Origin of the sequence: Aromatoleum diolicum (genome assembly GCF_012910955.1) — a bacterium.
Taxonomy (GTDB): Bacteria; Pseudomonadota; Gammaproteobacteria; order Burkholderiales; family Rhodocyclaceae; genus Aromatoleum; species Aromatoleum diolicum.
Genome location: NZ_WTVQ01000011.1, coordinates 1 through 115,343 on the forward strand (window position 1 = coordinate 1; position 115,343 = coordinate 115,343).

106 protein-coding genes and 9 tRNA genes (1 of these 115 running past the window's edge) are annotated in these 115,343 nt (G+C 59.7%); 25 read left to right on the plus strand and 90 right to left on the minus strand.

Features of this window, described 5'->3' with window-relative positions; all coding sequences use genetic code 11:
• Nucleotides 1-622 (minus strand): NADH-quinone oxidoreductase subunit NuoE family protein (locus GPA25_RS08285; RefSeq protein WP_169259911.1); only part of this gene is annotated, 622 nt, incomplete at its 3' end.
• Nucleotides 623-955: 333 nt separating this feature from the next.
• Here GPA25_RS08285 and GPA25_RS08290 point away from each other — a divergent pair.
• Nucleotides 956-3,841, plus strand: coding sequence for an adenosylcobalamin-dependent ribonucleoside-diphosphate reductase (locus GPA25_RS08290; RefSeq protein ID WP_169259912.1), 2,886 nt, complete (start codon nt 956-958; stop codon nt 3,839-3,841).
• 196 nt (nt 3,842-4,037) lie between these two features.
• On the opposite strand, the gene GPA25_RS08295 is transcribed toward GPA25_RS08290, so the two are convergent.
• From GPA25_RS08295 to GPA25_RS08420, 26 genes are all read right to left on the minus strand, one after another.
• Entirely contained in the window at nt 4,038-4,625 is a 588-nt protein-coding gene (locus GPA25_RS08295; RefSeq protein ID WP_169259913.1) for an NUDIX domain-containing protein, read from the minus strand.
• Nucleotides 4,603-6,171, minus strand: coding sequence for an NADH-quinone oxidoreductase subunit NuoN (gene nuoN, locus GPA25_RS08300; protein WP_169259914.1), 1,569 nt, complete (start codon nt 6,169-6,171; stop codon nt 4,603-4,605). The genes GPA25_RS08295 and nuoN overlap by 23 nt, the downstream gene beginning before the upstream one ends.
• Before the next feature lie 37 nt (nt 6,172-6,208).
• Complete coding sequence (locus tag GPA25_RS08305) at nt 6,209-7,690, minus strand: NADH-quinone oxidoreductase subunit M (protein ID WP_169259915.1); 1,482 nt, start codon at nt 7,688-7,690, stop codon at nt 6,209-6,211.
• A 69-nt stretch (nt 7,691-7,759) separates the two neighbouring features.
• A complete protein-coding gene (nuoL, locus tag GPA25_RS08310) occupies nt 7,760-9,784 on the minus strand; it encodes an NADH-quinone oxidoreductase subunit L (RefSeq protein WP_169259916.1) in 2,025 nt (674 codons plus the stop codon).
• A 12-nt stretch (nt 9,785-9,796) separates the two neighbouring features.
• Nucleotides 9,797-10,102 carry an NADH-quinone oxidoreductase subunit NuoK gene (nuoK, locus tag GPA25_RS08315; RefSeq protein ID WP_018992227.1) on the minus strand — a complete coding sequence of 102 codons (306 nt, stop codon included), beginning with the start codon at nt 10,100-10,102 and terminating at the stop codon, nt 9,797-9,799.
• A gap of 46 nt (nt 10,103-10,148) precedes the next feature.
• The gene (locus GPA25_RS08320) at nt 10,149-10,751 is read right to left on the minus strand and encodes an NADH-quinone oxidoreductase subunit J (RefSeq protein WP_169259917.1); all 603 of its coding nucleotides are present in this window, start codon (nt 10,749-10,751) and stop codon (nt 10,149-10,151) included.
• 33 nt (nt 10,752-10,784) lie between these two features.
• Nucleotides 10,785-11,270, minus strand: coding sequence for an NADH-quinone oxidoreductase subunit NuoI (nuoI, locus tag GPA25_RS08325; protein ID WP_169259918.1), 486 nt, complete (start codon nt 11,268-11,270; stop codon nt 10,785-10,787).
• 10 nt (nt 11,271-11,280) lie between these two features.
• Nucleotides 11,281-12,330, minus strand: coding sequence for an NADH-quinone oxidoreductase subunit NuoH (gene nuoH / locus GPA25_RS08330; RefSeq protein ID WP_169259919.1), 1,050 nt, complete (start codon nt 12,328-12,330; stop codon nt 11,281-11,283).
• Nucleotides 12,330-14,669: an NADH-quinone oxidoreductase subunit NuoG gene (nuoG, locus tag GPA25_RS08335; RefSeq protein WP_169259920.1), complete on the minus strand. Its 2,340-nt coding sequence runs from the start codon at nt 14,667-14,669 to the stop codon at nt 12,330-12,332. Before nuoG ends, nuoH begins: the two co-directional genes overlap by 1 nt.
• The gene (gene nuoF / locus GPA25_RS08340) at nt 14,669-15,982 is read right to left on the minus strand and encodes an NADH-quinone oxidoreductase subunit NuoF (protein ID WP_211163020.1); all 1,314 of its coding nucleotides are present in this window, start codon (nt 15,980-15,982) and stop codon (nt 14,669-14,671) included. The genes nuoG and nuoF overlap by 1 nt, the downstream gene beginning before the upstream one ends.
• A complete protein-coding gene (gene nuoE / locus GPA25_RS08345) occupies nt 15,979-16,458 on the minus strand; it encodes an NADH-quinone oxidoreductase subunit NuoE (protein ID WP_169259921.1) in 480 nt (159 codons plus the stop codon). The genes nuoF and nuoE overlap by 4 nt, the downstream gene beginning before the upstream one ends.
• A 50-nt stretch (nt 16,459-16,508) precedes the next feature.
• Entirely contained in the window at nt 16,509-17,762 is a 1,254-nt protein-coding gene (locus GPA25_RS08350; RefSeq protein WP_169259922.1) for an NADH-quinone oxidoreductase subunit D, read from the minus strand.
• Nucleotides 17,755-18,360 carry an NADH-quinone oxidoreductase subunit C gene (locus GPA25_RS08355; RefSeq protein WP_169259923.1) on the minus strand — a complete coding sequence of 202 codons (606 nt, stop codon included), beginning with the start codon at nt 18,358-18,360 and terminating at the stop codon, nt 17,755-17,757. The genes GPA25_RS08350 and GPA25_RS08355 overlap by 8 nt, the downstream gene beginning before the upstream one ends.
• A 14-nt stretch (nt 18,361-18,374) precedes the next feature.
• Nucleotides 18,375-18,851, minus strand: coding sequence for a NuoB/complex I 20 kDa subunit family protein (locus GPA25_RS08360; protein ID WP_011765130.1), 477 nt, complete (start codon nt 18,849-18,851; stop codon nt 18,375-18,377).
• A 3-nt stretch (nt 18,852-18,854) separates the two neighbouring features.
• Nucleotides 18,855-19,229: an NADH-quinone oxidoreductase subunit A gene (ndhC, locus tag GPA25_RS08365; RefSeq protein WP_169259924.1), complete on the minus strand. Its 375-nt coding sequence runs from the start codon at nt 19,227-19,229 to the stop codon at nt 18,855-18,857.
• Between the two features lie 93 nt (nt 19,230-19,322).
• A tRNA-Leu gene (locus GPA25_RS08370) sits at nt 19,323-19,407 on the minus strand.
• A 61-nt stretch (nt 19,408-19,468) separates the two neighbouring features.
• Nucleotides 19,469-19,831 (minus strand): preprotein translocase subunit SecG, encoded by a 363-nt coding sequence (secG, locus tag GPA25_RS08375; RefSeq protein WP_169259925.1) that lies wholly within the window; start codon nt 19,829-19,831, stop codon nt 19,469-19,471.
• 28 nt (nt 19,832-19,859) lie between these two features.
• Nucleotides 19,860-20,612, minus strand: a complete 753-nt coding sequence (tpiA, locus tag GPA25_RS08380; RefSeq protein ID WP_169259926.1) for a triose-phosphate isomerase — start codon at nt 20,610-20,612, stop codon at nt 19,860-19,862.
• 194 nt (nt 20,613-20,806) lie between these two features.
• Complete coding sequence (gene pstB, locus GPA25_RS08385) at nt 20,807-21,670, minus strand: phosphate ABC transporter ATP-binding protein PstB (protein WP_246265503.1); 864 nt, start codon at nt 21,668-21,670, stop codon at nt 20,807-20,809.
• A 17-nt stretch (nt 21,671-21,687) separates the two neighbouring features.
• On the minus strand, nt 21,688-22,611 hold the full coding sequence (gene pstA / locus GPA25_RS08390; protein WP_169259927.1) for a phosphate ABC transporter permease PstA: 924 nt from the start codon (nt 22,609-22,611) through the stop codon (nt 21,688-21,690).
• Between the two features lie 11 nt (nt 22,612-22,622).
• Nucleotides 22,623-23,573, minus strand: a complete 951-nt coding sequence (pstC, locus tag GPA25_RS08395; protein WP_169259928.1) for a phosphate ABC transporter permease subunit PstC — start codon at nt 23,571-23,573, stop codon at nt 22,623-22,625.
• Between the two features lie 66 nt (nt 23,574-23,639).
• Nucleotides 23,640-24,632 (minus strand): PstS family phosphate ABC transporter substrate-binding protein, encoded by a 993-nt coding sequence (locus tag GPA25_RS08400; RefSeq protein WP_169259929.1) that lies wholly within the window; start codon nt 24,630-24,632, stop codon nt 23,640-23,642.
• A gap of 177 nt (nt 24,633-24,809) precedes the next feature.
• Complete coding sequence (glmM, locus tag GPA25_RS08405; protein ID WP_169259930.1) at nt 24,810-26,171, minus strand: phosphoglucosamine mutase; 1,362 nt, start codon at nt 26,169-26,171, stop codon at nt 24,810-24,812.
• A 68-nt stretch (nt 26,172-26,239) separates the two neighbouring features.
• Nucleotides 26,240-27,073: a dihydropteroate synthase gene (gene folP, locus GPA25_RS08410; protein WP_169259931.1), complete on the minus strand. Its 834-nt coding sequence runs from the start codon at nt 27,071-27,073 to the stop codon at nt 26,240-26,242.
• A 69-nt stretch (nt 27,074-27,142) separates the two neighbouring features.
• Complete coding sequence (gene ftsH / locus GPA25_RS08415) at nt 27,143-29,038, minus strand: ATP-dependent zinc metalloprotease FtsH (RefSeq protein WP_169259932.1); 1,896 nt, start codon at nt 29,036-29,038, stop codon at nt 27,143-27,145.
• Between the two features lie 142 nt (nt 29,039-29,180).
• Entirely contained in the window at nt 29,181-29,804 is a 624-nt protein-coding gene (locus GPA25_RS08420; protein WP_169259933.1) for an RlmE family RNA methyltransferase, read from the minus strand.
• A 39-nt stretch (nt 29,805-29,843) separates the two neighbouring features.
• Between GPA25_RS08420 and GPA25_RS08425 the strand changes: the two genes are divergently transcribed.
• Nucleotides 29,844-30,314, plus strand: coding sequence for a YhbY family RNA-binding protein (locus GPA25_RS08425; protein WP_169259934.1), 471 nt, complete (start codon nt 29,844-29,846; stop codon nt 30,312-30,314).
• An 84-nt stretch (nt 30,315-30,398) separates the two neighbouring features.
• Here GPA25_RS08425 and greA read toward each other — a convergent pair whose 3' ends face one another.
• The 5 genes from greA to GPA25_RS08450 all read right to left on the minus strand — a co-directional run bounded on the left by greA (nt 30,399) and on the right by GPA25_RS08450 (nt 36,713).
• Nucleotides 30,399-30,875: a transcription elongation factor GreA gene (gene greA / locus GPA25_RS08430; RefSeq protein WP_169259935.1), complete on the minus strand. Its 477-nt coding sequence runs from the start codon at nt 30,873-30,875 to the stop codon at nt 30,399-30,401.
• Complete coding sequence (gene carB / locus GPA25_RS08435; RefSeq protein ID WP_169259936.1) at nt 30,872-34,099, minus strand: carbamoyl-phosphate synthase large subunit; 3,228 nt, start codon at nt 34,097-34,099, stop codon at nt 30,872-30,874. The genes greA and carB overlap by 4 nt, the downstream gene beginning before the upstream one ends.
• A gap of 54 nt (nt 34,100-34,153) precedes the next feature.
• Nucleotides 34,154-35,296 (minus strand): glutamine-hydrolyzing carbamoyl-phosphate synthase small subunit, encoded by a 1,143-nt coding sequence (gene carA, locus GPA25_RS08440; protein WP_169259937.1) that lies wholly within the window; start codon nt 35,294-35,296, stop codon nt 34,154-34,156.
• A gap of 165 nt (nt 35,297-35,461) precedes the next feature.
• Entirely contained in the window at nt 35,462-36,268 is an 807-nt protein-coding gene (gene dapB, locus GPA25_RS08445) for a 4-hydroxy-tetrahydrodipicolinate reductase (protein ID WP_169259938.1), read from the minus strand.
• Nucleotides 36,269-36,293: 25 nt separating this feature from the next.
• The gene (locus GPA25_RS08450) at nt 36,294-36,713 is read right to left on the minus strand and encodes an outer membrane protein assembly factor BamE (protein WP_169259939.1); all 420 of its coding nucleotides are present in this window, start codon (nt 36,711-36,713) and stop codon (nt 36,294-36,296) included.
• A 121-nt stretch (nt 36,714-36,834) separates the two neighbouring features.
• Between GPA25_RS08450 and fur the strand changes: the two genes are divergently transcribed.
• A complete protein-coding gene (gene fur / locus GPA25_RS08455) occupies nt 36,835-37,272 on the plus strand; it encodes a ferric iron uptake transcriptional regulator (RefSeq protein ID WP_169260012.1) in 438 nt (145 codons plus the stop codon).
• Nucleotides 37,273-37,293: 21 nt separating this feature from the next.
• Here the strand turns inward: fur and recN are convergent, their stop codons facing one another.
• Both recN and GPA25_RS08465 read right to left on the minus strand, forming a co-directional pair.
• A complete protein-coding gene (recN, locus tag GPA25_RS08460) occupies nt 37,294-38,964 on the minus strand; it encodes a DNA repair protein RecN (protein ID WP_169259940.1) in 1,671 nt (556 codons plus the stop codon).
• Nucleotides 38,965-38,998: 34 nt separating this feature from the next.
• Nucleotides 38,999-39,883, minus strand: a complete 885-nt coding sequence (locus GPA25_RS08465) for an NAD kinase (protein ID WP_169260013.1) — start codon at nt 39,881-39,883, stop codon at nt 38,999-39,001.
• Nucleotides 39,884-39,968: 85 nt separating this feature from the next.
• Here GPA25_RS08465 and hrcA point away from each other — a divergent pair, with 85 nt between their 5' ends.
• From hrcA to GPA25_RS08485, 4 genes are all read left to right on the plus strand, one after another.
• Nucleotides 39,969-40,997 carry a heat-inducible transcriptional repressor HrcA gene (gene hrcA, locus GPA25_RS08470; RefSeq protein WP_169259941.1) on the plus strand — a complete coding sequence of 343 codons (1,029 nt, stop codon included), beginning with the start codon at nt 39,969-39,971 and terminating at the stop codon, nt 40,995-40,997.
• Nucleotides 40,998-41,029: 32 nt separating this feature from the next.
• Nucleotides 41,030-42,127 (plus strand): ferrochelatase, encoded by a 1,098-nt coding sequence (gene hemH, locus GPA25_RS08475; protein ID WP_169259942.1) that lies wholly within the window; start codon nt 41,030-41,032, stop codon nt 42,125-42,127.
• 2 nt (nt 42,128-42,129) lie between these two features.
• On the plus strand, nt 42,130-42,486 hold the full coding sequence (locus GPA25_RS08480) for a phage holin family protein (protein ID WP_169259943.1): 357 nt from the start codon (nt 42,130-42,132) through the stop codon (nt 42,484-42,486).
• A 300-nt stretch (nt 42,487-42,786) separates the two neighbouring features.
• Entirely contained in the window at nt 42,787-43,713 is a 927-nt protein-coding gene (locus GPA25_RS08485; protein ID WP_343034879.1) for a hypothetical protein, read from the plus strand.
• Between the two features lie 27 nt (nt 43,714-43,740).
• On the opposite strand, the gene GPA25_RS08490 is transcribed toward GPA25_RS08485, so the two are convergent.
• Nucleotides 43,741-45,102, minus strand: a complete 1,362-nt coding sequence (locus tag GPA25_RS08490; RefSeq protein WP_169259945.1) for a serine/threonine protein kinase — start codon at nt 45,100-45,102, stop codon at nt 43,741-43,743.
• Nucleotides 45,103-45,274: 172 nt separating this feature from the next.
• On the opposite strand from GPA25_RS08490, the gene grpE reads away from it, so the two are divergent.
• The 3 genes from grpE to dnaJ all read left to right on the plus strand — a co-directional run bounded on the left by grpE (nt 45,275) and on the right by dnaJ (nt 49,181).
• Nucleotides 45,275-45,856, plus strand: coding sequence for a nucleotide exchange factor GrpE (gene grpE, locus GPA25_RS08495; RefSeq protein WP_169259946.1), 582 nt, complete (start codon nt 45,275-45,277; stop codon nt 45,854-45,856).
• Between the two features lie 141 nt (nt 45,857-45,997).
• Nucleotides 45,998-47,935, plus strand: coding sequence for a molecular chaperone DnaK (gene dnaK, locus GPA25_RS08500; RefSeq protein ID WP_169259947.1), 1,938 nt, complete (start codon nt 45,998-46,000; stop codon nt 47,933-47,935).
• Nucleotides 47,936-48,050: 115 nt separating this feature from the next.
• The gene (dnaJ, locus tag GPA25_RS08505) at nt 48,051-49,181 is read left to right on the plus strand and encodes a molecular chaperone DnaJ (RefSeq protein WP_169259948.1); all 1,131 of its coding nucleotides are present in this window, start codon (nt 48,051-48,053) and stop codon (nt 49,179-49,181) included.
• Between the two features lie 57 nt (nt 49,182-49,238).
• On the opposite strand, the gene cysS is transcribed toward dnaJ, so the two are convergent.
• Nucleotides 49,239-50,624 carry a cysteine--tRNA ligase gene (cysS, locus tag GPA25_RS08510; protein WP_169259949.1) on the minus strand — a complete coding sequence of 462 codons (1,386 nt, stop codon included), beginning with the start codon at nt 50,622-50,624 and terminating at the stop codon, nt 49,239-49,241.
• Between the two features lie 205 nt (nt 50,625-50,829).
• Between cysS and GPA25_RS08515 the strand changes: the two genes are divergently transcribed.
• Genes GPA25_RS08515 through GPA25_RS08535 form a run of 5 tightly spaced genes read left to right on the plus strand, consistent with a single transcriptional unit; the run spans nt 50,830 to nt 55,083 of the window.
• The gene (locus tag GPA25_RS08515; RefSeq protein WP_169259950.1) at nt 50,830-51,960 is read left to right on the plus strand and encodes a nuclear transport factor 2 family protein; all 1,131 of its coding nucleotides are present in this window, start codon (nt 50,830-50,832) and stop codon (nt 51,958-51,960) included.
• Nucleotides 51,957-53,168 (plus strand): L,D-transpeptidase family protein, encoded by a 1,212-nt coding sequence (locus tag GPA25_RS08520; RefSeq protein WP_169259951.1) that lies wholly within the window; start codon nt 51,957-51,959, stop codon nt 53,166-53,168. Before GPA25_RS08515 ends, GPA25_RS08520 begins: the two co-directional genes overlap by 4 nt.
• 41 nt (nt 53,169-53,209) lie before the next feature.
• Entirely contained in the window at nt 53,210-53,791 is a 582-nt protein-coding gene (locus GPA25_RS08525) for a peptidylprolyl isomerase (RefSeq protein WP_169259952.1), read from the plus strand.
• 17 nt (nt 53,792-53,808) lie between these two features.
• Nucleotides 53,809-54,303 (plus strand): peptidylprolyl isomerase, encoded by a 495-nt coding sequence (locus tag GPA25_RS08530; RefSeq protein WP_169259953.1) that lies wholly within the window; start codon nt 53,809-53,811, stop codon nt 54,301-54,303.
• Nucleotides 54,304-54,339: 36 nt separating this feature from the next.
• The gene (locus GPA25_RS08535) at nt 54,340-55,083 is read left to right on the plus strand and encodes a UDP-2,3-diacylglucosamine diphosphatase (protein ID WP_169259954.1); all 744 of its coding nucleotides are present in this window, start codon (nt 54,340-54,342) and stop codon (nt 55,081-55,083) included.
• A gap of 29 nt (nt 55,084-55,112) precedes the next feature.
• On the opposite strand, the gene GPA25_RS08540 is transcribed toward GPA25_RS08535, so the two are convergent.
• The 24 genes from GPA25_RS08540 to fdxA form a co-directional block, all read right to left on the minus strand.
• Nucleotides 55,113-56,282, minus strand: a complete 1,170-nt coding sequence (locus GPA25_RS08540; protein ID WP_169259955.1) for an O-succinylhomoserine sulfhydrylase — start codon at nt 56,280-56,282, stop codon at nt 55,113-55,115.
• Between the two features lie 10 nt (nt 56,283-56,292).
• Nucleotides 56,293-57,819, minus strand: coding sequence for an amidophosphoribosyltransferase (gene purF / locus GPA25_RS08545; RefSeq protein WP_169260014.1), 1,527 nt, complete (start codon nt 57,817-57,819; stop codon nt 56,293-56,295).
• 11 nt (nt 57,820-57,830) lie between these two features.
• Nucleotides 57,831-58,322: a CvpA family protein gene (locus GPA25_RS08550; protein WP_169259956.1), complete on the minus strand. Its 492-nt coding sequence runs from the start codon at nt 58,320-58,322 to the stop codon at nt 57,831-57,833.
• A gap of 19 nt (nt 58,323-58,341) precedes the next feature.
• A complete protein-coding gene (locus tag GPA25_RS24200; RefSeq protein ID WP_169259957.1) occupies nt 58,342-59,058 on the minus strand; it encodes an SPOR domain-containing protein in 717 nt (238 codons plus the stop codon).
• A gap of 8 nt (nt 59,059-59,066) precedes the next feature.
• Nucleotides 59,067-60,344, minus strand: a complete 1,278-nt coding sequence (gene folC / locus GPA25_RS08560) for a bifunctional tetrahydrofolate synthase/dihydrofolate synthase (protein ID WP_169259958.1) — start codon at nt 60,342-60,344, stop codon at nt 59,067-59,069.
• Between the two features lie 15 nt (nt 60,345-60,359).
• Nucleotides 60,360-61,229: an acetyl-CoA carboxylase, carboxyltransferase subunit beta gene (gene accD / locus GPA25_RS08565; protein WP_169259959.1), complete on the minus strand. Its 870-nt coding sequence runs from the start codon at nt 61,227-61,229 to the stop codon at nt 60,360-60,362.
• Nucleotides 61,226-62,041: a tryptophan synthase subunit alpha gene (gene trpA / locus GPA25_RS08570; protein WP_169259960.1), complete on the minus strand. Its 816-nt coding sequence runs from the start codon at nt 62,039-62,041 to the stop codon at nt 61,226-61,228. Before trpA ends, accD begins: the two co-directional genes overlap by 4 nt.
• A 43-nt stretch (nt 62,042-62,084) precedes the next feature.
• The gene (trpB, locus tag GPA25_RS08575; protein ID WP_169259961.1) at nt 62,085-63,296 is read right to left on the minus strand and encodes a tryptophan synthase subunit beta; all 1,212 of its coding nucleotides are present in this window, start codon (nt 63,294-63,296) and stop codon (nt 62,085-62,087) included.
• Entirely contained in the window at nt 63,283-63,906 is a 624-nt protein-coding gene (locus tag GPA25_RS08580) for a phosphoribosylanthranilate isomerase (protein WP_169259962.1), read from the minus strand. Before GPA25_RS08580 ends, trpB begins: the two co-directional genes overlap by 14 nt.
• Entirely contained in the window at nt 63,907-64,701 is a 795-nt protein-coding gene (gene truA, locus GPA25_RS08585) for a tRNA pseudouridine(38-40) synthase TruA (protein WP_169259963.1), read from the minus strand.
• Nucleotides 64,698-65,294, minus strand: a complete 597-nt coding sequence (locus GPA25_RS08590; RefSeq protein ID WP_246265506.1) for a CbiQ family ECF transporter T component — start codon at nt 65,292-65,294, stop codon at nt 64,698-64,700. The genes truA and GPA25_RS08590 overlap by 4 nt, the downstream gene beginning before the upstream one ends.
• Before the next feature lie 80 nt (nt 65,295-65,374).
• Entirely contained in the window at nt 65,375-68,281 is a 2,907-nt protein-coding gene (locus GPA25_RS08595; RefSeq protein ID WP_169259965.1) for a motility hub landmark protein FimV, read from the minus strand.
• A gap of 248 nt (nt 68,282-68,529) precedes the next feature.
• Nucleotides 68,530-69,663 (minus strand): aspartate-semialdehyde dehydrogenase, encoded by a 1,134-nt coding sequence (asd, locus tag GPA25_RS08600; protein ID WP_169259966.1) that lies wholly within the window; start codon nt 69,661-69,663, stop codon nt 68,530-68,532.
• A 27-nt stretch (nt 69,664-69,690) separates the two neighbouring features.
• Entirely contained in the window at nt 69,691-70,743 is a 1,053-nt protein-coding gene (leuB, locus tag GPA25_RS08605; protein WP_169259967.1) for a 3-isopropylmalate dehydrogenase, read from the minus strand.
• Between the two features lie 35 nt (nt 70,744-70,778).
• Nucleotides 70,779-71,417 carry a 3-isopropylmalate dehydratase small subunit gene (gene leuD, locus GPA25_RS08610; RefSeq protein WP_169259968.1) on the minus strand — a complete coding sequence of 213 codons (639 nt, stop codon included), beginning with the start codon at nt 71,415-71,417 and terminating at the stop codon, nt 70,779-70,781.
• A gap of 84 nt (nt 71,418-71,501) precedes the next feature.
• Nucleotides 71,502-72,911, minus strand: a complete 1,410-nt coding sequence (leuC, locus tag GPA25_RS08615; protein WP_169259969.1) for a 3-isopropylmalate dehydratase large subunit — start codon at nt 72,909-72,911, stop codon at nt 71,502-71,504.
• A gap of 91 nt (nt 72,912-73,002) precedes the next feature.
• Nucleotides 73,003-73,818 (minus strand): M48 family metallopeptidase, encoded by an 816-nt coding sequence (locus GPA25_RS08620; protein WP_169259970.1) that lies wholly within the window; start codon nt 73,816-73,818, stop codon nt 73,003-73,005.
• On the minus strand, nt 73,815-74,978 hold the full coding sequence (locus GPA25_RS08625) for an MFS transporter (protein WP_169260015.1): 1,164 nt from the start codon (nt 74,976-74,978) through the stop codon (nt 73,815-73,817). Before GPA25_RS08625 ends, GPA25_RS08620 begins: the two co-directional genes overlap by 4 nt.
• A gap of 88 nt (nt 74,979-75,066) precedes the next feature.
• Nucleotides 75,067-76,200, minus strand: coding sequence for a chorismate synthase (gene aroC, locus GPA25_RS08630; RefSeq protein ID WP_169260016.1), 1,134 nt, complete (start codon nt 76,198-76,200; stop codon nt 75,067-75,069).
• Nucleotides 76,201-76,289: 89 nt separating this feature from the next.
• Entirely contained in the window at nt 76,290-76,604 is a 315-nt protein-coding gene (gene ilvN, locus GPA25_RS08635; protein WP_169259971.1) for an acetolactate synthase small subunit, read from the minus strand.
• Between the two features lie 2 nt (nt 76,605-76,606).
• Nucleotides 76,607-78,274, minus strand: a complete 1,668-nt coding sequence (gene ilvB / locus GPA25_RS08640) for an acetolactate synthase large subunit (RefSeq protein WP_169259972.1) — start codon at nt 78,272-78,274, stop codon at nt 76,607-76,609.
• A gap of 270 nt (nt 78,275-78,544) precedes the next feature.
• Entirely contained in the window at nt 78,545-80,212 is a 1,668-nt protein-coding gene (locus GPA25_RS08645) for a long-chain-fatty-acid--CoA ligase (RefSeq protein WP_169259973.1), read from the minus strand.
• A 206-nt stretch (nt 80,213-80,418) separates the two neighbouring features.
• Nucleotides 80,419-80,868, minus strand: coding sequence for a CBS domain-containing protein (locus tag GPA25_RS08650; protein WP_169259974.1), 450 nt, complete (start codon nt 80,866-80,868; stop codon nt 80,419-80,421).
• A 145-nt stretch (nt 80,869-81,013) separates the two neighbouring features.
• Nucleotides 81,014-81,337: a ferredoxin FdxA gene (gene fdxA / locus GPA25_RS08655; protein WP_169259975.1), complete on the minus strand. Its 324-nt coding sequence runs from the start codon at nt 81,335-81,337 to the stop codon at nt 81,014-81,016.
• Nucleotides 81,338-81,613: 276 nt separating this feature from the next.
• Here fdxA and trxA point away from each other — a divergent pair, with 276 nt between their 5' ends.
• Nucleotides 81,614-81,940 carry a thioredoxin TrxA gene (trxA, locus tag GPA25_RS08660; RefSeq protein ID WP_169259976.1) on the plus strand — a complete coding sequence of 109 codons (327 nt, stop codon included), beginning with the start codon at nt 81,614-81,616 and terminating at the stop codon, nt 81,938-81,940.
• 145 nt (nt 81,941-82,085) lie between these two features.
• Complete coding sequence (gene rho, locus GPA25_RS08665; RefSeq protein ID WP_169259977.1) at nt 82,086-83,345, plus strand: transcription termination factor Rho; 1,260 nt, start codon at nt 82,086-82,088, stop codon at nt 83,343-83,345.
• A gap of 88 nt (nt 83,346-83,433) precedes the next feature.
• On the opposite strand, the gene GPA25_RS08670 is transcribed toward rho, so the two are convergent.
• The 14 genes from GPA25_RS08670 to phaC form a co-directional block, all read right to left on the minus strand.
• Entirely contained in the window at nt 83,434-84,285 is an 852-nt protein-coding gene (locus GPA25_RS08670) for a 3-hydroxybutyryl-CoA dehydrogenase (protein WP_169259978.1), read from the minus strand.
• A 246-nt stretch (nt 84,286-84,531) separates the two neighbouring features.
• Nucleotides 84,532-84,608, minus strand: a tRNA-Asp gene (locus GPA25_RS08675).
• Between the two features lie 66 nt (nt 84,609-84,674).
• A tRNA-Glu gene (locus GPA25_RS08680) sits at nt 84,675-84,750 on the minus strand.
• Nucleotides 84,751-84,769: 19 nt separating this feature from the next.
• Nucleotides 84,770-84,845: transfer RNA gene (locus GPA25_RS08685), tRNA-Ala, on the minus strand.
• A 99-nt stretch (nt 84,846-84,944) separates the two neighbouring features.
• A tRNA-Asp gene (locus tag GPA25_RS08690) sits at nt 84,945-85,021 on the minus strand.
• Between the two features lie 66 nt (nt 85,022-85,087).
• A tRNA-Glu gene (locus tag GPA25_RS08695) sits at nt 85,088-85,163 on the minus strand.
• A 15-nt stretch (nt 85,164-85,178) separates the two neighbouring features.
• Nucleotides 85,179-85,254 (minus strand) — tRNA-Ala (locus GPA25_RS08700).
• A 72-nt stretch (nt 85,255-85,326) separates the two neighbouring features.
• Nucleotides 85,327-86,733, minus strand: a complete 1,407-nt coding sequence (locus GPA25_RS08705) for an FAD-binding oxidoreductase (protein ID WP_169259979.1) — start codon at nt 86,731-86,733, stop codon at nt 85,327-85,329.
• Between the two features lie 15 nt (nt 86,734-86,748).
• Nucleotides 86,749-87,696, minus strand: a complete 948-nt coding sequence (gene rssA / locus GPA25_RS08710) for a patatin-like phospholipase RssA (protein WP_169259980.1) — start codon at nt 87,694-87,696, stop codon at nt 86,749-86,751.
• Nucleotides 87,697-87,715: 19 nt separating this feature from the next.
• Entirely contained in the window at nt 87,716-89,047 is a 1,332-nt protein-coding gene (rimO, locus tag GPA25_RS08715; RefSeq protein WP_169259981.1) for a 30S ribosomal protein S12 methylthiotransferase RimO, read from the minus strand.
• Nucleotides 89,048-89,098: 51 nt separating this feature from the next.
• Entirely contained in the window at nt 89,099-89,758 is a 660-nt protein-coding gene (gene phaR, locus GPA25_RS08720) for a polyhydroxyalkanoate synthesis repressor PhaR (RefSeq protein ID WP_169259982.1), read from the minus strand.
• A 124-nt stretch (nt 89,759-89,882) separates the two neighbouring features.
• On the minus strand, nt 89,883-90,623 hold the full coding sequence (gene phbB / locus GPA25_RS08725) for a beta-ketoacyl-ACP reductase (RefSeq protein WP_169259983.1): 741 nt from the start codon (nt 90,621-90,623) through the stop codon (nt 89,883-89,885).
• Nucleotides 90,624-90,846: 223 nt separating this feature from the next.
• Entirely contained in the window at nt 90,847-91,587 is a 741-nt protein-coding gene (gene phbB / locus GPA25_RS08730; RefSeq protein WP_169259984.1) for an acetoacetyl-CoA reductase, read from the minus strand.
• 116 nt (nt 91,588-91,703) lie between these two features.
• On the minus strand, nt 91,704-93,446 hold the full coding sequence (gene phaC / locus GPA25_RS08735) for a class I poly(R)-hydroxyalkanoic acid synthase (RefSeq protein WP_169259985.1): 1,743 nt from the start codon (nt 93,444-93,446) through the stop codon (nt 91,704-91,706).
• A gap of 128 nt (nt 93,447-93,574) precedes the next feature.
• Here phaC and GPA25_RS08740 point away from each other — a divergent pair, with 128 nt between their 5' ends.
• Nucleotides 93,575-93,796 carry a hypothetical protein gene (locus GPA25_RS08740; protein WP_169259986.1) on the plus strand — a complete coding sequence of 74 codons (222 nt, stop codon included), beginning with the start codon at nt 93,575-93,577 and terminating at the stop codon, nt 93,794-93,796.
• Between the two features lie 17 nt (nt 93,797-93,813).
• On the opposite strand, the gene pgeF is transcribed toward GPA25_RS08740, so the two are convergent.
• Both pgeF and rluD read right to left on the minus strand, forming a co-directional pair.
• Nucleotides 93,814-94,557 carry a peptidoglycan editing factor PgeF gene (gene pgeF / locus GPA25_RS08745; RefSeq protein WP_169259987.1) on the minus strand — a complete coding sequence of 248 codons (744 nt, stop codon included), beginning with the start codon at nt 94,555-94,557 and terminating at the stop codon, nt 93,814-93,816.
• Nucleotides 94,554-95,516, minus strand: coding sequence for a 23S rRNA pseudouridine(1911/1915/1917) synthase RluD (gene rluD / locus GPA25_RS08750; protein ID WP_169259988.1), 963 nt, complete (start codon nt 95,514-95,516; stop codon nt 94,554-94,556). The genes pgeF and rluD overlap by 4 nt, the downstream gene beginning before the upstream one ends.
• A gap of 14 nt (nt 95,517-95,530) precedes the next feature.
• Here rluD and GPA25_RS08755 point away from each other — a divergent pair, with 14 nt between their 5' ends.
• Nucleotides 95,531-96,328, plus strand: coding sequence for an outer membrane protein assembly factor BamD (locus GPA25_RS08755; RefSeq protein ID WP_169259989.1), 798 nt, complete (start codon nt 95,531-95,533; stop codon nt 96,326-96,328).
• 57 nt (nt 96,329-96,385) lie between these two features.
• Here the strand turns inward: GPA25_RS08755 and GPA25_RS08760 are convergent, their stop codons facing one another.
• The 4 genes from GPA25_RS08760 to GPA25_RS08775 form a co-directional block, all read right to left on the minus strand.
• Nucleotides 96,386-97,831, minus strand: coding sequence for a mannose-1-phosphate guanylyltransferase/mannose-6-phosphate isomerase (locus GPA25_RS08760; RefSeq protein WP_169259990.1), 1,446 nt, complete (start codon nt 97,829-97,831; stop codon nt 96,386-96,388).
• A 346-nt stretch (nt 97,832-98,177) separates the two neighbouring features.
• Nucleotides 98,178-98,254 (minus strand) — tRNA-Arg (locus tag GPA25_RS08765).
• 62 nt (nt 98,255-98,316) lie between these two features.
• Nucleotides 98,317-98,406 (minus strand) — tRNA-Ser (locus tag GPA25_RS08770).
• A gap of 105 nt (nt 98,407-98,511) precedes the next feature.
• Nucleotides 98,512-98,841, minus strand: a complete 330-nt coding sequence (locus tag GPA25_RS08775; protein ID WP_343034880.1) for a carboxymuconolactone decarboxylase family protein — start codon at nt 98,839-98,841, stop codon at nt 98,512-98,514.
• A gap of 195 nt (nt 98,842-99,036) precedes the next feature.
• Between GPA25_RS08775 and mltF the strand changes: the two genes are divergently transcribed.
• Entirely contained in the window at nt 99,037-100,443 is a 1,407-nt protein-coding gene (gene mltF, locus GPA25_RS08780; protein ID WP_169259991.1) for a membrane-bound lytic murein transglycosylase MltF, read from the plus strand.
• Here the strand turns inward: mltF and serS are convergent.
• Nucleotides 100,440-101,723, minus strand: coding sequence for a serine--tRNA ligase (serS, locus tag GPA25_RS08785; protein ID WP_169259992.1), 1,284 nt, complete (start codon nt 101,721-101,723; stop codon nt 100,440-100,442). The two genes, mltF and serS, sit on opposite strands and share 4 nt — an antisense overlap.
• Nucleotides 101,724-101,988: 265 nt before the next feature.
• Here serS and GPA25_RS08790 point away from each other — a divergent pair, with 265 nt between their 5' ends.
• Nucleotides 101,989-102,252, plus strand: a complete 264-nt coding sequence (locus GPA25_RS08790) for a hypothetical protein (protein ID WP_169259993.1) — start codon at nt 101,989-101,991, stop codon at nt 102,250-102,252.
• Nucleotides 102,253-102,265: 13 nt separating this feature from the next.
• Here the strand turns inward: GPA25_RS08790 and GPA25_RS08795 are convergent, their stop codons facing one another.
• The 4 genes from GPA25_RS08795 to GPA25_RS08810 all read right to left on the minus strand — a co-directional run bounded on the left by GPA25_RS08795 (nt 102,266) and on the right by GPA25_RS08810 (nt 107,334).
• Entirely contained in the window at nt 102,266-103,591 is a 1,326-nt protein-coding gene (locus GPA25_RS08795; protein WP_169259994.1) for a replication-associated recombination protein A, read from the minus strand.
• A 16-nt stretch (nt 103,592-103,607) separates the two neighbouring features.
• Nucleotides 103,608-104,252 (minus strand): outer membrane lipoprotein periplasmic chaperone LolA, encoded by a 645-nt coding sequence (gene lolA, locus GPA25_RS08800; protein WP_169259995.1) that lies wholly within the window; start codon nt 104,250-104,252, stop codon nt 103,608-103,610.
• Nucleotides 104,249-106,552, minus strand: coding sequence for a DNA translocase FtsK (locus GPA25_RS08805; protein WP_169259996.1), 2,304 nt, complete (start codon nt 106,550-106,552; stop codon nt 104,249-104,251). Before GPA25_RS08805 ends, lolA begins: the two co-directional genes overlap by 4 nt.
• Nucleotides 106,553-106,662: 110 nt before the next feature.
• The gene (locus GPA25_RS08810) at nt 106,663-107,334 is read right to left on the minus strand and encodes a Crp/Fnr family transcriptional regulator (RefSeq protein ID WP_169259997.1); all 672 of its coding nucleotides are present in this window, start codon (nt 107,332-107,334) and stop codon (nt 106,663-106,665) included.
• 227 nt (nt 107,335-107,561) lie between these two features.
• On the opposite strand from GPA25_RS08810, the gene trxB reads away from it, so the two are divergent.
• Both trxB and GPA25_RS24380 read left to right on the plus strand, forming a co-directional pair.
• Complete coding sequence (gene trxB / locus GPA25_RS08815) at nt 107,562-108,515, plus strand: thioredoxin-disulfide reductase (protein ID WP_169260018.1); 954 nt, start codon at nt 107,562-107,564, stop codon at nt 108,513-108,515.
• 92 nt (nt 108,516-108,607) lie between these two features.
• Nucleotides 108,608-109,606 carry a Smr/MutS family protein gene (locus GPA25_RS24380; protein ID WP_425486372.1) on the plus strand — a complete coding sequence of 333 codons (999 nt, stop codon included), beginning with the start codon at nt 108,608-108,610 and terminating at the stop codon, nt 109,604-109,606.
• Between the two features lie 74 nt (nt 109,607-109,680).
• Here the strand turns inward: GPA25_RS24380 and GPA25_RS08825 are convergent, their stop codons facing one another.
• Together GPA25_RS08825 and GPA25_RS08830 are read right to left on the minus strand one after the other, a co-directional pair.
• On the minus strand, nt 109,681-110,019 hold the full coding sequence (locus GPA25_RS08825; RefSeq protein WP_169259999.1) for a P-II family nitrogen regulator: 339 nt from the start codon (nt 110,017-110,019) through the stop codon (nt 109,681-109,683).
• 32 nt (nt 110,020-110,051) lie between these two features.
• Nucleotides 110,052-111,677 (minus strand): NAD+ synthase, encoded by a 1,626-nt coding sequence (locus GPA25_RS08830; RefSeq protein WP_169260000.1) that lies wholly within the window; start codon nt 111,675-111,677, stop codon nt 110,052-110,054.
• 180 nt (nt 111,678-111,857) lie between these two features.
• Between GPA25_RS08830 and GPA25_RS08835 the strand changes: the two genes are divergently transcribed.
• On the plus strand, nt 111,858-112,247 hold the full coding sequence (locus GPA25_RS08835) for an MliC family protein (RefSeq protein ID WP_211163023.1): 390 nt from the start codon (nt 111,858-111,860) through the stop codon (nt 112,245-112,247).
• An 88-nt stretch (nt 112,248-112,335) separates the two neighbouring features.
• On the opposite strand, the gene ppa is transcribed toward GPA25_RS08835, so the two are convergent.
• The gene (ppa, locus tag GPA25_RS08840; RefSeq protein WP_169260001.1) at nt 112,336-112,863 is read right to left on the minus strand and encodes an inorganic diphosphatase; all 528 of its coding nucleotides are present in this window, start codon (nt 112,861-112,863) and stop codon (nt 112,336-112,338) included.
• A 669-nt stretch (nt 112,864-113,532) separates the two neighbouring features.
• Between ppa and GPA25_RS08845 the strand changes: the two genes are divergently transcribed.
• Nucleotides 113,533-113,919 (plus strand): energy transducer TonB, encoded by a 387-nt coding sequence (locus GPA25_RS08845; RefSeq protein ID WP_169260002.1) that lies wholly within the window; start codon nt 113,533-113,535, stop codon nt 113,917-113,919.
• Nucleotides 113,920-113,943: 24 nt separating this feature from the next.
• On the opposite strand, the gene GPA25_RS08850 is transcribed toward GPA25_RS08845, so the two are convergent.
• Together GPA25_RS08850 and GPA25_RS08855 are read right to left on the minus strand one after the other, a co-directional pair.
• Nucleotides 113,944-114,153 (minus strand): heavy-metal-associated domain-containing protein, encoded by a 210-nt coding sequence (locus tag GPA25_RS08850; protein ID WP_169260003.1) that lies wholly within the window; start codon nt 114,151-114,153, stop codon nt 113,944-113,946.
• Nucleotides 114,154-114,174: 21 nt separating this feature from the next.
• On the minus strand, nt 114,175-115,343 hold the final stretch of the coding sequence (locus GPA25_RS08855; RefSeq protein WP_169260004.1) for a heavy metal translocating P-type ATPase. It continues 1,243 nt past the right edge of the window; only the last 1,169 of its 2,412 coding nucleotides appear in the window; the start codon falls outside the window, past its right edge — the gene reads right to left on this strand; the stop codon is at nt 114,175-114,177.

Below are 115,343 nucleotides of genomic sequence, written 5' to 3' on the forward strand. Positions count from 1 at the left end.
GATTCGAAAGCCGCATCTGCTCCAGCCAGCCATCGCGCCCAAGCCGCATGGCCGCCTCAAGCGCCGCCCCGGGAGAGGAATCGCCGCCCAGCAGCGCGTCACGCCGGCGGACGTTGTCCTCAACCTGGAAAAACGTGTCCGGCCACTCCGCCAGCAGCTTGCCGTCCCGCACCAGTTCAGCGATCCGCTCGATGCGTGCCCCGTCGAGTCGCGTCACGGCGACGCCATTAAGCAACATCGCCGGTCCCTGATCGCCCATTCCGGAGCAGGAAGTGGTATCAACGCTGACCACGCCGTCGGACGAGACCCGCCCAGGCTCGAGCCCCAGCCGGCTGCATAAGTCGTCCATCAGGCGACGGCTTCCGAGCATGCGGTCCGTAATATTGTCGGAAAAGAGAATGCGGTAGCGCCCGACGGGCTCGGTATGGAGGAAGCTGTAGAAACCAGCCACCCCTTCAACCCGCGCCCGTGGCAGACCCAGCAGACCCGCAATACGCGTCAGTGACACCGCCGGCAGATAGCCAATGGCGTCCTGCGTTTCGATGAGAATCTGCAGCAGCTGCGAAGGCTCACGCCGGTGGCGCTCAACCGTCTGTGCTGCGATCCGTTCAGCATCGTGCATAAGCGAACTCCGGCGCAACCTCTATGCCATGATTCTAGCAGCAACGCACGACGGGCCCCCTGCTGACCAAGTGACAATTTTTTTGCTTATCGCTGGGGGTCGCTCTCACCGATCTTTCCCATTGTGCGTCCCGAAGCCCTTGCGCCACGGGCCTTTGCGGCCGATCGCCTACGACATCAGCGCTACTAAATATAGTGATTAAATGAGCATTGACATACCGAGAAAAACATTAACTTATTGTTATTTATCACTTTTATTTTTTTGCAAAAACAAGTACCACGAGCTATTCTTCGATCCGAACAATCCACCACCGAACGGACCCACAACAAGACCATGAGCACGACGATCCATCATCAGGCAAAGGGTAAGGCCGACGCTTCGACACTCGCGCCGCAAGAGATCTCCGGCGAAGTTCTCCTCGAGAAATACGCCAAGGGCGACGAACAGACGGTTGGTGCGGTGCGCGCGCGCGTGGCCCGCGCGCTCGCCGCGGTCGAAGCGGAAGACAAGCGCGCCCACTGGGAAGCCAAGTTCCTCGAAGCCCAGGAAAAGGGCTTCGTTCCCGCCGGCCGCATCAACAGCGCCGCCGGAACCAAACTTCAGGCGACGCTCATCAACTGCTTCGTCCAGCCGGTCGGTGACTCCGTTTCCGAGGCCGTCGACGGCCGTCCGGGCATCTATACTGCGCTCGCTCAAGCCGCCGAAACCATGCGCCGTGGTGGTGGCGTCGGTTACGACTTTTCCAGCATCCGTCCGAAGGGCGCGCTGGTGAAGGGCACGCTGTCGAATGCCTCCGGGCCGGTGTCCTACATGCGCGTGTTCGATCGTTCGTGCGAAACCGTCGAATCGGCCGGCGCCCGCCGCGGCGCGCAGATGGGCGTACTGCGCTGCGACCACCCCGACATCGAGGAATTCATCCACGCCAAGGATCATGGTGACCTGACCAATTTCAACATTTCGGTCGGCGTCACCGATGCCTTCATGAAGGCCGTCGACGTCAATACCGACGTCGAACTGGCACACAAGGCCGAACCGATTGACGAACTCAAAGCCGCCGGCGCCTACCAGCGCGACGACGGCCTGTGGGTCTACCGCAAACTGCCCGCCCGCGAACTGTGGGACCAGATCATGCGCTCGACCTACGACCACGCCGAACCCGGCATCCTGTTCCTCGATCGCATGAACCAGGACAACAACCTCTACTACTGCGAGACGATCGAGGCCACCAACCCCTGCGCCGAGCAGCCCCTGCCCCCCTATGGCTGCTGCGACCTGGGCTCGATCAACCTGACGCCCTTCATCAAGCACCCCTTCACCGACAAGGCGGAATTCGATTACGCAGGCTTCGGCAAGGTCGTCGACGTTGCGATCCGAATGCTCGACAACGTGCTCGACGTCACCCACTGGCCGCTCGAACAGCAGGAAAACGAAGCCCAGTCGAAGCGTCGCGTCGGCCTCGGCTTCACCGGTTTGGGTGACGCGCTCATCATGCTGTGCAAGCGTTACGACACTGCAGAAGCGCGTACCGTCGCCACCAAGATCTCCGAATACATGCGCGACCGCGCCTACCTTGCGTCGATCGAACTCGCCAAGGAGCGCGGCGCCTTCCCGCTGTTCAACTCCGACCTCTACCTATCCGGAGGCAACTTCGCCTCGCGTCTGCCGGCCGAGGTCAAGGACAAGATCCGCAAGCACGGCCTGCGCAACTCGCACCTGCTATCGATCGCCCCCACCGGCACGATTTCGCTAGCCTTTGCCGACAACGCCTCGAACGGCATCGAACCGCCCTTCTCCTATACCTACACACGCCGCAAACGCATGGCCGACGGCACCTACAAGGAATACGCCGTCGAAGACTACGCATGGCGTCTCTTTAAGCATATCGGCGGCAACGTCGACGCCCTGCCGCTCTACTTCGTCACCGCGCTGGAGATCTCCGCGCAGGCACACAAGGACATGGTCGCCGCAGTGGCGCCCTTCGTCGACACGTCCATATCCAAAACCGTGAACGTCCCCGAAGACTACCCCTACACGGAATTCGAAGACCTTTACCTGTCCGCGTGGAAAGCCGGCCTCAAGGGCCTGGCCACCTATCGTCCCAACTCGGTGCTCGGCTCGGTACTGTCGGTGACTCCATCGACCGAACAGAAGAAACCGCAGGATGTAGAACTTTCCGGCCCGAACAAGCGCCTGTCGATCAAGAGCCTGCCTGCGCCGGTACTGTCCAGCCTGCGCTGGCCCGGCCGCCCGGAACTCCCCGACGGCAATCCCGCGTGGACCTACATGCTCGGCACCCCCCAAGGAGAGTTCGCACTGTTCGTCGGCCACATCGAGAACAACGGCCCCTGCGGCTTCCCCTTCGAAGTCTGGGTCAACGGCGCCGACCAGCCCCGCGGCCTCGGCGCGGTCGCCAAGACACTGTCAATGGACATGCGCGCCAACGACCACGGCTGGCTCAAACTGAAACTCGAAACCCTGGCCAGGACCATCGGCGAAAAGTCCTTCGAAATGCCCTTTCCCCCACATGGCGAGAAGAAGCTCTTCCCCGGCGTCGTCTCCGCGTTTGCCCAGGTTGTCCGCTACCGCTGCGAAAAACTCGGCGCGTTCGATGTCGAAGCCCCCACCCCGGTGCTCGACACGCTCTTCAGCCTGCAGGAACCCAAGACCGGCACCGATGGCACCCTATCCTGGACCGTCGACATCCAGAACCCGGCCACCGGTGAAGACTTCGTGCTCGGACTGAAGGAAATCACCCTGCCGGCGCAGGACGATTTTTCGGTCGGCCTCACCCGTCCCTACTCGGTATGGCTGTCCGGCAACTACCCGCGCGCGTTGGACGGCCTCACCCGCATCCTGTCGCTCGATATGCGCGTCATGGACCCGGCGTGGGTCGGCATGAAACTGCGCAAGTTGCTGAATTATCCGGAACCGCTGGGTGACTTCATGGCTTTCGTACCGGGAACCAAGCGCCAGCAGAACTACCCCAGCACCGTCGCGTACATCGCCCAGCTCATCATCCATCGCTATGCAATGCTCGGCGTGCTCGATGAAAAAGGTTATCCCGTACGTGAAATGGGCATCCTCGAAGCCCCGCGCGAAACCAGCGACCCGAAGGTAATGCAGGGTGGCTTGTGCACCGAATGCGGCAACTATTCGGTGATCCGCAAGGATGGCTGCGACTTCTGCACCGCCTGCGGTGCCGTCGGCACCTGCGGTTAAGCGTCCCAGCACTGCGGCGTCCGCCAGGATGCCGCAGCTAGAATAAAAAACGCGAACCTGAAAACGGTTCGCGTTTTTTTGTCTGTTGAGCCGGGGGCCCCGTTACGATATCAATTGCATCAAACGATAACGGAACACCAATTCGCGCGCGAAAGACCCATTTCAGCCATCCTTACCCCATTCCCGGGATACGCGCTTATTTTTCCTCACTCTGCTTGATCGACAAACCGAGTGCCGGCAGGCCACGAAACAGCGCAACGATAGTTTTGGCGTCGGTGATCTCGCCTTTGTGGACAGCGCTCATGACCTCGTCCACCGAGAAGCTCACAATCTCAAGAAACTCCCCTTCATCCAGCGCATCCCCCACATGCGTCAGCTCACGCGCAAGGAATATCTCGATTCGCTCGTCCGAGTACCCGATACACGGGTGCATTACACCAAGGTACTGCCACTCGACAGCTTCATAGCCAGTCTCTTCGCGCAACTCACGCTGAGCACAGGCCAACAGATCCTCGCCTGCGTCGATCTTGCCAGCAGGGAGTTCCAGAAATGCGCGGCGAAGCGGGTAACGGAACTGGCGTTCGAATAATAGTCGTCCGTCCGGCAGAACCGCGAGGACGACCACCGCACCCGGATGGCAGATGTACTCACGGACGGATTCATTACCGTCGGGAAGCGTAACCCGGTCCCGACGGACCTTTAGCAGGACACCATCGTAGACCGGGGCAGAATCGAGCTGGATCTCTTCGAGCGGATCCCGCTCAGAGCGAGGCGAGGAGCGCATAGGCGCAAAGCGACATCAAACCTTGGGGAAGCAGGCCAAGCACCGCAATTGCAAGTCCGTTGGCCGACAGAAGCACCCGGAGTTCCCCCGGAGCGGAAATCGGTGCCGTATCGACAGGCTCATCGAAGTACATGACTTTCACGATGCGCAAGTAGTAGAACGCGCCAATCACCGACATGAGCACCGCCAGCACCGCCAGCCAGACGTAGCCGGCAGCGACCACAGCCTGCAACACTGAGAGCTTCGCGAAGAAACCAATGAAAAAGGGGATGCCCGCCATCGAGAACATCACGATCATCATCAGCGCCGCAAACCACGAGTTGCGCTTGTTCAGCCCTTTGAAATCATCGATGTTCTCGGCTTCGAATCCGGCACGCGACAGCAGAATCACCATACCGAACGAGGCAAGGCTCATGATTACGTAGGACACGGCGTAGAACATTGCCGAGCTATATGCATTAAGCGCGAAATTCCGATCCCCGTCGACCACACCGGAAAGCAAACCGAGCAATACGAAACCCATGTGGGAAATACCGGAATACGCCAGCATGCGCTTGATGTTGGTCTGGGCAATCGCTGCAAGGTTGCCAAGCACGATCGAAAGCACCGACAGGAACATCAGCATCGACTGCCACTGGTCCGCAAGTTCGAACAGGCCGTACACCAACACACGCATCGTCATCGCAAATGCAGCGAGTTTGGGCGCCGAAGAAATCATCAGCGTAACCGCCGTCGGTGCGCCGTGATACACGTCAGGAACCCACATGTGGAACGGCACAACGCCCAACTTGAACGCGAGCCCGGCCAGCATGAATACAAGGCCGAAAACCAGCACGGTCTTGTTCGCTGCTTGATGATAGATCGACTGCGCGATCCCCGAGAGCTCAAGGCTGCCAGTCGCACCATAAATCATCGACATTCCGTACAACAGAAGACCCGACGCGAGCGCACCGAGAACGAAGTACTTCATCGCCGCTTCAGTCGAACGCGCCGACTCGCGATCGAACGCCACCATGCCGTACAGAGACAGGGACATCATCTCAAGGCCCATATACAGCGACAGCATGTGATTAGCACTGATCATCACCATCATGCCGAGGGTCATCAGCAGCGACAGCAAGTAGTACTCCGGACGATTGATCTTCCGGTCAGCAAGATAGCCGCGGCCATAGAGCAGCGCGACACCGACCGCAAGTAGCGAAAACACCTTCAGCAGTCCGCCCAGCATGTCACCGATGAACATGCCGTTAAAGGTCGCAACCACTTCGTTGGCCGCATACCCTTCGGACAAGCCCATCAGCACTTCAGCCAGCCGAACCCCGAACAGGGGTACTTCCGAAATGACAGCCGCCACCGCCGCCAGGAGGTTCGGGCTCACGAGGACGGTGACGCATGCCGCAAGTACCAGCGTGAGCTGAGTAAGTCCGTACGCAAGATCGCTGGCAATTCTGCGTGCGAACGTCGACGCCAGCATGATCACCAGTGCCATCACTGCGACGAGGATCTCGGCCGCTGCGGGGTAGAAGTCGGGGACAACGAAATTCATCTTCTGACCAGTCCGAAAAAGTGTCTCGCCCGCTCGCTCAGAGCTTGCTTACGGCAACATGCCGCAGTAGTTCATTGACCGAAGCATGCATCACCTCGGTGAAGGGGAAGGGATACAGACCCATTGCCATCACGCAGAGCGCAAGGATGCCAAGGAATGCAAACTCGCGGGCGCCGATGTCGTCAAGCTGCGCCACATGATCGTTACCGATCACCCCAAACACCACCCGCTTGTACATCCACAACGTATAAGCGGCCCCCAGGATCAACGTCGACGCTGCCGCAAATGCAACCCAGAAGTTGAACTGCACCGCTCCCAGGACGACCATGAATTCACCCACAAACCCGCTCGTGCCCGGAAGGCCGGCGTTCGCCATTGCGAACAGCATGAAGAAGGCGGCGAACTTCGGCATCGTCTTCACCACACCACCGTAATCAGCGATGTTGCGGGTGTGCATGCGATCGTAGAGCACGCCAATGCAGAGGAACATCGCCCCCGACACAAAGCCGTGCGAAATCATCTGCACCAGCGCGCCCTCCATACCAACAACATTGAACATGAAGAAGCCGAGGGTCACGAAACCCATGTGCGAAATCGACGAATATGCGACCAACTTCTTCATGTCGGTCTGCGCAAGGGCCACAAAACCGATATAGACGACCGCAATCAGCGACAGGGCGATCATCATCGGCGCCATCGCCTGGGCCGCGTCGGGAACGATGGGTAGCGAAAACCGCAGAAAGCCATAGGCACCGAGCTTCAGCGCAATTGCTGCCAGGACAACCGAACCGCCTGTAGGCGCTTCAACGTGTGCATCGGGCAACCAGGTATGCACCGGCCACATCGGCACCTTTACCGCAAAGGCTACGAGGAATGCCCAGAAGATTAATGTCTGCGCGGGCATCGCAAGCGGCAGCTTGTGCCAATCGAGAATATTGAAGCTACCGCCGGCCTCCATGAAGAGGTACAGCAGAGCCACCAGCATCATCAACGAACCAACCAGCGTGTAAAGGAAGAACTTGATCGCTGCGTAGACCCGATTCGCGCCACCCCAAATGCCGATGACCAGGTACAAGGGAATCAAGGAGGCCTCGAAGAACACGTAAAACAGAATCCCGTCCAGCGCCGAGAAGATACCGTTCATCAATCCCGACATGATCAGAAACGCTGCCATGTACTGGGCAACCTTCTCCTGAATTACCTGCCATCCCGCGATAACCACAATAATGGTAATGAACGCATTAAGCAGCACGAACAGTACCGAGATTCCGTCAACGCCCAAGTGGTAGTTGATGTTGAACCGCGGAATCCACGGCAGGAATTCCGAAAACTGCATGGCGCTGGTGCTCGCATCGAACAGCAGGAACAGCGGCACCGTCACCGCAAAACCGGCGAGCGCAATGAACATCGCAAGCGAGCGCGCCAACGGCGCATTGCGATCCGAACCGGTTGCTAGTACGAGCAACCCACCCAGGATCGGTATCCAGATCGCGAGGCTGAGGAATGGCATACCCGTCATCGTTACTTTCCGTTCAGTGCGCCAGCAATCGACGCGCGTTTATCGTTATTCACTGTTCGATCCACCTGTTCAACCGAGGTTGAACCAGAAGGTCAGAAGGATGAAGACACCAATGATCATCGCGAAGGCATATTGGTACAGATGTCCCGTCTGGAAAAGACGACTGATCTGAGCAACCCACCCGACCAGCTTCGCCGTCCCGTTCACTGCCATGCCGTCGATAATGGTTTGATCGCCAACCTTCCACAGCCCCTTGCCCAGCATCCGCGAACCACCGGCGAAGACGATCTCGTTAAAGCGATCGAAGAAATACTTGTTCTCGAGAAGAGCATGCACAGGGCTAAAGGTGCGCTGGATCGCAGCCGGAATGTCGGGACGGACCATGTAGAAGAACCACGCCACGGCGACCCCACTCATCGCCAACCAGAACGGAGCCGTCTGGAGACCGTGCAATGCCATGCCGACTGGCCCGTGGAAAGTTGCAGCGAGTTCGGCCAAGCCGACATGGTTTGCCCCAACGTGGATCGCATCCTTGAACCATCCGCCAAACAACATCGGTTCAATCGTGAAGAACCCGATCACGACTGAGGGAATCGCGAGCAGGATCAGCGGCAACGTGACAACCCAAGGCGACTCGTGCGGTTTCTGACCCGGAGCAAGACCGTGATGATGATCCGACGAGACTTCCTCATCATCGTGATCGCCCTCATGGTCATGATGCCCGCCGTTGTCCTGTCCGAAACGCTCCTTCCCGTGGAAGACCAGGAAGTACATCCTGAACGAGTAGAACGCGGTGACGAACACCCCCGCCATCACGCAGAACAAGGCATAGCCTGCACCCGGGATGCTTGAGGCATGGACGGCCTCGATAATCGAGTCCTTGGAATAGAACCCGGCAAAGAACGGAAAACCAATTAGCGCCAGCGATCCGAGCAGAGACGTCATCCAAGTGATCGGCATGTACTTCCACAGACCGCCCATGTTGCGCATATCTTGATCATGGTGCATACCAATGATCACAGAACCGGCACCGAGGAAAAGCAAGGCCTTGAAGAAAGCATGCGTCATCAGGTGAAACACCGCTGCCGAATATGCAGAAACACCCAGGGCGACAGTCATGTAACCGAGCTGCGACAGGGTCGAATACGCAACGACGCGCTTGATATCGTTCTGAACAATGCCCAGGAAACCCATGAACAGCGCCGTAGTGGCCCCGATCACCAGAACAAACGACAGGGCAGTATCCGAGAGCTCGAATAGCGGTGACATGCGCGCGACCATGAAGATGCCCGCCGTCACCATTGTCGCGGCGTGAATCAGCGCGGAAATCGGCGTCGGACCTTCCATCGAGTCCGGCAACCAGACATGAAGCGGAACTTGCGCCGACTTGCCCATTGCACCGATAAACAGGCAAATGCAGATCGCCGTGATCAACGGCCAGCCCGTCACAGCCATCTCCTGCGCCGCAAGTGCGCCGCCTTGCGCGAACACCTCGGAATAGTTGAGGCTTCCGGTATAGGCCGCGATCAAACCGATACCAAGCAAGAAACCGAAGTCACCAACCCGGTTGACCAGGAAAGCCTTCAGGTTTGCATAAATCGCGGTCGGACGTTCATACCAGAAACCGATCAGGAGATATGAAACGAGACCAACCGCCTCCCAGCCGAAAAACAGCTGCAGGAAGTTGTTGGACATCACCAGCATCAGCATCGAGAAGGTAAACAGCGAGATATAGCTGAAAAACCGCTGATAACCGGGATCCTCGTGCATATAACCGATCGTGTAAATGTGCACCATCAGGGACACAAACGTCACGACCAGCATCATCATCACCGTCAAAGGATCGATCAGGAAGCCGACCTCGAAGGTTAGGTTGCCGCTCGTCATCCATGTATATAAGGTACCGTTGAAACTATTTCCGGCCTGCACATCCTGATAGATCACCACGGACGCTGCGAACGCGATTGCCACGCCAAGAATGGTGACGATGTGCGCGCCGGCACGACCAATCGTCCTGCCGAACAGTCCAGCAAGAATGGCCCCCGCCAGCGGCGCCAGCGGTACCAGGAGATAGAGTTTTTGCATATCCGTCATCGAGACGCTTCCTTAACCCTTGAGGCTGTCCAGATCATCAACGTGAATCGTCCGCAGATTGCGGAAGAGCACCACCAAAATCGCGAGACCAATCGCCGATTCTGCTGCTGCCACGGTGAGGATGAAGAAAACAAAAATCTGTCCGGCCAGATCGCCCAGATAGTGCGAAAACGCCACGAAATTGAGATTGACGGCGAGCAGCATCAACTCAATCGCCATCAGCAGCACGATAAGGTTTTTCCGATTCAGGAAAATCCCGACCACGCTGATCGCGAACAGGATCGCGCCCAGAATGAGGTAGTGGGAAAGCGAAAGCATCTATGACTCCCTGAGTGCACCGATCCGCAAGGGACCGGCACAGTTCTTATTCTTTCTCGGCGGGCATCGAAACGAGTTCGACACGATCGCCACGCTTGACCGAAACCTGCTCGGACGGGTTCAGATAACGAACACCCTTGCGCTTACGTAGTGTCAACGTCACCGCAACGACCATCGCAACCAGCAGCAGAAGTGAGGCAAGTTCAAACGGATATACGTAATCCGTGTAAAGCAACCGCCCCAATTCTCGAGTATTGCTGTAACCCGCCTGAACCGCCGGAGGTTCGGGCATTGCCTCCAGCCCGAAGTACCGCCCACCCAAGACAAGAGTCATTTCGACAACAAGCAGGACACCAATCAGTGCGCCGACGGGGAGGTAACTCCAGAATCCTTCGCGCAGCCGATCAATGTTGATATCCAGCATCATGACCACGAAAAGGAACAGCACCATGACTGCCCCCACGTAGACCATGACCAAAACAATCGCCAGGAACTCCGCGGCAAGCAATAGCCAGATCCCGCCCGCAGTGAAGAAGGACAGCACCAAGAACAATGCTGCATGCACCGGATTGCGTGCAGTAATAACTCTCAACGCGGCGAACACCATGATCGCGGAGAGAATGTAGAAAACGAAGGTCTTGAAATCCATGCTCTTATCTGTGGCGCCCGAAGGCGTCCTCCCTTAGCGATACTTGGAGTCGGCTTCCCGGTCGGCGGAAATCTGCGCTTCGTAACGGTCCCCCACCGCCAGCAGCATCTGCTTGGTGTAATGGAGATCGCCACGTTGTTCGCCGTGATATTCGAGAACGCGCGTTTCGACAATCGCATCCACCGGACATGCCTCCTCGCAAAAGCCGCAGAAGATGCACTTCGTCAGATCAATATCGTAGCGAGTCGTACGGCGTGATCCATCATCGCGCTGATCCGACTCGATGGTAATCGCCATTGCAGGGCAGATAGCTTCACACAACTTGCATGCAATACATCGCTCTTCCCCATTCGGGTAACGACGCAACGCGTGCAGGCCACGGAATCGCGGGCTCTGAGGAGTCTTCTCCTCGGGAAACTGCACCGTGATCTTGCGTGCAAAAAAGTGACGCCCGGTCAGCGCCATGCCCTTTATCAGTTCCTTGAGGAACAGGCTACCGATGTAATCCTTGGCACCCATCTTCAGCCTCTCACTTCCAGATCGACAGCGGCGACATCATCCACACCGCCACCACAATCACCCATACGAGGGTGATGGGAATAAACACCTTCCAGCCCAACCGCATGATGTGGTCGTACCGGAAACGCGGGAAAGTTGCACGCGCCCAAAGGAACAGGAACAGAATGAACGCGGTCTTCAGCGCCAGCCAGTGGAACCCATCCGGAATCCCCCCAACCGGCGATAGCCAACCGCCGAGGAACAGCACGGATGTCATTGTGGAAACAAGGAACATGTTCGCGTATTCAGCGAGGAAGAACAGCGCGAACGTCATCCCGGAATACTCGACCATGTGACCGGCGACCACTTCCGACTCGCCTTCCACAACGTCGAACGGCGCACGATTGGTCTCGGCAATGCCCGAAATCAGGAACACCACAAACATCGGAAAGAGTGGCACCCAGTTCCACGAGAAAACCGACAGTCCCATCTCATGGAATCGGCCTTCACCCTGCGAATTGACGATGTCCGTCAGATTCAAGCTCGCCGAAATCATGAGCACGCAGATCAGAGCGAAGCCCATCGCCACTTCGTATGAAACCATTTGTGCGGCTGCACGCATCGATCCCAGGAACGGATACTTCGAGTTCGACGCCCAACCGGCAATGATCACCCCATATACTTCCATCGACGTGATCGCCAACAGGAACAGCAGTCCTGCATTGACGTTGGCGAGAACCATTCCGTCGTCGAACGGCACCACCGCCCATGCGGCCAGCGAAGGCGCTATCGCGAGAATTGGACCAAGGATGAACAATCCCTTGCTCGCCCCCGACGGAACGATGATTTCCTTAAACAGGAGCTTCATGCCGTCGGCAATCGGCTGCAAAAGTCCCATCGGGCCTACACGGTTGGGGCCAATACGGACCTGCATGTAACCAATGACTTTGCGCTCTGCCAAGGTCAAATAGGCCACACCGATCATCAAGGGCGCGATGATTGCGACGATCTTAGCCAGCGTCCAAACCGCCGGCCAGACTGGGCCGAAAAACTGTGCCACGGGTTCCAGCATAGCTTCCATCAGACACGCTCCACGCTGATTTGGCCGCACATTGCACCGAGCACGGCTGTTGCAGGATGTGCTGCGGCAACGCGAACGCAATTTGCCGCAACCGTGTCGTCCGCGACGATTTCGAGCTCTGCCGCCGCTGCACCCTGCTTCAGGCGCACGCGCGCTCCCGACGGGACGCCCAACGCTGCCAGTGTCACACTACTGGCCCGAACAGCAGGAGCCCTTGCATCACGAGTCTTCTGCAGGGACGCCGCGCGCCTAACCAGCGGATCTCCTGCATAGATCGGCACGTCGCTCACGCGCTCAAGAGCGTCGGTGTGCTGAACACTATAGGCGAACGCCATCCCGGCGATACATGCGGAAAGGCGCGGAGCAATCTCTGCGCCAAGAACCTCTGCCGCCACCGCTTCCGAATCGTTTTGATCAAATCCATCGAAGTCGAGAAGGTTACCCAGCACTCGCAGCACCTTCCAACCAGGACGCGTTTCACCCAGAGGACGAGCCACGGCGTTGAAATTTTGCGCTCGTCCCTCACAATTCACGAACGTGCCGGAGGTCTCTGTGAATGGAGCGATCGGTAGCAGCACATCCGCCGACGCAAGCAAGGCCGGTGATTTGAATGCCGACAACGCGACAACCAACGGCGCACTGCTCAGCACAGCCTGCGCTGCGATAGGATCAGCAAAATCCAGATCCGGTTCAGCATTCAGCAGCAGATAGGCCTTCCGCGGCTGCTCCAGCATTTGGCGTGCGTTAAGACCGCCGACGATCGGCAGCGCCTTGGCGAGATAGCCGCCAACGCTGTTCGCCGACTCGCCGATGACACCGAAGGTACCATCGGTCAACCGTGCGATTTCCTGCGCCAATAGTTGGATCTCGGTGGCCGCCTCATACTGGACGGCGAAGTTGCCCAACCACACGGCAACCTTCTTGCCGCTTGCCAGGCTCTGCGCAATCGCGCGGGCCTCGTCCGAAACTGTCGATGGCACAGCCATCGCTAGATGCTCCGAGACCTGGACACCCTTCTCGGCAGCCAAGGCCGATACCACCTGCAACAGCATCGGAACGATCGCAGAGGGCGCGACCAACGCCCGGTTCTTCACAGGCAAAAGCCATTCTTCGGCAACCGCGTTAATCGCGCTGACATGGAGCCCACGTTTTGCCGCCTGACGAACGCGTTGCGCGAGAAGCGGTGCATCCTTGCGCAGGAAACTGCCGATCACAAGCAGTCGATTCAATGCCGACACTTCTGCAATGGGCATACCCAGCCACGGCGCTCCTTGCCGGAAACTATCGGCACGAAAATCGCTTTGCCTCAGCCGGAAGTCGACGTTATCCGAACCAATGGCTCGCGTCAGCTTCTGAAGCAGGTGCAGTTCTTCAACGGTTGAGTGTCCTGACGCGAAGGCACCAATTGCAGCGGGACCGTTTTCCTTGGCCGCCTTGCGCAGCCCATTCGCAGCAAATTCAAGTGCCGACTGCCAATCAACCTGTTTCCACGCGCCATCCTGCTTGAGCATCGGCACGGTGAGTCGATCGTCGCTATTGAGGCCTTCATACGAGAAGCGATCCTTGTCGGACAGCCAGCACTCGTTGATTTCGTCATTCTCCATCGGAAGGACACGCTTCACCACATCGTGCTTAACCTGGACGATCAGGTTCGCGCCCAGCGAGTCATGCGGACTGATCGACTTGCGCCGTGACATCTCCCAGGTGCGCGCTGAAAACCGGAATGGCTTCGAGGTCAAGGCACCAACCGGGCACAGGTCGATGATGTTACCGGACAGCTCCGAATCAACCGTTTTTTCAACGAAAGGCATGATCTGCGCATGCTCGCCGCGGAAAGCCTGTCCAAGCTCCATTTCCCCAGCGATCTCAGTCGTAAAACGCACACAACGGGTACAGTTGATGCACCGCGTCATATCAGTAGACACCAGCGGACCGAGATTCTTGTTGAGAACGACCCGCTTTTCTTCTTCATAGCGGGACTGGCTACCGCCATACCCAACCGCAAGGTCCTGCAACTGGCATTCTCCGCCCTGATCACAGATCGGGCAGTCGAGCGGGTGATTGACCAGCAGAAACTCCATCACGCCTTTCTGGGCTTTGATGGCCTGCTCGGAACGAGTCCACACCTTCATGCCGTTTGTCACCGGCGTGGCGCAAGCCGGAAGCGGCTTCGGCGCTTTCTCGACCTGCACCAGGCACATGCGGCAACTGGCAGCAATCGAGAGTTTTTTGTGATAACAGAAGTGCGGGATGAAAGCACCGATCTTGGTGGCAGCATCCATGATGGTGCTGCCATCCTCGACCGTTACCTGCTTGCCGTCGATTTCGATCTCTAGCATCACGGTCTCACGTAAATTTGACTGCCTTGGTACTGAACCTCAGGCGGCACCAGACATTTCTTGTTTTCGATGTGGTACTGAAACTCGGAACCGAAGTGCTTAATGAAACTTTGCACCGGCATCGACGCGGCATCACCCAGCGCGCAAATGGTGCGCCCCATGATGTTGCCGGTCACCGAGTTGAGCAGATCAAGATCATCAGGCCGTCCGAGACCGTGCTCGATGCGATGAACGACCCGATACAGCCAGCCGGTTCCTTCACGACACGGTGTGCATTGTCCGCATGATTCCTCAAAATAGAAATACGACAGCCTCTCAAGTGCCTTCACCATGCAAGTCGTTTCATCCATGACGATCACCGCACCTGAGCCAAGCATAGAACCTGCTTTGGAGATGGAGTCATAGTCCATCGTGCAGTCCATCATCACACCCCCCGGCAGCACCGGCGCCGACGAACCACCCGGAATCACCGCCTTGAGTTTGCGCCCGCCGCGCATGCCACCCGCCATTTCCAACAATTCGGCAAATGGCATACCCATCGGAACCTCGAAATTCCCAGGGCGATTCACGTGACCCGACACGGAGAACAGCTTGGTACCGCCGTTATTGGGCTTCCCAAGATTCAGGAATCCTTCACCCCCCATGTTGATGATGAACGGGACCGACGCAAACGTTTCGGTGTTGTTGATCGTTGTCGGCTTGCCATAAAGACCGTAGCTCGCAGGGAAAGGCGGCTTAAAGCGCGGCTGACCCTTCTTCCCCTCGATCGACTCGAGCAGCGCGGTCTCTTCACCACAGATATAGGCACCGTAACCGTGATGTGCGAACAGATCGAACGAAAAATCGGACCCCAGAATGTTCTGGCCGAGAAGGCCGCCAGCACGGGCCTCTTCGAGCGCATCTTCAAATCGCTGGTATACGTCGAAAATTTCGCCGTGAATGTAGTTGTAACCCCGCTCACAGCCCATCGCATAGGCGGCAATTGTCATACCCTCGATAACGGCATGAGGGTTGTAACGCAGAATATCGCGATCCTTGAATGTACCCGGCTCGCCCTCATCAGAGTTGCATGCCAGATACTTGGCACCAGGAAACGACCGCGGCATGAAGCTCCATTTCAGCCCAGTAGGAAACCCCGCGCCTCCGCGACCGCGGAGCGACGACGCCTTCAATTCCGCAATGATCGTTTCTGGCGGAATTTTTTCCGCGATGATCTTTTTGAGCGCGGAATACCCACCTCGCGCGACGTAGTCGTGCAACCCCCAAGTACGGTCGCCGTCAAGTCCGGCGAGAATCAGTCCGCTTGCGCTCATTTGCTTTCAAGCTCCGCCAGCATCTGGTCGATTTTTTCCTTGGTCATCCAGCTGCACATCCGATGATTGTTCACCAGCATCACCGGCGCATCACCGCAAGCCCCCATGCATTCGCCTTCCTTGAGGGTGAACATTCCGTCCGGCGTAGTCTCGTTAAAACCGATACCAAGCTTTTCCTTGAGGTATTCACCGGCATGAACACCGCCCGAAAGCGCACAAGGCAAATTCGTACAGACGGTAATCTTGTGTCGCCCAATCGGCTCGAGGTCGTACATGTTGTAGAAGCTCGCGACCTCGTATGCCGCAATTGCAGGCATTCCAAGATAACCAGCAACGAACTCGATAACTTCCTTCGGCAACCACCCCTTCTCGACCTGCGCGATACGCAGCGCCGACATAACCGCCGACTGCTTCTGATCGTGGGGATACTTGGCGATCTCGCGATCAATCTGTTGTAGCGATTCGTGACTCAGCATTTCGTACTCGTCTTCCCGGTTTGCCTGCCGCCGTATGTTATCCGGATAGTTCAGCGGTCAATTTCGCCAAACACGATATCCATCGTACCGATGATCGCAACCACGTCCGCGATCATGTGCCCGCGCGCGATTTCGTCCATGGCCGCAAGATGCGCAAAACCGGGCGCCCTGAGCTTGAGACGATACGGCTTGTTGGCGCCGTCAGACACGGCGTACACGCCGAACTCGCCTTTGGGATGCTCGACCGCAGCGTAAACTTCGCCGCTCGGCACGTGCATCCCTTCGGTAAAGAGTTTGAAATGATGAATCAACTCTTCCATATTCGCTTTCATCCGCTCACGAGGTGGCGGTGCCACCTTGTGATTATCGGCGATGACCGGGCCTGGATTCTTGCGTAGCCAATCAATACACTGCTTGACGATGCGATTGGACTGGCGCATTTCCTCCATTCGGCACAAATAACGATCGTAACAATCGCCGTTCTTGCCGATAGGAATATCGAAATCGACTCGGTCATAAACTTCGTATGGCTGTTTCTTGCGCAAATCCCATGCAATCCCAGACCCGCGCAACATGGGCCCGGTGAATCCCCATGCTTTTGCCTGCTCCGGTGTGACCACGCCAATGCCGACGGTACGCTGCTTCCAGATTCTATTATCGGTCAGCAGCGTTTCGTAATCATCGCAGTAGCCCATAAAGCGGTTCGTGAAGTCTTCGAGAAAATCCAGCAAGGAACCCTGCCGGTTTTCATTCAACTGACGTACCGTATTGGCATTCTTGAACTTGTTAACCTCGTACTGCGGCATCCGGTCGGGAAGATCACGATAAACACCGCCCGGACGGTAGTACGCAGCATGCATCCGCGCGCCCGACACTGCCTCATAGGCATCCATCAGATCTTCACGCTCGCGGAAGGTGTATAACACCATCGTCATCGCGCCGATATCGAGCGCGTGAGTACCGATCCCGAGCAAATGGTTCAGTATCCGCGTAATTTCATCGAACATTACGCGGATGTACTGGGCACGCAGAGGAACCTCGAGACCTAGAAGGCGCTCGATCGCCATGCAATAGGCATGCTCGTTACACATCATCGAAACGTAGTCGAGTCGATCCATGTACGGCACGGATTGTACCCACGTGCGCGTTTCGGCGAGCTTCTCGGTGCCTCGATGGAGCAGACCAATATGCGGGTCCGCACGCTCGACCACTTCGCCATCAAGCTCCAGCACGAGACGAAGCACGCCATGCGCGGACGGATGCTGCGGCCCAAAGTTAATAGTGTAGTTACGAATCTCAGCCATGGCCGACATCCCCGTAATTCTCTTCGCGCACGATGCGCGGTGTATTTTCCCGCGGCTCAATGGTCACCGGCTGATACACAACCCTGCCCTGCTCGGCGTCGTAGCGCATTTCAACATAACCGGAGATCGGGAAATCCTTGCGGAACGGGTGCCCGACAAATCCATAATCGGTCAAAATACGCCGCAAATCCGGATGTCCGGCAAACATGATTCCGTATAGATCAAACGCTTCACGCTCATACCAGTTGGCACTAGGCCAAACACCAACGAGCGACTCAAGGACAGGAAAGCCGTCATCTTCCGCAAATGCGCGCAAGCGCAGCCGCCAGTTCTTGGATACGGAAAGAAGATGAACGGCGACCGCAAATCGCGCACCGACCCATACTCGATTCCCATATGCAGAGTAATCAAGCCCAGAAAGGTCGATCAACTCCTCGAAACACAAATCCCCATGATCGCGCAATTCCTGGGCAACCCCAAGATAATCCTCTGCCGCAACTTCGATGGTCACTTCGCCGCGATCGAGCACAATTGATCGCAACCTATCCCCCAAAACCGTTTGAAGGGATTGACTCAAAAGTTCGAGTTTCGCACTCATAAATGAACCACCCATTACCGCGCTATGGTGTTCGTGCGCTTGATCTTGTTTTGCAGCTGAATAATGCCGTACAGCAATGCTTCGGCCGTCGGAGGACAACCAGGCACATAGACATCAACCGGGACAATTCGGTCACAACCCCTGACAACAGAATAGGAGTAGTGATAGTAACCACCACCGTTAGCACACGACCCCATTGAGATAACCCAGCGCGGCTCTGCCATCTGATCATAAACTTTGCGCAAAGCCGGAGCCATCTTATTGCAGAGCGTACCCGCCACAATCATCAAATCAGACTGCCGGGGGCTTGGCCGGAACACAACACCAAACCGGTCCAAGTCGTAGCGTGAACAGCCAGCATGGATCATTTCAACAGCACAACAAGCCAAACCGAAAGTCATCGGCCACAACGACCCTGTGCGCGTCCAGTTAATTACCGCATCAAGCGATGTAGTAACAAACCCTTCACGAAAGACGCCCTCAATACTCATGCATCACTCCCAGTCGAGCGCACCGTTCTTCCACTCGACGACATAGCCGATAACCAGAACGGCAATAAAAACCATTACCGAACCGAATACGAACCACGCAGCATCACCAGCCGCGATGAATTCCTGGAACACTGTCGCCCACGGAAACAAAAAGGCGATTTCAAGATCAAAGAGAATGAAAAGGATCGCGATGAGGTAGTAGCGCACATCAAACTTCATGCGCGCGTCTTCAAACGGCTCAAAACCACACTCATAAGGAGACTGCTTCTCAGTCCCCGGGCGATAAGGCGCGAGAACACGCCCTAGAATGACAGGCACAAGGCCAAAACCGAGACCTACCAGGATGAACATCAGGACAGGAAAGTAGTTTTCCAGCATTGCGTAACACCCCGTTTCAATAGCAGATTGTTTTATTGTTTTTAGAATCGCACAGCATGAAAACGCCCGCATTCGCGGGCGATTCAAAATTACTGGTGCCGACGGTGAGACTCGAACTCACACGGCTTTCGCCACCACCCCCTCAAGATGGCGTGTCTACCAATTTCACCACGTCGGCACGCTTGTTACAGCCAAAAAATTATACGACTTTTTCTGCAGCGCGCAAAGTCCAAATTGAACTATTTTGGAATCGACTGAGCCTTCGAATCCTGAGCATCAACTGAAGACCCGTCACCAGACACAGGCGCAGACGCAGGCGTGGTAACGGCATTTTCCATGACACTAGCAGGTCGTTCCGACACACCGCTCGCGAGATAGCTGAGTCCAAGACTGGTCGAGAAAAACACAGCCGCAAGCACCCCAGTTGTACGACTAAGGAAGTTCGCAGAACCCGACGCACCAAACACGCTGCCGGACGCCCCACTTCCAAAGGCGGCACCTGCATCGGCACCCTTGCCGTGTTGCATCAACACCAAGCCGATAACACCGAGACCGACCAGAACATGAATCGTCAGAACGACGGAGAAAATATAGTTGCTCATCTTGAACCCTTGATTAATTCTCAGCCATCTACGAAGCAGCAACCGCCGCCTCGCAAATTTCCAGAAACTGGGGAGCTTCCAGTGACGCCCCCCCGATCAGACCACCATCGGCATCAGGCAAACCGAATAGCGCCTGTGCGCTATCGGCCTTCACGCTACCACCATACAGAATCCTGACGTCACCCGCATCACGGACTCGACCGGCCAACCAGGCCCGAACGAAGGACAATACCGCTTGAACCTGTTCGACTGATGCCGCCCTGCCAGTACCAATAGCCCATACCGGCTCATAAGCCACTGCGATCCGCCCGATCGAATCGGCATCAAGAACCTCAGCAAGCGCATCGAGCTGTCGCTGCAAGACGTTCTCGGTCTCACCGGCCTCGCGTTCGGCCAAGGTTTCGCCGATACAGACGAGAGGGATCAACCCCGCCCGCAGTGCCGCCAAAGCCTTGCGCGCGACCAGCGAATCGGACTCCCCCTGCAGCGCGCGGCGCTCCGAGTGCCCCACAATGACGTAACGTACGGAAAAATCAGCAAGCATTGCGCCGCTGACTTCGCCGGTATGCGCCCCATGATCAAACTCGCTAAGGGTTTGCGCCCCCAAGCCTAGAGACGTTCCGCCGAGGAGCGATTCGGCCTGCGCCAGGTAAGGGAATGGAACACAAATAGCACACTCAACGCCCACAGGCAGACCCTGCAGAACCTCGCGCAGCAGGATCTGATTGCGCTCCCGGTCGCCGTTCATTTTCCAGTTACCGACGACAAGCTTGCGTTTCATGCACAGGGCCTCTGCGAAAGTTTTCGATTTTATAGCGTGCAAGGCTCGTACGCAAAGAAATGAGGCAGGCGCCGTCCTCGGGGGAGCTCACACCCAGCGACGCGCATAGCTTAATACATCAATTCCACATTTCGAAAACTGTAAAACTATAGCCGCAAAAAGAAGGGGCAGAAAATCTGCCCCACGCGCTTGGGCTAGCCGAAACGCCCGGTGATGTAGTCTTCCGTTTCCTTTCGTGTCGGGTTAACGAAGATCTGACTAGTCTCGCCAAACTCCATAAGCTCACCAAGATACATGTAAGCCGTATAGTCCGAAACCCTCGCCGCCTGCTGCATGTTGTGGGTCACGATGAGAATCGTCACTTTGTCGCGCAATTCATGAATCAAGTCTTCGATACTCGCCGTCGCAATCGGATCGAGCGCCGATGTCGGTTCATCGAAAAGCAGGACCTCGGGATTGGTGGCAAGGCATCGTGCAATACACAGACGTTGCTGCTGACCACCGGACAAAGCCGTCGCCGGATCGTGCAGACGATGCTCCACCTCTGACCACAGTGCCGCCCCCTGGAGAGCCTCCTTGACACGATCGTCAAGAACGGAGCGATTCCCTTCACCACGTATCCGCAAACCATAGGCGACGTTTTCATAGATCGACTTCGGGAACGGGTTAGGCTTCTGGAACACCATCCCGATGCGCATTCGCACCTCGATAGGATCGACACCCGGGCTCAGCAGGTTGGTGTTGTCCGGGTGTAGACGAATTGCGCCCTCGTAGCGATTGCCGGGATAGAGGTCGTGCATGCGGTTGAACGCCCGCAATAGGGTCGACTTGCCACAACCGGACGGTCCAATCAGCGCCGTCACCCGCTTTTCGTGCACGGGCAGGGAGATTGATTTCAATGCCTTGAAATCACCATAGTAGAAGCTGAAGTCCTCTACCGCCGCCTTGACGGGAGCCGTTTCGACGCGCGCCACGACACCGTGTGAGCGCAGACTCCTGAATCCAGCCGTGTTACTCAAGGCCTGCGGCGTCGCTTGATCCTCGCGTTGATCGCTCATTCGCATTGTGGTGCTGCTTACCATTTGATGTCCTTGCGCACGTGATAACGAATCCAGATGGCAGTCGCGTTCATGGCCAATGTCATCAGAACCAAGATAAAGCCAGCCGCCGCGGCATTCTGCTGAAAAGCCTCCTCGGGTCTGGAAGTCCAGTTGAACATCTGGATCGGCATTACAGTGAAGCCCGATTTGAGCCACTCGAAACTCAGCCACGGAAACTCCGGACCGACAGGCGACGCGGGTAAGAAAGCAATGAAGGTCAATGCGCCAATCGTAATAATCGGGGCGGTTTCCCCGATAGCTCTCGACATGCCGATGATGACGCCGGTCAGGATGCCCGGGAGCGAATACGGCACGATGTGATCGCGCGTCACCTGCCAGCGCGTCGCTCCAAGACCGTAGGCCGCCTCACGTATGTGAAGTGGAATGGAGCGAATTGCCTCACGCGTCGCGACGATGACCACCGGCAGGATCAGCAGTCCTAGGGTAAGCCCCGCGGAGAGGATGCTCTGTCCGAAACCAAAGCCATAAACAAAGACACCCAGCGCGAGGAGGCCGTAAACGATGGAGGGCACTCCCGCCAGATTTGTTACGTTAATCTCAATAATGTCCGTGACCAGATTCTTGGACGCATATTCCTCGAGATAGATACCCGCAGCGACGCCCAGCGGCACGGCGGAAAGCGCCGTCACAAGCATGACCAGTAGCGAACCTACCCAAGCGGAAAGGATACCTGCCTGCGCCGCACGTCGCGACGGGAAATTAGTGAAAAACTCGGGAGTCAAGCGCTCCCAACCCGTGTAGGCCATCTGCACAAATAGTGCGAGAAAGGTCAACACGCCAAGCAGCAACGCGAGGAAACCCGCGATTGCGAAGATGAGATCCCACCGTTTGTTGCGCTGAATGATCTTCCGGATGACCGGGATATCGGCGGAGTTCATTGGCCGTCCTCTCAATAAGCTTCGCGGTAGCGACGCCGCAAGACGTGCCCGACAAGGTTAAGCGACAACGTCATAAGCATGAGACTCAGGCCCGCGGCAAAAATCGACTGATAGCCAATGGAGCCGTGCGGCAAGTCTCCGAGAGCAACCTGGACGATGTAGGCCGAAATCGTCTGAGCCGACTCAAGCGGATTCAGCGTGAAGTTGGGCTGCATGCCTGCAGCGACAGCAACGATCATCGTCTCGCCGACGGCACGCGATATCCCAAGAATATAGGCTGACAAAATACCCGATAGCGCGGCGGGCATCACCACACGCAATGCAGTCTGAAGCTTGGTGCCTCCCATCGCATACGAACCTTCGCGCATGTTCATGGGTACGGCCCGCATGGCATCCTCAGCCAGCGAACTGACATAAGGAATGATTGCGATGCCCATGACGATGCCGGCGCCCAGCATGTTGAACCCTGACAGACCCGGAATCAGAAGTTGCAGCATCGGGATGACCACAGTGAGCGCAAAGTAGCCGTAAACAATAGTGGGTATGCCGCCGAGCAGCTCAAGGAAGGGTTTGACGATTTCGCGCACGGCCGGCCTGGCAAATTCCGACAGATAGATGGCAATCGTCGTCCCCAGTGGGATAGCCACGATAAGGGCCACCAAGGACGTCGTAAGGGTTCCTGCCAGTAACGGGAGAATGCCGTAGTGCGGATCGGCGAACAGCGGCGTCCACATCGTGTCCGTCAGGAACGACCAAAGGGGCACAGTCTCAAAGAAATGATAGGACTCGCTAACGAGCACCCAGATGATGCCAACCGTGGTCAGCACAGAGACACTCGCCGCACCGAAGAGCAGCATCTCGATGAAGCGCTCCTTGAAGTGACGCAGTGCTTTCTTCGCTAGCCTGTCACTAACAACGAGCGGTGGCAACGATGCCGCTGACGCAGAGCTCGGGGTATTCATTTCTCGCATTCGTCGCCCAGGGAACTAAAAAACCGGCGCACGGGCTGTGACCCGTGCACCGCGGAGTTATAGCTTTGCTTCGCGCGCCAAGAGCGACTCGATGGTGACGCCAATCTCGGCCTCGCCACCAAACACCGTTCCGAGCTTCTTCTTGCTGACATGTTCAAGCGCGGTCTCGTAGGCCTTTGCCGGCAGGGGTACGTACTTGACTTCAGTGGCGAGCTTGCTGGCATTCTTCATGTAGTAGGTGACGAAATCACGTACTTCCTGCTTCTCCAGCGATTTCTCGCTGACGTAGATGAAGATCGGGCGCGACAGCGGATTGTAGGAACCATCGAGCACCGCCGCCGGGGCCGGCTGAACGGCCGTTCCTTGCTTATTCACGATCGACACGGCTTTCAGCTTGCCCTGGTTCTCGGCATAGTATGCGTAGCCAAAATAACCGATCGCATTCACATCACGCGAAACGCCCTGAACCAGCACGTTGTCGTCTTCGGACGCAGTGTAATCGCCACGCGACGACTTCGCCTTGCCGACAACCGCCTCCGTAAAGTAATCGAAAGTTCCCGAATCGGAGCCGGCCCCGAAGAGCTTCAGCGGCGCATCGGGGAACGACGCGTCGACCTGCTTCCAGCTAGTGATCTTGCCTTGCGCATCAGGCTCCCACATCTTCTTTAGCTGCTCGACGGTAAGTTGCTTGATGAAGGCATTTTTCGGATTGATGACGACAGTCAGTGCGTCGAAGGCGACCGGCAACTCGACGTATTTGATGCCGGCCTGCGCGCAGGCCTCCATTTCCTTCTTCAGGATCGGGCGCGATGCATCGGCAACATCAATCTCGCCACGACAGAATTTCTTGAATCCGCCGCCAGTACCGGAGATGCCGACGGTTACCTGGACGGCACCCTTCATCGATTTCTGGAAATCTTCGGCAACGGCCTCGGTAACCGGAAACACGGTACTCGAACCATCCACTTTGACCACAGACGCGGCTTGTGCGGCGTGCGCACCCAAGGCGAGAAGAGCAGCCGCAACGACTGTCTGCGTGAAACTGGACATATTGAATCTCCTAGCGAATGAACGTTACCGATTCCGAAATGAGGCGACCTTGTTCTTACAGCCAAGACCCGATGCTGATGCGAGAAGGATCACACCGACATCGGATCCCGGACGCTTTCGAACTCAAGAACTTTAGATCACACACATTTCAGGAATGTGACAATTCACAAAGCTAGATTACCGAACGGCTCCGACGGCACCTTCAATCCTCTCTGCAATACCGCGCGCGAGACGCTCCACCTCGACACCGTCCTGCCCCTCCACCATCACGCGCAACAATGGCTCCGTGCCCGAGGGGCGCAGCAATACACGCCCCCGGCTACCGAGACACACCTCAGCTTCCTTGCGGGCGGATTCTATCCCCTCATGCGAGCGCCAGTCGAAATCCGCAGGCAGTCGCACATTGATGAGTCTCTGCGGATAAAAGTCGAGATCGGAACAGGCCTGCGCAAGGGTCCCAGCCCCCTGCTTCAGCGCGGCAAGCACCTGCAGTGCTGAAACGATGCCATCACCCGTCGTATGCTTATCCAAACAGATGATATGTCCGGAATTCTCGCCGCCGAGCTTCCAGCCACGCTCGTATAGCATTTCAAGCACATAACGGTCTCCAACCTGAGCCCGTGCAAACGGCACGCCGAGGCGGCCAATTGCGTGCTCGAAGCCCAAGTTGCTCATCAACGTGCCGACCACGCCGTCGAGGCAGCCCTTTGCCTTGCGCGCCGCAGCGATGACGTAAAGCAACTTGTCGCCATCGTAGATCGCGCCGGCGCCGTCGACCATCATGACGCGGTCGCCGTCGCCGTCCAGCGCAATCCCCATATCCGCTTCATTGGCAAGCACGGCATCCCGCAGGGATTCCGGAGACGTTGCGCCGCAGCGGTCATTGATATTCAGCCCATTCGGCTCAACCCCGACGGCAACGACTTCCGCCCCCAGTTCGTGAAAGACGTTGGGGGCAATGTGGTAAGCAGCTCCATTCGCACAATCGAGTGCGATCTTCAGTCCGCGCAGATCGAGCTCATTGGGAAAAGTGCTCTTGCAGAATTCAACATAACGACCTGCGGCGTCCCCTATGCGGCGCGCCTTGCCCAGATTTGCCGATTCCGCGCACCCCATCGGCTGATCGACACGGGCCTCGATTTCCTCTTCGACCGCATCCGGCAGCTTCGTGCCATGAGCCGAGAAAAATTTTATTCCGTTATCATAGTAAGGATTGTGCGACGCCGAAATAACGACGCCCGCCTGGAGTCGCAAGGCTCTCGTCAGATAGGCGACGGCAGGCGTAGGAACCGGGCCCGCCAGCATGACATCGACACCGGCCGCCGCAAATCCCGCCTCAAGTGCCGCCTCAAGCATGTAACCGGAAATCCGCGTGTCCTTTCCGATCAGGATTGCTGGGCGCTCGCCGCGCGGCAATTGTTCGCGTGCAACCAGCGTAACGCCGGCCGCGAACCCCAGACGCATGACGAAATCGGGGGTAATAGTGGAGTCCCCAACCCTGCCCCGCACACCGTCGGTGCCAAAATACTTGCGAGCCATTTCGCTTCCCGTTAATTCGAAAAGACTTAATTATCGCATCAACGCGGTGCCATGCTGCACGGATCGAATCAGTTTGCGCGAAACTCCACCGCCTCCCAGACAGCAAGTGCGTCGCGCGTTTGTGCCACATCATGCACGCGCACAATCCTGGCGCCGCGCTGAACCGCGATCAGCGCGGCTGCTACACTAGCCGCCTGACGCTCACTCGCCGACCGGCCTGTAATCGCCCCGAGCATTGACTTCCGCGACACGCCGATGAGCACCGGCAGGCCCGTTGCAGCAAAGCGATCCATCGCACGCATCAGGTCCAGGTTATGCTCGAGCGTTTTGCCAAAGCCAAATCCAGGATCGAGCACGATACGCTCGGCATCGACACCGCATCCCGTGATTCGGCGCACCTGATCGCTGAGAAAACGGAGCACATCGGACACCACGTCAAGGTATTGCGGATCAGACTGCATACTGCGAGGTTCTCCCTGCATGTGCATTACACACAGCGCAGCATCGGATCCAAGCACCGCATCGACCGCGCCGGGCGCGCGAAAGGCGTTGATGTCATTGATCAGGCTTGCTCCGGCAGCCAATGCAGCGCGCATCACGCTTGGTTTCACCGTATCAACGGACACGGGCACCGGCCAACTGGCAAGACGTTCAATCAGCGGAATCACCCGATCAAGTTCTTCTTGTTCCGACACCGACTCCGACCCTGGACGGGTCGATTCGCCTCCGACATCGAGCAGGTGAGCCCCGTCGGCGACGGCCTGTTCTGCCCGGCGAAGGGCTGCATCAACGTCGTGCCCCAAGCCGTCGCCCGAAAAGGAATCGGGTGTCACATTAATGATCGCCATGATGCGGGGTCGATCAAGCTCTACACGGAACCGACCGCATTTCAAAACCTGCATAGGGAGCTCCCAAAAATGAATCGGGCCGACTTTAGTCGGCCCGATTAGAAACGTCATTCTGTTGATTGGTCAGGCCACCGGCGCGGCCGCAGTCGGTGCCGCACCGGGGGCATCGTCATCGCGCGAACGCCGCGGCGGTTGCGATGTCGGCTTGGGCGCTCGGGGCGGACGGCCAGCCATGATGTCATTGAGCTGATCGGCATCAAGGGTTTCCCACTCCAGCAGAGCGTGCGTCATCGCTTCGATCTTGTCACTGTTTTCCTCGATCAACCGGCGCGCCAGCGCATATTGTTGGTCAATGATGCGGCGAATCTCGGCATCGACCTTCTGCATCGTCGCTTCGGATACATTCCGATGCGTGGTGACTTGGCGGCCGAGGAAAATCTCCCCTTCCTCCTCCCCATATACCATAGGACCAAGATTATCGGACATGCCCCACTGGGTCACCATACGGCGCGCCAGATCGGTTGCCCGCTGGAAGTCGTTCGAAGCACCGGTAGTCATCTGCTTCATGAAGATCTCTTCACAGATACGCCCACCGAACAACACCGCGATGGTTTGCAGCAGGCGATCACGATCCTGGCTATAACGGTCGGTCTCCGGTAGCTGCATCGTCACACCCAAGGCACGGCCGCGCGGAATGATCGTGACCTTGTGCACCGGGTCGGTCTTGTCCAGTAGCTTCGCAACCACCGCATGGCCCGACTCATGGTAAGCGGTATTACGGCGCTCTTCTTCGGGCATGACCATGGAACGGCGCTCGGAGCCCATCATGATTTTGTCCTTGGCACGCTCAAAGTCCTCCATGTCGACCAGGCGCTTGCTGCCGCGAGCGGCAAACAACGCAGCCTCATTGACGAGGTTGGCGAGATCGGCACCCGAGAAGCCCGGAGTACCTCGTGCGAGGACAACCGGCTCCACATCGGGGGCGATCGGCACCTTGCGCATATGGACCTTGAGGATCTGCTCACGGCCGCGGATATCCGGCAAAGGCACAACGACCTGGCGGTCGAAGCGGCCGGGACGCAACAGGGCAGGATCGAGCACGTCCGGACGGTTCGTCGCGGCAATCACGATCACGCCGGTCGTGCCCTCGAAGCCGTCCATTTCGACCAGCAGCTGATTGAGTGTCTGCTCACGCTCGTCGTTACCGCCGCCCATGCCGGCGCCGCGCTGACGGCCGACGGCATCGATTTCATCAATGAAGATGATGCAAGGGGCATGCTTCTTCGCCTGCTCGAACATGTCGCGGACGCGCGCTGCACCGACACCGACAAACATCTCGACGAAATCCGAACCGGAAATGGAAAAGAACGGCACCTTGGCTTCGCCCGCGATGGCCTTCGCAAGCAGCGTCTTACCCGTTCCCGGCGATCCAACCATCAGCACGCCCTTAGGGATATGACCACCGAGCTTTTGAAACTTGGACGGATCACGCAAGAAGTCCACCAGTTCGGAAACTTCCTCCTTGGCTTCGTCGCAGCCCGCAACATCGGCGAAGGACAACGAGTTCGCCGACTCGTCAAGCATCCGCGCCTTCGATTTGCCGAACGAGAATGCGCCACCACGGCCGCCGCCCTGCATCTGGCGCATGAAGAAGACCCACACACCAATCAGCAACAGCATCGGGAACCAGGATACGAAGATGCTCATCAGGAAAGACTGCTCTTCTTCCGGCTTGGCCGCGTTGACGGCAACACCCGCGCGCATCAGATCGGACACCATCCAGATGTCTTGCACGCCCGGGGTGTAAACCGTGATCTGTCGCCCCTCCTGGGTGGTCGCGCGCACCAGCCGTCCATCGACCGTCGCCTTGGCAATACGCCCCGCCTTTGCCTCTTCGAGGAACTGCGAGTACTCCATCGTATTGGTCGAGACCTGCCGCGAATTGAACTGGTTGAACACCGTCATCAGCACTACGCCGATAACCATCCAGATCGCGAGATTCTTGAAGAGATTATTCAACTTCGTTCCTTATAAGCCCGACTGGGCGGCAAAACATTGACCCATTCTAGTTGTGAACGTTCCGTTGCGTAAACCAATCGCGACCATCGGCGAAAGCAATCACGTCTGCGGCAGGTGTCAAAGCCCTGCGCGCGCTCCGCCGTCAGTCGGCCTTGCGGCCGAGCCCCAGCAAGTAAACTTCGGCGCTGCGGTCGCGTGAGGCCTTCGGCTTGCGCACTTGCAAGGACGCGAAGTGGCGCAGAATCTCGCTGCGGAACTCCATGAAGCCCGCCCCCTGAAACATTTTGATAAGAAAGCTACCCCCGGGCTTGAGGTGTCGCATGGCGAAATCGAGCGCCAGCTCGCCGAGATATATCGACCGCGCTTGGTCGGTGGTCTCGATCCCCGACATGTTAGGAGCCATGTCGGAAAGCACGATATCCACCGCGAGCCCCCCCAGACGAGTCTCAAGGTCGCCAAGCACCGAGTCATCCTGGAAATCGCCCTGAATAAATTGGACGCCCGGCAACGGCTCAACGGGGAGCAAATCCAATGCAAACACGCGACCACCGCTTCCCGCCCGTCGAACCGCAACCTGGGTCCACGACCCGGGGGCCGCGCCGAGATCGACGACGACCATGCCCGAGCGTATCAGATGGTCGCGATCATCAATCGCCATGAGCTTGTACGCTGCACGCGAACGATAGCCTTCGCTCTTGGCGCGCTGGACGTAAGGGTCGTTTACGTGCTCCTGCATCCATGCCTTGCTAGTCTTGGTCCGCTTCATGGGAGTAGAATCCATGCCCCTGAAAGATTTGAGAAAAAAATGATCGAGCTGACCCCCACACACCGGCGTGAGCTGCGCGCCACGGCACACCATCTGAATCCGGTTGTGAGCATTGCCGGAAACGGCCTGACGCCGGCGGTGCTGGGCGAGATCGAACGTTCGCTGCAAGCCCACGAGCTCATCAAGATCAAGATCCACGGCGCAGAACGTGAAGTTCGCGACGAGTTGATGAAAGCCGTCTGCGACGCACTTGACGCATCGCCAGTGCAGCATATTGGCACCATTCTGGTCGTGTGGCGTCAGCGCCGCGAAGAGGAAACGAAAGCTGCTTCGGCGAAGAATACCGCACCGGCGAATGTCCCCAAGGCCGCGAACGCCAAGTCGGCTCGCGCGTTTGCAGCAGCAGCCCGTCGCACTGCACTCATCAAGGCGTCGTCGGACAAAAGGCGACTTGCCGCAAAACGCGCAAAGACCTATACACGCAAGTCAGGTCCCGCTGGCGGCAAATAATCCAGCCGCGCGCAACAGACGCACGCGCAATGATCGCGTGCAGCGGCGGGCCGCAGGACACCAGGTCCTCGGCCCGCACCAGATTCACACGTAGCGCACCTCAATGATTTCGTACTCGCGGACACCACCCGGAGCCTGAACTTCGGCGATATCCCCGGCGTATTTGCCGATCAAGGCCCGTGCGATCGGCGAGCTGATGGAAATCTTGTGTTCCTTGATGTCCGCCTCGTCATCGCCGACGATTTGATACGTCACGGACTGCCCGGAATCCATATCCTCCAGCTGCACGGTCGCGCCAAACACGCAGCGACCGTCTGCATCCAGCAGCCGCGGATCGATGATCTGCGCATTCGATATCTTGCCTTCGAGCTCCTTGATACGCCCCTCGACGAAGCCTTGACGTTCCTTGGCGGCATCGTACTCGGCATTCTCCGATAGGTCGCCATGGGAACGCGCTTCGGCGATGGCCGCAATCACGCTGGGTCGTTCAACCGTTTTAAGCTTGTGCAATTCCATGCGGAGTTGCTCCGCTCCGGTCACGGTAAGTGGGGTCTTATTCATGATTGCTTGTTCAGTTCCGCGTGCAGGGACTGCAGGCCGTAAACTTCGAGCCCTTCGAGATGACGCATTCCCATACAGGCAGCGCGGGCGCCCTCGATCGTCGTAAACACAGTGAGCTTGGCAGCGAGCGCGCTGGTGCGAATGGAACGCGAGTCGACAATCGCCTGACGCTTCTCTTCGACGGTATTGATGACGATGCTGAGTTCGTTGTTCTTGATCATGTCCACAATGTGCGGACGGCCTTCATTGACCTTGTTCACAACACCGACGGGAATACCGGCTGCCTCGATGGCGGACGCCGTACCACGCGTCGCCACAAGGCCGAAACCCAGTGAGTGCAGTTCGCGTGCGACTTCGACTGCGACCGCCCGATCCGAAGGCTTTACGCTTATAAAGGCTGTCCCCGACTGGGGCAGGCGCACACCCGCAGCGAGCTGGGACTTGACGAAGGCCTCGGCAAAACTCCGGCCCACCCCCATTACTTCGCCGGTGGACTTCATTTCCGGCCCGAGAATGGTGTCAACGCCGGGGAATTTGACGAACGGGAAAACCGCCTCTTTGACTGAATAATACGGCGGCACGATTTCGCCGGTGACGCCCTGGCTCGCGAGACTCTGTCCAGCCATGCAGCGTGCCGCGACTTTCGCCAGTTGCAAGCCGCAGGCTTTGGAGACGAAGGGCACGGTACGCGAGGCTCGCGGGTTCACTTCGAGGACATATACGGTCGCCTCGTCACCCTCACCCTGGATCGCAAACTGCACATTCATCAGCCCACATACATTCAGAGCGCGCGCCATCGCCTCGGTCTGGCGACGCAGTTCGTCCTGTAACTTCGCCGACAGCGTGTACGGTGGCAGGGAGCACGCCGAGTCACCCGAATGCACGCCTGCCTGTTCGATGTGCTCCATGATGCCGCCAATGATGACCTGCTGGCCGTCCGACAGCGCATCAACGTCGACTTCGGTCGCATCATTCAGGAAACGGTCAAGCAATACCGGCGATTCGTTTGAGACCTTGACCGCCTCGCGCATGTAGCGCTCGAGGTCCTTCTGTTCATGCACGATTTCCATGGCGCGGCCGCCAAGCACGTAGCTCGGGCGCACGACCAGCGGGTAACCGATCTCGGCGGCGAGGCGCACCGCGGCTTCGGGTGTACGCGCCGTACGGTTGGGCGGTTGCTTGAGACCGAGATCCATCAGCAGTTTCTGGAAGCGCTCGCGGTCTTCGGCCGCGTCGATCATGTCAGGGCTCGTGCCAATGATCGGCACGCCGTTCTCTTCGAGTGCCTGCGCACGCTTCAGCGGGGTCTGGCCACCGAACTGGACAATCACGCCTACCGGTTTCTCGATATGCACGATTTCGAGGATGTCTTCGAGCGTAATCGGTTCGAAATAGAGACGATCGGAGGTGTCGTAATCGGTCGAGACGGTTTCCGGATTGCAGTTGACCATGATGGTCTCGTAACCGTCCTCTCGCAGAGCAAGAGCGGCATGTACGCAGCAATAGTCGAACTCAATGCCCTGCCCGATCCGGTTCGGTCCGCCGCCGAGGACCATGATTTTCTTCTTGTCCGTCGGACGCGCTTCACACTCGTCCTCGTAGGAGGAATACATATAGGCGGTCGACGTCGAGAACTCGGCCGCGCAGGTATCAACGCGCTTGAATACCGGACGCACACCCTGGGCGTGGCGATGCAGGCGCACCGCGGTCTCATCCACGCCAAGCAGTTTGGCAAGACGGCGATCGGAAAACCCCTTGCGCTTGAGTTCGCGCATTTCAGCCGCCTGCATTGCCTTCAGCGAACGGCCGGTAAGCGCCTTCTCGGTCAGCACGATGTCCTCGATCTGAGCGAGGAACCAGGGATCGATCTTGGTCAGGTTGAACACCTGATCCTGCGTATAGCCCTCGCGGAAAGCTTGCCCGACGTACCAGATGCGTTGCGGACCAGGGCTCGCGAGTTCGTGCTCCAGATCCTCGCGATCAGCCTCGACCTCGTCCAGACCGTAGACCCCGACCTCAAGCCCGCGCAAGGCTTTCTGGAAGGATTCCTGGAATGTGCGGCCCATTGCCATCACCTCGCCGACGGACTTCATCTGCGTGGTGAGGCGGTCATTGGCCTGGGGGAATTTTTCAAACGCAAAGCGCGGAATCTTGGTGACGACGTAGTCGATTGAGGGCTCGAAAGACGCCGGCGTGGCTCCACCTGTGATGTCGTTCTTGAGTTCGTCAAGCGTGTAGCCGACAGCGAGCTTCGCTGCAACCTTGGCGATCGGGAACCCGGTGGCTTTGGACGCAAGTGCCGACGAACGTGATACGCGCGGATTCATTTCGATCACGATCATGCGCCCGTCCTCGGGGTTGATCGCGAACTGCACGTTCGAACCGCCGGTGTCGACGCCGATCTCGCGCAGCACCGCAATCGAGGCATTGCGCAGGATCTGGTATTCCTTGTCGGTGAGCGTCTGCGACGGCGCGACCGTGATCGAGTCACCGGTGTGCACGCCCATGGGATCGAGGTTCTCGATCGAGCAGACGATGATGCAGTTGTCCGCACGATCGCGCACAACTTCCATCTCGTATTCCTTCCAGCCGATCAGCGATTCTTCAATCAGCAGCTCGTTGGTCGGGCTTGCTTCGAGACCGCGCTTGCAGATCTCGTCGAACTCTTCCATGTTGTAGGCGATGCCCCCGCCGGTACCGCCCAGCGTGAAGGATGGGCGGATGATGACCGGGAAGCCGATGCCGCCCTGAACCTGCAAAGCCTCTTCCATGCTGTGGGCGATACCGGAACGGGCCGAACCCAGCCCGATCTTGGTCATCGCGTCCTTGAACTTGAGCCGGTCTTCAGCCTTGTCGATCGCGTCACGCGAAGCGCCGATCAGTTCGACACCGTACTTTTCGAGCACACCGTAACGTGCAAGATCGAGCGCACAATTAAGTGCGGTCTGTCCGCCCATTGTCGGCAGCAGTGCGTCCGGGCGTTCCTTTTCAATGATCCGCTCAACCACCTGCCAGGTGATCGGCTCGATGTAGGTGACGTCCGCCGTACCCGGATCGGTCATGATCGTGGCCGGATTGGAGTTCACGAGAACGACCTTGTAGCCTTCCTCGCGCAGTGCCTTGCAGGCCTGCGCGCCGGAATAGTCGAACTCGCACGCCTGGCCGATGATGATCGGGCCGGCGCCGATAATGAGAATGCTTTGAATGTCTGTGCGCTTAGGCATTGCCTAACCTCGGTCTTGCGTTGAAGAGCGGCAGCACGGGCTGCCGCTTGCGAATCATTTGCGCGCTTCGAGCAGTTTGATGAAGCGATCGAACAGGTAGGCCACGTCATGCGGGCCCGGGCTGGCTTCAGGATGCCCTTGAAAGCAAAACGCGGGCACGTCGGTGCGTTCCATCCCCTGAAGACTGCCGTCGAATAACGACACATGGGTCGGTCGAAGGTTTGCGGGAAGGGTATCGGCGTCCACCGCAAAACCATGATTCTGGCTGGTGATCAGCACCTGACCGGAATCGAGATCCTTGACCGGATGGTTTGCCCCGTGATGACCGAATTTCATCTTTACGGTCTTCGCGCCGGACGCGAGCGCCATCAACTGGTGGCCGAGACAGATGCCGAAGGTCGGAATGCCACGCGCAAGGAATTCGCGAATTGCGGCAATCGCGTAATCACACGGTTCGGGATCGCCCGGACCGTTGGACAGGAAGATTCCGTCAGGTTTGAACGCAAGCGCCTCCGCGGCGGATGTCTGCGCCGGCACGACGGTGAGGCGGCAACCGCGACTGGCGAGCATGCGCAGGATATTGCGCTTGACGCCAAAATCATAGGCGACGACGTGGAAACGCGCGTCCTGCGGGGTTTGATAACCGGCACCGAGGCTCCATTCACCTTCTGCCCACTCGACCGGGCTGTCGGCACTGACGACCTTTGCCAGATCCATGCCGGCAAGACCGGGAAATGCCCGCGCTTGTGCGATGGCGGCTTCGGCATTGAGCGTGGCACCTTCGCGCGCGGCAACGATGCAGCCGGCCTGTGCACCTTTCTCGCGCAGCAAGCGGGTGAGCTTCCGGGTATCTAAGCCGGCGATAGCGACCACGTTCTCCGCCTTCAGATAGGCATCGAGTGTCTGGTCCATGCGAAAGTTGGACGGCAGGATCGGCAGATCACGGATCACCAGTCCGGCAGCATGCACGCGGTCGGATTCGACGTCTTCGCGATTGACACCGGTGTTGCCGATATGAGGATAGGTCAGCGTTACGATCTGGCGGCAGTAGCTCGGGTCGGTAAGGATTTCCTGGTAACCGGACATCGAGGTGTTAAATACGACCTCACCAACCGTGCTGCCGGCCGCACCGATTCCCTTGCCGAAAAATACCGTCCCGTCGGCAAGTGCTAGTAGGGCGGGCGGGGAAGCAGTCACGACAAACTCCTGAGTTCAGCCGATAAGACAGGGAAGGCCAGTCGGCCGCCCTGTGCGTGAAAAAAACGGGATGAGCCGGTCGGCCAATCCCGCTATCAAAACCCGCTGATTGTATCGTTTGATGCCGTCCGAGGCAACGCTAGCCACAGACGCAGGACCAGTGGATCAACGCAGACCGAGCACGTCCTGCATGTCGAAAAGGCCATTGGCGTGGCCCGCGAGGAAGCGCCCGGCACGCACCGCACCGAGCGCGTAGGGCATGCGACTGCCCGACTTGTGAGTAATTTCAATGCGTTCGCCAATACCGGCGAAAAGCACAGTGTGATCCCCGACTACATCACCACCACGAATGGTCGAAAAACCGATCGTCTCAGCGTTGCGTTCGCCAGTGACGCCCTCGCGCCCATAGATCGCGCAGGTTTCGAGATTCCGCCCAAGCTCGCGTGCAACGACCTCCCCCATACGCAGGGCGGTCCCCGAGGGCGCGTCTACCTTGAAGCGATGATGGGCCTCGATGACTTCAACGTCGTAGCCCTCGTTGAGGATGCGCGCGGCCATTTCGAGCAGTTTGAACACGGCATTCACGCCAACCGCCATATTCGGCGCAAATACGACCGGAATCGTTCTGGCTGCTGTGAAGATCGCTTCCTTCTCGCCGGCGGTAAAGCCGGTCGTCCCGATCACCATCGACTTGCCGAGCTCGCGGGCGATGTCAAGGTGCACCAAGGTGCCTTCGGGCCGCGTGAAGTCGATTACACAATCGGCCGCGGCAATGGCCGCACGCGGATCGTCGGTGATCGCAACACCACAGGGAACACCGATCAATTCTCCCGCGTCGCGCCCGATGAAGGGCGTGCCCGGTCGGTCGAACGCAGCCGCAAGCGTCACTCCTTCATCCTGGAGGCTGGCTTCGATCAGCATCCGGCCCATTCGCCCGGATGCTCCGGCAATTGCAATACGCAGTGAGGTCATGCACAAATTCCTGTAACTGAACGCGTCAATCCTTGGCAGCGGGGGGTGTGATCTCGATCACGCGACTGCGCTCGGTCTGAGCCTCCGCGGCCTTGCCCTGAGCGTCGCCGGACTGGATATCCCCTTCGACGCGATCAAGCCGATCACCGTCGAAAAACACGCTTAGAACGCGTTGCTGCGCGTCACCGCGTCCGGGACGAAAAGTATAGACGTAGTCCCAGCGATCGGAGCGAAACACGTCAACCACCAGCGGGGTGCCGAGGGCAAAACGGACCTGCTCGCGCGTCATGCCTTTCTTCAGGCGGGCGACCATCTCTTGGTCAACGTAATTGCCCTGCCGCACATCGATACGGTGAGGATTTAGGCGATCAGTAAGAGTATTGAAGGAACAACCGGCCAGCAGGCCGATGACGGCGACGACCGCCGGAAGTGTCATTAAGCGCATGGATGGATTTCTTGGTCGTTGGCGCCGGACGGCGTATCGTTCTCAGGCGAAGCCAAAAAAATATATCATACGTAGCCAGCAGCCACGCGGTATCAGTGCGCAGCGACCCATCGGGGCGACAATGTCAGAGAACTCCCAGAACCTCAAAAATATAGGCCTCAAGGCCACCTACCCGCGTCTGAAGATCCTGGATCTTTTTCAGACTTCCGATCTTCGCCACCTTACAGCGGAAGACGTATACCGCCTGTTGATGGCCGAAGGCATGGACATCGGCTTGGCAACGGTCTATCGCGTCCTGACCCAGTTCGAGCAGGCGGGCCTGCTCGAACGGCATTACTTTGAGTCAGGCAAGGCGGTGTTCGAACTCAAGGAAAGCGGCCACCACGACCATCTGGTGTGCGTGCAGTGCGGCAAGGTGGAAGAATTTTTCGACGCGGAAATCGAACGGCGGCAAAACAAGATCGCCGAAGAGCGCGGCTTTGCGGTACGCGAGCATGCTTTGTATCTATACGCCGACTGCCTCAGGAAGGATTGCCCCAACCGTAAACTTGGCGAATAACGCGCGCAGCGCCCGCTGCGCTCAGGTCTGTGCCACGCGATCCGCGCCCAGCATTTCCGCAGCATGACGGCGCGTCGTTTCGGTAATATTCACGCCGCCCAGCATCCGGGCGATTTCCTCGACGCGCCCATCGCCATCAAGTGGGGTCACCGCACTGACGACCTCGCCGCCGCGCTGCGATTTCGCGATGTTCCATTGCCAGTCGGCACATGCCGCGACTTGCGGCAGGTGGGTGACGCACAGAACCTGTCGCTCCAGCCCCAGTCGATGCAGCAGCTTACCGACGATTTCCGCGACACCACCACCGATTCCGACATCAACCTCGTCGAAAATCAGCGTCGGTGTTGCCGAATCGCGGCTCGTCATGACCTGGATTGCCAAGCCGATGCGCGATAACTCGCCACCGGAAGCAACTTTCGCCAGCGGCCGCAGTGGCTGACTGGGGTTGGCAGCGACGCGGAATTCGATGCTTTCCAGTCCATGAACAGCGGGCGCGCAGGATTCGAGCGCAGCCGCGAATTGTCCTCCGGCCATCGCCAGCGTCTGCATGGCTTCGGTGATCTCACGTGACAGCGCGTCGGCAGCGGGACGGCGAACCGCTGACAAACGTTGTGCGGCAGCCTCGTAATCAGCACGGGCACCACTCTCCTGCTCGGCCAGACGCGCGGGGTCGGCGCGTGCCACGAGTTCATCGAGCTTGCTCGTCCATTCCTCAAGAAGGTCGGGCAAGGCCTCCGGCGCCAACCGGTGCTTGCGGGACATATCTGTGACCCGCTCGATGCGACGCTCGATTTCGCCAAGCCGCTGCGGGTCGAGATCCAGACGGTCGCGGTAACGACGCAAGGCGTGCAGTGCCTCGTCGGCCTGAATCGCTGCGCCGGAAAGCAGTTCGAGCACGTCAGTCAGCCCCGGATCGAGGTCAGCCATCGCACCAACCCGGACGTTGATGTGGCGCAACTGTGAGGTCACTGCGGCATCGCCCTCGCCAAGCACCACGAGGGCTTCGTCAGCCCCGTCCATCAGGCCCGCAGCGTGGGCAAGACGCGAATGTTCGGCATTGATTGCTGCCCATTCATCCGCATCAAACGAGAGGTCCTGAAGTTCACCGATCTGCCACACGAGCAGTTCGCGCTCGCGCTCCGAGGCTGCTGAGTCGTGCTCGGCAGCACGGCGTAATTCGGCGAGTTGCTGCCAGACACGGAACCGCGCAGCGACATCGGCAGCAAGGACGGTTGCCCCCGCATGGCAATCGAGCAGGGCACGCTGGGAATCCCCCCTGAGCAGGGCATGGTGGGCGTGCTGGCCATGAATGTCGGCCAGCCAGTCACCGGCATCGCGCAACTGCGCCTGCGTTACGGGCACCCCGTTGATCCAGGCGCGAGAACGCCCGCCCGCCTCGACGACTCGACGCAGAATCACCATGCCTTCGTCTGCCGGCAAGTCTTGCGTGGTCAGCCAGTCTGCCAATCCGCCCGAAGTCGGCAGTTCGAATTCCGCGGCAATATCAGCCTTGTCGCGCCCCGTGCGCACCGCGCCGGCATCGGCACGACCACCGAGTGCAAGCCCCAAGGCATCGAGCAAAATGGACTTGCCCGCACCGGTCTCGCCGGTCAGGGCACCGAAACCGGACTCAAATTCGAGTTCCAGGCGGTCAACAATGACGAAATCCCGAATGGTCAGGCGGCGTAGCATAAGCGTCGCGGAATACCGGAAAAAGAAGTGAAAATCAGGGCAAGCGCGGGGTTGCGCTCCAGTGGAGTTTTTCGCGAAGCATCGCAAAATAGCTATAGCCTTCCGGATGCAGTAGCCGTAGATCCTTGGGCGAACGCGTCACCCGCACGAGATCGCCTGCGCGTGCATCAAAGCGCGTCTGGCCATCGAAATGGACCCGCGCATCGTGCGGCGGTAGCAGCACGATCTCGATGCGGCAGGTATCCGGCAACGTCACAGGACGCGCCGTCAGCGCATGCGGACACAAGGGCACCAATGCGATTCCGCCGACGTTCGGGTGCAGGATCGGACCATTGGCCGATAAGGCGTAGGCAGTCGAGCCAGTCGGCGTCGTCAGGATCATGCCATCGGAGCGCTGGGTATAGACGTATTCGCCGTCGATCAAAAGGTCGAATTCGATCATGCGCCCGAGATCGCCTTTGTTCACGACAACATCGTTGAGCGCCAGGGTATGAAAGACCCGGTGACCGGCGCGCAGCACCTCGGCATCGATCATCGCACGCGATTCTTCGGTGTAACGCCCGTCGAGAATCTCGGACAGCTTGGCGAGTGCCTCGTTGCGTGAGATGTCGGTGAGAAAGCCGAGCCGTCCTTGATTGATCCCCACCAGCGGCACGGCATGTTCCGACAGGCGGCGCGCAGTGTTGAGCATCGTACCGTCGCCACCGAGCACCACCGCCAGATCAGCCTGGACGCCGATGTCGTCATACGTGGCGGTGGCAAACTCGCCAACCAGGCCGATGGAACTTGCCGTACCCTGTTCGATCCATACAGCAAGTCCACGTTCGCGGAGAAAACCCGCAATGGACAGCACCGCACCTGCAACATCCGGGCTCTGGTATTTGCCGATCAGGGCAACGGTATTAAAGCTCTGGGTCATGCCGCGGATTAAACCACAATCACCCAAGACCTTGGCAGACATGCCGGCACTTCCATAGAATCCCCGGAAAGAGCCCATAACCATCATGAAGCCGCTAGACCCTCGCGCCCAAATCCTGCTCAAGACCCTGATCGAACGTTACATCGTCGAAGGGCAGCCCGTTGGCTCGCGCGCGCTGTCGCGCTATTCGGGCCTGGAGTTGTCTCCGGCGACCGTGCGTAACGTGATGAGCGATCTCGAGGAAATGGGCTTCATCACCAGCCCGCATACCTCGGCCGGCCGGATCCCGACCGCGCTCGGCTACCGGTTCTTTGTCGACTCCTTGCTGACGGTGCAGCCGATGGAGCAGGCGCGGGTGCGCGAGCTCAAGGGTCACCTGCAACCCGACCAGCCACAGCGACTCATCAGTTCGGCCTCGCACCTGCTGTCGGAACTGACGCAGTTCGCGGGCGTCGTGGTGTCACCACGTCGCGAGACGTTGAAAATCCGCCAGATCGAGTTCATCAGCCTGTCGGAAAACCGCATCCTGCTGATCATCGTTACTACCGCCGGTGACGTGCAGAACCGCATCATCATCACCCGGCGCGCCTATTCGCCAAGTGAGCTGACCGAGGCGGCGAGCTACCTGACCGAGCACTTCGGCGGACTCGGTTTCGATGATATCCGCACCCACATCCAAGCCGAACTCAGGCAGTTGCGCAGTGACATGAGCGAGTTGATGACCGCTACAGTCGAAGCGGGTAACGCCGCCGCGCAGGAAGACGACACCAGCTACGTTCTGTCCGGCGAAACCAATCTGCTCGATGTCGAGGACCTGTCGTCGAACATGGCACGGCTGCGCGAGCTGTTCAAGCTGTTTGAGCAGAAAACCGGCCTGATTCAGCTGCTGGATCTTTCGAACCGAGCACAGGGCGTGCAGATTTTCATCGGCGACGAATCCGGGATCGCACAACTCGACGGCTGCAGCGTCGTGACGGCCGGCTACGAGGTCAACGGCAGGATTGTCGGGTCGGTGGGGGTCATCGGCCCTACTCGCATGGCTTATGATCGCGTAATTCCGATTGTCGACATCACCGCCCGTCTTTTGTCGCACGCTCTGTCGAACACGCACTGAGCGTTTCGACGTTCCCCAGAAAAAGGATCAGCATGGCCCGCTACTGGCCCGAACCCCCCTACACGCATGGCACAGCACCCCGCACCGGCGTACTGCTGGTCAACCTCGGCACCCCGGAGGCACCGACCGCCGCGGCGGTTCGCCCATACCTCAAGCAGTTTCTGTCGGACCCGCGGGTCGTAGAGATTCCCCGTCTTGCTTGGTGGCCGATCCTTAACGGCATCATCCTCAACACGCGGCCAAAGAAGTCTGCCGAGAAATACGCCAGCATCTGGATGGATGGCGGCTCGCCGCTGAAGGTACATACCGAGAAGCAGGCCAAGCTGCTTGCCGGTTATCTAGGCCATGGAGGCATTACCAACGTCCACGTCGAATGGGCGATGCGTTATGGCGCTCCAGCGGTTCCGGACGTCCTGAACCGCATGAAGGCAGCAGGCTGCTCGCAAATCCTGATCGTACCGCTGTATCCGCAGTACGCAGCGAGCACGACCGCGAGCGTGATGGACGAAGTCGCACACTGTCTGACGCGCTGGCGCAACCTGCCGGAAATCCGCTATGTGCGCAACTTTCACGACCATCCGGGCTACATCGCCGCACTGGCCCAGAGCGTACGTGATCACTGGATGAAGCACGGCGAGGGCGACAAGCTGGTGATGAGCTTTCACGGGGTGCCGCGGCGCTCGCTCGATCTTGGAGATCCGTACCACTGCGAATGCCAAACCACGGCTCGCCTGCTCGCCGCCGAACTGGACCTCCCCGCGGAGCGCTGGCAACTAACCTTCCAGTCCCGGTTCGGCAAAGCTGAATGGCTCAAGCCCTACACCCAGCCAACCCTGGAGGCGCTCGCACGTCAGGGCACTCAGCGAGTGGACGTACTTTGCCCGGGCTTCCCTTCCGACTGTCTCGAAACACTCGAGGAAATAGGGCTTGAATGCAAGCATGCATTCATCGAATCCGGAGGCAAGACCTTCCACTACATTCCTTGCCTCAATGAACGGGACGACTGGATAGCGGCGCTGACCGACATCGTGCGCGACCACTTGGGCAACTGGCTCACCTTGCCCGCACGTGATGCAGGCGAGCTTGCCATCGCAGCATTGCGCGCCCGCGCCGCAGGAGCCGAGCGCTGAGCATGGATCCACGACTCAATCTGGCGCTACGCTGGCTGCTCAATGCACTCGCCCTGATGCTCTTGCCCGAACTCATCAGCGACCTGCGCGTCGAGAGCTACACCGCCGCCTTGCTGACCGCACTGTTGCTTGGACTCATCAACGCGCTGATCCGCCCATTCCTGATCCTCATTACGCTGCCGATCACCTTGCTGACGCTGGGGCTGTTTACCCTCATCATCAACGCCCTGCTGTTCTGGGGCGTTGCCGGCCTGGTCAGTGGGGTGCATGTTCCCGATTTCTGGACAGCCTTCTGGAGCGCCCTCCTCTACAGCCTGCTGACGTGGCTGGTGAATATCGTCCTCGCGGACGGAAAGTAGACCTATCCGCACGACGATCAATTGTCGCAGGTAGCGAGTTCGGCCGGACGAACGTACGCTCCGGCGTGACCGTCACCCCCACCGCCAAATTTCGCCGCACCCTAAATTTTTGCGACGCCCGACCGTTAATACCTCTGGGCAGGTCGGCCACAAGGAACGGGCATGAGAGTCGCGGCGGCAAACATACAGTTACAGTCATCCCACCTCGCCTTCAGTCGCCATTCGGTGTCCGAACGGCTTAAGATGTGGAGCGGCGAGCGCAATCCGCCTGCGGAACGCTCCAATGGGATCGGCACGCAGGTGCGCGAACTCGCGCGCGCAGAAGTCGAACTGTCCAGGGAAGGTCTTGCGGCGCAGGAAGCAGAGGCCGCCGACAATGAAGCGGACGCCCTCGACTCCGATCCCCGGATGAAGCTTCTCAAGCACATCATCGAAGCCTTCACCGGCCGGCCGATTCGCACGCTGCATCTGGCGGACCTGAAGTCCGGATTTATTGCAGCGGAGCCGCCTGCACAGGCGCCACTGCATACCGGACGCGAAACGGCACCGCGGCGAGCCGGCTTCGGCGTCGAGTACGACTTCCACGCCAGCTATCAAGAATACGAACGCACGACTTTCCAGGCCGAAGGCGTGGTGAAGACCGCCGACGGCAAGGAGATCCGTTTTAGCCTGGATCTCAGCATGGAGCGCAGTTTCAGCGAATCCATGAGCATGCAGCTGCGGCTTGGCGATGCACGCATGACGGACCCGCTGGTGCTGGACTTCGCCGGACCAGCCGCGGCACTTTCCGACACACGCTTCAAGTTTGATCTCGATGCGGACGGACAAGCGGAGGAGATCCCCATGCTCGGCGGTGGACGCGGATATCTTGCCTTGGACCGCAACGACAACGGTCGCATCGACGACGGCAGCGAGCTCTTCGGCCCGACCAGCGGCGACGGCTTCGCCGAACTTGCAGCACTGGATGCCGACGGAAGCGGCTGGATCGACGAATCCGATCCGGCGTTCAAGCAACTGCGGGTCTGGGCTCCTGCTACCGAAGGCGATGGCAGCCTGCAGACGGCTACCGAAGCCGGCGTCGGGGCGCTTTATCTGGGGAATGTCGCCACGCCGTTCGACCTTCGCGGCGCGGCCAACGACGCGCTGGGTGTGACGCGTTCAAGCAGCATCTATCTGCGCGAGGACGGCAGCGCCGGAACAGTTAGCCAGATCGACTTAAGCGTATAGCGCGACGGCTGGTTAGACGAAATCGGCTCAGTCTTCGACCAACTGTAGATCGAGCCCGGTCGCAGTGTATGCGCCGACAACCGCAGGCTCACCGTTTCTGGCCAGTTCGCGCACCGCTGCGCCGAGTCGCTTGGCGGCAATGGTCGACAACATCGTACGGAAAAGCTCCCGCAATTCCTCGGTCGCCAGTGCAAGCGCCGCCGGATTAACCTCGACATAGGTGGTCGACTCGACCGCTACCACTGTCGTGAGATGCCGGTGGGCGATGCTGTCGAGCCATGCGAGCTCACCGAATAGCTCGGCGGGCCCGAGACGTTGCACGCGCCGTCCGTCGACCGAAATCTCCACCTCACCATCGATGACAATACCGAAACGCTGGTCGGCATCTCCTTCGCGGATAAGCGTCGTACCGCCTTCGACCACTCGCCAAGCGGAGATGCGGAGCACCTCCCACAATTCGATATCATCGAACTCGGTAAAAAAGGCGAGTTTTCGCAACAGAGAGAACCGGCGGGTATCCGGCGGCACATAGGTATCATCGACAAGTTGATACCGCACCGCCGACAAATCCTTGGCAAACTCTGCACCGTTCTTATAGCGGGAGTAGAGATCCTTTTCCAGCGCCTTGCGAATCACTGTATCCATCAACTCGGGCATTTCCGGGTTGAGTTGCGATACCCGTGGCGGATCCGCATTGATGATCTTGTAAATCAGTTGGGCCGGATTGCTCGCCCGGAACGGCAAGCGTCCGGTCAGCAGGTGGAATAGCACCACGCCCAGCGAATACAAGTCAGTCTTCTGGTTGAGCGGGTAGCCCTTGATCTGCTCGGGGCTCATATAGGCCGGCGACCCCACCCCCATGATGAAGGTAGAATCCGACTCCATCTTCTTGTTGACGTTCAGCGCCAGGCCAAAATCGGTGATTTTCACATTATCCTTGTCATCGACAAGGATATTGGCCGGTTTGATGTCACGATGGACGATCCCTTGCCGATACGCGTGATCCAGCGCCATACAGCACTTGAACACGATGCCGATGGCGCGATGGATCGGCAGCATTCGCTCAAAACTGCAGTAACGCTCAAGCGATTCGCCCGGAAAATACTCCATCACGACATACGCCTGCTCGGGCTCGATCACGGCATCGTAGATCCGGATAATGTGAGGATGATCGAGGCGGCTCGCCACCGCTTTTTCAGCCTTGAGCAACTTCAGCAGGCGGCGGTTCCACTTCGCTTCGTCTTTCGACTTGTCGCTGAAGCGGATCAGTTTCAGCGCCACCGGCTCCGGCCAGTCGACCGACTCTGCCAGATAGACGATGGCGGTCGCTCCGCGTCCAATCTCCTTGACGATGCGGTACTTGCCGATTGTTCGCGGTATCTCGCTCATGGCCGCTCCATACCTTCCCGCCTGCACGTTTCCGGAACGCTACGCTCAGCCAAATCGTGACATATGCAGCAGCGCGTCGGCAACATGATGATCTTTTTTGCCCCTGCCCCCTTGAAACCATTGCGACAGCCCCAACATTCGCCCCGTTAACGAACACAGGGAGTTTTGACCCATGCAGGAAAACAAGCCGTCTGCCGAGATCCACGACGAGTTGCTGCAAGGCCTCACCGCGGAAGGATCCGCTGCAACTCCGCAAGGCGAGCCAGTAGATGCGGTCGCCCCCGACACCATGCCGAGCATCGAGGAATCCCTACGCCAGGCTGAACTAAAGGCCGCCGAACACCACGACGCATGGTTGCGCGCGAAGGCGGATGCGGAAAACATTCGTCGGCGCGCCCAAGAAGACATCGCCAAGGCCTCCAAGTTTGCAGCGGAAAAGTTCGCGAATGCCATGCTTCCCGTCAAGGATAGTCTGGAAGCCGCACTGACAATCGAAAAGCAGACGCTCGAAAGTCTGCGCGAAGGCGTCGAACTCACGCTCAAACAACTCGCTGCGGCGTTTCAGACCGCCGGCGTGACAGAAGAAAACCCCGCCGGCAGCAAGTTCGACCCCAACCGGCACCAGGCAATCGGCATGGTGGAAGCCGAGGGCGAACCGAACACCATCGTGAACGTTCTGCAGAAAGGTTACCTGTTGCATGAACGCGTGCTGCGCCCAGCCATGGTCGTCGTCTCCAAGGCAAAAAGTGCCTGAGCGTCACGGCCGCCTCCTGGCTACTTGAAATCCAAGACGGCGACCCAACTTACTTGACAATGAAATCCGGTGAGGCGTGGTAAGGGCAGTGGCGCGCAGCGTCCGCCCCCTCGGCTTCACCCTCACTTTAAAGGAACTGAAATGGGCAAGATCATCGGCATCGACCTGGGAACGACCAACAGCTGCGTCTCCGTGATGGAGGGCGGCAAGCCCAAGGTCATCGAAAACTCCGAAGGTGCACGCACCACTCCGTCCGTGGTCGCCTATGCCGAAGACGGCGAAATTCTGACCGGCGCACCGGCCAAGCGCCAGGCCGTCACCAACGCCAGGAACACCCTCTTCGCAGTCAAGCGGCTGATCGGTCGCCGCTTCGAGGAGAAGGAAGTCCAGAAGGACATCGATCTGATGCCCTACACCATCTGCAAGGCCGACAACGGTGACGCATGGGTCGAAGTGCGCGGCAAGAAGGTCGCCCCGCCGCAGGTTTCGGCCGAAGTCCTGCGCAAGATGAAGAAAACCGCCGAAGACTATCTCGGGGAAGAAGTCACCGAGGCGGTCATTACCGTTCCGGCCTACTTCAACGACAGCCAGCGCCAGGCCACCAAGGACGCCGGCCGCATCGCCGGCCTCGAAGTGAAGCGCATCATCAACGAGCCGACCGCGGCGGCGCTCGCCTTCGGCATGGACAAGAAGCCGGGAGACTCCAAGATCGCCGTGTATGACCTCGGTGGCGGCACCTTCGACATCTCGATCATCGAGATCGCCGACATTGACGGCGAACACCAGTTCGAAGTGCTCGCGACCAACGGCGACACCTTCCTTGGCGGCGAGGACTTCGATCAGCGCCTGATCGACTACATCGTCACCGAGTTCAAGAAAGAGCAAGGCGTCGACCTCAAGAATGACGTGCTCGCACTGCAGCGCCTGAAGGAAGCCGCCGAAAAGGCAAAGATCGAGCTGTCGTCGAGCCAGCAGACTGAAGTCAATCTTCCTTACATCACCGCCGACGCCACCGGCCCGAAGCACCTCGCGGTCAAGATCACCCGCGCGAAGTTCGAGTCACTGGTCGAAGATCTCGTGCAGCGCACGATCGAGCCCTGCCGTGTCGCGCTCAAGGATGCAGGCATCAAGATGACCGACATTGATGACGTTATCCTGGTCGGCGGCCAGACTCGCATGCCCAAGGTGCAGGAGAAGGTCAAGGAGTTCTTCGGCAAGGAGCCGCGCAAGGACGTCAACCCGGACGAAGCCGTCGCTGTCGGCGCATCCATCCAGGGCGGCGTGCTGCAAGGTGAAGTCAAGGACGTGCTGCTACTTGACGTCACCCCCCTGTCGCTCGGCATCGAAACCCTGGGGGGCGTCATGACCAAGCTGATCCAGAAGAACACCACGATCCCGACCAAGGCAAGTCAGGTGTTCTCCACCGCCGACGACAACCAGAACGCGGTCACCATCCACGTTCTGCAGGGTGAGCGCGAGATGGCCGCCGGCAACAAGAGCCTCGGACAGTTCAACCTCTCGGACATCCCGCCGGCACCGCGCGGCATGCCGCAGATCGAAGTCACCTTCGACATCGACGCCAACGGCATCCTGCACGTATCGGCCAAGGACAAGGCGACCGGCAAAGAGAACAAGATCAAGATCCAGGCCAACTCCGGCCTCTCAGACGAGGAAATCCAGCGCATGGTGCAGGACGCCGCTGCGCACGCCGAAGAAGACAAGAAGGCCCACGAACTGGTCGACACCCGTAATCAGTGCGACGCACTGGTGCACTCGGTCAAGAAGTCGCTGACCGAGTACGGTGACAAGATCAGCGCCGACGAGAAGGCCAAGATCGAGAGCGCGATGAAGGATGCCGAAGAATCCCTGAAGAGCAACGATAAGACCACCATCGAAGCCAAGACGCAGGCACTGGCGATGGCCAGCCAGAAGCTCGGCGAACAGATGTACGCACAGGCGCAGGGCGCCGAAGCGGGCGCAGCCGACGCAGCAGCCGGTGGTGCCTCCTCGGGCGGTTCGAAGGCGGCCGATGCCGATGTGGTCGACGCCGAGTTTACCGAAGTCAAAGACAAGAAGTAATCGCTCGCCGGGCGGCGAGATGTCGGCCGAGCCATGCCGGTGCAGTTCAACCGGCCGGCTCGGCTTTTGCATGATCGGGAGACCTTCGCGGTCTCCCTAGCCTGAGCAAATCAAGATGGCAAAAAGGGACTACTACGACGTCCTGAGCGTCAACCGTGACGCCTCGGACGACGAAATCAAGAAAGCCTACCGCAAGCTGGCCATGAAACACCATCCGGACCGCAATCCGGATAACAAGGAGTCCGAAGAGAAATTCAAGGAAGCCAAGGAAGCTTACGAGGTTCTCTCCGATGCACAGAAACGCGGCGCCTATGACCGTTATGGTCACGCCGGAGTGGATCCGTCAGCCGGCCCTGGGCCCGGAGGACAGGGCTTCGACGGCTTCGCCGATGCATTTTCGGACATCTTCGGCGACATCTTTGGCGGCGCTGGGGGCGGTGGTCGCGGTCGCTCCAATGTCTACCGCGGCGCGGACCTGCGCTACAACCTCGAAATCTCGCTCGAAGAAGCGGCCCGCGGCGCGGACAAGACGATCCGCATCCCCACGGTCGAAGAATGCGACACCTGCCACGGCAGCGGTGCAAAGCCCGGCACCCAACCCAAACCCTGCCCAACCTGTGGCGGAGCCGGCCAGGTACGCATCCAACAGGGGTTTTTCTCGATCCAGCAGACCTGCCCAAAATGCCATGGCACGGGGCGTATCGTTCCCGATCCCTGCCGCGACTGCGGCGGTGCAGGCCGGGTAAAGCGGCAGAAGACTCTCGAAGTGAAGATTCCCGCGGGGATCGACGAAGGTATGCGGCTGCGCCACGCCGGCCACGGCGAACCAGGCGTCAACGGCGGCCCTCCAGGCGATCTCTACGTCGAGATCCACATTCGCGCGCATGCGGTATTCCAACGCGACCACGACGACCTGCACTGCGAAATGCCGGTCAGTTTCACAATCGCGGCACTCGGCGGGGAAATCGAAATCCCCACACTGGAAGGCATGGCACGACTCAAGATCCCGGCGGAAACCCAGAGCGGGCGCGTATTCCGGCTGCGCGGCAAGGGTATACGCAACGTCCGCTCGCAAGCACATGGCGATCTGATGTGCCACGTCCTTGTCGAGACTCCGGTGAATCTTACCGAACGTCAGAAGGAACTGCTGCGGGAGTTCGAGGAGGTATCAAGCAGCGACGCGGAACGTCACAATCCGAAGGCCAAATCCTGGATGGACAAGGTCAAGGACTTCTTCGGCGGCTGATCGCACCCGTAACGCGCCGGGACGACCCAAGCAGGGCGCTTCCGGCGCAGCACGGCACTAAGCCCGTCGCCAGATCGTTCCCTGCGGGGTATCTTCAAGCACCACGCCCTGCGCCAGCAACTCGGCGCGAATGCGATCGGCGTCCGGATAGTTCTTTGCCCTCTTCGCCTGTGCGCGTTGCTCGATCAGGGCTTCGATCACCGCCGCGTCGATATCGCCCGACTCGCCGCCCACGCCTCCTTGAAGAAATGCAGCGGGGTCTCGACCGAGCAGGCCGAGCACACCGCCCAATCCCTTGAGTTGCGCAGCCATCGCCGCCGAACAATTGCGATTGGCCTCATTCGCGAGTTCGAACAGCACTGCGACCGCCTCGGCGGTATTGAAGTCATCATCCATCGCAGCGCGGAAGCGCACCGCATGCGCTTCACTCCAATCCACCGGCACGTCTTCCGCGGCCACATTGCGCAGCGCCGTGTACATCCGCGTCAGCGACTGACGCGCGTCTTCGAGATGCGCATCGGAATAATTCAGAGGACTGCGGTAGTGCGCCCGCAGGATGAAAAAGCGCACCACTTCGGCGTCGTAGCGCTTGAGCACATCGCGGATGGTGAAGAAGTTACCCAACGATTTCGACATCTTCTCGTCGTCGACGCGCACGAAACCGTTGTGCATCCAGTAATTCACGAAGGTATGGCCATGCGCCCCCTCGGACTGGGCAATCTCGTTCTCGTGGTGCGGAAACTGAAGATCCTGACCTCCGCCATGAATGTCGAAGTGGTCCCCAAGGAGGTCGGAACTCATCGCCGAACACTCAATGTGCCAGCCCGGGCGCCCCACCCCCCAAGGCGAATCCCACTTCACCTCTTCCGGCTCACCCACTCGAGCATGCTTCCACAGCACGAAATCAAGCGGATCATGCTTCTCACCCGCAACTTCCACGCGCTCACCCGCGCGCAGTTCATCCACGGACTTGCCTGAAAGCTTCCCGTACCCCTCGAACTTCCGCACGGAATAGCACACATCGTGATTCTCGGCAACATAGGCAAGCCCTTTTTGATGCAGGCGATCGATCAACGATTGCATCTGGCCGACGTATTCGGTCGCACGCGGTTCGTAATCGGGCCGCATCACCCCAAGTGCGTCGGCATCCTCGTGCATGGCGGCGACAAACCGATCAGTCAGCGCCCTGATCGACTCGCCGTTCTCGCCAGCCCGACGGATGATTTTGTCATCAATATCGGTAATGTTTCGAACATATATCAGATGGAAACCACTGACTCGCAGCCACCGCGCCACCACATCGAACACCACCATCACTCTGGCATGACCAAGATGGCAGTAGTCATAAACAGTCATTCCGCATACATACATGCGAACCTTTCCAGGCACTATCGGAACAAAGGTTTCCTTCTTGCGTGTCAGGGTGTTGTGAATATGAAGCATGGCATCTTCCGCAAGGTCGCTGGCTCGGGCGCCGCGTCCAAACAGCGATCGCAGAGCATGGCCGAACCACAAAAAAAGGCGGTCCCCTTTCGGTCCGCCCCCGCCGCATCACGCCGGCACCGGATTGTGATGCGGTCTTGGTTATTTGGTAGAATGTCGCGTTAATCCGCGTGGATTAACGGATAAACCGAGCGATTCTAGCACAATGAAGATGCGTCCAAATTCCGCACTGGCCATGATGGCCCTCATCCTTGGCCTAGGCTCCAGCCAGCTGCTCCACGCTGCCGACACAACCGCTCAGGTTCAAACACTGGTGAATCAAGGGCAGCATTCGCAGGCCCTGGCGATGGCTGACCGGCTGCTCGCGTCTAATGCGCGCGACCCGCAGGCGCGCTTCCTCAAAGGCATCGCCCTGACCGAACTGAACCGCCTCGACGAAGCCGTTGCGGTATTTCAGAAGCTCACCGGGGATTTTCCCGAGCTACCGGAACCCTACAACAATCTCGCCGTACTCTACGCCCAGCAGCGCCAATACGAAAAGGCGCGCGCTGCACTTGAGATGGCGATTCGGACCCATCCCAGCTACGCTACGGCACACGAAAATCTCGGCGACGTTTATGCTCGACTCGCCAGCCAGGCCTACGACAAGGCACTGCAGCTCGACTCCGCCAACGCCGCCGCACAATCCAAACTTGCGCTGATCCGTGAAATGATGTCGGGGACGAATCAAGGCAGCGCAAAAACACGTATCGCCACCGCGGCCGCGGCGCCAGCCCCCGCGACACCCACACCCACACAACCAGCAACCGCTCCCAATACTCCGGTCGCTAGCACCCCGGCTGCTGAAAGCGCTAAGGCCGCAGTTCCCGCAACCGCCCCCACGGCGACACCTGCGCCTACAACCCCGGCGGCAGCGACGACTCAAACACGCGCCCCGGTCACGGCAACAGCCGCAGCGGCACCAGCAACAGCCGCAGCAGCAGATGCGGCACAGAGTGCGGAGCGCGAAGCATTGCAAATGGTCGACGAATGGGCCAAGGCTTGGTCGCGCAAAGACGTCAAGTCGTATTTGTCGTACTACGACAAGGACTTCCGAGCACCGGGAGGTGTTTCACGCAAGACTTGGGAGCAGGAACGGGAACAGCGCGTCGGCAAGCCGGGCAAGATTGCAATTGATATTGAGAAGCCCACTGCGAAGATCGACGGCGATGTTGCCACAGTGCGATTCCGCCAGCACTATGACTCTCCTGGATTCAACTCGAGCACCGCCAAGACGCTGGAACTCGTCAAGCGAAATGGCGCCTGGCGCATTCGCCAGGAGCGCGTTGGAGGATGATCGCGATGATCGCCGGACGAAGGCTGCTCGTTCGTCTGTTGCTAGCGCTCTGGGCCGTTACCCTGCCCGCGGCGGTATCGGCCGCTTCGGCCCAGCGCGGGATTTCCGACGCCGGCCCGGACGCGTCGCTCGAGTATGTCTTTGGTGAAATCGAAGCCAATCGCCTTGATTCTGCGCTTGAGCGCACCGAAACCCTGCTACGTGCCTATCCGAATTTTAGACTGGCCCATCTCATCAAAGGCGACCTGCTGCTCGCGCGCGCAAAGCCCATCGCCACCTTCGGCAACGCCTCAGGCGGCAGCGAGCGCATACGTGAGTTGCGTGATGAAGCCATAGCACGCCTACGCGCCTATCGCGAACGCCCCGCCGCCGCCAACTACATCCCGCGCTATCTGCTGCAGATGGGACCCGAACAGCGCTACGCCGTAGTCGTCGACACCAAGCGTGCCCGCCTGTATGTGTATGCGAACGACGCAGGCAAACCACGTTTCGTCGCGGACTACTACATCAGTCACGGCAAGGCTGGCACCGACAAGAAGGTCGAAGGCGACAACAAGACGCCACTTGGCGTCTATCAGATCACCTCGTTCATCGAACAGGCGAAACTGCCTGATCTCTACGGCAGCGGAGCCTTTCCGATCAACTACCCAAATGAGTGGGACCGTCGTCTCGGCCGCACTGGCCATGGCATCTGGCTGCACGGCACCCCCAGCGACACCTATGCACGCGCCCCCCTGTCATCCGAGGGGTGCGTCACCCTGGCCAACCAGGACTTCCTGCAACTTTCGAATTTTGTTGAGCCCGGTCTCACGCCCGTCATCATCAGCAACGAAATCGAGTGGCTTTCACTCGACGACTGGCAAGCGGAACGCAAGGGCTTGCAGGAAGCCATCGAGCGCTGGCGTCGCGACTGGGAAAGCGTTGATGTTGACCGCTATCTTGCGCATTACTCGAAGGACTTCCGTAGCGACCATCAGGATTACAGCGACTGGGTCGCGCAAAAGCGCCGCGTCGCCACCAATCGCCAATGGATCAAGGTCGGACTGGACAAGCTGAGCATGCTTCGCAACCCCGGCCGTGACGACATGGTGGTCGTCACCTTCGAGCAGAACTATCGCAGCGATGGCATGTCGGATCGCATCCGCAAGCGTCAGTACTGGCTCAAGGAAGGTGGCCGCTGGAAAATCGTTTACGAAGGCAAGGCCTGAGCCGCTCTCCCCCTTTTCCCATCGCACAGGAAGCTCAAACCATGAAGCGTTTCTTGCTCTCCCTTTTTCTATTTGGCTGGATTGCCAGCGCCCTCGCTGCAAATCCCGTCCTTGAAATGCGCACCAGTCACGGCACGATCGAAATGGAACTGTTTGCCGACAAGGCACCGAAATCGGTGGAGAACTTCATCGAATACGTCAAGAGTGGGCATTACACCGGCACCATTTTTCACCGCGTCATCGACGGCTTCATGATTCAGGGGGGCGGCTTCGATGCCGGCCTGAACCAGAAACCCACCCGCGCCCCGATCGAGAACGAAGCCAAGAACGGCTTGCGCAATGAAGCGGGCACCCTCGCGATGGCCCGCACCGCCGACCCTCACTCCGCAAGCGCGCAATTCTTCATCAACCTCGTTGATAACCGCTTCCTCGACTACCCTTCACGCGACGGCTGGGGTTACGCGGTTTTCGGAAAGGTCACGAAGGGCTTGGACGTGGTCCAAAAGATCGGCCGCACCCCCACCCGCACCCTCAAGGGTTACCAGAACGTGCCGGATCAGCCCGTCACCATCGAATCGGTTCGCGTCATCGACGCGGAGAAAGCCGGCCAACCCAAGCAATGAGTCTCAAGGAGCCTCCCATGGCAGTCAAGCTACATACCAATCACGGCACAATCACACTGGAACTCGATTCGGAAAAGGCTCCGGAAACGGTCAAGAACTTTCTCGACTACGTCACCTCCGGCCACTACGACAACACGATTTTCCATCGTGTCATCAAGGGTTTCATGATCCAGGGCGGCGGCTTTGAACCGGGAATGAAGCAAAAGACGACTCGCGAGCCGATCAAGAATGAAGCCGACAACGGTCTGAAGAACGTAACCGGCACGATTGCCATGGCCCGCACGCAGGCGCCGCATTCGGCAACCGCCCAATTCTTCATCAACGTTACTGACAACGACTTTCTCGATTTCCGGTCCCCCGATATGCAGGGCTGGGGTTACTGCGTCTTCGGTCGGGTCAGCGAAGGCATGGACGTCGTGAACGCCATTCGCTCCGTCCGCACCGGATCGAGCGGTTTTCATCAGGACGTTCCCGTCGAGGACGTCGTGATCGAACGGGCCGAGATCATCTAAAGGCGTTTCGGGCCGCCCCCGTTACGCGCTCACACGATGTCGGCCCTGTTCATCTCCGATCTGCACCTGTCCGAGGATACGCCGGAAAATACTCAGGCATTTCTTGCTTTCCTCGACGGTCCCGCGCGCGCGGCGGAGATGCTCTATATTCTTGGCGACCTATTCGAATATTGGGCCGGTGACGACGATGCCGAAACGCCGTTGAACGCAATGGTGTGCGAATCGCTGGCGGCCCTATCTGCAAGCGGCGTGACCATCGCCTTCTTACCTGGCAATCGCGACTTCTTGCTTGGCGAGGCCTTCGCCGCCGCCGCCGGCATGCGCATTCTGGCCGATCCGACGCTGATCGATCTCGACGGACGTCCGGTATTGCTGAGTCATGGCGACATCCTATGCACCGATGATCAGGCCTACCAGACCTACCGCCGCCAGGTCCGCGATCCAGCCTGGCAGACAGCCTTCCTGAATCGCCCACTTGGTGAACGCAAACACCTCATCGAAAGCCTGCGTCGTCGCAGCGAATCGGCGAAGCTGGAAAAATCCATGGAAATCATGGATGTAAACGATAGTGCGGTGGAAGCACTTTTACGCGGTAACGCATATCCGACCCTGATTCACGGCCACACTCACCGCCCGGCGCGCCACGCGCACCGGGTTGATGAGCACACATGTGCGCGTTGGGTACTATCCGACTGGCACGGTGAAGCGACCTACCTGCAGTGGAATGGCAGGGAATTTAGCGCACGTATTGGTCACAAACCAGTCGCAAAACGCACCTAGGCCGGAAGCCCCTCCCGGCTGCGCGCATTCTAGGCGCTCAATCCGCGGGCGAGGTCGGCACGCAAGTCTTCCAAGGACTCAAGACCGACCGCCACCCGCAGCAAGCCTTCACTAATGCCGGCCGCCTCCCGCGCTTCGGCGCTGATCCGACCGTGCGTCGTCGAAGCGGGATGGGTGATGGTAGTCTTGGTATCGCCAAGGTTGGCCGTGATCGAGATCATCCGCGTCCCGTCGACGACCTGCCACGCCCTTTCCCGTCCACCTGCCACTTCGAAACTGAAGATCGCGCCACCGCTTTTTTGCTGGCGCTTGGCCAGCGCGTGCTGCGGATGAGATGCGAGGCCGGGGTAATGCACGCGCACAACCCCTGGCTGTCTCTCGAGCCAGCCCGCCAGCTCCAACGCACTCGCAGATTGCGCTTCCATTCTGATGCGCAGGGTCTCAAGCCCCTTGAGAATCACCCAGGCATTGAAGGGGGAAATGCTTGGTCCTGCCGTCCGCAGAAATTTCAGAACCTCGTCCACGACAGGTTTCGCACCAGCGACGGCGCCGCCGAGGACCCTGCCCTGACCGTCGAGATACTTCGTCGCCGAGTGAACCACCACATCGGCACCCAACTCGAGCGGACGTTGTAAGGCCGGCGTGCAGAAGCAGTTATCCACCGCCAGGATCGCGCCGGCGGCGTGAGCAATCTCGGCCACGGCCGCAATATCGATGACTTCCGTTAGCGGATTCGACGGAGTTTCAACAAAAAACAGTCGTGTACGCGGCCGAACCGCAGCACGGTAGGCCGCGAGATCCGTGGCTGGCACGAAGCTGGTCTCAACACCGAACTTCGCCAGAATGGTGCCGAATAGCTGCTGCGTCGCCCCGAAGAGCCCCGTCGACGCGACGATATGGTCGCCGGCTTGCAGCGTTGCCATCGCCAGCGAAAGAATGGCGGACATCCCGGAGGCAGTGGCCACGCAGGCTTCGGCCCCTTCAAGGGCCGCCAGACGCTGCTGCATCGCCGTAACAGTCGGATTCGAAAATCTTGCATAAACGTTGCCTTCCTCCTCACCCGAAAAGCGCGCCGCCGCTTGGGCCGCGCTTTCGAATACGAAGCTGGAAGTCAGGTAGAGGGCTTCGCTATGCTCGTTGAATTGGCTGCGCGCGATACCCGCACGCACTGCAAGTGTGTCAAATTCGTAAGGAGTCATGAGTACCGCGTCAGTTGTCGTGGCTGGCCACCAGATTCAGGTCGAGTTGCCCGTCCTCCCCTTCCTCCCCCGAGGACTTGGCCTCGCCACGCTGGTTCTCGACCCCGTTAAGATACTCTGCAGTGATGTCCCCGGTGATGTAACAGCCATCAAAACAGGAAGTCTCAAAGAAGCTAATTGCGGGATTGACTGCTCGCACCGCCGCCTTGAGGTCAGCAAGGTCCTGGTAAATCAGCCCGTCGGCACCGATCTCGCGGCAGATTTCCGCTTCATCGCGTCCGGCCGCAATCAGCTCACCACGCGTAGGCATGTCAATCCCGTACACGTTGGCAAAGCGCACCGGCGGCGCCGCCGAGGCCAAATACACCTTTATGGCACCGGCTTCGCGCGCCATCGACACGATCTCGCGACTGGTGGTGCCTCGCACAATCGAATCATCGACCAACAACACCTTCTTGCCTCGAAATTCCTGCGGGATCGTATTCAGCTTCTGGCGCACCGACTTACGCCGGATTGCCTGCCCCGGCATGATGAAGGTCCGGCCGATATAGCGATTCTTGACAAACCCCTCCCGATACGGAAGGTTCAGTTTGTGTGCCATCTCCATCGCCGACGGGCGGCTGGAATCCGGGATCGGAATCACGACATCAATGTCGGCATGCGGAATCACCCGCTTCAGCTTGTCGGCCAAGAACTCGCCCATCTTGACGCGTGACTCGTACACCGACACCCCGTCGATGATCGAATCCGGGCGCGCAAGGTACACGAATTCGAACATACACGGCGCCTCGACCGTTTTCTCCGCGCACTGTCGGCTATGGAAATTGCCCTTGGTATCGATCAGGATCGCTTCACCCGGCGCGACGTCGCGCAAGGTACGGAAACCCAGCACGTCCATCGCGACGGACTCGGACGCTACCAGCCACTCATGCCCCGCCTCGACATCGTTGCGACCGATCACCAACGGACGGATTCCAAAGGGGTCGCGAAATGCCAACAGGCCGTAGCCGGCAATCATCACGACCACGGCGTAGGCACCGCGACACCGGCGATGCACGCCTGCAACGGCACGGAACACTGCGTCCTCGTCGAGCTTGAAGCCCTTGGCTGCGGCCTGCAACTCGTGCGCCAGCACATTGAGCAGCACCTCGGAATCGGAATTGGTATTGATATGGCGCAGATCGGAGAGGAACATCTCGCGCTTTAGCTCTTCCGAGTTCGTCAGGTTACCGTTATGCGCCAGCAGCAGACCAAACGGTGAGTTGACGTAGAAGGGCTGCGCCTCGGCCGGATTGCACGCCGACCCCGCAGTGGGGTAGCGGACGTGACCAATCCCCCAGTTACCTACGAGATTTCGCATGTTGCGGGTGCGGAACACGTCGCGCACCAAACCCGGCCCCTTGTGCATCAAGAACCGTCCCCCCTCGAACGTAGCGATGCCCGCTGCGTCCTGCCCCCGGTGCTGTAACACCTGGAGACCGTCGTAGAGCAACTGATTGACCGGGGAGGTCGCAACAACCCCTAAAATTCCGCACATGGAATAAGCACCTATTTGAAACGAATCCTGGCAGCCACCGCGTCGGGCAGCCACGGTTTGGCGGCGATCACCGCCGTCTCCATCGGAGGCGCGAACGTCGCATTCGCCCACCAAGGCTCACGCGCCACACCGATCAACCCCCCGAGCAACACTACAACAAACGCAATCACCAGACCACGCGCGAGACCGAAAAACGCGCCGAACAACCTGTCGGCGGCGCCCAACCCCACTGCTTTGAGCAATTCCCGCAGCAAGAAACGCAGCAAGGCGGCGAGCATCAGCACCACCATAAAGATCAGCGCAAACCCCGCAACCTGTCGCCACGCAGGCTCGACGATCAGACCGGACAACAGGCCCGCTGCATCTGCCGAAAACCGCCACGCCGCAAACAAGGCAAGAACCCACGCGAGCAGCGCAATGACTTCGCTGACGAGCCCCCGCCACAAGCCGATCGCCGCAGAAAGGGTCAACACCGCGAGGAAAATATAGTCGAATACCGTCATTGACCACACGGAAGACGTCTCATCGCGCCATCACCGAGCCGTTCATCCCGCTTGCACGCACCCGCTGCGCCACCTTTTCAGCATCTTCACGGCCACGGAACGGGCCTACACGCACTCGCGTCACAGCGCCCACTTTTTCAGTGTAGGCGGTAAAACCGCGCTTTTTCAGATCGGCGGCAATGGATGCGGCCTTGCCGATATCGGAAAAGGCCCCGACCTGAACGACAAAAGATTCACTGGCCGGGACCGCTGACTGGGCCACCGCCTTCCCCTCCAGAATTGCCTGGGCTCGTGCAGCATCCTTACCCGCGCCTACTACAGGTAAAGGCGGCACTACTGCCTTGCCCACGGGTTCAGGAGATTTCTCGGAGGGCTTTTGCATGGAAGATGTCACTGCCGCCGACGCCGCAGTTCGAGACGATGCGGGTCCGTCAGCGGCAGGGGCCGTCGCGGGCCGGACAGGCGCTTCCGGCGGCACGGGGCCGGGAGACTGTTCCTCCGGCGGGGGCGCGAGCTGCGGCTCGGGACTCTGCGTAGGCCGGCTAGCGATCGGCCGTGCAAGCGCACTGTCGGCTTCGCGATCGGGAATCGTGACCTGAATATCCTGCGCGGGCGAACCCGGCTCTTGGTCCATCACCATCGGTAGAACAATTGCAGCGATCAGGGCCAGGGCGGCCGCCCCGACCAATCGGCGCCGCGAACGCTTCTTGAGTTCGACGTTGTCGCTATCGGTCACGCGAAACCTCAATGACGAGCGGCACGGACGGCATCCAGCACATCCGCGACAGTCAGGAATGAACCAAAGACGACAATTCTATCACCCTCACCTGCTGATTCTTGCGCAACCGAAAAAGCCTCGGCAGGCCGCTTGAAACATTGCACATCGCCGCGCACGCCAACCGAGCGAAGGCGATCCGCCAAAGCCTCCGCAGTCAAGCCACGCGGTCCGGGCAGTCCAGTCAGCAACCAGTGATCGACACGCTCCTGGATCAGGCGCACTACGCCCTCGACGTCCTTGTCGGAGAGCATCCCTAGCACGGCCCAAGTCTCCGGGAAAAAGCCCATATTCGACAGGTTCTCCGAAAGCACTCCGGCGGCCTGCGGATTGTGCGCCACGTCGAGTACCACCGACGGCTTGCCCGCCAGGACCTGGAAGCGGCCCGGCAGTTCCACCAGCATAAGTCCCTGACGCACTGCCTGCATCGAAACGGGAATGCGGTCGCGTAGCTTTTCGAGGGCCATCAGCGCAGCGGAGGCATTCAACAGCTGGTTGGCACCGCGTAGCGCCGGATACGCCAGCCCTCCACGACGCACGCCACCCCTGCTCCACCACACCCATTGGGTACGGTCGCCGGAAAATCCGAAATCTTGCCCAACGAGACACAGATCCGCACCGATCTCGCGTGCATGTGCAACGAGCGACACCGGTGCCAGCGGATCGGAGCAGATTGCGGGGCGGCCGGCGCGGAAAATTCCGGCTTTCTCAAACCCGATCTGTTCCCTCGTTTCGCCAAGATAGTCCATGTGATCCATCGCCACACCAGTGACGACGGCACAGTCCGGCTCGATTGCATTGACGGCATCAAGGCGTCCACCAAGGCCGACTTCGAGAATGATGACGTCGAGCGGTTCGCGGCTGAAGGCGTACCACGCCGCCAACGTACCGTGCTCAAAATAGGTCAGTGGTATTTCATCGCGCACACGCTCTACGGCGGCAAACCCCTCCACCAGCGCGGCATCCTCGAGCTCACGCCCATCAATGCGTACACGCTCGTTGAAGCGCAGCAGATGGGGGGATGTATAGCAGCCGACACGATAGCCTGCAGCCAGCAAAATGGCTTCCAGCATCGCACAGGTCGAGCCCTTGCCGTTGGTGCCACCCACTGTAATCACCACAGCGTCGCAGCGCACTGCAAGCGCATCGCGCACATGCGCAACACGTTCCAGGCCGAGCTGGATCTGCGCACTGTGCCTGCCTTCGAGCAGCTCAAGCCAACCGTTCAGGGAATCCGGATATCGCATGTATTGCAACTGGGATCAAACGCCAATGGCTGGCTGACGAGTCAGCAAGGTGAGAATTTCTGCGACCTTGGCGCGCATTTCCCGACGATCCACGATCATGTCGATGGCGCCCTTCTCAAGCAGGAACTCGGAACGCTGAAAGCCTTCCGGTAGCGTTTCGCGAACCGTTTGCTCGATCACCCGAGGTCCGGCAAAGCCGATCAATGCACCGGGCTCGGCAATCACGACATCGCCCATGAAGGCGAAGCTCGCCGACACGCCGCCCATCGTCGGATCGGTCAGAATGGTCAGGAATGGCAGCTTACGCTGCGCCAGCTGAGTGATCGCAGCCGTGGTTTTGGCCATCTGCATCAGCGAGAACAGACCTTCCTGCATCCGCGCTCCGCCCGTCGCGGTGATGCAGATGAAAGGCAGTCGCTGTTCGAGTGCCGCCTTGGCGCCGCGCACGAAACGCTCGCCGACGACCGAGCCCATCGACCCCCCCAGGAATTCGAACTCGAAGCACGCCACGACCACCGGAACGGTAAGGACAGATCCCTGCATGACCACCATCGCATCGGCCTCGCCGGTATCTTCATTGGCGGCGGACAAGCGTTCGGTGTAGCGCCGTGAATCCTTGAATTTCAGCGGATCGACTGGCATCACCTCGCTTCCGATCTCGAACCGCCCCTCGGCATCAAGCAGCAGGTCGAGTCGCGCACGGGCCCGCAGCCGCTGATGATGGCCACACTTCGGGCATACGCTCTGATTGCTTTCGAGATCCGAGCGGTAAAGCACCGCTTCACAGGCCGAGCATTTGCTCCACAAACCTTCGGGAATGGATTTGCGTGCTGCCGATTCCGCGCGTTTGATCTTCGGCGGCAACAGTTTCTGAAGCCAGCTCATCGCGGCGCTCCTTCAATCTGGTCGAGCGCAGTGCGAATGTTCCGCAGGAAAGCTTTGACGTTGGCCACGGCCTGCTCGCGCGGACTGTTCTCGAGTTCTTCGATGATGCGGCTACCGATCACCACGGCATCGGCGACCTCGCCGATTCGACGGGCCGATTCGGCATCACGGATGCCGAACCCGACGCCTACCGGCATGCCGACACGGGCACGAATTTGCGGCAGACGCGCCGCAACGTCGTTGAAATCAAGCGCACCGGATCCCGTCACACCCTTCAACGAAACGTAGTAGATGTAGCCGCTTCCAATTTTCGCGACATCGTCGAAGCGCTGCTCGGTCGATGTAGGCGCAAGCAGGAAGATCGGATCGATTCCTGCCGCCTTGGCTACCGCGGCGAACGCCTCACATTCGGCCGGCGGGTAATCGACCACCAACACGCCATCTACGCCTGCGTCGCTTGCTGCCGCGACAAAGCGGTCGGGACCCATCGCTTCGATCGGATTCGCGTAGCCCATCAGCACGACCGGCGTATCGCCGTCCTCGGCACGGAACGTGCGAACCAAATCGAGCACTTTACGCAGGCTCATACCCTTAGCCAGAGCCCGCCCGGAAGCACGCTGAATCGTCGGGCCGTCAGCCATCGGATCCGAGAACGGAACACCAAGCTCGATGATGTTCGCACCGCTCTCGACCAGCGCATGCATCAATGGCACCGTGAGTTCGGGATCGGGATCGCCTGCGGTAATGAAGGGGATCAGCGCTCGCCGCCCGGAGGCCTGCAGACGCTGAAAAACAGACTGGATTCTGGACATATTCACTATCGGGAAATGTGGGTCGCAAATCGACCCACCATAGTCAGAACTGGATGCCGGACTTCTCGGCAACGGTATGCATGTCCTTGTCGCCGCGCCCGGACAGATTGACCAACAGGATCTTGTCCTTCGGCAGGTTCGGAGCGAGCTTCGCCGCATAAGCCAGCGCGTGGGACGATTCAAGAGCAGGAATGATGCCTTCCAGGTGGCACAGGTCATGAAAGGCCTTCAGCGCCTCCTGGTCGGTCACGCCGACATACTCGGCACGCGCACTGTCCTTGAGCCAGGCATGTTCGGGACCGACGCCGGGGTAGTCGAGACCGGCGGATATCGAATGTGTTTCGATGATCTGCCCATCTTCGTCTTGCAGCAGATAAGTGCGATTGCCGTGAAGCACGCCGGGTGTTCCAGCCGTAAGACTGGCCGCGTGCCGCCCGGTATCCATCCCCTCACCGGCCGCTTCGACACCGACCAGCCGGACTCCGGGCACATCGATATAGGGGTGAAAGATGCCCATCGCGTTTGAGCCGCCCCCGACGCAGGCAATCACGTAATCAGGCTGCCGTCCGGTCATCTCAGGCATCTGCACGAGACATTCATTGCCAATCACCGCCTGAAAGTCGCGCACCATCATTGGATAGGGATGCGGCCCTGCCACGGTTCCAATGATGTAAAAAGTGTTGTGGATGTTGGTGACCCAGTCGCGCATCGCCTCGTTCAAGGCGTCCTTCAAAGTCTTCGAGCCTGACTCGACCGGCACCACCGTGGCGCCGAGCAACTTCATGCGGTAGACGTTTGCAGCCTGACGCCTGATGTCCTCCGACCCCATGTAGACGACACACTCCATCCCATAGCGCGCCGCGACCGTAGCGCTCGCCACACCGTGCTGACCAGCCCCCGTTTCGGCGATGATCCGCGGCTTGCCCATGTAACGCGCCACCAGCGCCTGGCCGATGCAGTTATTTACCTTATGCGCGCCCGTGTGGTTCAGATCCTCACGCTTCAGATAGATCTGTGCGCCGCCCAACAGGTCTGACCAACGCCGAGCGTGGTATATCGGGCTTGGACGTCCAACGTAATGCTTGAGTTCGTACTCGAACTCGGCCATGAATGCCGGATTATTGCGACATGCGTCATAGGCCGCATTCAACTCGTCGAGCGCCGGAATCAGTGTCTCGGCAACGAACACCCCGCCATAAGGGCCAAAGTGACCGCTCGAGTCGGGAAACTTATAAGGCTTGTCAGCCATCTGCATGTCGAACTCCAGCGATGAATGCAGCGATCAGCGCCGCATCCTTGATGCCCTTGCCCGACTCCACGCCACTGGACACATCCACCGCCCATGGCCTCACGCGGCGCACCGCCTCGCCCACATTATCGGGATCGAGGCCACCGGAAAGGATCAGCGGTCTGCCCAAACCAGCGGGAATCAGGGACCAATCGAATACCTTGCCACCTCCGCCGAACCCATCTACGAAGGCATCCAGCAGAAGGCCCGCGGCCAACGGGTGACAAGCCGAGAATTCTACCAGATCGACTCCGGGTCGCACCCGGGCCGCCTTGATCCACGGACGTCCGTAACGAGCGCATTCCCCCTCGGTCTCATCACCATGAAACTGCAGGAGTTGCAGTGGGACCCGCGCCAGCGCCTCATTGACGAACCCAGCTTCCGGGTTCACGAACAGGCCCACCACGGTCACAAAAGGAGGAATCAGTGAGGCGAGTTGTGCCGCGCGCTCGAACGAAACAAAACGCGGACTGGGCGGATAGAATACCAGCCCGATCGCATCGGCTCCGGCTTCGACCGCTGCGCGCACATCGTCGGCACGGGTCAGGCCACAGATCTTGATTCGGGTTCTGGACACTCAGACGAAAGGAATACGCGGGACCGCGATAATACGCCCTTCCCCCGGCAGCGGCCAGTGCGGGGCGTATTCGACGCCACACAGATACAGGCCATCAGCCGGAAACGTGAGTCCCGCCTGACTACGATCACGTGCCGCCAGAATCTCTGCCATCCACGCCGGGGGATAACGCCCCTTCCCGACGTACACGAGCGCACCGACTAGATTGCGTACCATGTGGTGAAGAAACGCGTTCGCCCAGAAATCAAAAATAAGATACTCGCCCGCACGGTGGACGCGCGCCTCATGCATCAGTTTGACGGGCGATTTTGCCTGGCAACCCGCCGCGCGAAACGCTGAAAAATCGTGCCAGCCTTCGAGGCAGCGCGCAGCTTCAATCATTGCCGCCTCGTCGAGCGGGGGATGGAACCATCCCACCCGCCCCGCCAACAGCGCGGGCCTGACAGGGGCGTTGTGCATGATGTAGCGATAGCGGCGCGACACGGCGCAGAAGCGGGCATGAAAATCCTCGCCGACGTCCACTGCCCAGCGCACCGCCACGTGCGAGCAGAGTTGATTATTCACACCCCGAACCCAGCCGTACAAGGGGCGGACAGACGGCGTATCGAAGTGCACCACCTGTGCCGTTGCATGCACTCCCGAATCAGTACGGCCCGCACAGTGCAACCTGACCGAGTGACCGGCAATGGTAGCCAACGCAGCCTCAAGATGATCCTGTACTGTCCTGCCATGCGCCTGGCTCTGCCAGCCCTGGAAAGCATCGCCCGCATACTCGATGCCCAGCGCGATTCTCATCGCCAGACTCCCAGCCACATCATTCCGCCAGCGGCCAGTAGTACCAGCAGCGCAATCTCGCGCCCAGCGAGGCATTCCCGCCCGATGACGACCGGCTCAGCAAAATCACCATCGAGATCGATATCATCATCCAGCCAGCCCTGCCATCCCCCGCGAGGCACCGTTTCGACGTAGCGCAACACCAGCATCAAACGCACCGCGAGCCGCTCCGTCGGCAAGCCGAAGCGTTCAAAGGGTTGCAGCAACGCATACAGGCCACTCACCAGCCGGTTCACAGACAGGCGTTCCAGCAACAACGCTACGCACAACACGACGGCGAGCAGTCGCCCCGCATGTTCTGCAGCCAGCATCACCCCCTCACGGCTTGGGCTAACCGACTGAAAAGCAGTCCACAGAGCATCGCCCGGCGTAAACCCAGCGAACAAGACGAGAATGGCGAGCACCAAGAACCGGACCCGTCGAAGGAGGCGAAGGCTGCGCAATGGCGCGAACCACCATGCGCCGAAAGCGCAGCCGACAAGTGTGGCGAAAAGCCACAGTGGTGAAAGAAATTGCACAACTGCAACCCCTGTCATCCACAACAAAATCAACATTCCTGAGTGCATAAAAAGGACAGGCCGCCCGGCGTGCCAGGCGGCCTTCAGAGGATGACCCTAGAACTGTATGCAAACCATCAACCGAGCCGCTCCTTCAGCCTGGACGCGGCTTCGCGCTGATCCGCAGAGCCTTCGCGCAATACTTCTTCGATCAATTCGCGGGCTCCCTCGGCATCTCCCATTTCCTCATATGCGCGCGCCAGTTCGAGCTTGGTATTGACCTCTTCCAATACATCGGAGTTGATCGCAATATTGCCGGCAGCCATTTCCGGCTCGGAAAGCTCCAACACATCGACTGCCGAAGCCTCACCAGACCCTGATGTGAGGGGCGGGAGCTCCGTTTCGGGCGTATCAAGATTCAGATCGATGCTGGACAAGTCCATCGGCGTCGGAGCAAGTGGGGCAGAAGCCGGCTCCCCGGTATCTTCGAGGTTAAAATCGAAATCGAGCAAGCTACTGTCGAACGATGTCTTCTCGAGGTCGCCTCCATCTGCATCTTCCGCAACAGGCGCTCCCTCCGTGCCCACAACCGTCGCATTTAGGTCAGCCTCGGAAAGCGCACTCCCTACCGCCGACGCATCGATTGCAGGAGCAAGATCAAATTCGAGCGCTTGCTCCGCGGACGCGAAATCAAACCCCTGCCCCACGACGGTGGCCTCCATTGGGTCCGCGACGCGGGGCGGCGAGATGGCTTCCTCTGCCGCCGATTGCCCCGTGAGTTCCCCGATATCCAAGCCCAGATCCAGCTCCGACTCAGACGAGCCTCCCGCGGGCACGCTGATACCCGGCAGCGTTACCCCGGCAGCCGGCGGGGCAACGTCACCGAGGTCCAGACCGGCATCGAGATCGAAATCCAGTGCATCCGAATCCACTTCCGGTAGCGCCTCGATCTCGACATCGACTGTGGGTGCCGCATCGTCAAGCCCTGCCACTGACTCGAGTTGTGGTGAAGTCGGCGATGGAGCCCCCGCTTCCGTGTTAAAGGACGTGACGAAATCAAGCCCCGACAGGGTCTCACCCGAAGCTTGCCGGGCCGACTCAGCATAGCCAATTGCTGTTGCTGCCGCAGCAACGCCAACCGCAGCAGCGGCCCCTTGAGGCTGCAGGGTGTCCGACGCACTTCCACGCCCCATCGCGGCGGAAGCCCGGTAGAGAGGATTATCCGGATCTATCCGGCGCCCCATCTCAGCTGCCTTTTCCCAATCCTGACCTTCGCCGCCCGTGCGCGAATAAAGATCCGTCGCGGTGGTTTCGAATGCCTTGAGATTCTTGCGCTGTGCGTAAATTTCAAGGAGCTTGAGATAGATCGCGGTGCGCGTCGAATCGTTTTTCAGCGCATCGAGAAGTATTTCCTCGGCTTGGGCATCACGACCATAGGCCATGTACACATCTGCCTCGGCAACCGGATCCACCCCCTCGTCGGTGTCGATAGCCGACAGGCCCGACTGACTGAAATCGGTATGAAGAACGCTGCTCTCACCCGTATTGACGCTCTGCCCACCAGTCGCGCCGAATACAGAATTGGTTTCAGGGGGAAATTCACTCGCCCTGTCATTCACCCCACGCATCCCCTGAGCATGATTGCGCCGTTGGCGAACCTTGAGCCCCGCATAGGCAAGAAGCAGAGCAAGGATTCCGCCACCGCCGGCCAGCATCATGGGATCATCAAGCAGGGATTGCACGAAGCTCGGTTCAGCAGCAGGTGGTGATGTCCTCGTGGGCGGCGTCGGCGCAGGCTTCGCAGGTTCAACGCTCGGCATTTCCTGGACAGGGACCGCGGGAGCTGGGCCTGCAGGCTGTGCTGGCGCGGATGCATCGGACGGCGTCGCAGGCGCCTCCGCAGGCGCGGGCGCCGCAGCCGCCTGAGCCGCCGTCCCGGCGGCTGCCTGCTGCTGTAACTGGGCGAGATTCTGGTTTCGCAGCGCAAGCAACTGTTGCATCTGTTGAATGCTCGCTTCCAGTGCCGCGAGACGGCTGTTGGCTTCCTCGAGAGCCTTGTCGCGCGCAACCAGTTCTTCCTCAAGGGCTTGCAGGCGCGCCAAGCGTGTGCTGTCCGAGTTCCGGCTTTCGGCCGATTCAGTCGGCGCACCCGAAACCCTTACCTGATCGCCACTTCCGGTACGCGCCGGCTCACTGACCTTCGGCACGATCGCGCCGGCATCGCTACGGGATGGAGTCTGATCGGCCGCGGCCGGGCGTGACGCCACCGTACCGGCGAGCTTTCTACGATACGCGTTAAAGTCCGCTGACTGTGCCTGCACTTCGCGCCGCGCTTGAACCGGATCGATGGCGCGCACTGCAATTTCGTCGGGCACGGCGACAATTGCACCCGCGCGCAGCCTATTGATATTTTGCCCGTCGAAAGCCGTCGGATTCTCGCGAAACAGCGCAATCAGCATCTGATCCAGACTAGCCCCTTCGGGTCGGTTTGCCTCGGCGATGCGACGCAGGGTGTCACCCTTCTGTATTTCGTAACGGTCAGTTCCTGACGATCCCGCAGGCGCCGCTCTTCGAGTCGGTGCCGCTACTGAGGCGGCAGACGGGGAAGATACTGGCGCGGCACTGCGGCTCACGGTCGGTGCGGGAGCGCCGACCGGTACCGGGTCAAGCAGGAATGTGTATTCGCGCAGAAGGCGCCCAGCTGCCCAGTTAAGCTCGATCAGCAAGTCGACAAAGGGTTCGTTGAACGGACGTTCACTAGCGATCTTCACCACTGAGCGGCTGCCACGACGCTCAACAGAGAACCGCAGTGCGGTCATCGCCGACGTATATTGAAGGCTGGCCTGCTTGAACGCCTCGGGGGGCGCGACTCGCGCCGACAACGACTGCAGCTCCTCGCTGCTCGCATTGAGTTCGACCTCAGCCCGGAGCGGCTGCCCGATGCCACTGAAAACATGGATCGAACCGAGTCCGGCGGCGTGGCTACCGAGAGGGAGCATGGCGATCGCGGTAGCAATCAGGGAGGCCTTGATCGATGTTTTCATAGCTGTCATATCATCCGCACCCTAGCGTGGGCACCAAACTACGTGGACCATGGACGTCGCGGAGCGCGCCGAGCATCCGTTATGCCCCGGCAATCTAGCATTTTGTTTAAATTCGCGCAGCAATTCTTTAATTGCCAAAGCATTTTTCTGGCGAACACCCCGCCAGATAAGCGGGGACCGAATGCGCGATTGTGCTGCGGTAAAGCCAGGGGTAGCGTATCTACCTATCATCCCCTGACTTCCCGCGCTCAGCGATCGAGCAGAATACGCAGCATCCGGCGCAACGGCTCGGCGGCACCCCACAACAGCTGGTCGCCGACGGTGAAGGCGCCAAGGTACTCAGGCCCCATCGCCATCTTGTGTAGACGCCCGACAGGAACGGTCAGCGTGCCCGTCACGGCCGTGGGAGTCAGCTCGCGCTCGCTGATCTCGCGCTGGTTCGGCACAACCTTCACCCAGTCATTTGCCTTGGCGATGATATCGCTGACCTCATCGAGCGGCACGTCCTTGCGCAGCTTGATCGTCAGACCCTGCGAATGGCAACGCATCGCGCCGATGCGCACGCACAGTCCGTCGATGGGAATGCTTCCCGCGCTGCGGAATGCCGGCCGCCCGAGAATCTTGTTGCATTCGGCGCCGCCCTTCCACTCCTCCTTGGACTGTCCGTTATCCACAGGAATATCGATCCAAGGAATCAGGCTACCGGCCAGCGGCACGCCACGGAAATTCTTTACCGGGAAGTCAGCCGAACGCATGGCCTCGGCAACCTTGCGATCGATATCGAGAATCGCCGACGCCGGATCCGCAAGTTCTGCCTTGACGGTATCGTGGAGCACGCCCATCTGACTGAGTAATTCGCGCATGTTCTGCGCGCCCGCGCCCGACGCCGCCTGGTAGGTCATCGCCGATACCCACTCGACGAGGTCCTGCTTGAACAAGCCCCCCAGCCCCATCAGCATCAGCGATACGGTGCAATTGCCGCCAATCCAGTCGCGCCCACCCTTGACGAGCGCATCCTTGATGACGTTCATGTTCACCGGATCAAGGACGATGACCGCGTTGTTTTCCATGCGCAGCGCGCTGGCCGCATCGATCCAGTGCCCCGTCCACCCCGCCGCCCGCAACTGCGGATAGACGGCCTTGGTGTAATCACCCCCCTGGCACGTGATAACGATGTCCATCTGCCTGATCATGTCGACGTTCGAGGCGTCCTGCAGTGGCAGCGAAGCTTCCTTGCCTCCGAAAACCGGCGCCTTGCCACCGGCCGCGGAGGTCGAGAAGTACACCGGCTCGATATGGGCAAAATCGCCCTCTTCCACCATGCGTTGCATCAACACGGAGCCAACCATGCCACGCCAACCGACCAGACCTACCTTGTTCATTTGCTTCACCTCGAATTGCCAGAAATCTCAGAGCGCAGCCAACACGGCATCGCCCATTTGCTTGGTTCCCACCTTCGTCGCACCCGGCTCGAAAATATCACCGGTGCGGTAGCCTTGCGCGAGCACCTTCTTTACCGCGTCCTCGATGCGCGACGCCGCGTCCTCGCGATTGAACGTATAGCGCAACATCATCGCCGCAGACAGGATGGTCGCGAGCGGATTCGCTACGCCCTTGCCCGCGATGTCGGGCGCTGAACCGTGCGAGGGCTCGTAAAGCCCCTTGTTGTTCGCATCCAGCGACGCCGACGGCAGCATGCCGATCGAGCCCGTGAGCATTGAGGCTTCGTCCGAGAGGATGTCACCGAACATATTGCCCGTCACCATCACGTCAAACTGCTTGGGGGCGCGCACGAGCTGCATGGCAGCGTTGTCGACGAGCATGTGACTAAGCTCGACGTCCGGGTATTCCGGGGCAAGCTCGGTCATCACATCGCGCCACAGCTGGGTGGTTTCAAGAACGTTCATTTTGTCGACGGAACACAGACGCTTGTTGCGCTTGCGTGCGGCCTCAAACGCGACACGGCCGATACGGCGTATCTCCGACTCGGTGTAGTGCATCGTATTGAAGCCGTAACGCTCGCCGTTACGGTTTTCGATGCCGCGCGGCTGACCGAAATAGATGTCGCCAGTGAGTTCACGCACGATCAGGATGTCCAGACCGGCAACGATCTCCGGCTTCAGCGTCGACGCATTAGCGAGTTCGGGATACAGGATCGCCGGACGCAGATTTGCAAACAGGCCTAGGTCCTTGCGAATACCGAGCAAGCCGCGCTCCGGACGTTGCTCGCGCGGCAGACTGTCCCACTTCGGGCCACCGACAGCTCCCAGCAGCACGGCGTCGGCTGCGCGGGCAAGCTTGCGAGTCGCTTCCGGATACGGATCGCCGCTCGCATCGACGGCGGCACCACCCAGCAATGCCTCTTCGAGTTCAAACTTCAGGTCCAGCGCCTGAAGAACGCGGACAGCCTCGGCCATGATTTCCGGACCGATTCCATCGCCCGGCAGAACGCAAATTTTCATCAACAACGTCTCCTGGGGTGCCCGAGCGAAACCACTCAAGCGAAGTAATAGGGGTGGTCGGCTTGGCGCTTCTGTTCGAAGGCACGAATTTTCTCGGCGTGGCGCAGCGTCAGGCCGATATCGTCCCATCCGTTGAGCAGGCACTCCTTGCGGAACGAATCGACTTCGAACGGGATTACCTTACCATCCGGTCGGGTGATGGTTTGCGCGGCAAGATCGACCGTCAGCCGATACGCCTCGGTCGCCCCGCACTGGCGAAACAGCTCGTCAACTTCCTGCTGCGCCAGCACGATTGGCAACAGCCCGTTCTTGAAACAGTTATTGAAGAAGATGTCGGCGAAGCTCGAACCGATCAGCACGCGGAAACCAAAATCCTCCAGCGCCCACGGCGCATGCTCGCGCGAACTTCCGCAACCGAAGTTGTCGCGCGTCAACAGGATCTGAGCCCCCTGATAGCGCGGCTGATTGAGGACGAAATCCGGGTTTTTCGGCCGGTTGGCGCAATCCTGGCCCGGTTCGCCGTGGTCCAGATAGCGCCACTCGTCAAACAGGTTGGGACCGAAGCCGCTGCGCTTGATCGACTTCAGGAATTGCTTCGGAATAATTGCGTCAGTATCGACATTCGCCCGGTCGAGCGGCGCGACCCGCCCATCAAGTACGGAAAATGGATTCATTCTTTCACTACCCCTCGGATGGCTCCGCCATTCCTATCAATATCTTCTCTCGGTGCCCGCGCCAAAACTGAGAGCGGACAACAGTCAGATCAGTTCGCGCACATCCACGAAGTGTCCCGTGACGGCAGCCGCCGCCGCCATCGCCGGGCTTACAAGATGCGTACGCCCACCCGCACCTTGGCGCCCCTCGAAGTTGCGGTTCGATGTCGACGCACAATGTTCGCCCGGCTCCAGCCGATCGGCATTCATCGCCAGACACATCGAGCACCCTGGCTCGCGCCATTCAAAGCCGGCGGCGAGAAAGATTTCGTGCAAGCCTTCAGCTTCGGCCTGACGCTTGACCAGTCCCGAGCCGGGAACCACGAGCACACGCTTGATGCTGGGCGCCTTCGTTCTGCCCTTCACCACCACAGCTGCTTCACGCAAATCCTCGATGCGGGAATTGGTACAGGATCCGATAAAGACCTGATCCACCGGAATCTCGCTGATCGGCGTGTTGGGTGCCAATCCCATGTACTTGAGCGCACGTTCGATGCCTTCGCGCTTGACCGGATCGCTCACTGCTGCAGGATCGGGCACACGCCCCGAGACCATCTCCACCATTTCCGGGGAGGTTCCCCAGGTGACCTGCGGCTGGATATCGACCGCATTCAGCTCGACGACCTTGTCGAAACGTGCGCCGTCGTCAGACTTCAGCGTCTGCCAGTATTGCACCGCTCGGTTCCATACGTCGCCTTTCGGGGCGAAGGGCTTGTCGCGCAGATAATCGATAGTGCGGTCATCTACGGATACGAGGCCGGCCCGCGCACCCGCCTCGATCGCCATATTGCACAGCGTCATGCGCCCTTCCATGGAGAGGGCACGGATCGTGCTGCCGCCGAACTCGATCGCATAGCCCGTGCCACCGGCCGTACCGATGCGGCCAATCACAGCCAGTGCAATGTCCTTCGCGGATATGCATCGCCCGAGCGCACCATCGACTCGGACGAGCATGGTTTTCGACTTCTTCTGCAACAGACACTGCGTGGCGAGCACGTGCTCGACTTCGGAGGTCCCGATACCATGCGCGAGACAGGCGAACGCCCCGTGCGTCGAGGTGTGCGAATCGCCACACACGACGGTCATACCAGGCAGGGTCACACCGTTCTCGGGCCCAATCACATGAATGATGCCCTGACGCGCGTCCTTGAACGGGAAATACGCCAGCGCCCCCACTTCGCGGATGTTCGTATCCAGCGTTTCAACCTGTTGACGTGATACCGGGTCGAGGATCCCCTGTTCCCAGTGATCGGTCGGCGTGTTGTGATCCGCAGTTGCGACAATTGAACTGACCCGCCACGGCTTACGACCAGCGAGCTTCAGCCCCTCGAAGGCCTGCGGACTCGTCACCTCATGCACAAGGTGACGGTCGATGTAAATGAGCGCAGTGCCGTCGGCTTCCTGATGCACGACGTGACTGGACCACAGCTTTTCGTACAGCGTCTGGGTTTCCATCCAATAGATTCCGCGGAAAGAAAAGGTTTTGATTATTTCACACGCTTCGCCGACTGAATAGCGTGCGCCAACCGGGCTTTGCCAACGGGAATCAACGCCGCGCCTGTTCGAACAGCGGCATCACCCGTTCAGCGTACTCGCCCAGATCCTTGCGGCGACTGTCGTGCGCCGGATGGGTCGACAGCCACTGCGGTGGCCCGCCCGCTGAACGCCCGGCCATCTTGTCCCAAAGGCGCACCGCGGCTCGCGGATCGTAACCCGCCCGCGCAGCCAGTTCGACACCAATACGGTCTGCTTCGGTTTCATGCAGGCGCGAATTCGGAAGCTCGAAAGTCACTTTCCCAACCATGCTCATCAGATCCTGACCCAGTTCGCCGATCCCCAGCAGCGCGCCGGCTACGGACGCCCCCATGCTGGTCACCATCGCTTTCGAAACCTGTTCGCGCGAATGCTCGCGTAGCGCGTGGGCAATCTCGTGCCCCATTACCGCCGCAATCTCGTCGTCGGTGAGCCGCAACTGATCAATCAAGCCGGAATAGATCGCCATCTTGCCACCTGCCATACACCACGCATTGAGCTCGTCCGAACTGATCACATTGACCTCCCACTGCCACCGGCTTGCATCCTTGCGAAATGCTACTGATTGTGGGATCAGCCGGTTCGAGATCGCACGCACTCGGAAAAGCTGGGCGGCGTCACGATTGAGGGCACCCTTTTTGCGAGCCTCGGACAACACCTGCTGATATTGTTGGCCGGACGCCTGCTCAATCTCCTGTGAGGACACCATCATCATCTGGCTGCGATCCACACCCACCTCACCACCGCCAGTCGTCTGCACCGTCTGGCAAGCAGAAACGGCACTCAAGGCCACGACACCAAGAAGCAGCTTCGCGAATCGACGTTTCATGAGTCTTCTCCTGCAATCGTCACCTCGTGGCCAGGACGCCAGGCACGCAACAACCAGATCAGTCCAACCAAGGCAAATCCAGACCCAAGAGTATAGGTCCACGCGGGCCCGATGGACTCCCAGGTGAAACCGCTAAGCAAACCACCCAGCATGCCTCCGGCACCGAACGAAATGCTTCCGTAGAGCGCCTGTCCCCTGGACTGAAGCTTGCCCCTGAACCATTGGTTGATGGCTGCGATGGCCGCCGCATGGTAGGCACCGAAGGTCGCACCATGCAGCAACTGCGCAAACGACAACAGAGCCAATGATTCGACCCCCCAGCCAATCACGACGAAACGCAACACCGCACATGCGAAAGCGACCACCAGTATGCCGCGCATCGAATACCGCCGCAGAAGACGCGGCATGAACATGAACACAACGATTTCGGCAACGACCCCGAGAGCCCACATCCAGCCAACTACCGACTTGCCATAACCGTGATCGACCAGATAAATCGAATAGAAGACATATAGCGCACCATGTGCAGCCGACATGAAGAAACACGCCCCGAGCAACGCACGCACCTCCGGGCGACGCAAGATCTCTCGCAAACTTGCGCTTTCCCGGTGAGCAACAGGTCGCGCGGCCTCGGGCAAAGTCAACGCACACAGCACGATCCCGCCGAGCAACAGAGCGGTCATCCAGAGCACGGAGTCGAGCGGCAGATAATCCAGCACGTATCCGACACCGAGGACGGCGGCGATAAAACCTACCGAGCCCCAGACACGAATGCTGCCGTAACGACTCGCCTCGGTCGCCAGATGCGCAAAGGTCAGGCTCTCGACAAGCGGCAGGGCGGCGCTCCAGAAGAACGCCATCAGCGCCATCGCGAGGAACAGCCCATTGAAACGCGTGGTTATGAAGAACACCGCGAAGCCCGCGAGACTCGCCCACGCAGAAAGCCGAATGATCGTCAGACGTCGCCCGAAGTGCTCGGCAAGCCAGCCCCAAATATTCGGAGCCAGAACTCGCATCACCTGCATCAGCGACATCAGAATCGCAATGTCCGTCGCCGACAAGGAAATCGACTGCAAGTAAAGCGTGAAATACGGCGAAAAGGCGCCGACGAACGCAAAATAGAAGAAGTAATAGGCTGACAACCGCCAATAGGGGAGCACTACCACGCCTAATATCGGATCAATGCTGCACGGCGAACCACCACTGGGGCACACACGCGCTCTGACTCCTTGTTCGCGAGCAATCCGCTCAAGCCCCCGGAGCGGGCACCCGCTGCACGCCGTCAGGCGCGAGTCGGGCAATCCTCGGCGTTGCGGTAGTCACTTCAGCACACTGAGCGCGGTGACGCAGCGCGTAGTCCATCAGCACGATGGCCAACATTGCCTCGGCAACCGGCGTAGCCCGGATACCGACGCAAGGATCGTGACGCCCATGCGTATTCACGATCACTGCCTCGCCCTGCTTGTCGATCGATCGACGATCCAGGCGGATGCTGGACGTTGGTTTGATCGCGATGCTAACCAGGACATCCTGACCGCTGGAAATACCGCCGAGCACGCCCCCTGCGTTATTGGAGAGGTAACCCTCCGGCGTGATCTCGTCCGAATGCTCGGTGCCACGCTGCGCAACGCTCGCGAAGCCGGCACCGATCTCCACGCCCTTCACGGCATTGATGCTCATCATCGCGTAGGCGATATCGGCATCGAGGCGATCGTATACAGGTTCTCCCCAGCCTACCGGCACGCCGCTGGCGACGACATCGATGCGTGCACCGACGGAATCGCCAGACTTGCGCAACTCATCCATATACGCCTCGAGCTCGGAAACGAGCTTCGCATTTGGCGCAAAGAAGGGGTTGCAGCCGACCTCGTCCCAACTCTCGAACGGAATCTCGATGGGGCCGAGCTGGGACATGAAGCCGCGCACAACCACGCCATGGCGCTCATTCAGCCACTTGCGCGCGATGGCCCCGGCAGCGACACGCACCGCGGTCTCGCGCGCGGAAGAACGGCCTCCGCCACGATGATCACGGATGCCATATTTCTGCCAGTAGGCGTAATCCGCATGTCCCGGCCGGAAGGTCTCGGCGATGTTGCCGTAGTCGCGCGAGCGCTGGTCCTGATTACGGATCAGGAGCGCAATGGGCGTACCGGTCGTTAGGCCCTCGAACACGCCAGACAGAATCTCGACCTCATCCGGCTCGCGGCGCTGTGTCACATGACGCGAGGTACCGGGTTTGCGCCGGTCGAGTTCGGCCTGAATCTCTTCCACCGAAATAGCCAACCCCGGAGGACAGCCGTCCACAACACAACCGATTGCAGCACCGTGGGACTCGCCGAAGGAAGTGACACAAAAAAGCTTGCCAAGGGTATTACCGGACATCGGAATCTCGACTGAAAACGGGGGGCGGAGAAGGCCGGCGAGTTTAGCACAGCGGTCGGACGCCCCCACCGCCCCCTCTCGGCCACAGATCAGTGGAAGAATCTTTCCAGCCGATCAAACACTTCGTGTTCCGCGCCATGCCGACGGACCGACAGCACATCGACCAGCTTTTCAACCTGCAGCACCATCTGCTCCAATCGCTGGTCGTCGAATACCAGCAGCCAGATGCGGCTCTTGCTCGTGTCCGACATCGGCATACACAAGATGCCCTCGACGTTAAACGCACGGCGGGCAAATAGATTGCAGATGTGGCTCATCACCCCGGGGTGATTATTCACCTCCAGCTCCAGTACCACTTTCGCGAAACCAGACTGCTGCAGGGGTTCGGCAACCTGTTCGATCATGTTCAGCCTCCGATCATTTCGGTATTGGCCGCGCCCGGCGGCACCATGGGGAAAACGAACTCCTCGCGATTGATCGATACATGGATCAGACATGGGCCGGGAGTCTGCAGGGCCTGCGCTAGCGTCGCACGCGGATTGGCGGCGGCATCCAGGTCGACCGCCGCAATACCGAAGCCCTCGGCAATCTTCAGGAAATCCGGCTCGCCGCGGTACTTCGACGCAAACACCCGCTTCCCGTAAAACAGGCTCTGTTGCTGGTACACAAGCCCCAGTGAATTGTTGTTCATCAACACGATCTTGACGTTCAGCCCCTCCTCAGCGAGTGTAGCCAACTCCTGGATATTCATCTTGAAACTGCCATCGCCGGTGAAGCACACCACAGTGCGGTCTGGCGCCGCAAGTGCCGCCCCAAGCGCCACCGGAACACCGAAACCCATCGTTCCCAGCCCGCCCGAGGTCAGCCACTGGCGCGGGCGACGAAACGGAAAGGCCTGGGCGACCCACATCTGGTGCTGGCCCACATCGCTCGTAATAACCGCCTCATCATCCAGCGCCGCTGCCACCGCATGAACCAGGCCGTAATGCGTGCGCGGGTCATCGCGACCCGGCATCTGCATCGGAAACCGGCTCTTCAGGCTTTCCACATGCGACAACCAGCGCTTGCGCAACTTCACCTTGACGCGCGGCAGCAGCGCCTCCAATACCGCGGCGACATCACCGTTGATTGCCACATGCGCCGCCTTGATCTTGTGCAACTCGGAAGGATCGATGTCGATATGTATGATCTTCGCCTTCGGACAGAACTGCACCGCCTTGCCAATCGCGCGATCATCGAATCGCGCCCCCACGCAAATCAGCAGATCCGATTCCTCGAGCACGAAATTGGTGTATCGAGCGCCATGCATGCCTAGCATTCCGATCGACAATGGATGATCGATCGGCATCGCACCAAGGGCCATCAGCGTCATCGTTGTCGGCAGGCCCGCCTGCTCTGCGAGGGCAACCGCCTGCTGCGCAGCGCCGGAATGGACCACACCGCCACCAAGGTACAACGCCGGCCGCTCCGCGGCATCGATCATCCGTGCCGCCTCCTCGATCGCCGCCATATCCAGTGCAGGCGCAGCCGCCGACACAGCCGGCTCAGGAAAATCCTCGAAGCAGACCATCTGGTTCTGCACGTCTTTAGGCACATCCACCAGCACTGGCCCGGGACGACCGGATATCGCAATGTGGAACGCCTGCGGAATCACCTCCAGCAATTCGATCGCCGAACGTACAAGGAAATTGTGCTTGGTGATCGGCACGGTCATGCCGTAGATATCGACCTCCTGGAAGGCGTCGGTACCGATCATGGACAATGGCACCTGCCCGGTAATTGCCACCATCGGAATCGAATCCAGCCGCGCATCAGCGATAGCCGTCACAAGATTTGTCGCGCCAGGACCACTCGATGCGAAACACACCTCTGGTCGCCCCGACACCCGCGCCATGCCCTGCGCCATGAAGCCCGCACCCTGCTCATGACGCGCGAGCACGTGCCGAATCGACTCGCTGCCCGACAGCGCATCATACAGGGGCAGGATCGCCCCCCCGGGAATCCCGGCGATGGTACGAATACCCTGCCGTTCAAGCAGGCGCACGATCAATTCGGCGCCAGTCATCTGCATCATGTTCTGCTCCTTCGGTTCGAAGTCGGGCATCAAAACCGGCGGCGCAAAAACAAAACCCCCGCCGGGCTTGCGCGCCGGCGGGGGTTGGATTCAGTTACCTGCCTGTTTTGTCCTTGCCCTTAAGACGCGCGACTGCCTACGCTTACTACTACGCGTACCGGCTGTACTACGACGAGAGCGAGAACCGGATGCTTCATGTCATCACAAGCAAAATTCAACGTTTTCATTTTAATCACGATTCAAGAGAAAACACAAGCCTGCTATGCGAGCTCAGGCCTGACCATCCCGCAGCAGGCGTCGCAGGATCTTGCCAACATTGGTCTTCGGCAGCTCCTCACGAAACTCGACAAGATGTGGCACCTTGTACGCCGTCAAACTTGCACGGCAGTGAGCGATCAGGTCGTCCTTCGTTAATGACGGATCCTTGCGCACCACAAACACCTTCACCGCCTCGCCGGTGCGTTCGTCGGGAACACCGACCGCCGCCACTTCCAACACACCCGGATGGCTCGCAATGACATCCTCGACTTCATTGGGAAAGACATTGAAGCCGGATACCAGGATCATGTCCTTCTTGCGATCGACAATTCGCACAAAGCCTTTATCGTCGATCGTTGCGACGTCGCCGGTGCGCAGGAATCGATCCGTGGTAAAGGCATTGACCGTTTCTTCCGGTCTTTGCCAGTATTCGCGCATCACCTGCGGGCCACGTACACACAACTCACCCGCCTGCCCCAGGGGCACTTCGGTGCCATCGTCCCCACGAATGCTGATCTCCGTCGACGAGATCGGCAAACCAATCGAGTGATTGAACTGCGACAGGTCAAGGGGATTGATCGTCACCGCAGGCGACGTTTCGGTCAGACCATACGCCTCAATGAGCGGCCGACCGGTCACACGCCGCCACTTTTCAGCGACTACCTGCTGAACGGCCATGCCGCCGCCCAGAGCGATATGCAGCTGCGAAAAATCCAGCTTGGCAAAATCCGGATTATTGAGCAGCGCGTTGAAGAGCGTATTAACGCCCGTGATGGCCGTAAATTTGTACTTCGCCAGTTCCTTCACGAACCCGGGTATGTCGCGCGGGTTTGTGATCAGCACGTTAGTCGCGCCAATCTTGAAAAACGTCAGGCAATTCGCAGTTAGCGAAAAGATGTGGTATAGCGGCAAAGCCGTAATGATGACCTCTTCGCCCTCATGCAGAAATGGTTTTATCCACGCATGCGCTTGCTGCAGGTTGGCAACGATGTTGCCATGAGTCAGTACTGCCCCCTTGGCCACGCCCGTCGTACCGCCGGTGTATTGCAGGTACGCAATGTCGTCATGGCCGACATCGACGGGCTCAAATGCGTGTCGAGCCCCCGTTGCCAGCGCATCACAAAATCGCACATGCCCTGCAATATTCCATGGCGGCACCATCTTCTTGATCCGCCGCACCACAAAATTAACGATCAGACTCTTCGGAAACCCCAGCATCTCCCCGAGGCTTGTCACGACCACATTGCGCACCTTTACTTGCGGCAGTACCTGGGCCAGCGTGCACGCAAAATTCTCGACAATGACAATGGTGTCGGCGCCCGAATCCTTCAATTGATGCTCAAGCTCGCGCGCCGTATACAACGGATTGACGTTGACGACCGTATACCCCGCACGCAGCGCGCCAAACATGGCAATCGGGTACTGCAGCATGTTGGGCATCATCAGTGCGACGCGCGCACCTCGCGGGAGTTTCAGCGCCCCTTGCAGGTAGCCGGCAAACTGTGCGGACAAACGATCCAGCTCCGTATAGGTGATCGTCTTGCCCATGTTGATATAGGCCACGCGGTCACCGAACAGCCGCACCCCTTTGGCAAACAGGTCACCCAGCGAGGCGAACTCGTTGACGTCGATTTCCGCAGGAATTCCCGGGGGATAGCTCTTGAGCCAGATTTTTTCCACAGTGTCTCCTCCAACAGTTGGAAATTGCACCGGATGTTCAACTTCCGGCAAGGCCCTCCCGAGGCACGAACGGCGGTGCGCAAGCGCCGCCGTCTTCCAAACTGCACGTCTCCGGCCATAGCACGAAGACTGTTCTTGTGGTTTTCCGCGACGGCCCAGGCCGCCTCGGAACTTGCTGGACCGACGCGCCGTGCGCGCCTTCCTTCCTATTCTTGGCCCGGCTCTTGCGGCCAGTTTCGGATGTAATTCTTTAACATGCGGTTCTCGAAGCTCTGCTCCTCAAGCACCGCCTTTGCAACGTCATGAAACGACACGACGCCGAGGAGGGTGTGCCCATCCATGACTGGCAGATAGCGCTGGCGGTGATCGACCATCAGGCGACGAAGTTCGTCCATCTCCATATTCGGAGAGGCCACCATCGGACCCGACAGCATCGTTTCTTCGACTGTCATCCGTCCCCACTCGGCGCCCCCCTTGTGAACCGAGCGCAGAACCTCACGGAAAGTCAGCATGCCGACCATTTGCCCATGCGAAAAAACCACGAGCGAACCGACATCCTGCTCGGTCATGATATCGACTGCCTCGGCCAAGCTTTTGTTGGGTGCAATGGTGTAGAGCACCTTGCCCTTGATCGCAAGAATCTCGCTCACCAGCATGTCAGCCCCTTTACCATGTTCATATCAATTAACCATGCGCCATGTTAGCGTATCGACCATATCACAAAAAGCCGAGCCGCCGCTTGATGCGAAACCAATATCGAGCCATCGCATCGGTATCAATGCCCGGCGCCGCTCGCCCCCGTCATTTCTTCAACTCGCCCAGCTTGTCCTTGCGTTTCGCCCACTCGTCAGCATCCAGCAAAGCATCCTTGCGCTCGACAATCGGTTTCCACTGTGCCGCCAATTCGGCATTCAGCGCAATGAAATGGCGCTGCCCCTCGGGCACGTCGTCCTCGGCGTAGATCGCTTCGACGGGACACTCAGCCACGCACAGAGTGCAGTCGATACACTCGGCGGGATCGATAACCAAGAAATTCTCCCCCTCACGAAAGCAATCCACCGGACACACGTCAACACAGTCGGTGTACTTGCAGCGAATACACGATTCGGTCACAACGTAAGTCATTTTCTCAACTCCAGTTAGCCCGGCCAAGGGCGCACAATCGGGGTGCGCCCGCCTTTCCGACAATATAGCCGAGACCCTCCCCGTTTTGTCACATGAACGGACAAACCCGTACGCCCAGCCAATACGGCGCAGGAGAATATCTTGACGTGCGCGGCAGCTTGGCATAACTTTTCGGAAACGTTCAGAAGCGGCGGAACCTATCCGCCCTTTCCCAGAGGGCCAGACCGGCCCGACTCCCAATCCGAACAAGCAGCACGACCCTTGATGCGAGGAACCATGAGCGAGCATATCCATTACGTCACCGACGGCAACTTTGAGTCTGAGGTACTGCAGGCGCAAACTCCCGTGCTGGTCGATTACTGGGCCGAATGGTGCGGTCCGTGCAAGATGATTGCCCCTATCCTTGACGACGTCGCGAAAGAGTACGCGGGCAAGCTCAAAGTCGCCAAGCTCAACATCGACGAGAACCAGGAAACCCCTGCCAAGTTCGGCATCCGAGGCATCCCGACCCTTATGCTTTTCAAGGGCGGCAACGTCGAAGCAACCAAGGTTGGTGCGCTCTCGAAGTCGCAACTCACTGCATTCATTGACAGCAATCTCTGACCGGGGCTAAAGTCCCGTTTCAAATTGCGCGGCGCCCCCCGCTTTCAAAGCCGGCCTTCCGGCGCCGCCGCAACATCTTCCGCAGCCACTCCGCTTTTTCCCTCCATTGGTTTCATCCACCTGCGCCCTGTCGCGCCCTCTCGCCATGCAATTATCGGAGCTCAAGTCTCTCCACGTCAGCCAGCTGCTGGAAATGGCCATCGAAAACGAAATCGATGGCGCCAACCGCTTGCGCAAGCAGGAACTGGTCTTCGCCCTGCTTAAGAACCGGGCCAAAAAGGGTGAGCCGATCTATGGTGATGGCGCACTCGAAGTCCTGCCCGACGGCTTCGGCTTCCTGCGCTCGCCCGATATCTCCTACCTGGCGGGAACTGACGACATCTACGTCTCACCGTCACAGATTCGACGCTTCAACCTGCACACAGGCGACACCATCGAGGGTGAAATCCGCACTCCGAAGGACGGCGAACGCTATTTCGCGTTGGTGAAACTCGACAAGATCAACGGCCAGGCGCCCGAAGCCTGCAAACACAAGATTCTGTTCGAGAACCTCACTCCGCTGCACCCGAATGAGTGCTTGAAACTTGAGCGTGACATCCGTGGCGAGGAAAACATCACCAGCCGGATCATCGACATGATCGCGCCGATCGGCAAAGGACAGCGCGGACTGCTGGTGGCGCCGCCGAAAAGCGGCAAGACGGTCATGCTCCAGCACATTGCGCATGCAATCTCGGCAAACCATCCGGACGTCGTCCTCATCGTCCTGCTGATCGACGAACGCCCCGAAGAAGTGACCGAAATGCAGCGCTCGGTCAAGGGTGAGGTGGTGGCCTCTACTTTTGACGAACCAGCCTCGCGCCACGTGCAGGTCGCAGAGATGGTAATCGAGAAGGCCAAGAGGCTCACTGAACACAAGAAGGATGTCGTAATCCTGCTCGATTCGCTTACCCGCCTCGCGCGAGCCTACAATACCGTGGTCCCGGCTTCCGGCAAGGTGCTCACCGGCGGCGTGGACGCAAATGCGCTACAGAAGCCCAAGCGTTTCTTCGGCGCAGCGCGCAATATTGAAGAAGGAGGTTCGCTGACCATCATTGCGACAGCGCTGATCGACACCGGCAGCCGTATGGACGAGGTGATCTATGAGGAATTCAAGGGCACGGGCAACATGGAACTGCACCTCGACCGCCGCATGGCCGAGAAGCGCGTCTACCCGGCCATTAACGTCAATCGCTCGGGCACCCGGCGCGAAGAACTGCTGATGAAGCCGGACGTACTGCAGAAGGTGTGGGTGCTGCGCAAGCTCCTGTACGGCATGGATGACATTGATGCGATGGAATTCCTCATGGACAAGGTCAAGGCGACCAAGAGCAACGCGGAGTTCTTTGACGCTATGCGACGCGGTTGAACCGCATAACGTATCAAGAAAAACGCCACCCCTAGGGTGGCGTTTTTTGTTCCGGGGAATAGACGACATCCTTCAAGTTAGTCGCACCTTATTGATAGTCGAAGAAACCCTTACCGCTCTTACGCCCAAGATAGCCGGCTTCGACCATCTCCACGAGCAGCGGCGCTGGCCGATACTTCGGATCCTTGAACCCCTCGAACAGGACCTGCATCACCGCGAGCTCGACGTCGAGGCCGATCATGTCGCACAGCGCAAGCGGCCCAATAGGATGATTGCATCCGAGTTTCATCGCCTCGTCGATCTCTGCGGCGCTGGCCAACCCCTCACCAAGCGCGAAGATCGCTTCATTGATCATCGGACACAGCATGCGGTTCACGACAAAACCTGGACTGTTGCGTACCTGCACGGGCGTCTTGCCGACCGCCTTCGACACCGCCTCAACCGCGGCGTAGGTCGCATCCGAGGTCTGCAGCCCCCGAATGAGTTCAACGAGCGCCATCATGGGCACCGGGTTGAAAAAATGCATCCCGATAACCTTGTCCGCGCGCTTCGTGGACGCCGCAAGTTTGGTGATCGAAATCGACGATGTGTTGCTGGCAATCACGGCGTCGGCCTTGAGCACTGCGTCAAGTTGAGCAAAAATTTTCAATTTGAGCTCAAGATTTTCGGTTGCGGCCTCGATCACCAAATCGCAATTGGATAGCTTAGATACATCAGTCGTCGTGGTAACGCGTGCAAGCGCCTCGACCTTCTGCGCCGCGGTCATTTTTTCCTTCTTGATCAGACGGTCGAGGCTAGCCGTGAGGGCGGCGATACCTCGCTGCACTGCAGTCTCGGCCACGTCCATCATGACTACGTCAAATCCTGCCACCGCAAACGCCTGAGTGATGCCATTGCCCATCGTCCCGGCGCCAACAATCCCGATCTTCTTGAGACTCATCGCTATCCTCCCTCCTGTCGTGAATGAACACCCCGGTTGTCGCCGAATGCAACTCCATACCGAGGCGTATGGAATGCACTATATCGCAGTTTTGCATCGCGACGCCAGCAGCACAAAACACGACAAGGCAAAACAGTGGAACTCCAGTCGCGAAAGCGTTCGGAACCCTTCAACGACATGGGCGCGACGATCGAAGGAAATATGGACGAAAAAAATGGGAGCCTCACGGCTCCCATTTTTATTTTTTGGCGGAGTGGACGGGGCTCGAACCCGCGACCCCCGGCGTGACAGGCCGGTATTCTAACCAACTGAACTACCACTCCGCACTAACCTGCTACCGGTCTTGCCGACCGGAACACGAATCGTCTTTATGACGCCTCGCTACATCCTGGCGTCCCCACGGGGATTCGAACCCCGGTTATCGCCGTGAAAGGGCGGTGTCCTAGGCCTCTAGACGATGGGGACAACGTCTCACTTCTTCGGTTGGTGGAGGTAAGCGGGATCGAACCGCTGACCTCTTGCATGCCATGCAAGCGCTCTCCCAGCTGAGCTATACCCCCGACAGAGCTATGCATTTTAGCTTCTTACACTACCGACTGCAAGCACTTTCAACCACAACTACATCGTTACAGCATGCAGACAAGGATCTGCAATATTCTTGGCGGAGTGGACGGGGCTCGAACCCGCGACCCCCGGCGTGACAGGCCGGTATTCTAACCAACTGAACTACCACTCCGCACTAACCTGCTACCGGTCTTGCCGACCGGAACACGAATCGTCTTTATGACGCCTCGCTACATCCTGGCGTCCCCACGGGGATTCGAACCCCGGTTATCGCCGTGAAAGGGCGGTGTCCTAGGCCTCTAGACGATGGGGACCGCGTTTCTTTCGACTGGTGGAGGTAAGCGGGATCGAACCGCTGACCTCTTGCATGCCATGCAAGCGCTCTCCCAGCTGAGCTATACCCCCGACGGCGAAAGAGCGCGCATTATAGGGTGACACTTTCACACTGTAAACCCCGGATTCGCGATTTATCGCAATTCAGATTACTTTTCCCGGATTCATCAAGCCGCGCGGGTCGAAAGCCCCCTTCACCGCTCGCATCAGATCCATTTCAACATCAGACTTGTAGCGCATGCTCTCGACGCGCTTGAGCTGTCCGAGGCCATGCTCAGCCGAGATCGAGCCACCCAGCTCGGCAGTCAGATCATGCACGATGCGATTGACCTCGGCGGTACGGGCAATGAAGTCGGCGTTGTCCAGCGCGTTGGGCTTGGACAGATTGTAGTGAAGATTGCCGTCCCCAATGTGGCCGAAAGCGACGATTCGGACGTCCGGCCACATCATGGTCAACGCGGCGCGGGCACGTGTCAGGAATTCGGGAACGCGACTGACCGGAACCGAAATGTCGTGCTTGATGCTGAGCCCTTCGATTTTTTGCGCCTCGGAGATATTCTCACGCAGCCCCCACAAGGATTCGGCTTGGGCAACGCTGGTAGCGATTGCCGCATCGAGCACAACCCCTGACTCAAGCGCCGCGCCGATTGCGCCTTCAAGTGCGCTATCGAGGGCATCAGGATCACGCGTATCGGTCAATTCGAGCAGGACCATCCAGTCGTGAGCGCCCGCCAGCGGTGCGCGCGCACCGGGAATGTGATGCAGCACGAGTTCCAGCCCCGAGCGGGCGACCATCTCAAAGGCGCTGACGCGATCGCCACAGCTATCACGCAAGAGGCCGAGCAGGGCGACGGCGGCGTCCGGGCTGGGCACCGCAATCCAGGCGGTTGCGCGCGCACGGGGTTGAGGGAACAGCTTGAGCACGGCGGCCGTGACGACGCCGAGGGTGCCTTCCGCGCCAATGAAGAGTTGCTTCAGGTCGTAGCCGGTATTGTCCTTGCGCAGGGCGCGCAGCCCGTCCCACACCTGCCCATCGGGCAAGACCACCTCTAGCCCGAGGACCAATTCCCGCATGTTGCCATAACGCAGCACCTGAACCCCTCCGGCGTTGGTGGATACGTTGCCGCCGATCAGACAACTCCCTTCGGACGCCAGCGCCAAGGGGAACAGGCGATTCTCCGCCGCTGCCGCGTCCTGGACAGACGCAAGCGTACAACCAGCTTCGGCAATCAACGCATTGTTCGTAGCATCCACGGTCCGGATGCGATTCAGTCGCGACAAGTTAATAACGACCGAGCGCCCCTCGCTCAACGGCGTGGCGCCACCGCACAGCCCCGTATTGCCTCCTTGAGGCACCATTGCCACACCTGCGTCGGCGCAGGCGCGCACTACGGCTGCGACCTGCTGCGTATCCGCCGGCTTAACAACTGCAAGCGCCCTGCCGGTATATCGCGCGCGCCAGTCCGTCAGATACGGCGCCATCGACAACGAATCAATGAGTGTATGATGCGCGCCCACCGCTGCGCGCAAGACGTCGATCAAATCGCTCATACGGGTACTCTCTGATCAGCGGTGACTGAGGGCGTATCGCAGCGCTGGCAACATTGCTGCGACCGCCGCCTCGCCTTCCACAATCGCTTCGCGGGCACGATGAAAGTCCATCGTACCGAGATGCGCGACGCGTGGCGAAATCTGCACGTCGGCCGGTTCGCCGGCGAGACGGCTGCGCGCGATGCGCACCTGCATGATGTTGATACTGGAAGTTAACACCGTCATCAAAGACGGTAAATCCTCATCGACAGCCGCTTGCTGGCCATTGCGCCCTCCCCCGTTCGCTCCGTTGGCAAACAATCCCAGACGCGCGAATAGTCGCTCAGTCCAGCCATTGCTGCTCTCCTCGTCATCTCCGGGTGACGGCCTCCAGGATTTCCCAACCACGTCGGAACCGAGGTCGACAGCGATCACGATTTCGGCCCCCATCGCGCGGCAAAGCGACACGGGCACGGGATTGACCAAGCCGCCATCGACCAGCAAGCGTCCATTCCTCAATACCGGCGTGAGCAACCCTGGAAGCGCTATAGAGGCACGAACAGCCCTTGCGACACTACCTTCGCGCAGCCAAATCTCGCGTCCCGTCTGCAGTTCGGTCGCCACGCAGGCAAAGCGACGGTCGAGTTGTGAAAAATCGCGATCGACGAAATTGCGCTCGAAAAACTGGATGAGTTTTTGCCCCTTGATCAACCCGCCACGCAGGCTGACATCAAGAAGCGAGACGACGTCCTGCCACTTCAGCGACTCGGCCCATTCGGTAAGCTTCGCGAGGTCGCCTGATGCAAGGGCCGCGCCGACGAAAGCTCCAATCGAGCAACCGCAGACTATCTGAGGCTCGATGCCTTCCCGAGCAAGCCCACGCAGCACGCCCAAGTGAGCCCACCCCCGTGCGGCACCGCTTCCCAGCGCCAGTCCGATTACCGGGCCATCCGTGTTGCGCTGCATGGGCGTCGGTTCGAACATGGCCGGAGCGCGGGGATATTCAGGCTATAGGTTCGGCGTAGAGATCGTGTACGTCGCAGTCGGTAATCCGCACCTGTGCGAACTCACCAGGCACGAGCCCGCCCCCGTTCGGGATGATCACCAGACCATCGACCTCCGGCGCATCGCTGCCCGATCGGGCAATTGCGCCTTCCTCGTCGACATCATCAACGAGGACGGTGATTTCCCGGCCAATCCAGCGCTCCAGGCGCTGTGTCGAGATATCTTCCTGGAACTCCATCAGACGCATGCGCCGTTCCTCTCGCACCTCGTCCGGCACCGGATCGGCCAGTTGGTTGGCATCCGCGCCTTCGACCGGTGAATACGCAAAGGCGCCGACGCGGTCGAGTTGAGCCTCGTCAAGGAAGTTCAGCAGCATCTCGAAATCTTCATCCGTCTCGCCAGGGAAGCCGGTAATGAAGGTAGAGCGGATCGTCAGATCGGGACAGATGCTGCGCCAGGCGCGGATACGCTCAAGGACGTTTTCAGCATTGGCTGGACGCTTCATCGCCTTGAGAATGCGCGGACTGGCGTGCTGGAAGGGCACATCGAGATATGGCAGGATCTTGCCTTCTGCCATCAGCGGAATCAGGTCATCGACGCTCGGGTAAGGGTAGACGTAATGCATTCGCACCCAGACTCCCAAATCGCCCAAGGCCTTGGCGAGATCGATCAGCTTGGTCTTGAGCGGCCGTCCGTTCCAGAAACCGGTGCGGTACTTGGTGTCGACGCCGTATGCGCTGGTGTCCTGCGAGATCACCAGCAGCTCCTTCACACCAGAATCGACGAGCGCCTCCGCTTCACGCATGACCTCGTGAATCGGCCGCGAGACCAGATCGCCGCGCATCGACGGAATGATGCAGAAAGCGCAACGATGATTGCAGCCTTCGGAAATTTTGAGGTAGGCGTAATGATTCGGCGTCAGACGGATACCCTGCGGCGGCACGAGGTCGGTAAACGGGTCGTGCGGTTTCGGCAGGTGCAGGTGAACGGCTTTCATCACGGCATCAGTGGCGTGCGGACCGGTCACCGCGAGCACCTGCGGATGTGCGGCCAGCACGACATCGTCCTTGGCGCCGAGACAGCCGGTGACGATGACCTTGCCATTCTCTGTCAACGCCTCACCGATTGCATCAAGCGACTCTTCAACGGCAGCGTCGATGAAGCCGCAGGTATTCACGACGACCAGATCGGCATCGTCGTAACTACCTGAAATTTCATACCCTTCGGCACGCAGGCGCGTGAGGATGTGTTCGGAATCAACCGTGGCCTTGGGGCACCCGAGAGATACGAAACCGACGCGCGGCACGCTCTGGATTTTCTGTTGGGTCATGCTCTCTGCTGGAACCTTGCGAACCGGACTATTCCGGTTACCGCATGCGTATTATTTGTGGGTAGCGCGACTCGTCTTGGTGGTCGCGGCAGCGGGATCGGCCTTGTCATCCTTGTCCGCGGCCGAAGGTGCGGGTGCGGGCGCAGCCGCTGCGGCATGATCATCCTTGCCGGCGGGTGTGTAATTCGGGAACGGGAAACCGGTAAAAATATTCCGCGTCTGACTTTCGATCTGCTCTTGCATCTGCGAAAACATTTTCTTGCTCTGATCGACGTAGGTACCCATTACGCTCTGCAGCGCGGGCCCCTGAAAGTTCAGGAATTGGGCCCAGAGATCCTGGCTGATCGGACTGTTCTCACCGTAGATCGCCTGTGCCTGTTCCTGCAACTTCGCCTGCATCTCGGTGAAGGCCTTGATGTTGTTTTCGAGGTACTTGCCCATCATGCCCTGCGTGGCATTGCCGTAAAAACGGATCATGTGCGCAAGAAGATCGCTGGTGAACATCGGTGCGCCGCCGGCCTCTTCTTCGAGGATGATCTGTAGCAGGATACTGCGGGTGAGATCCTCGCCCGTCTTGGCGTCGACGACCTGGAAGTCTTCGCGGGCAAGTACCAGTTCCTTCACATCCGCCAACGTGATGTACGAACTGGTCCGGGTGTCGTAAAGACGACGATTGGGATATTTTTTGATTAGACGTGCCTGATCAGCCATCTCTACTTCTCCTCGGCGGCGGTGAATTCCGCTCTCCATGTGGGCAAAATTATACCGCGCTGCGGAAAGAAAAACCCCGCCAATCGGCGGGGTCTGGCAGCCATCCGCGGGCGCGGATACTGCATTAGCACATATGAAGGCCGCCATTGATGTTGATCGTCGCACCGGTTACGTAACCCGCGAGATCGGAAGCCAGGTAAGAGCACAGGGCGCCGATTTCTTCCGGCTTGCCCAGACGCTTCATCGGTACGGTGTCGATGATGCCTTGGCGGATGTCTTCGCGAATCGCCATGACCATTTCGGTCCCGATATAACCCGGCGCAATGGCGTTGACAGTGACACCCTTGTTCGCCAGCTCCGCTGCCAGTGCCTTCGTGAATCCGAGCACCCCCGCCTTGGCGGTCGAGTAGTTGGCTTGACCGGCCTGCCCCTTGACGCCATTGACCGACGAGATATTGATGATACGACCCCAGCCACGCTCAGCCATTTTCGGCGAGATGTGGTGAGTGACGTTGAACAGGCTGTTGAGATTGGTGTTGATCACCGCATCCCACTGCGCCTTTTCCATCTTGGGGAAGAACTTGTCGCGGGTGATGCCGGCGTTGTTCACGAGGATCTCGATCGGACCGATATCGGCTTCGACCTTGGCCACCATCGCTTTACAGGACTCGTAATCAGACACGTCGCCTTCAGCTGCAACGAAGTCGAAGCCGAGGTTTTTCTGTTGGGCCAACCATTCGTCCTTCTGCGGGAAGCCGGGAAGGCAGTTTGCGACGACCTTCATGCCATCCTTGGCCAGGGACTGGCAAATTGCGGAGCCCAAACCGCCCATGGCGCCGGTAACGAGAGCGACTTTCTGAGTCATATTGCAATCCTCTTGCGGTAGTTTGGTGATGGGGAACCCTGAGCGCTCGCATCGAAGCCAGCCGCCCCGCTCCCGAATACGTAAACGATGCGGCCCTACAATTACCGCAAAGCGGGTAGATTATAGGCACATTTACGATCATTTGCTGCACCGCAATATCACAAATAAAAAACGGCGCGTTCCGGGCAGGAAACACGCCGTTTTCGCGAGCGACGCCCGCGGATCAGAACATGTGCTGGCCGCCGTTGATCGAGATATTGGCGCCGGTGACGAACGCAGCCTCCTCGGATGAGAGATAGGCAACGAGACCCGCGATTTCTTCCGGCTTACCCAGACGCGCCACGGGAATTTGCGGAAGGATCTTCGATTCCAGAATCTCCTGCGGAATCGCCATGACCATCTTGGTGCCGATGTAGCCGGGCGAGATGGTGTTGACGGTCACCCCGGAACGCGCCACTTCGAGCGCCAGGGCCTTGGTGAAACCGTGCATGCCGGCCTTGGCGGCAGAGTAGTTGGTCTGGCCGAAAGCCCCCTTCTGACCATTGACGGAGGAGACGTTGATCACGCGCCCCCATTTACGTTCCAGCATGCCGTCCATGACCTGTTTGGTCATATTAAACACGCTGTCGAGGTTGGTGCTGACGACCGCATCCCAATCGGCCTTGGTCATTTTCTTGAAGGTCATGTCGCGCGTAATTCCGGCGTTATTCACCAGCACGTCCACGGGCCCCACTTCCTTGGTAACGGTCTCGACACATGTCTTGCATGAATCGAAATCCGCTACGTCGCAGGGATAGGCTTTGAAGCCGTAGCCCATGTTGTTCATGGTCTGCAGCCATTCGCCAGCCTTGGCGTTGCCCGGGGAATGCGTCGTCACGACCCGATAGCCCAACGCGGCGAGCTTGATGCAGATCGCCTCTCCCAGACCACCCATGCCACCGGTCACTAGTGCAACTCTTGCCATATGATTTCCTCCTCTCCCGTAACTCGTCTCTCGAAGGGGTTCCAGCGCAATCCGGCAGCGCCCCCCGTACCCGCTGCCACTGGATGATTCTTATTCTTGCGAGCTAACCAACAGCCTCAGGCTCGTTCCTTGACATAACGCCCCGGGGCCGGCTCGATGGGTGCGTACTTCGCGTTGCCCATGCGACCGCGTGCAGCGACCTGCTTGCCACCGCGTAGTTTGAGCCATTCGATCCAGTGCAGCCACCAGCTGCCCTTTTGCTCGGAGGCTCCGTCGAGCCATTCATCAGGATCGGCCGCGTCCGATGCGTTCACCCAGAAGCTGCGGCGATTCTTCGATGCCGGATTGATCGCCCCGGCGATATGGCCACTAGCGCCCAGCACGAAGGTCGTTTCGCCACCCAGCAGACCACGCGACAGATACGCGCCTTTCCACGGCACGATGTGGTCCTCGCGCGCGGCAAGCAGGTAGGCGGGCGCATCGATCTTGCCGAGGTCGACCTTCGCCCCCAGCATCTTGAGCTTGCCCGGCACCCGCAGGTTGTTTTCCAGATACATGTTGCGCAAGTACCAGGTAAGGAAGGGGCCAGGGAGGTTGGTGCTGTCGGAATTCCAGTACAGCAGATCGAATGCCTGCGGTTTGTTTCCCTTCAAGTAGTTGCCCACCACGTATTGCCAAACCAGATCGTTGGCGCGCAGCGCGGAGAATACGTTTGCAAGCTCCTGGCCGGGCAACAGCCCGCCTTTACCGATGGCCGCTTCGCGTGCCGTCACGCTGGCTTCGTCAACCAGGCAGCCGAGTTCGCCCGAATCGGCGAAATCGAGCAAGGTGGTCATCAAGGTGAGACTTTCCACGGGATCCTCGCCACGCGCGCGCGCAACGCCAAGTGCCGAGGAGAGGATCGTACCGCCGACGCAGAAACCCAGCACGTTCGGTTTTTTGACTTTGGTTACTGCACGCACGACGTCGAGCGCGGTGAGTGGACCTTTTTCCAAATAATCGTCCCATGTGAACGTCGCCTCTTCGGCCTTGACGTTTTTCCATGACACGAGGAACACCGTGAAACCCTGCTCCACAACGAAGCGCACCAGAGAATTCTCCGGTTGCAGGTCCATGATGTAGAACTTGTTGATGCTCGGCGGAATGATCAACAGCGGCGTCTGCGCAACCTTGTCGGTCAGCGGCGCATATTGGATGAGCTGGATCAGTTCGTTCTCATAGATCACCGCGCCCGGCGTCAGTGCCAGGTTTCGCCCGACCTCGAAGGCTGCATCGTCGGTCATCGAGATGCGCCCCTTCTCGAGATCGGCAATGAGGTTCTTTACCCCCCTGGTAATGCTTTCGCCCTTCGTTTCCAGCGCTGCCTTGATGAACTCCGGATTGGTCGCAGCAAAATTCGACGGTGCAAGTGCATCGACATATTGCCGCGTCAGGAACTGCACGCGTGACTTCGCGCGACCATCGGCCATTGGCAGCACATCGGAAACCTGCTTCAGGAAATCGGCATTCAGCAGATAGGACTGGCGGACATAGTCGAACACCGGGCTCTCGGCCCATTCCGGCGATGAAAACCGACGGTCGCCCGGCTCCGGCTTGGCTACCGGCTCGCCCTGATCTCCCGGTTTGCGCTGCAGCATCGAAGTCCATAGGGTCATATGGCGCTCGGCGAGTTGCTGCTGCAAGCGGGTGAATGCCTCGGTTTCCGGCAGTGGCAGGCTTGGTGCAGCGGCGCCGCTGCTGTCTTGTATTGCCGCATGCTGGCGCACGATGCTCTGGAAGAAATTCTGCGCCATCGCCTGGCCGAACTGGAGCATCCCCTGCATCGCAGCTGTCGCTTGCTTGTCGTCGGATTCGGACATCAGCCCCTCCTGAGGCGCTGGTTCGGGAGCGCGCAAAGCGCACCCCGTCGTTCATGTTGATTTGTCGGCTGTCGTCGCCGTTGGCCAAGCGCACCGGCCCCGCATCCATGCGGGTAGAATCGGCGCCCATGTACATTATCGCAATCGCGTGGTTATACGTAGCCCTGCTCGCCGCCCTTGCCGACACCACGGTGGTGGGCGGCGTGCTCACCTTCGTGTTCTGGGGCCTGGCGCCGCTGGCACTTTTCCTGTGGCTGATCGGCACCCCGGCGCGCCGGCGCGGCGCCGCACGGCGCGGCGATGAAGACACAGGTACGAAAGATAGAGCCGATTCGGACCGCGATCAATAGTTGAACGCAGGCTACGCTCACGCGGACAGCCACACCAGCGACGCGAGACGGCCGGTGACACCATCGCGCCGGTAGGAAAAATAGCGCAGCGGATCAGCATAGGTGCATACATCGCCGCCGAATACGCGCTCCACTCCCGCCGAGCGCAAGCGCAGACGTGCAAGCAGGAAAAGGTCCGCAAACCACTTGCCGGGCTTGTCGCCCGGCATGAACGCGCGAGCAGCAACCGGATCTGCAGTAACGAATACCTGCCGGACATCGTCCCCCACTTCGAACGCTCGCGGGCCGATTGCCGGCCCAAGCCACGCGAGGATTCGCTCGGGCACCACTCCCATGCGAACGACCGTCGCATCGAGCACACCTGCTGCGAGGCCACGCCAACCCGCATGCGCGGCGGCGACAACCGTTCCGGCATCATCGCAGAACAATACCGGCAGACAATCCGCCGTCATGACCACACAGACCGCGCCGGGGCGCGTCGCGACTGCCGCGTCTGCCCGGATCACGCCACCGCCATCACCGGCGGCCGATGCGTCAGCGACATTGATGCCATGAACCTGATCCAGCCAAAGCGGCTCGGCCGGCAGGCAGGCGCGGAGCACGGCACGGTTCTGTGCCACGGCCTGTGGTGAGTCGCCAACGTGAGTTCCAAGATTCATGCTCGCATAAGGCCCTACACTGACGCCGCCGTGACGGGTCGTGGCGAGCGCCCTCACTCGCACGGGCGCGGGCCAGTCCGGTTCGATCCAGTCTGGACTCACCGCACGCGCTCCGTCCGCACACCATCGAGCAGGCGCACGAAATCCTCGGGCAGCGGGGCTTCCCAGGACATTGCCTCGCCAGTCGAAGGATGGACGAGACCGAGCCGGAATGCGTGTAACGCCTGCCGCGGAAACGCATCCAACATGGCATTACCGCTGCGACGCAGGCCATATGTGGCATCGCCGACGAGCGGGTGCCCGATGCTGGCCATGTGCACGCGGATCTGATGAGTCCGACCGGTCTCAAGCTGGCACTCGACGAGAGTCGTGCGGGCAAATTGTTCCTTGACGAGGTAGCGCGTGACGGCGGCGCGCCCCGACTGCACAACGGCCATTTTTGTCCGCTGCGACGGATGGCGGCCCACAGGCGCATCGACGGCGCCGGGACCGCTGATCAAACCATGCACGAACGCGAGGTAATGCCGCTTTACGGTGCGCGCCTGCAGTTGGCGCACAAGGTCGGTTTGCGCCTCAAGCGTCTTCGCCACTACGAGCAGGCCGCTGGTGTCCTTGTCGAGGCGATGAACAATACCCGCTCGCGGCACGCCAGCCAGGTGGGGTGCGTGATGCAACAACGCATTCAACAATGTACCGCTCCAATTGCCGCTGCCAGGATGCACCACGAGACCGACGGGTTTGTCGATCACGAGGACGTCCGCGTCCTCGTAGACCACTGCCAGTGGAATATCCTCAGGCGCTTCGGCGATTTCCTCGGGGGGTGGCGCAGCATCCACTTCAAGGGACTCTCCACCCCACACCTTGAATTTGGCATCATGCTGGCCACCATCGAGACTAACCCGTCCCGCCTTCAGCCAGTTTTGCAGCCGGCTGCGCGAATGCGAGGGAAAGAGACGAGCAAGCGCTTGATCCAGGCGCAATCCGGCGCAGTCCGCCGGAATCGTCAGTTGGTGGTGCAAAGCAGCCCCTTCCTGTGGGCTATAATCGTCCGGTTCATTCACGCGAGTTTTTTTCGATGGCCAGGTTCACCCTTAGAAGTTTAGCGGTTATCGGTGCATTGCTGCTCGGCGGTTGCGGCCTGCTGCCTGAACAGATCGACGAAACTGCAGGCTGGAATGCGCAGCGGCTGTATTCGGAAGCCAAGAACTATATGGCAGAGGGATCCTACGAGCAGGCGATCAAGCTCTTCGAAAAGCTTGAAGCCCGCTATCCGTACGGACCCCATGCGCAGCAGGCGCAAATTGAGGTTGCGTATGCGCATTACAAGTCGAACGAAGCGCCACTGGCCATCGCGGCAGCCGACCGGTTTATCAAACTTCACCCCAACCATCCGAACGCGGACTATGTCTATTACCTGAAGGGTCTGGCGACTTTCAATGAAGACCTGGGCCTACTGGCAGGATTGTCGAATCAGGATCTCTCGGAACGTGACCCGAAAGGGGCGCAAGAGTCTTTCGACACTTTCGGTCAACTGGTAAGCCGCTTTCCGACCAGCCGATATGCGGACGATGCGCGTCAGCGCATGCAGTATCTTGTGAACTCGCTGGCCGCGCATGAAGTACACGTCGCCCGCTATTATTATCGGCGCGGCGCGTATGTTGCGGCGATCAACCGCGCCCAGGCTGCACTCAAGACCTACCCGAACGCCCCGGCGACCGAAGAGGCGCTGTTCATGCTGGTCAAGAGTTATGACACCCTGGGGATGACAGACCTACGCGACGACGCCGACCGCGTCATGCGGAAAAATTTCCCAAATAGCGTGTATCTGGGCGGCGGCCCGAAGGATACGCGCCCCTGGTGGCAACTCTGGTAAACCGGATCATGCCGGGCGTGCGCAACGCCCGGCCGGGTACAAGCCCCTCACGCGAACTCAGCGGCGGCCATAGGTATCCTCAAAGCGCACTATGTCATCCTCGCCAAGATAGCTGCCAGACTGCACTTCGATCATTTCCAGCGTCATTTTCCCCGGGTTCTCGAGTCGATGAGTGACGCCCAGTGGAATGTAGGTTGACTGGTTCTCCGTCAGCAAGAAAGTCTCGTCGCCACGGGTAACCTTGGCAGTTCCGCGCACGACGATCCAGTGTTCGGCACGGTGATGGTGCATCTGCAGACTGAGTGCCGCGCCTGGTTTGACCTCGATGTGCTTGACCTGAAAGCGCCCGCCATTGTCGATGGAGTCGTAACATCCCCACGGGCGGTGGATCTTACGGTGCGCCAACGCCTGTGTGCGATTTTCCGCCTTGAGCCGTGCAACGATCTTCTTCACGTCCTGCGTGTGTTCCTTGTTAGCCACCATTACGGCATCCGCGGTTTCGACCACCACAAGGCTGTCAACGCCAAGACACACCACCATGCGACTGGTGGCATGCACGAGACTGTCGGTCGTAGCCTCGAACAGCACATCGCCGCGCCCCGCGTTGCCCGCATCATCCTTTTCCGCCAGCGCCCACAGCGCATCCCACGCACCAACGTCGGACCACCCCACCGACATCGGCACGACCTGCGGAGCGATCCCGAGCTCCGGCGCGGCAGCGAGTTTTTCCATCACGGCATAGTCAATCGAGTCCGACGGACAGGCTTCGAAAGCTTCGCGCCCCACGCGCACAAAATCGGCATCGCGCGCTGCGGCATCGATACCGGCTTCACAGGCGGTGAGCATCGCCGGATTAAAGTGGGCAATCGCCTTCAGCCAGATGGCGGCCCGCACCATGAAGAGACCGCTGTTCCACAGGTAGGCACCGCTGGCGACATATTCGGTGGCAGTCTGTGCGTCGGGTTTCTCGACGAAAGCCGCTACTTGATGCACACCGGGAGCAGCCTCCGCGCCAACACGGATATAGCCGTAGCCGGTTTCGGCACGTTCCGGCACGATGCCAAAAGCAACCATCGCGCCCGCTTTTGCCGCATCAAGGCCGGTGGCGACCGCGCGATGGAACGCCTCACGGTCACGGATGACGTGGTCTGCGGGCATTACGAGCAACACCCCGTCCGTGTTCTCCCGGTTCACGGTCAGGGCGGCCAGCGTCAGGGCCGGCGCGGTGTTGCGCCCCACCGGCTCAAGCAAGATGTGCTGCGTCGCGCAGCCGATCGCACGCATCTGCTCGGCAGTGATGAAGCGGTATTCTTCGTTGCACACGACAATGGGCTCGCGCGCAACCGGAAGACTGCCGGAAAACCCGGCCAGGCGCATTGCGGTCTGCTGCAGCATCGTGTCGTTTCCGATCAGTGCGATCAGCTGTTTGGGATATTGCTCACGAGAGAGCGGCCAGAGTCGGGTTCCGGACCCGCCGGAAAGGATTACAGGATGAAGGTACATACTGGATTACCGCCGAAATTCAGAAAATGTGTGCCCGCAAATACCAAGGAATCGGGATCCCTGAACTACATAACTCAAGGATACGACAAAAATCCGCCCTCTCATCGGGACCGGATGGGCGAATCCGGGCAAACACGAAACCATCCCGCGAGGAAGGCCCGATACCTCAGGAAAAGCGCAACGCTGCCTCAAGTCCGCAACAGGAACAACAATCCGGTCAAACGTCAGCACCGGAATGGAGCACCGAGGACGCCGAACCTTCGATACAAGCTTTGTAACACTGCGCACTCGTATGCCAGAAACGCAAAAAGGCCAGTCTTTCGACTGGCCTTTTTTCTTGAATCTTTGGCGCGCCCGGAGAGATTCGAACTCCCTACCCCTTGGTTCGTAGCCAAGTACTCTATCCAGATGAGCTACGGGCGCTTTGTGAAGAAGCGGGATTTTAGCAGATCCCGATCTTACGTCAACTACTTGTTTCGACTACTTGGCGGAGAGGGTGGGATTCGAACCCACGGTAGGCTCGCACCTACGCCTGATTTCGAGTCAGGTACATTCGACCACTCTGCCACCTCTCCGAGTCCCGCCCGGCCTAGCCTTGCGGGAGGCCGAATTATACGCAGAAGATTTTTTTGGAACAACACCAAACCAAAAAAAATTTATCTGTCGCGCGATCGCCCGAATCAGGTATTTATCCGGGGTGCAGCCGGTAGAAATTCCTCGTATGCGCGAACCGCCTCGGCAGCGTACATCAAGGACGGGCCGCCCCCCATATAGGTGCAGATTGCCAGAGTCTCCATCAGCTGTTCGCGCGTCACGCCACGGCGGATCAGGGCCTTCACGTGAAAACCGATACAGGCATCGCAGCGCGATGCAACGCCGATGGCCAGGGCGATGAGTTCCTTGTTCAGGGCCGTGACAGCCCCTTCCTTCAATGCCCCCTTGGCCATCAGGTTGAAGCCCTGCATTGTCTCGGGCGTTTCCGTACGCAGCGCTTCCAGCGCCTTCGACACATCTCGGGTAATCTGAGTGAAGGGATTTTTCTGACATGGCACCCCTAAATTTAAGCTTTTACTGATATATCAGCGTCTCGCCCGCTTCGAAACAACATTACGGGCGTGTCGGCAAAGACCCAGAAAGTCAAACAGCATTGCCAGAGCGGCGAAACTCACGCAGAATCATGCGGTTGTAAATGACGGAGCCGCTCCTTGCGTGCATTCCTACTTGTCATCCTGCTGATTACCCTTGGGGGCTGCAAACGCCCGGAAACACAGCGCATCGCAGACTTTCGCAGCATGGGCGAGCTGCGCGTAGCGACGCGCCCGGACGCAATTTCCTACCGTAGCGACGCCGCGGGGATCACGTCCGGATTCGAGCACGATCTGCTGCTTAAACTCGGCGAACGTCTCGGCATGCCGGTCCGCTTCATCGTGTTTCCGGACGCAACACGCGCGCTCGACGCCGTCATCCAGGGAAAGGCACACCTCGCGGCTGCCGGCCTAGGCCGCAACGAACGCCTGCCACTGGCCTGGTCCGCCCCGCTACGCGACGTTGACTACGTGCTGGTGGCGCGCACCGACACACCAGTAATTGCGGACGAAGGTGACCTGGCCGGACGAACAGTCAGCGCCCGACGCGGGTCTCTTGCTGCCGAAACACTGGCCCACATGCGCAAGCGCGTACCGCGGCTCAATGTGCATTTCCCCACGAACGCGGGTGATCAGCATCTTCTTGAACAGGCCGCGCAGGGAAATCTTGATCTCGTGGCAACTGACCGCGTCCATTTCGCATTCGCTGCGCAGACGTCGCCAGCTCTTTCCATCGCTTACGACCTGCCCGTCCGATCCGCGATTGCGTGGGCGCTGCCTCCTGATCGGGACAACGAGCTATCGAGAGAGGTGGACGCCTTCCTTGTCGAGGCCAAGGCAAACGATCTTCTCTCTCGCCTTGCCGATCGCTACTTCGGTCATATCCGGCGCCTCAACGACACCGACGTGACAAGCTTTCTGGCGCGCGTCCAAGCGCGTCTGCCGCGATACCGCAAGCATTTTCAAGAAGCGCAGGCCGATACGGGTGTCGACTGGCGCTTTTTGGCAGCCTTGGCCTACCAGGAGTCACACTGGGATCCGCTTGCGACATCCTGGTCGGGGGTTCGCGGGATCATGATGCTGACTTCGGAGACCGCCGATCGCCTCGGTGTCAGCGACCGGCTCGAGGCGCGCGAAAGCATCCTCGGTGGCGCGCGCTACTTCTCGATGCTGAGGGAGCAGCTACCGGCCGACATTCCCGAACCGGATCGATCATGGATGGCTGCTGCCGCCTACAATCTCGGGATGGGCCATATGAAGGGTGCGCGCAGCATCGCACTGCGTCTTGGCAAGGACAACACCAGCTGGTGGGACATGAAAACCGTGCTCCCGCTGATGTCGAAGCCCGAATACGCGGCCCGGCTGAAAGCGGGCGCGGCACGCGGCGGAGAAGCGGTGATCATGGCCGAGAACATCCGCAATTACCATGACATTCTCTTGCGCCTTGAGCCCCCCTACGCACCGACGCTGCAGCTGCCCCGACTGAAACTGGGGGCAACGGCAACGACAGGTTCAGACGGTTACTAGCCCCGCGGCTCGAGCACTTCGAGACCGCCCATATAAGGCACCAGCGCCTTCGGCACCAGAACCGAGCCGTCGCCCTGCTGATAGTTCTCCAGAACGGCGACAAGGGTGCGGCCAACCGCCAGACCGGAGCCATTCAGGGTGTGGACCAGTTCATTCTTGCCCTGCGCGTTCTTGAACCGGGTCTGCATGCGGCGCGCCTGAAAAGCGTCAAAGCAGGAACACGAGGATATCTCGCGGTACGTTTTCTGCGCCGGCAACCACACCTCGAGGTCATAAGTCTTCGCGGCGGAGAAGCCCATGTCGCCGGCACACAGGACGATCTTGCGATATGGCAGGTCCAACCTGCGCAGGATCATTTCCGCGTGGCCGGTAAGCTCCTCGAGAGCAGCCCAGGAATTGTCCGGGTGCTCGATGCGCACCAACTCGACCTTGTCGAACTGATGCTGACGGATCATGCCGCGCGTGTCCCGCCCATAGCTCCCCGCCTCCGAACGGAAGCACGGGGTGTGACTGACAAACTTGAGCGGCAGGGCATCCGCGGACAGGAGCTCCCCGCGCACAAGGTTGGTAACCGGCACTTCCGCCGTCGGAATGAGGTAGAAACGCCCGTCGTCCTTCGGCACCGAAAACAGGTCGGCTTCAAACTTGGGCAACTGCCCGGTACCAAACATGCTTTCTGCATTGACAAGATACGGGACATAGACCTCGGTGTAGCCGTGTTCGCGCGTGTGTACGTCCAGCATGAGTTGCGCGAGCGCGCGGTGCAGGCGGGCAATTTCGCCGCGCATCACCGCGAAGCGCGACCCGGAGATTTTCACCGCGGTTTCGAAATCCAGCCCCCCCAGAGCGCTGCCGACATCAACGTGGTCGCTCACCTCGAAGTCGAACTCCCGTGGCGTTCCCCAGCGCGAGATCTCCACGTTGCCGGACTCATCGCGGCCCGCGGGCACGCTTTCGTGTGGCAAGTTGGGCAAGCCAGCGACGAATGCATCGATACGGCCCAGCAAGACGCCTAGCGCCTGCTCGTTGGCCCTCAACTCGTCACCGATACCTCCCACTTCGGCCATCACCGTCGACGCATCCTCACCTTTGCCCTTGAGCATGCCGATCTGCTTCGAGAGCGCATTACGTCGGGCCTGCAGTTCCTGGGTGCGGGTCTGCAGGTTCTTGCGTTCGCCCTCCAGTGCCTGGAAGACAACGGGGTCAAAACTCGCACCCCGCGCGCCTAGCGCGGCGGTGACGACATCAATCTGATTACGCAGCAGTTGGATATCAAGCATGGCTGTTCCGGAAGTCTTTCAATTCAATAGGTAGGCGACGGTTGTTGCGACGGCATCGAAGATTCCGGCGCCAACCCCTTCTGATTCATGGAATTTTATTGCAAAACCGAGCGATTACCGCAGCGCACAATTATATTAATAAAATCAATCGTTTATTGACATTTCGCAATCAAAGTTTTCTTGCATTCGGCACGATCTGGCTTAGAGTTAACAGGCCATACCAACGCCGCATCAGACGGCGCTCGTGACATTAGAGGAGATACGCATGTTGTCTATCAGAGACTGCCTTGATTATTGCGATTTGACCGATGACGAAGTAGCACTCATTGCCGAGCATGAAGGCATACCCGATGTGGCCGCCGCGCAGATTGTCTGCGGCATGGTCCAGACACCCGAAGGGGTGCTCGTGCTGACCGGTTACATGCAGGACTTGATCGAGAGAGCCACCCAGCGCGGTGACTTCGACCGGGCCGAGCGCGCGAAAAACGTTTGCGCACGCTTCATGGCTGACCATCCGCTGCCCCACTGAGGGCTGCCCCGTATCACAAATCCGGGGCGGGCCGCCGGGCCGCCGCCTCGTCCAGTTCACGCAGGTGGTCGAGCTTGGCGGCTATGCGCCCCTCGAGTCCATACGGTGTCGGGCGATACCAACCCTGCCGCGGCACGCCATCCGGCAAATAGCTTTCGCCTGCAGCGTAGGCTTCCGGCTCGTCGTGGGCGTAGCGATATGTCTTGCCGTAGCCAAGCTCCTTCATGAGCCGGGTTGGGGCGTTGCGCAGGTGCAGCGGTACCGGACGTGAGGCATCGCTGGCAACGTATTTTCGCGCGGCGCTATAAGCGTTGTAGACAGCATTCGATTTTGCGGCACACGCGAGAAAGATCGTCGCCTGTGCGAGCGCCAATTCGCCTTCCGGGGATCCGAGCCGCTCATAGGCACTACACGCGTTGAGCGTGATTTCAAGCGCCCGAGGGTCGGCCAGACCGATATCCTCAACCGCCATACGTACAAGTCGCCGCCCCAGGTACAGTGCGTCCGCGCCGCCATCCAGCATCCGGCACAGCCAGTAGAGCGCCGCGTCCGGATTTGAGCCGCGCACTGATTTATGAAGGGCCGAAATTTGATCGTAGAACGCCTCGCCGCCCTTGTCGAAGCGGCGCAGCTTGCTTGACAACGCCTCGTCAACAAACTCCGGAGTTACCGGATTGACGCCCGTCGTTTCTGCGGCGACTTGCACCTGCTCGATCAGGTTCATCAGCCGGCGCGCATCGCCATCGGCAAAGCCAACCATGCGCTCACGAGCGGTCTCGGCAAATGCAAGTCCGGGACAGGCAAGCGCGCGGGCGCGCTCGAACAGACCGTTCATCGCCTCGTTCTCGAGCGGTTCGAGTACATATACCGCAGCACGCGACAGCAGCGCGGAATTGACCTCGAACGATGGATTCTCGGTCGTAGCGCCGATGAAAGTCACCAGCCCCTGCTCGACGAACGGCAGGAAGGCGTCCTGCTGGGCCTTGTTGAAACGGTGCACTTCATCGACAAACAGGATCGTGTGCCGGCCGCGCGCCTTGGCCGCCTGCGCCTGACTGATTGCCTCGCGAATATCCTTGACGCCGGAAAACACCGCCGACAGCGCGACGAATTCTGCATCGAAGGCCTGCGCCATGAGTCGCGCCAACGTCGTCTTGCCAACGCCTGGCGGCCCCCACAGGATCATCGAATGCAGCTTGCCGGATTCGAAAGCCAGCCGCAGTGGCTTGCCGGACCCGAGCAGATGGGGCTGCCCGGCGAGTTCGTCGAGCCGCGTCGGCCTCATCCTCTCCGCCAACGGTATATGCGGCGGTTCAATGGAGTCGAAAAGGTCAGCCATCCCGGAAAGCTGTGTCTCAGTCGCCGATGACGTCGGCGCCGGGTGGCGGCGAGAAGCGGAACAGGGCCGGATCGGGCCGCACGTTGGCAACCAACGAGCGAAACTCGATCAGAGTAGTCTGACCGAAATTATCCTTCAGTTCCATGCGCTTCAGCAGCCCGCCTGAAAGCCCCATGCGCATCGACTCGAAGCTGCTATCAGCCTTCTTGGGTTTCGCAAGCACCCATTCCAAACCATCACTCACCCCTGCTTCGGCAAGATCGAAATTGCGATCGAGCACGTCGTCGCCGGCAAGAATGGCCGCCGGCGTGCTGCCCAACGCATCGCCAAGACGCTTGACCGTAACTTGGTTGAGATCGCGATCCCAAGACCACAACTTCTCGCCATCGCTTACCAGCAGCTGCGCGTACGGCTTGTCGTAGGTCCAGCGGAATTTGCCCGGACGCGCGAATACGAAACTGCCGCTGGCGTGCTGCGGCTTGCGCCCGGAGGCTGCAGAAACCGTTTGATCGAATTCTCCCTGCGCACTCCGCGCCCCCTCAACGAACTGGTGTAGTTGCGCAATGCCGCCCGCCGCCGAAGCGGTCAGTGAGACGCATGACAGCGCGGCAACGAGGCCTACTCGTGCAGCCACCCAACGCACATTGCCGGACGATTTCATTCGCTTTCCTTCGCGGGCACAATCACCTCGCGGTTGCCGTTGGAGCCCATCGCAGAAACGAGACCCGCGCGCTCCATCTGCTCGATCAATCTCGCTGCACGGTTGTAACCAATGCGCAGGTGACGCTGCACCAGCGAGATCGATGGGCGTCGAGTCTTGATAACCACTTCGACCGCTTGGTCGTACAAAGGATCGGCTTCGCCCTCACCCTCGCCGCCCCCACCACCAAGCGCGGCCTCCAGCTCTTCCTCGGGCGCGGACAGAATGCCTTCGATGTAGTCCGGCGGACCACTGCGTTTGAGGTGCTCTACCACCTTGTGCACTTCGTCATCAGCGACGAAGGCACCATGCACGCGCACCGGCAAGCCCGTGCCCGGTGCGAGATAGAGCATGTCGCCCATACCCAGCAGGGCTTCGGCGCCCATTTGATCGAGAATCGTGCGCGAATCGATCTTGCTCGACACCTGAAACGCAATCCGCGTCGGCACGTTGGCCTTGATGAGCCCCGTAATGACGTCGACCGACGGACGCTGGGTGGCGAGGATCAGGTGGATGCCGGCAGCGCGCGCCTTCTGCGCGAGGCGTGCTATCAACTCCTCGACCTTCTTGCCGACCACCATCATCATGTCTGCAAGCTCGTCCACCACCACCACGATGTGCGGCAGCGTTTCGAGCGGCTCGGGGTTGTCCGGATTGATGGCGAATGGGTTCTTCAGCGGCTTCTCGGCTTTCTCCGCCTCGGTCACCGCCTTGTTGAAGCCAGCCAGGTTACGCACCCCCACGGCTGCCATCAGCTTGTAGCGCTTGTCCATCTCCACCACGCACCAGTTGAGGGCGTTGGCTGCGTGCTTCATGTCGGTGACGACCGGCGCGAGCAGATGCGGGATGCCCTCGTAGATCGAGAGTTCCAGCATCTTCGGGTCCACCATGATGAGGCGAACCTTCTCCGGCCCGGCCTTGTAGAGCAGCGACAGAATCATCGCGTTGATCCCGACCGACTTGCCCGAACCGGTGGTACCGGCCACCAGCAGATGAGGCATCTTCGCGAGATCCGCGACCACCGGCTGACCGCCGATGTCCTTGCCGAGCGCGACCGTCAGGGCCGAATGCATGTCATGATAGGCTTTCGAGCCGAGGATCTCCGACAGGCGAACAGTCTGGCGCTTGGCGTTGGGCAACTCGAGAGCCATGCAAGACTTGCCCGGTACCGTCTCGACGACGCGGATCGACACCAGCGACAAGGCGCGCGCCAGATCCTTGGCAAGGTTCACGACCTGACTACCCTTCACACCGGTAGCCGGTTCGATTTCATAGCGTGTCACCACCGGGCCCGGATACGCAGCCAGCACCTTGACCTCGACTCCGAAGTCGGCAAGCCTGTTTTCAATCAGGCGCGACGTGAATTCGAGTGTCTCTGCCGAGGGCGGCTCGACGTCACCCGACGGCAGGTCAAGCAGACTGAGAGGTGGAATGGCCCCGACCGGCAGGTCGGAGAACAGCGGCTGCTGGCGCTCCTGCAGACGCTCCTTTTCCACTCGCTCGGATTTCTGCACCTCGACCACCGCAGGCTCGATGCGTAACTGCGGCGGTGGGGCCGCTTCGGTCTTGCGTCGCTTGGTTTCGACCACCGCTTCACGCTTCTGCGCCACCTGCTGTCCGACCTTGCGATCCTGCCAGCCAAACCACGCACGCTGCGTCGCCAACCACGCGTGCTCAAGCGACAGCCCGACCCGTTCAATCACCGAAAACCATGAAATCCCGGAGAACAGGCTCAAGCCCGAAGCGAGGAGCGCCAGCAACAGCAGCGTGCCGCCGGTAAAGCCGAGATAGCGCTGCACCGCCATCCCCAGTTCGACCCCCAACAGGCCACCGGGCGCGAGAGGAATGCTGGCGCCATGGGAATAGAAACGCAGGGATTCAAGCGCACTGCTCGCCAGTAGCACCACGAAGAATCCGCACAACACGATGAAGAAGGAACGCTTGTCGAGTCGCAGATCGTGGCGCAGGCGACGGAATCCCCATATCAGCCCGTAGCCCAGAAAGACCACCCACCACCAGGCAGACAAGCCGAAGAGATAAAAGAGCAGATCAGCCAGCCAGGCACCGAAACGGCCACCGGGATTGCTGACACGCGCCACCTCGGCCGCATGCGACCAACCGGGATCGGATTTGCTGTAACCGAGCAGCACCAGACCGACATAGAGTGACATCACGCCGAGAATTAGCCAGCGTGCTTCCTGAAGAAGGAGGGAGATCTTTTCCGGCAGGGGCTGGGAACGGGGGGACTGGCGGGACGACATCGGAGCGGAAACCAAAGCCCTGGAAAAATCAACAGTCCGCAATTATATGCGATCGGCCCGTCAGGCCGCTGCCGCTGTTGCGAAGCGAAACAGAGCAACCGGGACCAGGCTCAGAGTTCATTAAGGCGATCGCGCAGGACGATGCCGCGATCGGTTTCCTCAATCAGGCCTTGCGTGCTCAGATCCTTCATCACACGACTGACCATTTCGCGCGAGGCGCCGATCATCTTCGCAATGTCCTGCTTGGTGATCTTGCGCACCACCACTGCGTCGCCATTCACGTCTTCGGACATTTCGAGCAGCAGCCGCGCAACTCGGCCATATACGTCCATCAGGGCGAGACTCTCGATCTTGCGATCGGCATTGCGCAGACGGTCGGCGAGATTGCACATGATGCGCCACGCGACCTCGAAATTGTCCTGCATGATGCGGCGAAAATCGTGCTTGGCGATCATTACGAGATCCGCAGGCGTCACCGCCACGACCGATGCCGAGCGTGGCTGCTCGCCAAAGATGCCCATCTCGCCGAAGAGCTCTCCCTGACCAAGGATGCTCAGAATCACCTCGCGCCCATCCTCATCGCTGACCACGACCTTCAGGCTGCCGGTCAGCACGAAATAGACGAAATCGCTGCGATCACCTGCATGCAGCACGCTCTGCCCACGCGGAATGCGACGCATCACGGCGGCATGGGCAACCGTCGCGAGCGTGTCATCCGACAAGCCGTGAAAGAGCGGAAACGTCCTCAGTGCGGCGGTCGAAACGGCGGTAGCCTGCGTCATGAAAACTCCGGAACAGCACGATCAAGAAAAACCAGAAAAGCTGGCGTGCGACGAAGCACAATTTCACGAAGTATAAACGATTCCCGCTCGCCGCCACTCCGGGCCACACGAGGCCCACCGATCGAATTCCCCGTCGCAATTGCTTTGCGCTATCGGCGCCATTGGATCGGTGCGCAATGCCCCTCGGCTATAATCGCCGCATTGCCAACCAGAAAGAAGACATCGCCATGACCACCAAGCACGCACGTCTGCTCATCCTCGGTTCCGGCCCGGCCGGCTATACGGCCGCCGTCTACGCGGCCCGCGCCAACCTGAATCCGGTGTTGATCACCGGCCTCGCGCAGGGCGGGCAACTGATGACCACGACCGAGGTGGACAACTGGCCGGCTGACGCCGACGGCGTGATGGGTCCGGAACTGATGACACGCTTCCAGAAGCACGCGGAACGCTTCAATACGGAGATGATCTTCGACCACATCCACACCGTGAAGCTGGCCGAAAAGCCGTACCGCCTGGTCGGCGATGCCGGCGAATACACCTGCGACGCCTTGATCATCGCAACCGGCGCCACCGCAAAATACCTCGGGCTGCCGTCGGAGGAGAAATTCTCCGGACGCGGGGTGTCGGCGTGCGCCACCTGCGACGGCTTCTTCTACAAGAACCAGGACGTCGCCGTCGTCGGCGGCGGCAACACGGCGGTCGAGGAAGCGCTGTATCTCGCCAACATCGCTAAGAAGGTGACCGTGGTCCATCGCCGCGAGAAGTTCCGCGCCGAAAAGATCCTCATCGACAAGATGATGGAGAAGGTTGCCGCGGGCAAGATCGAGCTGGCACTCAATTCGACCCTCGACGAGGTGCTCGGCGACAACACCGGCGTGACCGGCATGCGCGTCAAGGATATGAATACCGGCACGACGCGCGATGTGGCGCTGCAAGGCGTGTTCATCGCGATTGGCCACAAGCCCAATACCGACATCTTCGAAGGGCAACTGGAAATGGAAGGCGGCTATATCGTCACAAAGGGTGGCCGCGAGGGAGATGCCACGTCCACCAGCGTACAGGGCGTTTTTGCGGCTGGCGACGTGCAGGATCACATCTATCGCCAAGCGGTCACCTCGGCCGGCACGGGCTGCATGGCTGCGCTGGACGCCGAGCGCTATCTCGACGCCCTTGGCAACTGAGTCCTGTGATGGCCCGTCCGCCCCGTCCTGCGTCAGCCAGACCGGCAGATCGGAGCGGGCCGTCACGCAGCACGCTTGAGGAGCTTGCCACTCTGCGTGGCAAACTCCGCCAAGACAGGGGCGGCAGCAGAACAACCGGATCGACGCCTCCCGGCAAGACAGCGCCCGAACCCGATACCTCGGCACTGACTGGTGCAGACACTAGAGATAGCGATCTGCTGCGTGTCGCATTGCGCGACGTAAAACCGCTGAACCACGCGAACCAGCGCGCTGAAATCGATACACCCAAGCCTCCTCCCGTACCGCGCCCACGAACCACGACCGAGGTAGAGGACGATGCGCCCGTCGCGCAGCGTCGTAGACAGGCCCCCACCGATGGCCGGGAGCTTTTCCACTTCGCGATGGGGGACGTTACACCAATCCCGTCCGCGAACCGCGCTGAAATTGGCGTCGATCGCGGCCTTGCACGGCGACGCAGGGCGGGCAATTTAAAGGAAGCGGAACAGGGGGCGATGAACACCATTCCACTGCTTCCTCTCGAACCTGAAAAGCTTGATCCGGCCGAGCTCTTCCGCTATGCCGTGCGTGGCTCTCAACCCGTCAATACGCGCAATCGCGCCGAGCTCAGCCCACCGGCTCCGATGCCGCAGCCACTCAAGCACTTTGAAGACGAACACGCGGCACTGCGCGAATCGCTCGATGCACCGATGAGTCTGGAAGACAGGCTCGAAATGGGCGACGAGGCAGCTTTCCTGCGCCCAGGTCTGCCACGCCGTGTGCTAACAGACTTGCGCCGCGGACGCTGGGTGCTGCAAGGGCAACTTGACCTGCATGGGCTCAATCGTGACGAGGCGCGCGGCGAACTGTCGCGCTTTCTGACTGCAAGTCTGCAGCAAGGCCGCCGCTGCGTGCGGGTGATCCATGGCAAGGGACTGGGCTCGCCGGGCAAGGAGTCGATCCTGAAACAACTCTCGCGCGGCTGGCTCGCGCAGCGCGAAGAGATCCTCGCCTTCTGCCAGGCCGGCCCGCACGACGGAGGGTCGGGTGCCCTACTGGTGCTCCTCAGGGCAGGAAATCCCGCCCGTGGCTGACTGGCGGCCCGGTCAAGCGAGACAACTGTCCGGTTACGATGCACGCAGGGCGGCATTCGCCGCCCCCCCTGCGATCAGATCGCCGCCTCGTTGGTCTCGCCGGTGCGAATGCGGACAACTTGTTCGACCGGCATGACAAATATCTTACCGTCACCGATTTTGCCCGTATGCGCAGCCTTGATGATCGCCTCGACGGCTTGCTCAACCAGGTCGTCCCCGATGACGATCTCGACCTTGATCTTCGGCAGGAAATCGACCACGTACTCGGCACCGCGGTACAGCTCGGTATGGCCTTTCTGGCGGCCAAAGCCTTTCACTTCCGACACGGTCAGGCCGGCGATACCGACTTCAGACAATGCCTCGCGCACTTCGTCGAGCTTGAATGGCTTGATGATGGCTTCGATTTTCTTCATGTCGATCTCCTCAATGTTCGACTAGTGCCCTGTCAGTATTCATCCTGATAGCGCGATGTTATCGGATAACGCCAGTCCCTGCCGAAACCACGCTTGGTCACCCGAATACCGACCGGCGATTGTCGCCGCTTGTATTCGTTGCGCTTGAGCATGGCGACGGTCCGCCGCACCTCGGCCTCCGGGTATCCGCGGGCGATTATTTCGCGCGGCGACTCGTCACCCTCCATATAGGCCTCGATGATCGCATCCAGTACTTCATAGGGCGGCAGAGAGTCCTGGTCGGTCTGGTCGGGCTTGAGCTCGGCCGACGGCGGACGCGTAATGATGTTTTCCGGGATCACCGGACTCACCGTGTTGCGCCAGCGGGACAAGCGGAATACAAATGTCTTGTAGAGATCCTTGAGTACCGCGAATCCGCCCGCCATGTCGCCGTAAAGCGTTGCATAGCCGGTCGCCATCTCACTCTTGTTGCCCGTCGTGAGCACTATTGCGCCGGTCTTGTTCGACAACGCCATCAGGATCATGCCGCGGATACGGCTCTGAAGGTTCTCCTCGGTCGTGTCGGCGGGCAGCCCCTTGAACTGGTCGGCCAGCAGGTCGCCGAACGTTCTCATCGCCGGCTCGATCGGAATTTCGTCGTAGCGCACCCCGAGGTTCGCCACCAGCGCACGGGAATCATCGAGACTCATCTGGGCCGTATAGGGCGACTGCATCATCACCGCGCGTACTCGCTCTGGCCCCAAGGCATCAACGGCGACGCACAAGGTCAGCGCCGAGTCGATACCGCCAGACAGCCCGATGATCGCCCCGGGAAAGCCATTCTTCCCCAGATAATCGCGCACCCCCGTCTTGAGCGCCTCATACACTTCCGCTTCGATCGGACGCGGTGGTGCCACGTCACCCGACACCCAGCTTCCGCTGCGCAGGTAGACAAGGTCGACACGTTCCTCGAAAGACGGCGCCTGATAGGCAAGTTTGCCGTTAGCGTCGAGCGCAAACGACGCACCATCGAAGACCAGTTCGTCCTGCCCGCCAACCATGTTGCAGTAAAGCACTGGCAGACCGGTATCGGCAACGCGGTCGCGCAGCACCTCGTAGCGCCGCTGCAACTTGTTCATGTGATACGGCGAAGCATTCAGTCCCAGTAACACTTCGGCGCCTTCGGCGCGTGCCAGTTCCGCCGGTCCCGCCTCCCAGAGGTCGGCACAGATGTTTACGCCGAGCTTCACCCCCTTCAACTCGAACACGCACGCGGCAAGGCCACGGTCGAAATAGCGTTCCTCATCGAACACTTCGTAGTTCGGCAGCAAGTGCTTATGGTACGTAGCAACAACCTGGCCATCGCGGATCACTGAGGCCGCGTTATAGCGCCATTCGTGACGCTCCTCGGGATGCCCCAGCACCAGGGTGATATCGCGCGTCTGCGCAGCAATGCGTGCCACTTCGTGCGCGCAGGCGCGATAGAAATCCGGGCGCAACAGCAGATCTTCGGGGGGGTAACCCGATAGAGCCAGCTCGGGTGTCAACAACAGGTCAGCCCCCAAGCTGCGAGCTTGTTCGAGTGCGCGGATGATCCGGTCGGCGTTAGCCGTCAGGTCGCCGACGGTGACATTCAGCTGGGCAACCGCAATGGAGAGGGATTGGTCGTTCGGTTTCATGGGCGCAACTATACCGCTTCGGCTCGGCGCACGCGCGAGTCGGACCCCACCGACGCGCAACGCCTAATGCACGAGCAACTCCGAAACCTTCTCTTACGTTTGATCGCTGAACCGCGGCACAGCGCTCGTCGGCGCGCAGACCTACAATTGAATCATCATCAACAGCCGCCAGGTTTCACCATGATCATCCGCCTCGCCCTGGTCACATCCCTGGTTGGCCTCGCGGCGTGCTCGTCCGCACCGCCTCTCGCCCCCAGTGCCAGCCCCGGGCTAATTGACACACCCCCAAGCACGGAACAACAGCAACTGGAATTCAAGCTCGCGAGTGGCACCTATCGTTGCGACATGGGCCAGCGGGTCGAGGTACAGCGTGCTCCCGGCGACAATCAACTCATCCAGATCGGCTGGACAGGCAAACGCTACCAACTGACGCGCAACCCCTCCCATTCAGGCCTGCCTCGCTTCGAGGACAGCCGAAGCGGACTGGTCTGGATCGATCTACCGTGGAAGAGCATTCTGCTCGACGGACAGACGAACAGACCGCTCGCCAGCGAGTGCAAGCTCAGCTGATTCGCGCCAACACCCACCAGTGCGCGTTGCCACACATAAAAATGGCCCGCATGGAGCGGGCCATTTTTCAAGCTCCAGAGCGCAGCGCTTACTTGGCGGCGTTCTTGAGACCGTTCAGGATTTCGTTCTTCGCATCTTCGACGGAGCCCCAGCCCAGCACCTTCACCCACTTGCCCGGCTCCAGATCCTTGTAGTGCTCGAAGAAGTGCACGGTCTGCTTCATCAGCAGTTCCGGCAGGTCATCGGTAGTCTGCACCTTGTCGTACAGCGGGGTCAGCTTGGAAACGGGGACTGCGACAACCTTCGCGTCCTGACCGGCCTCGTCTTCCATCTTGAGGACGCCGACCGGACGGCAGCGAATCACCACTCCGGGCAGCAGCGGGAACGGTGTGACCACCAGCACGTCGACGGGGTCACCGTCGCCGGCGATGGTATGCGGAACGTAGCCGTAGTTGATCGGATAACGCATCGAGGTGCCCATGAAGCGGTCGACGAAAACCGCGCCGCTATCCTTATCCACCTCGAATTTAATCGGATCGGCCTGCGCCGGAATCTCGATGATGACGTTGATGTCGTTCGGCACGTCTTTGCCGGCCTTGACCTGATCGAAACCCATACCTTCCTCCCGTGAAAATTGTGCGCCGAATTATATGTGGAAATGGGGGCTTCTCGTTGTGTGCTTCGAACAATGCACTATCGATCTCCCACTGCCTCATGGGGGCATCTGTGCTGAAAACCCTGCCAGGCGAAGTTTGAACCCGTAACCACACAGTCGCGTCAGCCGACAGATCCGGTTCGCGGGCTATATAATCGCGCCCCTTGACGGCGATACCTCCCGCTGGATCGGATGAAAATACTAGCTTCACTACGCTCGATGCACGCAAGCAGCGCTCCCCGCACGCTGCCCGCAATTCATTGGGGCTGGCTGCTAGTGGTCACCGGGGTGCACGCGGCCGGACTTTTCGCACTCTCGGGACTGGCCGGCGTTTCCGACACAGACCACCGCCCAGCCGATACGCCGGTGATCAGCGTTCAACTTTTGCCGCCAGACATTTCGATGCCCACCATCATCACTCCGGCACCAACGCTTCCGACTGCCGAGCCGACTCTTCAGCCAAAGCCTCGCGGCAAGGCAATTCCGGCCTCGCCTCCCGCTGCGGGGCAAGGCCCGGCTACAAGCACGCAAGGCGAGATGGCGCACAAACCACCCCCAGCAGCCGGCACAACACCGTCACTCGTGAGCCCCGCGCCGATACCTAGCAAAGAGCCCCCCACGGTCGAAGGAATGCAGGCGACAACCCCATCCAGCAATCGGCCAGCCCAGCCGCCGGTTTCCGGCAACCATACTACCGCAGCCGCCCAGGCCGGGTCCGATGGAGCGCCCCCCCTCCTCGCTGCACGTTTCGATCCCGCCTACCTGCAAAACCCGGCGCCGGCCTACCCTAAAGTTTCCCGCCGGCGGGGCGAAGAGGGCAAGGTCATGCTGCGCGTGAGAGTACTCGGCGACGGTCGCGCCGATACCGTGGAAATCGCCGAAAGCAGCGGCCATCCGCGCCTTGACGAAGCAGCGCGAGAAACAGTGCGCGGCTGGCGATTCGTTCCGGCACGTACGGGCGACACTTCTATCGACAGCTGGCTGCGTGTTCCGATTGTCTTCCGACTCGAAAACTGACCGCGAGTATCTTTTCTCCATCAATCAGAGCGGACAGGTGAACCCCGCATCTTCCACCGCTGTGCGCATCGCATCGACGGACACCTGCGTCGGGTCATAGCGCACCACGGCCTGTGCCCCTTCGAGGGACACCTGAGCATCCTCAACGCCCGGCAATCCCTTGAGCACTGTCGTCACATTGCGCACGCAACCGCCACAGCTCATATCTTCAACCTTGATCGTCGCTTCCGCCATTTTCCGCACCTCCTGAAAAACTCACCGCCCCGGTCGCCAACGCCGCAATAACAGCGAATTGGTGACCACCGAAACCGAACTCATGGCCATCGCCGCCCCCGCGAGCACCGGGTTGAGAAACCCGAAAGCGGCCAGCGGAATGCCCAGTACGTTGTAAATGAAGGCAAAGAACAGGTTTTGCCTGATCTTCGACAGCGTTGCGCGCGACAGATCGATCGCATCGGCAACGCCATGCAGGCTGTTCCTCACCAATGTAATGTCGGCCGCCTCCATCGCCACGTCGGCGCCAACACCGATCGCGAAGGACACGTCGGCCGCCGCCAGCGCTGGCGCATCGTTGATGCCGTCACCCGCCATACCGACCCGCACACCGTCTCGGGACAAGGACTTCACGACGGCGGCCTTCTCGCCCGGCATTACGCCGGCACGCCAGTCGTCGATGCCAGTCTGCGCAGCGATCGCTGCCGCAGTCGCTGCATGATCGCCCGTCAACATCACCACCCGCAGACCACGCGCCTTCAGGCGTGCCACCGCAGCGGCCGAATCGGCACGTACCCGGTCGGCAACGCCAATCAGGCCGGCAAACTGCCCATTCACGGCCACGGCCACGAGCGTCTTGCCGGCCGCCGCCAAATTTTCGCATGCAGCCAAAGGCAGATCGACACCATGCTCCTGCAGAAAATCGGGGGTACCCAACACAACGCTCCGCCCATCGACCCGGCCCGACACGCCCTTGCCCGCTACTGCAACCGTTCCCTCCGCGGCGGCAACCGCTATCGCCTGAGCTCGCGCCTCCGCCACAATAGCCGCGGCAATCGGGTGCCCGCTGGTCTGCTCCAGAGCCGCCGCGATCGCAAGTAGTTGCTCCCGACTCCAGCCTTCGGAGGGCACCACATCGCTCACCGCCGGAGTCCCCTCGGTCAGCGTGCCGGTCTTGTCCACAGCCAGTACGCGAATCTTCTCCGCCAGTTCGAGCGCCTCGGCATTCTTCACCAGCATGCCCGCTCGCGCCCCCTGCCCGGTCCCGACCATGATTGCCGTCGGCGTCGCCAGCCCCAATGCACATGGACAGGCGATCACCAGCACCGCCACCGCACTAGTAAGGGCCTGCGCGAAATCACCCGCAAGCAACCACCACGCCAGGAAGGTAACGGCCGCAAGCACGACCACCACCGGTACAAACACCGCCG

Excerpts from the sequence above, each read along its gene's own strand:
- GPA25_RS08705 (WP_169259979.1), bottom strand. The coding sequence starts at position 86,733 with ATGAGCGATTTGATCGACGTCTTGCGCGCAGCGGTGGGCGCGCATCAT.
- GPA25_RS08355 (WP_169259923.1), bottom strand. The coding sequence starts at position 18,360 with ATGAGTGCGAAACTCGAACTTTTGAGTCAATCCCTTCAAACGGTTTTG.
- GPA25_RS08320 (WP_169259917.1), bottom strand. The coding sequence starts at position 10,751 with ATGGATTTCAAGACCTTCGTTTTCTACATTCTCTCCGCGATCATGGTG.
- lolA (WP_169259995.1), bottom strand. The coding sequence starts at position 104,252 with ATGAAATCGTCCGGCAATGTGCGTTGGGTGGCTGCACGAGTAGGCCTC.
- rssA (WP_169259980.1), bottom strand. The coding sequence starts at position 87,696 with ATGTTCGAACCGACGCCCATGCAGCGCAACACGGATGGCCCGGTAATC.
- glmM (WP_169259930.1), bottom strand. The coding sequence starts at position 26,171 with ATGGCTCGCAAGTATTTTGGCACCGACGGTGTGCGGGGCAGGGTTGGG.
- GPA25_RS08360 (WP_011765130.1), bottom strand. The coding sequence starts at position 18,851 with ATGAGTATTGAGGGCGTCTTTCGTGAAGGGTTTGTTACTACATCGCTT.
- hrcA (WP_169259941.1), top strand. The coding sequence starts at position 39,969 with ATGAAGCCGCTAGACCCTCGCGCCCAAATCCTGCTCAAGACCCTGATC.
- dnaJ (WP_169259948.1), top strand. The coding sequence starts at position 48,051 with ATGGCAAAAAGGGACTACTACGACGTCCTGAGCGTCAACCGTGACGCC.
- nuoG (WP_169259920.1), bottom strand. The coding sequence starts at position 14,669 with ATGCTAGAGATCGAAATCGACGGCAAGCAGGTAACGGTCGAGGATGGC.
- GPA25_RS08530 (WP_169259953.1), top strand. The coding sequence starts at position 53,809 with ATGGCAGTCAAGCTACATACCAATCACGGCACAATCACACTGGAACTC.
- recN (WP_169259940.1), bottom strand. The coding sequence starts at position 38,964 with ATGCTACGCCGCCTGACCATTCGGGATTTCGTCATTGTTGACCGCCTG.
- GPA25_RS08290 (WP_169259912.1), top strand. The coding sequence starts at position 956 with ATGAGCACGACGATCCATCATCAGGCAAAGGGTAAGGCCGACGCTTCG.
- leuB (WP_169259967.1), bottom strand. The coding sequence starts at position 70,743 with ATGAAAATTTGCGTTCTGCCGGGCGATGGAATCGGTCCGGAAATCATG.
- GPA25_RS08755 (WP_169259989.1), top strand. The coding sequence starts at position 95,531 with ATGGCCAGGTTCACCCTTAGAAGTTTAGCGGTTATCGGTGCATTGCTG.
- truA (WP_169259963.1), bottom strand. The coding sequence starts at position 64,701 with ATGAGAATCGCGCTGGGCATCGAGTATGCGGGCGATGCTTTCCAGGGC.
- GPA25_RS08535 (WP_169259954.1), top strand. The coding sequence starts at position 54,340 with ATGTCGGCCCTGTTCATCTCCGATCTGCACCTGTCCGAGGATACGCCG.
- phbB (WP_169259983.1), bottom strand. The coding sequence starts at position 90,623 with ATGACTCAGAAAGTCGCTCTCGTTACCGGCGCCATGGGCGGTTTGGGC.
- GPA25_RS08760 (WP_169259990.1), bottom strand. The coding sequence starts at position 97,831 with ATGTACCTTCATCCTGTAATCCTTTCCGGCGGGTCCGGAACCCGACTC.
- rho (WP_169259977.1), top strand. The coding sequence starts at position 82,086 with ATGCAATTATCGGAGCTCAAGTCTCTCCACGTCAGCCAGCTGCTGGAA.
- folP (WP_169259931.1), bottom strand. The coding sequence starts at position 27,073 with ATGCAGGTTTTGAAATGCGGTCGGTTCCGTGTAGAGCTTGATCGACCC.
- accD (WP_169259959.1), bottom strand. The coding sequence starts at position 61,229 with ATGAGCTGGCTTCAGAAACTGTTGCCGCCGAAGATCAAACGCGCGGAA.
- GPA25_RS08420 (WP_169259933.1), bottom strand. The coding sequence starts at position 29,804 with ATGAAGCGGACCAAGACTAGCAAGGCATGGATGCAGGAGCACGTAAAC.
- GPA25_RS08795 (WP_169259994.1), bottom strand. The coding sequence starts at position 103,591 with ATGGCTGACCTTTTCGACTCCATTGAACCGCCGCATATACCGTTGGCG.
- GPA25_RS08830 (WP_169260000.1), bottom strand. The coding sequence starts at position 111,677 with ATGAAACCGAACGACCAATCCCTCTCCATTGCGGTTGCCCAGCTGAAT.
- folC (WP_169259958.1), bottom strand. The coding sequence starts at position 60,344 with ATGCGATATCCGGATTCCCTGAACGGTTGGCTTGAGCTGCTCGAAGGC.
- GPA25_RS08620 (WP_169259970.1), bottom strand. The coding sequence starts at position 73,818 with ATGAAACGTCGATTCGCGAAGCTGCTTCTTGGTGTCGTGGCCTTGAGT.
- GPA25_RS08480 (WP_169259943.1), top strand. The coding sequence starts at position 42,130 with ATGGATCCACGACTCAATCTGGCGCTACGCTGGCTGCTCAATGCACTC.
- pstA (WP_169259927.1), bottom strand. The coding sequence starts at position 22,611 with ATGAACTCCGCCGATATCCCGGTCATCCGGAAGATCATTCAGCGCAAC.
- GPA25_RS08845 (WP_169260002.1), top strand. The coding sequence starts at position 113,533 with ATGCAGGCGACAACCCCATCCAGCAATCGGCCAGCCCAGCCGCCGGTT.
- GPA25_RS08425 (WP_169259934.1), top strand. The coding sequence starts at position 29,844 with ATGATCGAGCTGACCCCCACACACCGGCGTGAGCTGCGCGCCACGGCA.
- nuoF (WP_211163020.1), bottom strand. The coding sequence starts at position 15,982 with ATGAGCGCAAGCGGACTGATTCTCGCCGGACTTGACGGCGACCGTACT.
- GPA25_RS08295 (WP_169259913.1), bottom strand. The coding sequence starts at position 4,625 with ATGCGCTCCTCGCCTCGCTCTGAGCGGGATCCGCTCGAAGAGATCCAG.
- GPA25_RS08850 (WP_169260003.1), bottom strand. The coding sequence starts at position 114,153 with ATGGCGGAAGCGACGATCAAGGTTGAAGATATGAGCTGTGGCGGTTGC.
- GPA25_RS08670 (WP_169259978.1), bottom strand. The coding sequence starts at position 84,285 with ATGAGTCTCAAGAAGATCGGGATTGTTGGCGCCGGGACGATGGGCAAT.
- GPA25_RS08550 (WP_169259956.1), bottom strand. The coding sequence starts at position 58,322 with ATGACGGTATTCGACTATATTTTCCTCGCGGTGTTGACCCTTTCTGCG.
- GPA25_RS08525 (WP_169259952.1), top strand. The coding sequence starts at position 53,210 with ATGAAGCGTTTCTTGCTCTCCCTTTTTCTATTTGGCTGGATTGCCAGC.
- nuoL (WP_169259916.1), bottom strand. The coding sequence starts at position 9,784 with ATGACGGATATGCAAAAACTCTATCTCCTGGTACCGCTGGCGCCGCTG.
- phaR (WP_169259982.1), bottom strand. The coding sequence starts at position 89,758 with ATGGCTGATCAGGCACGTCTAATCAAAAAATATCCCAATCGTCGTCTT.
- phbB (WP_169259984.1), bottom strand. The coding sequence starts at position 91,587 with ATGGCAAGAGTTGCACTAGTGACCGGTGGCATGGGTGGTCTGGGAGAG.
- GPA25_RS08590 (WP_246265506.1), bottom strand. The coding sequence starts at position 65,294 with ATGTTGATTTTGTTGTGGATGACAGGGGTTGCAGTTGTGCAATTTCTT.
- ppa (WP_169260001.1), bottom strand. The coding sequence starts at position 112,863 with ATGGGTTTCGATCAGGTCAAGGCCGGCAAAGACGTGCCGAACGACATC.
- nuoH (WP_169259919.1), bottom strand. The coding sequence starts at position 12,330 with ATGGAAGCTATGCTGGAACCCGTGGCACAGTTTTTCGGCCCAGTCTGG.
- pstC (WP_169259928.1), bottom strand. The coding sequence starts at position 23,573 with ATGAATACCCCGAGCTCTGCGTCAGCGGCATCGTTGCCACCGCTCGTT.
- fur (WP_169260012.1), top strand. The coding sequence starts at position 36,835 with ATGTCAGAGAACTCCCAGAACCTCAAAAATATAGGCCTCAAGGCCACC.
- leuC (WP_169259969.1), bottom strand. The coding sequence starts at position 72,911 with ATGGAAACCCAGACGCTGTACGAAAAGCTGTGGTCCAGTCACGTCGTG.
- nuoE (WP_169259921.1), bottom strand. The coding sequence starts at position 16,458 with ATGCTGAGTCACGAATCGCTACAACAGATTGATCGCGAGATCGCCAAG.
- nuoI (WP_169259918.1), bottom strand. The coding sequence starts at position 11,270 with ATGGGTGCCAAGGATTACATCGGTAGCCTGTTCCTCAAGGAACTGATA.
- ndhC (WP_169259924.1), bottom strand. The coding sequence starts at position 19,229 with ATGCTGGAAAACTACTTTCCTGTCCTGATGTTCATCCTGGTAGGTCTC.
- GPA25_RS08810 (WP_169259997.1), bottom strand. The coding sequence starts at position 107,334 with ATGACGCAGGCTACCGCCGTTTCGACCGCCGCACTGAGGACGTTTCCG.
- grpE (WP_169259946.1), top strand. The coding sequence starts at position 45,275 with ATGCAGGAAAACAAGCCGTCTGCCGAGATCCACGACGAGTTGCTGCAA.
- GPA25_RS08305 (WP_169259915.1), bottom strand. The coding sequence starts at position 7,690 with ATGACGGGTATGCCATTCCTCAGCCTCGCGATCTGGATACCGATCCTG.
- purF (WP_169260014.1), bottom strand. The coding sequence starts at position 57,819 with ATGTGCGGAATTTTAGGGGTTGTTGCGACCTCCCCGGTCAATCAGTTG.
- GPA25_RS08540 (WP_169259955.1), bottom strand. The coding sequence starts at position 56,282 with ATGACTCCTTACGAATTTGACACACTTGCAGTGCGTGCGGGTATCGCG.
- fdxA (WP_169259975.1), bottom strand. The coding sequence starts at position 81,337 with ATGACTTACGTTGTGACCGAATCGTGTATTCGCTGCAAGTACACCGAC.
- GPA25_RS08350 (WP_169259922.1), bottom strand. The coding sequence starts at position 17,762 with ATGGCTGAGATTCGTAACTACACTATTAACTTTGGGCCGCAGCATCCG.
- trpA (WP_169259960.1), bottom strand. The coding sequence starts at position 62,041 with ATGTCCAGAATCCAGTCTGTTTTTCAGCGTCTGCAGGCCTCCGGGCGG.
- rimO (WP_169259981.1), bottom strand. The coding sequence starts at position 89,047 with ATGACCCAACAGAAAATCCAGAGCGTGCCGCGCGTCGGTTTCGTATCT.
- trxB (WP_169260018.1), top strand. The coding sequence starts at position 107,562 with ATGACCACCAAGCACGCACGTCTGCTCATCCTCGGTTCCGGCCCGGCC.
- GPA25_RS08400 (WP_169259929.1), bottom strand. The coding sequence starts at position 24,632 with ATGTCCAGTTTCACGCAGACAGTCGTTGCGGCTGCTCTTCTCGCCTTG.
- nuoN (WP_169259914.1), bottom strand. The coding sequence starts at position 6,171 with ATGAATTTCGTTGTCCCCGACTTCTACCCCGCAGCGGCCGAGATCCTC.
- GPA25_RS08450 (WP_169259939.1), bottom strand. The coding sequence starts at position 36,713 with ATGCGCTTAATGACACTTCCGGCGGTCGTCGCCGTCATCGGCCTGCTG.
- cysS (WP_169259949.1), bottom strand. The coding sequence starts at position 50,624 with ATGCTTCATATTCACAACACCCTGACACGCAAGAAGGAAACCTTTGTT.
- ilvN (WP_169259971.1), bottom strand. The coding sequence starts at position 76,604 with ATGATCGAACAGGTTGCCGAACCCCTGCAGCAGTCTGGTTTCGCGAAA.
- nuoK (WP_018992227.1), bottom strand. The coding sequence starts at position 10,102 with ATGCTTTCGCTTTCCCACTACCTCATTCTGGGCGCGATCCTGTTCGCG.
- GPA25_RS08465 (WP_169260013.1), bottom strand. The coding sequence starts at position 39,883 with ATGACCCAGAGCTTTAATACCGTTGCCCTGATCGGCAAATACCAGAGC.
- secG (WP_169259925.1), bottom strand. The coding sequence starts at position 19,831 with ATGAGCAACTATATTTTCTCCGTCGTTCTGACGATTCATGTTCTGGTC.
- tpiA (WP_169259926.1), bottom strand. The coding sequence starts at position 20,612 with ATGAAACGCAAGCTTGTCGTCGGTAACTGGAAAATGAACGGCGACCGG.
- GPA25_RS08790 (WP_169259993.1), top strand. The coding sequence starts at position 101,989 with ATGTTGTCTATCAGAGACTGCCTTGATTATTGCGATTTGACCGATGAC.
- aroC (WP_169260016.1), bottom strand. The coding sequence starts at position 76,200 with ATGTCCGGTAATACCCTTGGCAAGCTTTTTTGTGTCACTTCCTTCGGC.
- trpB (WP_169259961.1), bottom strand. The coding sequence starts at position 63,296 with ATGCAGATGGCTGACAAGCCTTATAAGTTTCCCGACTCGAGCGGTCAC.
- phaC (WP_169259985.1), bottom strand. The coding sequence starts at position 93,446 with ATGTCCGAATCCGACGACAAGCAAGCGACAGCTGCGATGCAGGGGATG.
- pstB (WP_246265503.1), bottom strand. The coding sequence starts at position 21,670 with ATGAGCGATCAACGCGAGGATCAAGCGACGCCGCAGGCCTTGAGTAAC.
- GPA25_RS08740 (WP_169259986.1), top strand. The coding sequence starts at position 93,575 with ATGTACATTATCGCAATCGCGTGGTTATACGTAGCCCTGCTCGCCGCC.
- hemH (WP_169259942.1), top strand. The coding sequence starts at position 41,030 with ATGGCCCGCTACTGGCCCGAACCCCCCTACACGCATGGCACAGCACCC.
- GPA25_RS08650 (WP_169259974.1), bottom strand. The coding sequence starts at position 80,868 with ATGCTGGTGAGCGAGATTCTTGCGATCAAGGGCAAGGTGCTCTACACC.
- greA (WP_169259935.1), bottom strand. The coding sequence starts at position 30,875 with ATGAATAAGACCCCACTTACCGTGACCGGAGCGGAGCAACTCCGCATG.
- dapB (WP_169259938.1), bottom strand. The coding sequence starts at position 36,268 with ATGACCTCACTGCGTATTGCAATTGCCGGAGCATCCGGGCGAATGGGC.
- GPA25_RS08490 (WP_169259945.1), bottom strand. The coding sequence starts at position 45,102 with ATGAGCGAGATACCGCGAACAATCGGCAAGTACCGCATCGTCAAGGAG.
- carB (WP_169259936.1), bottom strand. The coding sequence starts at position 34,099 with ATGCCTAAGCGCACAGACATTCAAAGCATTCTCATTATCGGCGCCGGC.
- GPA25_RS08595 (WP_169259965.1), bottom strand. The coding sequence starts at position 68,281 with ATGAAAACATCGATCAAGGCCTCCCTGATTGCTACCGCGATCGCCATG.
- GPA25_RS08835 (WP_211163023.1), top strand. The coding sequence starts at position 111,858 with ATGATCATCCGCCTCGCCCTGGTCACATCCCTGGTTGGCCTCGCGGCG.
- GPA25_RS08515 (WP_169259950.1), top strand. The coding sequence starts at position 50,830 with ATGAAGATGCGTCCAAATTCCGCACTGGCCATGATGGCCCTCATCCTT.
- GPA25_RS08805 (WP_169259996.1), bottom strand. The coding sequence starts at position 106,552 with ATGTCGTCCCGCCAGTCCCCCCGTTCCCAGCCCCTGCCGGAAAAGATC.
- leuD (WP_169259968.1), bottom strand. The coding sequence starts at position 71,417 with ATGAATCCATTTTCCGTACTTGATGGGCGGGTCGCGCCGCTCGACCGG.
- GPA25_RS08825 (WP_169259999.1), bottom strand. The coding sequence starts at position 110,019 with ATGAAGAAAATCGAAGCCATCATCAAGCCATTCAAGCTCGACGAAGTG.
- dnaK (WP_169259947.1), top strand. The coding sequence starts at position 45,998 with ATGGGCAAGATCATCGGCATCGACCTGGGAACGACCAACAGCTGCGTC.
- asd (WP_169259966.1), bottom strand. The coding sequence starts at position 69,663 with ATGAACAAGGTAGGTCTGGTCGGTTGGCGTGGCATGGTTGGCTCCGTG.
- trxA (WP_169259976.1), top strand. The coding sequence starts at position 81,614 with ATGAGCGAGCATATCCATTACGTCACCGACGGCAACTTTGAGTCTGAG.
- ilvB (WP_169259972.1), bottom strand. The coding sequence starts at position 78,274 with ATGATGCAGATGACTGGCGCCGAATTGATCGTGCGCCTGCTTGAACGG.
- serS (WP_169259992.1), bottom strand. The coding sequence starts at position 101,723 with ATGCTTGATATCCAACTGCTGCGTAATCAGATTGATGTCGTCACCGCC.
- GPA25_RS08520 (WP_169259951.1), top strand. The coding sequence starts at position 51,957 with ATGATCGCGATGATCGCCGGACGAAGGCTGCTCGTTCGTCTGTTGCTA.